Source organism: Streptomyces sp. NPDC018947 (genome assembly GCF_044390505.1).
Taxonomy (GTDB): Bacteria; Actinomycetota; Actinomycetes; order Streptomycetales; family Streptomycetaceae; genus Streptomyces.
The window spans coordinates 401,180-515,006 of sequence record NZ_JBIRZD010000003.1; the positions used below are offsets into that span (position 1 = coordinate 401,180).

Here is a 113,827-nt window from a genome sequence, read left to right on the forward strand (position 1 = left end):
GCACACCAAGTGCGCGGCGGGCGCGGCCGGGCTCCTCAAGGCGGTCCTGGCCCTGCACCACAAGGTGCTGCCGCCGACCATCAAGGTCGACCGGCCGGTCGCGGCGGCCGCCGACCCGGACGGCCCCTTCTACGTCAACACGGCGGCCCGGCCGTGGGTCCGGTCCGCCGGCCATCCGCGCCGGGCGTCCGTCTCCAGCTTCGGCTTCGGGGGCAGCAACTTCCACGTCACCCTGGAGGAGTACGTCCCCGCGGGCACGGCGGCCCGGCCGGCGCCGCGCCGGCGCACCGTGCCGGACGAACTCGTCCTCCTCAGCGGTTCGTCGCCGTCCGGCCTCGTGCCGCCGGAAGCGGAGGACACCCGCACGCTCGCCGCGATCGCCCGGGACAGCCACCGTACGTTCTCGCCCGCGGACCCCCTGCGGCTGGCCGTGGTCGCCACCGGTGTCGAGGACCTGCGGGACAAGTGCGCCGAGGCGCTCGCACGGATCCGCCGCGACCCCGGCACACCGTTCTCCACGCCGACCGGGGTGCGGTACGCCGCCGGGGACACCGGCCCCGGCCGCATCGCCTTCCTGTTCCCGGGGCAGGGCGCCCAGTACGTCGGGATGGGAGCCGACCTGGCGATGCTGTCGCCGGCCGCCCAGGCCGTGTGGGACCGGCTGGGCGGCACCGCCTTCGACGGGCGGCCCCTGCACCGCGTGGTCTTCCCGCCGCCCGCCTTCACCGACGAGGACCGCGCGGCCGACGCCGCGCGCCTGGCCGCCACCGAGTGGGCGCAGCCGGCGCTCGCCGTGCACGCGCTCGCGCTGCTGGAGGTGGTGAGCGGCCTGGGACTGCGACCCGACTGCGTGGCCGGCCACAGTTTCGGCGAACTCGTGGCACTGCACCGCGCGGGCGCCCTCGACGCCGAGGCGCTGGTCGGTCTGGCCCGCAGACGCGGCGAGCTGATGCGGGACGCGGCCGGCACACCGGGCGCGATGCTCGCCGTGGCCGCCGACCGCGACCGCGTCACGGAGGTCCTGGCCGGTGCCGCGTCCGGCGACATCTGGCCCGCCAACCTCAACTCCCCGCGCCAGGTGGTCCTCTCGGGTACGGAGGAGGCCGTGGCGCGCGCCGAGAGGGCCTTCGCGGCCCAGGGCGTCGGCACGCGCCGGCTGGCCACGTCGGCCGCCTTCCACAGCCCCCTCGTCGCCCGGGCCGGTGAGCCCTTGGCCGCGTATCTGCGCACGGTCCCGTTCACGGAGCCCCGGACGGAGGTCTACGGCAACGCGGACGCCGCCCCCTACCCGTCGCCGCCCGACGAGGTACGTGACCGGATCGCCGGTCACCTGACCGCACCGGTGCTCTTCCAGGACCAGATCGAGGCGATGTACGCGGCCGGCGTGCGGACCTTCGTCGAGGCCGGCGCGGGCGCCGCCCTGACCGGCCTGGTCGGGCAGATCCTCGGCGACCGCGAGCACGCGGCCGTCGCCCTGGACCGGCCGGGACGGTCCGGCGTCACCACCCTGCACACCGCCCTCGGCGAACTCGCCGTCCGAGGGGTCCCCCTCGACCTCGACCCGCTCTGGGCGCCGTACGCCCTGCCCGGACCCGCAGCGAAGGAGCGCGCGCCCCGGATGACCGTGAAGATCAGCGGAGCCAACCACGGGCGGGCCTACCCGCCGCCCGCCCCGGATCCCTCCGCTCCGCCGCCGGAGCCCGCGCCCCGTCCCGGCGCCGCCCCCGCCCCCGCCCGCCCCACGACCGACGCCCCGGTGGTCCCGATGCCCGCACACGACTCCGCAGCCGCTCACGACTCCACGCCCGTGTACGACTCCACGCACGCTGACGACTCCACGCCCGTGTACGAATCCGCACCCGCGTACCACCCGACGCCCGCCCACGAAGCGACGTCCGCGTACGACTCCGTACCCGTCCGGGGCACCGCGCCCGTCCCCGGCCCGAGGGCGCCGGAGTACGGGACGGAGCACGCCTACGGAGCCGAGCCGCCGTACGGCCCCGGCCCCGTCCCCGGAGCGCCCTCCCCGTACGCCGCCGAACCCGCGGCCGGCCCCGGCGCCGGCTGGTACGCCGCGGTGGAGAGCGTGCAGCGGCGGACGGCGGAGGCGCACGCGGCCTGCCAGCGGATGCTGACCGACAGCCATGTCGCCTTCCTCCGGATGACCGAGAACACCCTCGCGGCGATGCTCGGCGCCCCGGCCGCCGGCGGAGTGCCGGACGTGCCGGTCCGGCACGCCCCCGTGCCGCAGCCCCGCCCCGCCCCGGCCCGCAGGGACCCGGCACCCGTGCCGGCGGCCCCCGCCGCGACCGGCGCCCTCCCCGCGCCCGAGCCCCCCGCGCCCGAACCCCCCGCACCCGCGGCCCCCGGCCCGGCGGCGTCGGCCGAGGTGGCCGTCGAGGCGCGTTCCCCGCTCCCCGTCCCGGCGCCGGCTCCGTCACCGGACGACCACGCGACGCCGATGTCGGCGTCCGAACTGGAGCGGTTGCTGATCTCGGTGGTGGCCCGGCTCACCGGCTACCCCACCGACATGCTCCACGCGGACATGGAGCTGGAGGCCGACCTGGGCGTCGACTCGATCAAGCGCGTCGAGATCCTGTCGGCCGTGCGCCAGGAAGTGGGCGACGTGGCGACGGGGGACGTCGGCCGGCTCGGCGGACTCCGTACCCTGCGCGAGATCGTCGCGGCGCTCACCGGCCCCACCGGGCCGGCGGGGGACGCGGTGGCGGACCCCCCGGCCCCGGGGAGCCCCCGGGCGACAGCCGCACCCGTCGTCCCCGTTGCCGAGCAGCCGGCCGTCCGGGAGGCCGCCGTCCCGCCGCGGACCGAGGCGGTGCGGCGGCGACCGCTCACCAGGCTCGTACCGCGCGCCGTGCCGTCCGCCCCGTCGGGCCTCGCGGTGGCGGGCCTCCTCGACGGGCCCCTCGTGGTGACGGGCGCGGCCCCGCACGGCATCGCGCTCGCCGGCCTCGTCGCCCGGAAGCTGGCCGAGCGCGGCGTGGACGCCACCGTCGCGGCGGACGTACCCGAGGACGCCCACGGCGTCGTCCACCTCGGCGCGCTGACCGGGGACGCCACGCCGGAAGGCGCGCGGGACGTCCACCTCTCGGCGTTCCGCGCGGCGCGCGCCCTGGCGGCCCGGGCGGCCGCCGGCCGGGGCGCGGTGTTCGTGACCGTGCAGGACACCGGAGGTGACTTCGGGCTCGGCGGCCGCGCGTGCGACCGGGCCTGGCTGGGCGGCGTCGCCGCACTGGCCAGGACCGCGGCGAAGGAGTGGCCGGACGCCTCGGTCAGGGCCCTCGACTGCGAGCGGGGCGGCCGCGGCGACGAGGAGGTCGCCGAGGCGATCGTGCGGGAACTGTTCCAGGGCGGTTCCGAACCGGAGGTGGGCCTGCGCGCCGACGGCACCCGCACCGCCCCGCGCACGGTGCCCGCTCCGGTCGCGCCGGAGAGCACCCCGCGGATCACCTCCGCGTCGGTGATCGTGGCCACCGGAGGCGCCCGCGGAGTCACCGCGGCCGCGCTGCTGGACCTGGCCAGGACCCACCGCCCCCGGATCGTGCTGCTCGGGCGCACCGCGCCCGGCCCCGAGCCCGAAGGGCTGGCCGGGGCCACCGACGAACCGTCGCTCACCCGGCTGCTCGCCGAGCGCTTCGCCGGCGACGAGCCGCACCCGTCGCCCGCCCGGCTCGCCGCACGGGCCCGGGAGGTCCTCGCCGCCCGCGAAGTACGGTCCACCGTCGCGGCACTGGAGGCGGCGGGCTCCCCGGTCCGGTACGTCCAGGTGGACGTCCGTGACGGCGAGGCCGTCGCCGCCGCCCTGCGCGACGTGCGCGGCGCCTGGGGGCCGGTCACCGGCATCGTGCACGGCGCGGGCGTGCTGGCCGACAAGACGATCGCCGACAAGACCGAGGAGCAGGTCGAGCGGGTGATGTCCACCAAGGCGGCCGGGCTGCGCGCGCTGCTGGAGGCCACGGCGGACGACCCGCTGGAGGTGATCTGCCTGTTCTCGTCCGTGGCCGCCGTGTTCGGCAACGCGGGGCAGAGCGACTACGCCATGGCCAACGAGATCCTGGCCCAGGTCGCCTCCGCCGAGCAGGCCCGCCGCCCCGGCTGCCTGGTGCGCTGCGTGGCCTGGGGGCCGTGGCAGGGCGGCATGGTCACGCCCGCCCTGGCGGAGCACTTCGGCCGCACCGGCGTCCCGCTGATCCCCCTCGACCAGGGCGCGTCCGCCTGCACGGCGGAGCTGGACGGCCCGGCCGGTGAGGCCCGCGTCGTCCTGGTGGCCGGGGACGAACCGACGGCCCTGTCGCCGGCCGGAGACCCGCGCCCGGCGGAACTGACGCTCCGCGCGGACACCCTGCCCCAGCTCGCCGACCACGCGCCCGGTGACGTGCCCGTGCTGCCCGTGGCGATGGTCCTCGACCGGCTCGCCGGGGCGGCCGCCGCCTGGCTGCCGGACGCCGGTTCCCTCGTCGTACGCGACCTGCGGGTCTACCAGAAGTACGCCCTGCCCGACCTCGCCGGCGCCGGCCACCGGATCACCGTGCACGGCAGCCGGGGCCCGGCCGGCTCGCCGTCGGGGGTGGAGGCGGAGGTGCGCGGGGAGAACGGCACGACGCACTTCCGGGCCGTCCTGGACACCGGGACGGACCGGCCGGACCCGGCCGGGTGGACCGCCCCGGACGACCTGGAGCCCCTGGACGGCACCGCTCTGTACGACGGCGAAGTCCTCTTCCACGGACCCCGGTTCCACTGCGTGCGCACCCTGCGCGGGGTGTCGGAGAGCGGCGCCGAGGCGACGGTGGCCGGCGTACGGGACCTCGGATGGCCGGGTGAGCACTGGCCGCTCGACCCGGCCGCCGTGGACGGCGCCCTCCAACTGGCCCTGCTGTGGGCCCGGGGCGCGCTCGGCGCGGCGACGCTGCCGATGGCCGTCGCGGAGTGCAGGGTCCACCGGCCCGGCCCGGTGGACGGCACCGTGCGGTGCGTGGTGCGCGGACGCAAGGCCCACGACACGGGGGCGCGCTGCGACGCGGCACTGATCGACGCCGACGGAGCCGTCCGGCTGGAACTGCTCGGCGTGGAGCTCGTCGGCCGCCCCTCCTGAACAACACCCCTGAGCCCCCGGCCACCGGCCCCTTCCGCCGCCAAGTGAGAGACCGCATGTCATTCGAACCGATCGCCGTCGTCGGACGGGGCTGTGTGCTGCCCGGCGCCCTGGACCCGGACACCTTCTGGGAGAACATCGCCGCGGGCCGCTCCAGCCTGTCGCCCGCCCCCGAGGGCCGGTGGCGGCTGCCGCGCGAGCGGGCGATGGGACGGGTCGGCGACCACCTCGACCGCACCTGGACGGATGTCGGCGGATACGTGAGGGACTTCGAGTCCGTCTTCGACCCGAGCGGCTTCCGGATCCCCCCGGAGGACATCGTGTCCCTGGACCCGCTCTTCCACTGGGTCCTGTACGGAGTCCGGCAGGCGCTCGCGGAGGCCGGCCGGGAGGGCCCGCTGCCACGGGCGGGACTGGTGCTGGGCAACCTCCTCTACCCCACGGCCGGCGGGGCCGAGTACGCCGAGCACGTCTGGCTGTCCGGCCGGCCCCCGCTCCGGGACGCCCTGCTCGGGGGCGAGCGGCCCGACGCCCGCGACCGCTTCTCGGCAGGCCTGCCCGCCCTCCTCGCCGCCCGGGCCCTCGGGCTCGGCGCGGGCGCCTGGTCCCTGGACGCCGCCTGCGCCTCGTCGCTGTACGCCGTCAAGCTGGCCTGCGACCGGCTGCACGACGGCACGGCGGACCTCGTGGTGGCCGGCGCCGTCAGCCGCCCGGACCCCCTCTACCTGCACGTGGGCTTCTGCGGGCTGTCGGCGACGAGCCGCACCGGACGCAGCCGGCCCTTCCACCGGGACGCGGACGGGCTGCTGCACGGCGAGGGCGCCGGATTCGTCGCCCTGATGCGGCTGCCCGACGCCCGCGCCGCCGGGCTGTCCGTGCTCGGCGTGATCCGCGGCATCGGGCTGTCCAACGACGGGCGGGGCGCCGGGCTGATCAGCCCCGCGGAGGAGGGCCAGGTACGCGCCATGCGCCTGGCGTACGAGAGGGCGGGCGTCGATCCCGGCACCGTGTCGCTCGTCGAGTGCCACGCCACGGGAACACCGGTCGGCGACGCGGTGGAAGCACGCGGCATGGCCAAGGTCTTCGGGGCGGGCGACGACGTGCCCATCGGCTCGGTCAAGTCGAACGTCGGGCATCTGCTGGCCTCGGCCGGCGCGGCCGGGCTGCTGAAGGTGCTCGGCGCGCTGCGGGCGGGCGTACGACCCGCCACGCTCGGGGCGGAACGGCCGCTGGAGGCGCTGGCGGACACGCCGCTGCGCGTACTGAACGCACCCGAACCGTGGTCCGGGCCGCGGCGGGCGGCGGTGAGCGCCTTCGGGTTCGGCGGGACCAACGCTCACCTGGTGGTGGACCTCCCGGACGAGGTCCCCGCCTCCGCCCCGCCGCGGCGCCCCCGGCCCGCCGCCGTGCCCGTACCGCCCCGGGAGCCGGCGGACGCCCGTACCCCCGTGGCGATCGTCGCCCTCGGGGCCCGGGTCGGCGACGGCGCCCGCACCGAGGACTTCCGGCGTGCGGTGCTGGACGGTGAACGGCGCGGCCCCGTGCGGGAGATCGCCGTGGAACTGCGCGACCTGTGCTTCCCGCCCGTGACTCTGCGGCGGACGACGCCCCAGCAGCTGCTGGTGCTGGAGGCGGCCCGGGAGGCCGTACGGTCGGTGCGCCTGCCCCGCGAGCGGACCGTGGTGGTCGTCGGCGCCGGAGTGGACCCCGAGGTGGCCCGGGCGGGCGCCCGCTGGCGGGTGCCGCACTGGCTGGAGCGTGCCGGGCTGCCCGTGACGGCCTCGGCGGAGGAACAGGCGCGGGACGCGTTCGGGCCGCCCATGACCGCCGAGGGGGTCGTCGGCAGCATGCCGAACCTCGCGGCCAACCGGATCAGCACCCAACTCGACCTGGGCGGAGCGGGGTTCGTGGTCTGCGCGGAGGAGGCGTCCGGCCTGGTGGCGCTGGAGCTCGGGGCCCGGGCCGTGCGGTCCGGCGAGGCCGACGCCGCGCTCGTCGGAGCCACCGACCGGTCCTGCGAGGCGGTCCACCGAAGCGCCCGGCGCGAACTCGGCCGTACGGACGAGGCGGGTGACGCCGCCGTCGTCCTCGTCCTCAAGTCCCTCGCCGCCGCCCGCCGGGACGGCGACACCGTCCTGGCCGTGCTCGACGAGGACACCGCCGGCGCACCCGACCTGGTCGTCGGGGACGGACCCTACGCGCGATTCGACCCGGCGTCGGTCTTCGGACACGCGCACGCCGCGTCCGGACTGCTCTGTGTCGCGGTCGCGGCGCTTGCCCTCCAGCACCGCGCCGTACCGCGGCCGGACGCTCCCGCCGACGTCACGACCGTCCCGCACACCGCGCGGGCCGAGGTGACGCCGATGGACGGCCCCGCCACCGGAGTCCGGCTGCGCGCCGCGGACCCCCGGCCGCTGCTGCGGGGCCCGGCGCCGCGCCTGCACGTCTACTCCGGGGCCGGCCGCCGGGAGGTGCTGGCCGCGCTGGAACGCGGCGCGGAGTCCGACACGGGGCCGGCCCGGCTGGCCCTCGTGGCCGACGACGACAGGTTCCCCGACCGCAGGGAGGCCGCGCGCCGCTGGCTGGCCGAGGGCGGGGCCCGCCCGGCCGACGTGCTGTACCGGGACCGCCCGGTCACGGGGCAGACCGCGTTCGTCTACACCAACGGTTCGGCCGCCTACCCCGGCATGGGCCGCGAACTGCTGCTCGCGCTGCCCTCGCTCGGCGACACCGTCCGGGCCGGGAACCGGGCGACCGGCACCCGGCTGCGGCCCGCCGCGGAGCACGGGGTGTTCGAGCAGATCTGGGCCGCGGCCGAACTCGCCGTGTTCCACACCGTCCTCACCCGCGACGTGCTCGGGCTGCGCCCCGACGCCGCCCTCGGATACTCGTCCGGCGAATCGGCCGCCCTGGTGGCGCTCGGCGTCTGGCCGGACGTCTCGGCGCTGTACCGGGCCACCCGCGACAGCGGACTGTTCACCACCGAACTCACCGGAGAACTCAGGGCGGTCCGACGCCACTGGGAACGCCGGGGACTGCCCGGCCGCCACTGGTCGAGCTACCTGATCAGTGCCCCGATGGAAGCCGTACGGGCCGAACTCGCCGAGGAGCCGGCCGTCCACCTGATGGCGGTGAACGCGCCCGGGATCTGCGTCATCGGGGGCGAGTCCCGGGCCTGCGCGGCCGTGGTGGCGAGGATCGGCGCCGACCGCGCCATCCGGCTCGACTACGACCTCGCCGCCCACGCCCCGGAACTGGCGGAGGTCCGCGAGGTGTGGCGCGCGGCCCACCTCCACCCCACCGTCGACGTGCCCGGGGTGCGGTTCTACAGCGGGGCCACCGGGCGGGCGTACCGGCCGACGGCCGAGCGGGCCGCGGAGGCGCTCACCGCGCAGGGCATGAGCACCATCGACTTCGCGGCCACGGTCGAGCAGGCGTGGGCCGACGGTGTCCGCGTCTTCGTCGAGCACGGGCCGCGCAGGCTGTGCACCGGCTGGATCACCCGGGTGCTCGGTGACCGGGACCACGTGGCCGTGGCACTGGACGCGCCGGGCACCGGGCTGCGGCAGACCTGCCTGGCGGTGGCCGAACTCGTGGCCGCGGGCGTGCCGGTACGCGCCGACGGCCTGTTCGCCCGGCTCGCCGAGGCCGCCACCGAGACCCCGGGCCCCGGCCCCTCCGTCACCGTCCCCCTCCCCGGCCCTCCCCGCCTGCCCGAGCCGGACGAGGCGGTGCCGACGTTGCCCCGGGCCCCGGAACTGGCCCCGGTGCCGCGCTTCGACGCCGCCCCGCGGGCCACCGTCACCGTGCCCGGTCCGGCCTCCCCGGGAGGCGCTGTCCGGCCGGGCGCCGTCACCGTGCCCGGCCCCGCCATCGCCGGACAGCCCGCCCCGCCGAGGGCTCGGGACGCCGGTCCGGCGTCCCGCCCGGTGCCGGGGCCGCACTCGGCGGGTGCCCACGCCCTGGCCGTCCGTCAGAGCGAGCGCGTCGCCGCCCTGCACCAGGAGGTCCTCGCCGGACACACCGAGGCCCACCAGCGCTTCCTCCGTATGTCGGCCCTGGCGGTGACCGCCCTGACCCGTCCCGCCGCCCCCGCCTCGGCACACAGCCCGGCGCCCGCCACGACACAGGGCCCGGCCCCCGCCTCGGCACTGGGCCAGGTCGCCGCCTCCGCGCAGGGCCCGGCGCCCGCCCCCGCACACGCCCCGGCGCCCGCGCCCGTATCGGATCCGGCGCCCGCCCCCGCACCCCCACACGCCCCTCGCCCCACGCCTCCGCCTCCGCAGGGACCCCCGCTCGCCTCCCGCCCGGGCCCGGTGTTCGACCGGGCCCAGTTGGAGCACCTCGCCACCGGCGACATCTCCGCCCTGTTCGGCCCCCGGTTCGCCGAGCAGGACGCGTACCCGGTGCAGACGCGGATGCCCGCGCCGCCCATGCTGTTCGCGGACCGCGTCACCGGCATCGACGCGGTGCCGGCGGCGCTCGCCGCGAAGGGCCCGGTACGCACCGACGGGACGATCTGGACGGAGACCGACGTCCTGCCCGGCAGTTGGTACCTGGACGCCACCGGGCGCATGCCGGCCGGCCTGGTCGTCGAGGCGGGCCAGGCCGACCTGCTCCTGCTGAGCTGGCTGGGCATCGACCTGCTCAACCGGGGGGAACGGGCGTACCGGCTGCTCGGCTGCACCCTGACGTACCACGGCAGCCCGCCACGGGCCGGTGAGACCCTGCGCTACGAGATCCACGTCGACGGCCACGCCGAACACGACGGCGTCCGGCTGTCGTTCTTCCACTACGACTGTTACGTGGACGGGGAACTCCGGCTCAGCGTCCGCGACGGACAGGCCGGGTTCTTCACGCCCGGGGAACTGGAGAACGGCGGCGGCGTGCGCTGGGACCCCGCCGAGCGGCCGCCCGGCGACGACCTGCCGGCCGATCCGCCCGCCGTGCGCTGCACACGGACCCGTTTCACCGCCGACCAGGTGCGGTCCCTGGCCCAGGGACGCCCGGCGGACTGCTTCGGCCCCGGCTGGGAGGCGACCGCGGCCCACGTCCGCCCGCCCGGCATCGACGACGGCCGGCTGCGGCTCCTGCACGAGGTGACCGCCTTCGACCCGGCCGGAGGACCGTGGGGCCGCGGGTATCTGCGGGCCGAGACACCCGTGTCGCCCGACGACTGGTACTTCGAGGGACACTTCAAGAACGATCCGTGCATGCCCGGCACCCTCATGCTCCAGGGCGGCTTCCAGGCGATGGCGTTCTGCCTGGCGGCCATGGGGCACACCGTGGACCGCGACGGCTGGCGCTTCGAGCCCGTCGCCGGCCGCGCCGGCCGGGCCATGTGCCGAGGCCAGGCGACCCCGGCCAGCCGGCGGATCGTCTACGAGGTGTTCGTACGCGGTGTCTCGGCCGGACCGGTGCCGACGCTCCACGCGGACGTGCTCGGCTCGGTGGACGGCAAACACGCCTTCCTGGGAAGGGACGTGGCGCTGCGCCTGGTGCCCGACTGGCCGCTGTCGCAGTGGCGCCACCTCGGACCACCCGCCGCGCAGGAGGACGGGACACCGCTCCCGCTGCCCGTGCTGGGCGGACTCGCCGGCCACCGGGAACGCACCCCCGTGGCGACGTCGGCCGACGGACTCCCCTTCGACTACGCCTCGTTGCTGGCGTGCGCCTGGGGCAGGCCGAGCGAGGCCTTCGGCACCATGTACGAGCCCTTCGACGGCACCCGCAGGGTCGCGCGGCTGCCGGGACCGCCGTACCACTTCATGAGCCGGATCGTGTCCGTGGACGGTCCTCAGGGCCGCCTGCGGGAGGGCAGCACGGTCGTCGCCGAGTACGACGTGCCCGACCGCGCCTGGTACTTCGAGCAGAGCGGCGGCCACGCCATGCCGTTCGGCGTCCTGATGGAGGTCGCGCTCCAGCCCTGCGGCTGGCTGGCCTCGTACGCCGGGAGCGCGCTGACCACCGGCACGGATCTGCTGTTCCGCAACCTCGACGGGTCCGGCACGGTCATGGGCGAGGTCACCCCCGCGACCGGCACGATCCGCACACACGCCGAGCTGACCCGCGTCTCCCGCGGCGGAGACATGATCATCGAGTCGTTCGAGGTGAGGTGCACCGCCGACGGCGCGCCGCTGTTCGAACTCTCCACCGTCTTCGGGTACTTCCCGCCGTCCGCCTTCGACCACCAGCAGGGCGTGCCGGTGCCGGCCGGGGCCCGGGACCGGCTCGACGAGCCGGGTGGCACCACGGTCGACCTGGGCGTCCGGCCCGCCCGTTACCGCGCGGGGCGGCCGCGGCTGCCGGGCCCCATGCTGCTGATGCTCGACCGGATCACCGGCCACTGGCCGGACGGGGGCGGTGCGGGGCTCGGACGGCTGCGGGCGGAGAAGGACGTGGACCCGGGGGAGTGGTTCTTCCGCGCCCACTTCTTCCAGGACCCGGTGCAGCCGGGGTCGTTGGGCGTGGAGGCCATGTGCCAGCTCCTCCAGTACCACCTCCTCGCACACGGCGCCGCGGACGGCGTCCCGCACCCGCGGTTCGAGCCCGTGCTGCCGGGCCGTGAGACGACCTGGACCTATCGTGGCCAGGTCACCCCGGCCAACAGGCTGATCAGGGTGGACATGGACATCACGGAGAGAGGGACGGACGCGCGGGGCCCCTACGCGATCGCGGACGCGGTGCTGTGGGCCGACGACACCTGCATCTACCGGGTGCGCGGCCTGGGCACGCGGGTGGTGTCCGACGCGCCGCCCCGACCGGTCCGGTGACGGGCCGGCGGGCCTCCCGGCCCACATCGCGGACCACCGCGTGGACGCCCCCTTGACGCGTCCGGGACGCCGGTCGACACTTCCCTGGTAATCCTAGTGAACGGGTAGGGAATCATGGGGCGCCTCCAGCCGGTCACCCGCGACGCGAGCGGTACGCCGGCGGCCTGCCCCCTGCTCACCTCCCGCCGTCACATCGACCTCCTCCGCGTCTGCAGCGCCATCAGCTCGCCGCGCTGAGCCGTCCGGCACCGGGCGTGCGGTCCCGCACGGGTGCCGCCCGCCCCCGGTGTCCGCTCATGGCAGCCCGCCGCCTCCGCCGCGCGTGCCCCCGCGCGCGCCCGCACCCGGGGAGAACCATGTCCGTCACACCGCTCGCCCCCGCCCCCGCCTTCCGGGGACGCGTCGGCCGCGATCCGCGCAGCGGCCACTACGCCGTGCCGCGCCGCTACCGCCTCCACCTCTCACCCGGCCACGGCGACAGTCTCCGCGTCGCGGTCGTGCACGGTCTCCTGGGGCTCGACGAGGTGTGTCCGGTGAGCCTCCTCGACCCCGAACCCGACTGTCCCGACGGCGGCCACTCGGTGCTGCGCCCGCTGTACGAGGCGAGCGCGCACCACTACCGGGGGCCGGCCGTCGCGCCGGTGCTCAGCGACGGCTGGTCGGGCCGCATCGTCAGCACGCACGCGCCCGACATCATGCGTGACCTCGCCCGGCACTTCGCCTCGGCCGGCCCGGAGCTGTACCCCCGCGGCGCGGAGGCCGCGATCGAGGCCGTCGAACAGCTCTGCGCGCGGGCGGCCGACCCGGCCGCGCGGGACCAGTTGGAGCAGCGGCTGACCGCCCGCCGCCATGTGCTGGGGGACCGGCTCACCGCGGCCGACGTGGAGGTCTGGGTGGCCCTCACCCGGCTCGGCACCTCCGCGTACCGCACGGGCGACCACCCCGCCCTGTGGGCCCACGTGCGGCGCCTGGGCACGCACCCGGCCTTCGCCCGCCATCTCGAAGGCCGTCCCACCTGACGGGACGGCGTTGACACGCGAACGGTCAACTGCCTTACTTGCGGACCAAGTACGGTCATGGGCGTCGGCGACAAGCGCCGGCCGCTGACCGGCGACCCCCGCTCCGCGGTGGGGTGCCCCGGGTGACGACCGGACCGGACGACACTTCGGCGAGCGCGAGGCCCACGGGCCGGAACGGTGACGGTGACGGACATGGACGCAGCTCCCAGGACGGCGGACCACCGCCCCCGGGGTCACCTGCGCCCGTACCCGAGCCCGCTCGTCGCCGACCGGAGCGTCGATCTGCTCCGCGTCAGCAGCGCACTGTGTACCGGCCGCGGCCGCGACCGCCGCCGAGGCTGACCTCCTTCCCGAGCGTCGACGCCCGCGACGGTCGCACGGCCACGACGAACACCGCCCGAGCGGTGTGCCGTTGTCCTTCCCGCCCCGGTCCCGTGCCTCCCCGTGCGCCTCCTCGCGCGGCGGAGCGGTTCCCGCCGCTCCGCGACGCTCCAGCGGCTCACCGCACGACCCCGGGGTGTCCGAATCCCCCGGAGTCCTCCCATGAGCGAACCCCCGGGTGCCGCCGTGTCCCCCGCCGAGGCACCGCCCACCCCCGCCGCACCCCGGCCGCCCGCCGTCCAGCGGGTGCCGCCCCCGCGCCGGCCCGGACGCCGGATCGCCACCGCGGCCGTCCTGGTCGTCGTCGCCGAGGTCGTCCACGGCCTGGCCACCGGCACCGTCCACCAGTGGGACCGCTTCCGCCACCGGTTCCCGCGCCCCACGGTCCTCGACGGCCTCCTCGTCACCCTCGAAGTGGCCGCGCTCAGCGCCGTGTCCGGTCTGCCGGGCGGTGTGCTGCCCGCCCCCGCCCGGCTCTCCGGCAGCCGAACCGGACCCGGTGGCGGTACGGCTCAAACCCGCCGACGTCCCCGAGACGCCGTGACGGAGCGGGAGCGGTCCCCGGCACACTCCGCCCGGCCGCAGCTGGCGGCACCGTCCGCGCACCGCCGCCGGCGGGCCGGCGCCCGCTGCCGCCCCTGATCACCGCCCCGCCACCGCGAGGCCCGCGTACCCGTACGGACGACCAGGAAGGCACACCCGTGTCCACCACTCCCACCCCCCTGCACCTCGCCGTGGCCCTGGAGGGCACCGGCTGGCACCCCGCATCGTGGCGCGACCCCGCCGCCCGCCCCACGGAGCTGTTCACCGCCGCCTACTGGGCCGGCCTCGTGGCCGAGGCGGAACGCGGCCTGCTCGACTTCGTGACCATCGAGGACGGTCTCGCCCCGCAGTCCTCCCGCCTCCTCGGCCCGGACGAGCGCACGGACCAGGTGCGCGGCCGGCTCGACGCCGTACTGATCGCGTCCCGGATCGCGCCCCTGACCCGGCACATCGGACTGGTGCCGACGGTGACCGCCACCCACACCGAGCCGTTCCACGTCTCCAAGGCGATCGCCACGCTCGACCACGTCAGCACCGGCCGCGCCGGTGTGCGCGTGAAGATCTCCGCCCGCCCCGACGAGGCCGCCCACTTCGGCCGCCGCACCCTCCCGCGCATCGAGAGCTACGAGAGCCCGGCCGCCCGCGAGCTGGTGGCCGGCCTGTTCGACGAGGCCGCCGACCACGTCGAGGTGATCCGCCGGCTCTGGGACAGCTGGGAGGACGACGCCGAGATCCGGGACGTGGCCACCGGCCGCTTCGTCGACCGGGACAAGCTGCACTACATCGACTTCCGGGGCCCGCACTTCAGTGTCAAGGGCCCCTCCATCACGCCCCGGCCCCCGCAGGGCCAGCCCCTCGTCACCGCCCTCGCCCACTGGAGCGTGCCGTACCGGCTCCTCGCCCGGCAGGCCGACGTCGGCTACGTCACCCCGCGGGACACCGCCGAGGCACACGCGATCGTCGCGGAGATCCGCGCCGAACAGGAGGCGGCCGGGCGCGCCGCCGAGCCGCTGCACGTCTTCGCCGACCTGGTCGTCCTCCTGGACGACGACCCCGCCGAGGCCGACGCCCGCAAGAACCGCCTGGACGAGAGCGCGGGAGAGCCGTACACGAGCGACGCCCGCGTCTTCACCGGCACCCCGGCCCGACTCGCCGACCTGCTGGAGGAGTTCGCCACCGCCGGGCTGACCGGCTTCCGGCTGCGACCCGCCGTACTCGGGCACGACCTGCCGGCGATCACCCGCGGCCTGGTCCCCGAGCTGCGCCGCCGCGGGCTCTTCCGCGACGCCTACGAGGCGGACACCCTGCGCGGGCTCCTCGGCCTCGCCCGCCCCGCCAACCGCTACGCCACCGCCACCGCCTGAGCCGGAGGACCCCCGCCATGACCAAGCCGCTGAAGCAGATCCACCTGGCCGCGCACTTCCCCGGCGTCAACAACACCACCGTGTGGAGCGACCCGCGGGCCGGCAGCCACATCGAGTTCAGCTCCTTCACGCACTTCGCCCGGACCGCCGAACGCGCCAAGTTCGACTTCCTGTTCCTCGCCGAGGGCCTGCGCCTGCGCGAACAGGGCGGGCGCATCCACGATCTGGACGTCGTCGGCCGCCCGGACACCTTCACCGTCCTCGCCGCGCTCGCCGCCGTCACCGACCGCCTCGGACTGGCCGGCACCATCAACTCCACCTTCAACGAGCCCTACGAGGTCGCCCGCCAGTTCGCCAGCCTCGACCACCTCTCCGGCGGACGCTCCGCGTGGAACGTCGTCACCTCCTGGGACGCCTTCACCGGGGAGAACTTCCGCCGCGGCGGCTTCCTGCCGGAGCGGGAACGCTACTCGCGGGCCCGCGAGTTCCTGGCCACCGCCCACGAACTCTTCGACTCCTGGCGCGGGGACGAGATCGTCGCCGACCCGGTCACCGGCACCTTCCTCGCCGAGGCCGAGGCCGGCGCCTTCGTCCACCGGGGCCACCACTTCGACATCCACGGCCGCTTCGACGTCCCCCGCTCCCCGCAGGGCCGCCCGGTGATCTTCCAGGCCGGGGACTCCGAGGAGGGCCGCGAGTTCGCCGCCGCCGACGCGGACGCCGTCTTCAGCCGGTACGCCACCCTGGAGGAGGGCCGGGCCTTCCACCGGGACGTCAAGAGCCGCCTCGCCAGGTACGGCCGCCGCCCCGAGGACCTGCTCATCCTGCCGGCCGCCACGTTCGTCCTCGGCGACACCGACGCGGACGCCGAGGAACGGGCCCGCGAGGTCCGCCGGCAGCAGGTCAGCGGGGCCACCGCCCTCAAGCACCTCGAGTTCGTCTGGAACCGCGACCTGTCCGGCTACGACCCCGACGGCCCGCTGCCCGACATCGACCCGGACGTGGCCGGGGACCACATCGCCCGCGGCCGGGCCCAGGTGCGCATGTACCGGGACCCGCCGGCCACCGCCCGCGCATGGCGGGAGCTCGCCGAGGCCAACAAGTGGTCCATCCGCGACCTCGTCATCCACACCGGCAGCCGGCAGACCTTCGTCGGGTCCCCGGCCACCGTCGCCCGCACCATCGACGCATACGTGCAGGCGGACGCCGCCGACGGCTTCATCCTCGTCCCGCACCTCACCCCCACGGGCCTGGACGAGTTCGCCGACACGGTCGTACCGCTGCTCCAGGAGAAGGGCGTCTTCCGCGCCGACTACGAGGGCACCACCCTGCGCGACCACCTCGGCCTCGCCCACCCCGACGCGGCACGCGCCGCGGAACGGGCGGCGTCCTGAGGTTCCACGCCACCGGCCCGACCGCCCCTCGCGGACGCTGGGCCCCGCCCGTCGAACGCGGCCGTGTCCGCCGCCCCCCTGCGGCGGACACGGCGCGGGCCGGGGACGTCACCTCCCCCGAAGGGACGTCCCCGGCCGGCCCCCGGCGCCGGACTGCGGCCGGCCGCCCGGGTGCCGGGGAGCCGTGCGGTCGTCACCAGCACATGACCGCCGTCTCGCCCGCACCCCAGCAGGAGTACAGGCGCACCCGGACGACATAGCGGCGGCCCTTCACGAGACGGGCCCTGATCGTGGCGTTGCGGGGCGTTCCGCCGTCGTCCCGGCCGGCGAGGAAGCGCGGCTGTCCGTCCCGCTCCTCGAAGACCACGACGACGGCGTCGCTGTCGCCGAACGTGCCGACGGTGTACTGCCTGGTCTCCGGCGGATCGACGCGGAAGTCCGCCTGCTCGCCCGGCCCGAGACCGAGCGGCACCGACCGGAACGGCACCAGCGGACCGGGCCGTCCGGCCGGCGGATACCAGCGCAGGGCGAACTCCTTGTCGGCCGCCGAGAGGGTGCCCGGCGGCCGGAGCCCCGCGCGGTAGTGCTCCGGCTCCAGTATCAGCCCCGACGGGAACGGATACTCCATGATCGACTGCGGGTCCCAGACGGGGCCGTTGACCTCGTCCGAGTCGAGCTTGCGCAGGATGTTGTGGAACGTCCGCTCCCGGCTCCAGTGGTTGGGCGGCCCCGCCAGTTCGGCGTAGACCGCCTCGTCGTCCCAGAGGATGCCGGCGTACGGGCTCTGGTGCTCGTGCAGCATGCCGAGCGCGTGGCCGATCTGGTGCAGGGCGGTCGCGCGCTCCCCGGGCGCGGTCAGGTCCCAGCCGAAGTTCATGGTGCGGTCGTTCAGGCCCGCGCCGAGCGCGTCGCGCCCCACCGCCGACCAGGAACCGTCGCCGGGCCGGAAACCGATGCGCAGTTCGGCCTCCGAGCGGTCCTCGACCTCGGTGAGGACGAGCCCGATCCCGAGGTCCTGCCACTCCCGGAAGCAGTCGCGCACCACGGCCCGCTGATTCTCGGTGCCGGTCCACGGACCCCGCCGCGGCCGGCCGGCGCCCCGCAGGGGGACCACCGAGGTGTCGGTGTTGCCGTCCAGGAAGCAGTAGTGCAGCACCGTGCCGTTGACCCACATCCGCCGCCCGCCGACGAGCGCGGCGTGCCGCTCGGCGGCCAGCCCCGGCGGATACGCGGGGGCGGGCTGCCGCGCGAGCGAGCAGTAGCGTGCGGTCATGGCGCCCAGCCTGCCCTCCCGGCGGTCCCGGCACCTGAGTCGGGATCTGCTCAAGTCCCCCTGTATCAGGAATGAGTAGGCCGGCTCCTGTTGCCGTGACGACTGTGACGACGTCCGCGCGGGACGCGAGGACACCCGAACCGCCTTGGCCGTTCACCGGCCGCGCGGACGAACTGGAGCTGGTGCGCCGGTCGCTGGCCGCCGGACGGAGCGGCATGGTGGTGACGGGGCCGGCGGGCCGGGGCAAGACCCGGCTCGTGACGGAGGCCGCCCGCGGCACGGACTGCGTCCGCGTGGCCGGTACGCCCGACACCCGCGGCGTCCCCTTCGCCGCCTTCGCCCCTGTGCTGCCCGAGACCGTCACCCTGCACCGGGCCGTACGCCTCCTGTCCGGCGCGCGCCTGCTGCTGGTCGACGACGCGCACCTGCTCGACGACGCCTCCGCCGCGCTCGTGCACCAGCTCGCGGTACAGGGCCGCACCCGGCTCCTGGTCGTCGCCACCGAGGGCGCCCCGGTGCCCCGCGCGGTGTCCCGGCTGTGGACCGGCGAGCTGCTGCCCCGGCTCGCCCTGGGACCGCTGCCCCGCGAGGAGACGGCCCAACTGCTCACGGCCGGCGCGGGCTGCGCGCTGGACCCGCTGACCGCCGGCCGGCTGCACCGCCTGTGCCGGGGAGACCTGCGGCTGCTGCGCGAACTGCTGACCGCCGTACGGGAACGCGGACTGCTCACCCCGGTCGCCGGCACGGACGTGCGGGCGTGGCGGGGCCCGGTGCCGGTCACCCCGGCCGTGCGCGAACGTGCCGCGCACCTGCTCGACCGCGCCCGCCCCGAGGATCGCGAGACGCTCGACCGCCTCGCCTTCGCCGAGCCCCTGTCCCTCGGCCCGGACACCCTCGACGTACGCACCCTGGAGCGGCTGGAGACGGAGGGGCTGGTCCGCGTCGACGACGACGGCGCCATCCGGCTCGCCCACCCCCTGCACGGGCCCGTGCTGCGCGCCGCGGCCGGCCGGCTGCGGGCCCGCAGGCTGACCGGCGCCCCGGACCGGTGCGGCCCCGCCCTGGCGGCGGAGACCAGCGCCCTGAACCGCCGGATCGAACGGGCCGACGTACGGGACTCGTGGGCGCCCGTGGGGGAGTGGCTGGTCGCGGAAGGGGTCCCGGTGCCCGCGGGGGACGCGGCCGTGCGCGCACGCTTCGCCCGGCTGCGCGGCCGGCTCCGCGAGGCGGCGGCCTGGGCCCGCGAGGGCCTGCGGCAGGACGCCGAGGACCCGCGGTGCCTGACCGAACTCGCCCTCGCGGCGGCCCAGTCGGGCGAAGCGACGGTGACCGGCGGGCCGAGGCGGGCCGGGGCCGTCGATGCCCGGCCGCCCGAGCGGGGGACCGGCACCGGCCCCTCCCGCCCCGGGCCCGCGGGGACCGGCGACCGGGGCGGCGCCGTGGCCGCCTGGACGGCCGCCGTCCGCGGTGACCTCGACGGTGCCGTCCGCGCGGCCGGCGACGGGGACCCCTACGACGCCGTACGGCTCGGCGCCCCGGAACGGGCGGCCGGCCGGCTGACCGGAGTCTTCGCCGCGCACGCCGACGCCCTCGCCCGCGGCGACGGACCGGCCCTGGACCGGGTGGCCGGAGAACTGGAGCGGCGCGGCTTCCTGCTCTTCGCCGCCGAGGCGCACGCCCAGGCCGTACGCGCCCACCGCGACCCGCGCGCCGCCCGTACCGCCCGCACCCGCGCCGTCGCCCTCGCCCGGCGCTGCGAGGGCGCCCGCACCCCCGCCCTGTCCGCCCTGGTGCTCGGCGAACTCACCGCCCGGCAGCGGCAGATCGTCACGCTCGCCGCCACCGGACTGAGCAACCGCCAGATCGCGGAGCGGCTCACCCTCTCCGTACGCACCGTCGGCAACCATCTCTACGGCGCCTACACCCGCCTCGGCGCCGGCGACCGAGGGGCCCTGCCCTGGCTGGTGGACCTGCCCGAGACGCGCCCCGCCTGACGCGCAGCGCGGCGCCGTCCCGGCCCTTCGCCGCGTCGGGCGGCCCACGACGCCGCGCTGTCAGGCGGCCCCGAACGCCGAGAACGCCCACCCCGTGGCCTGGTGCACCGCGTCGCCCGGCAGCGCGGCCCGCGCGTCGCGCAGCGCCTCCGCCAGGGACAGCCCGGCGTCCAGCCCCTTGTGCAGCGCGAGCATCAACGGCACCACCGCGGCGTCGTTGACCGGGGCGCTGCACGCCACCACCCCGGCGGTGCCGAGCGGCAGCAGCGCGGTGACCAGCCCGAGCAGCTCGTCGGCGCCGACGGACGCGAAGCGGGCGGTTTCGCAGCAGGACAGGATGATCCGGTACGGGCTGCGGTCCAGGCGCTCGAAGTCGTGCACGATCAGCGGACCGTCGGCCATCCGCAGCGACGAGAACAGCGGACTGTCCGCACGGAAGGTGCCGTGCGCGGCGATGTGCGCCAGCGCGGCCCCGTCCAGCTCCCGCAGCACCAGCGGCACCCGCGCCCCCTCCTCCTCCAGCACGACCGGCACACCGTGCCCCTTGGCGCGCCCTTGCGGAACACCCGCCCGCCACGGCCCCTCCGCCCCGTCCCCGTACCGGCCCGCCAGCTCCGTCACCTCCGCCCCGCGGCTCGCCAGCCCCGGCCCGCGCACCAGGACCCGGCGGCCCCCGGCGGGCGGCTCCGTCTCGCGGGCGCGCAGCCAACTGCTCGCCGACGGCGACACGCTCAGCACCCGCTCCCGCAGCGCGGGCAGCAGCGCCCACGGCACCCGGTGCAGCCGCCCCGGCGGCACGATCACCACCGGCCCGGAGCCCAGGTGCGCCGCCGCCGGACCGAGCAGCAGCTCCTGGAGGCGCACCCCCGCGGCCTCCACCACCGGCAGCCGCGCCTCCGCGCCCGGATGCGCCAGCCGCCGCAGCCCCGCCTGCACGTACTCGGCCTCCCGCTCCGCCTCGGCCAGCGGCCCGGCCGCGAACCGCCGCACCCGCCCCTGCCCGCACAGCAGCACGTGCACCCGGCCGTCGAGCACGGCCAGCTCCACGAGTCGCACGTCGTCACCGAGGCGCCCCAGCAGCCGGTCCACGTCGAACCGGTCGCCGTCCCCGGCCGCCTCGCCCCGCATGTGCAGGGTGCGGGAACGGATCTCCCGTTCCAGACGCCGCTGCTCCCGCTCCAGCGCGGGCACGGGCCGCCCGCCGTCCAGCCGGGCCTCCTGCGCACGGGCGGCGATCTCCCGGTACGCCGTCATGCCGCTCAGCAGCGCCGGGTCGGCCGGCGGCCGGGCGGGAGGCGTCGCCAGGACCGTCGCCCGCCACCGCTCGCTCCACACCAGCAGCCGCCGCGGCCCGCCCGACACCAGGCTCGCCCGCTGTGCCATCGCCGCGAGCTCCGCGCCCTGCGCGGTGGCCCGGGCCCGCAGTTCCGACGCGCCCAACGTCATCCGGTGATCGTCCAGGACGTCCAGTCCCCGCCGGCAGGCCTCCAGCACGCCCCGCGTCGACCCGGCCGCCCGGGCCCGCAGGGCCTGCGCCGCCCAGCCCGTCATCCGCGCCAGCGGCGGCCCGCTGCGGCGGCTGCGCGCGGCGACGGCCAGATGCCGTTCCGCGTCCGCCGTCCAGCCCAGCTCCAGCGCGATCCGGCCCGCCAGCAGCGACGCCTCCGGCGCGGCCGGCGCCCCGAACGCGGCCAGCCGCTCCGCGACCTCCGCGGCGTCCGCGACCAGCCGGCCCGAGGCCCGCCCCGCCGCGACGCGCGCCTCGATCAGCACCAGCCGGGCGTGCGTCTCGTACCAGGTGCGCCGCTGCGCGGCGAACAGCCGTACCGCGAGCGCCGCGCGCGCGATCGCGGTCTGCGTGTCGTCCGCCGGCCGCGCCGCCCGCGCGGCGACCAGCAGCAGCTCCGCCTTGCGCGTGGACTGCCCGCCGATGCCGTCCAGCGCGGTGATCGCCGCGTCCGCCTCGGCCAGCGCCTCCCGCGCCAGCCCCGCCGCCAGCAAGACCTCGCAGCGCCGGATGGTGAGCATGAACGTCGGCGTGCCCAGCTTGGCGTACCGCTCCTCCGCCTCGTCCAGCAGCCGCAGCGCCGCCGGCACGTCACCGGACCGGAACGCCGCGAGCCCCCGGCTCTCCACCGCGTCGGCCTTGTCGTGCTCCTGGCCGGTCGTGTCCCACAGCGCCTCCGCCGCCGCGAAGTCCGCCTCCGCCCGCTCCACCGCGCCCAGCGCCAGGTGCACGGTCGCCCGCAGCGTCAGCGCCCGCGCCGTCCAGATCACGTCCTCCGCCTGCCGCAGCACCGGGATCGCCCGCCGTACGTCCTCCAGCGCCTCGCCGTGCCGGCCCAGCACCCACCACACGTACGCCCGCCGGTACAGCACCCGCGCCCTGGTGTGCCCGGTGCCGCGGGCCACGCCGCGCTCGAACGCGGCCAGGCCCTCCCGGGTGCGCCCCGCGTGCACGAGCGCCACCCCGAGCGTGGCCAGCACGTCCGCCTCCCGCTCGGCCGAGTCCGCCCGGGCCGCGAGATCGCGGGCGCGCCGCAGATGGGCCAGCGCCCGCCGCATGTCGCCGAAGTCCCGCTGCCAGATGCCGATCACCTGGTGGGCGACCGAGGCGTGCAGCGGCGACGGGTCGGCTTCGAGCACCTCTCCCGCGCGCTCCAGTGCCTCGTTGGGGGCGGCGAACACCATCGGCAGCAGCCGGAGAACCGAGTCGTTTCCCGCTGTCACCCCACGGATGGTAGTGGTCCGCAACCACGTCCCACAGGTTCGAGTCTGTATCAATCGACCGCCCCCGGACTCTGATTGACGACCGTCCGGCGACCGCCGTCACCACAGCCGCCTCAGTGGAGGACCCCGCATGGCACCACAGCGATTCCGCGAGCAGTTCGACCAGATCCAGCGCTCGATGCCGGGCGTTCCGCTGGCGATGGGGCCGGACGACTCCGCCGAGTTCTTCTACGAGAAGGGTGTCGTCCTCGCCCGCGACGGCGAAGAGGCCCGCCTGGTCGAGGACACCGTGCGCGAGCACTTCACGACGTTCGCCGGTCTCGCCCCGGACCAGGTGCGCCGGGCCGGCCCGGAGACCAACCGCACCGGCATCACCCGCATCAGGGTCGGCGACCCCGGCGAGGGCGACCGCGACGGCGACCCCACCGTCGCGGGCGCGCTGCGCTCGCTGAGGGCGGTGGAGGGCCGCGCGGGCCGCCGGCTGATCAGCCGCAACCACGTTGTCTCCATCGCCGTGAACGCCTGCCCCGGCGACGAGCCCGTGCCCGTCCCGGTCGGCGAACCCCCGAACCCGGCGCCGGCCGCCACGCCGTACGACGCGGACACCGCCGTCGGCGTCCTGGTCGTCGACACCGGCCTGATGCACGACTACCGCTCCTGCCCGCTGCTGCTCCACACCGACGGCGACGCCCAGATCAGGGAGTGCGACGACGACGGGGTCCTCCAGCAGTACGTCGGCCACGGAACGTTCATCGCCGGACTGGTCGCCGCCGTCGCCCCCAACACCGACGTGACCGTGCGGGGCACCCTCAACGACGCGGGGGCCATCCTGGAGTCCGAGTTCGGCGAGAAGCTCTTCGAGGCGGTCGACCAGGGCGGCTGGCCCGACATCCTCAGCCTCTCTGCGGGCACCTCCAACGGCCGCACCGACGGCCTGCTCGGCCTCCAGGCCTTCATGGAGGAACTGCGCGACCAGCGCACCCTGCTGGTCGCCGCCGCCGGCAACAACGCCAGCGCCACCCCCTTCTGGCCGGCCGCCTACGCCGACCTGCCCGGCTGGGAGAACTCGGTCCTGTCGGTCGGCGCGCTGCGCGCCGACGGCGAGTTCGGCGCCTGCTTCAGCAACCACGGCGGCTGGGTCAAGGCGTACGCCCCCGGTGAGCGCCTCACCAGCGCCCTCACCGGCTTCGGCACGCCGGTGCCGTACGTCTACCAGCACTCCACCTACGACGCCTGCCGGTTCGGTTTCGGCTACGCCTGCACCTGCCAGTACCCGCGGCACAACGGGGTGCTCAGCGAACCGGGCGACGCGCCGGCCAAGCCGGACCAGGTGATGTTCGAGGGGCACGCCCAGTGGAGCGGCACTTCCTTCGCCACTCCCGTCGTCGCGGGCATGATCGCCTCGTACATGACGGAGGGCAAGGAGACCGACCCCCGCGCGGCACGCAGGCAACTCCTCGCCGCCAACACCGGGTTCGCCGAGGTGCGCGGCGCGCACGTACCGGCGCTCCTGCCGCCCACCTGGCGTCCGGGCCCGGTCGAACCGCCGCCCGCCCCCGGACGGTGAGCGGCGCGATGCCGGGCGGAAGGGCCCCCTCCGCGGCGTACGATGGCGTGTCGTACACGAGGGGTGGGGCCGTGGACCGTGCAGATGTCGGGGTGCTCGTCCGGTCGGCCGCCGACGGGGACGCGGCGGCCTGGAAGTCACTGGTGGACGGGCTGGGGCCGCTGGTGTGGTCCGTCGTGCGGGCGCACGGGCTGTCCGACGCCGACGCGCACGAGGTGTACCAGACCGCCTGGTTCCGGTTCGCCCAGAACCTGGGGCGCATCCGTGAGCCGGAGAAGACGGGTTCCTGGCTGGCGAGCACCGCCCGCCACGAGTGCCTGAAGCTGCTCAAGGCGTCGAGTCGCTGGACGCCGACGGACGACCCGCAGTTGCTCGACCGGCCGAGCGAGGACCGTACGCCGGAGGAGTCGGTGCTCGACTCCGAGGAGGCCGCCGAGCAGACCGAACGCGTCAGGCGGCTGTGGCAGGAGTTCGAGGAACTGGGCGAGCGGTGCCGCCAGTTGCTGAGGGTGCTGATCTCCTCGCCGCCGCCCAGTTATCAGGAGGTGTCCGCCGCGCTGGGAATCGCGGTGGGCAGCATCGGGCCCATGCGCCAGCGCTGTCTGCGCCGGCTGCGGACCCGCTTGGAGGCACGGGGGACGACATCATGAGCGATCGGCACGACGCCCGCGACGACTACGGCGACTTCGGCGACGGGCGGTCCGAGGAGGTGTTCACGGACGGCGAGCTGGAGTCGGGGCTGCTGGAGGAGGAACTGCGGCAGGCCGCGGCGATCCTCGACCCGGTCCCGGCCGAGCTGCGACGGATCGCCGTCGACGCCTACGCGCTGCACGACGTGGAGGCACGCGTCGCCGAGCTGACCTTCGACTCGCTGGTCGACGCCATCCCGGTGAGGGGCGAGACGGACCCGCCGCGGATGCTGACGTTCCGCGCCGACGAGGTGATCGTCGACGTGGAGGTGACCTCCGACGGGCTGTTCGGCCAGGTGCTCCCGCCGGGCCCGGCCGGGATCGAGGTGCTCAGCGGGCCGCGCGCCCACGCACGGCTGACGGCGGACGACATGGGCCGCTTCACCGGCGACGCCCCGCCCTCCGGCCCGTTCGCCCTGCGGCTGCGGACCGGCGGAGAGGTGCTCGTCACGGAGTGGCTGAGGGCCTGACCGGCGCTCGGCCCGGCGGGGCGGGCCCGTCCCGGTCCGTCCGGGCCGACGGCGGGCCGTTCCCGCGCCCGGCGCCGCGGGGACACCGGCGGGGGGGACCGGCGGCCGGCGCGGCGGCTCCTGCAGGCTCTCAGCGCGAGACGGCGTCGACCAGCTCCGCCAGCGCCCCGGCGAGCCGCGAGATCCCCGGCCCGGCCGGACCGCCCGGCTCCGTCATGTAGGTGTCCCGGCGTATCTCCACCATCAGCGCGGCGACCTCCGCCCGCTTCCCGTAGAAGTCCAGCGGCACGTACGTCCCGCTGAACGGGCTGTCCAGGCCGGTCTCCCCGCACGGGGCGAACGCCTCGCGGGCCGCGGCGAGCAGTGCGGGCGGGGTGTGGAAGGCGTCCGTGCCCAGGCAGACCGGCGGGCGCGGGCCCGCGCCGTGCAGCTCGTAGGGCAGCGGCTCGGCGGGGTAGGAGTGCACGTCGATGACGACGGCCCGTCCGGTGGCGGCGAGCCGGTCGGCGACCGCGTCCGTCATCGCCCGCGCGTACGGCCGGAAGTACCGCTCGATCAGCGGTTCCGGATCGGTGCCGTCGGCCCGGAGCACCTCGCGGTGCGTGGTCCGGGTGTAGACGGCGCCCATGCCGACGGCCGCCATCTCCTCCCGCTCGTCCGGGAACCGCTCCGGGTCCACCACCAGCCGCGACGCCCGGTTCACGAACCGCCAGGGCGTGAGTCCGGCCAGTCCGGCCGCCGCCTCGGCGATCTCGGCCGTGTGCGCGTCGGTGATGTGGTCGAGCTCCCTCTCCAGCGCCGCGTCGTCCAGGACGATGCCGGGGCGGACCTCGGCGGGTATCTCCCGCGAGGAGTGCGGGACATGGAGGATGACGGGGGAGGTGCCGGCGCCGGGCAGCAGCGCGAAGGACGGTGGTGCGGCAGGGGTCATGGATGCTCTCTCGGTCCGCGGACGATGTGACACCGTGATCGTGCACCATGCCACTGACAACGCCCCCGGACGCCCTAGCCCAGGAGCTCCCGCACCAGCGCGCCGACCTGCTCCGTCTCGATCAGGAACCCGTCGTGCCCGTACGGCGACCCGATCACCCGGAGCCGGTCGGCACCCGGTATCAGCGCGGCCAGCTCGGCCTGCTGGGACAGCGGATACAGCCGGTCCGAGTCCACACCCGCCACCAGCGTCCGGGCGCTCACCCCGCCCAGCGCGGCCCGCACCCCGCCCCGGCCGCGGCCGACGTCGTGGGCGTTCATCGCCTCGCACAGCACGACGTAACTGCCCGCGTCGAACCGGCGCACCAGCTTCGCCGCGTGATGGTCGAGGTACGACTCCACCTGGTACCGGCCGCCGCGCCACGGGTGCTCGTCGCCCTGCGGCGCCCGGCCGAAGCGGAGCGCCAGCTCCGGTTCGCTGCGGTAGGTGAGGTGCGCGAGACGGCGGGCCAGAGCGAGGCCGGCGACCGGGCCGCGGCCGGTGCCGTGGTAGTCGCCGCCGTACCAGTGGGGGTCGTCCCGGACGGCGCGCACCTGGACGCCGGCCCAGGCGATCTGCTCCGCGCTCGCCGCCGCCGCGGTGGCCAGCAACAGGAGCGACTCCGTGCGCCCGGGGTGGGACACCGCCCACTCCAGCGCCCGCATCCCGCCCATCGACCCGCCGACCACCAGCGCCCACCGCTGGACGCCCAGCGCGTCGGCGAGCCGGACCTCGGCCGCGACCTGGTCCCGCTGGGTCAGGAAGGGGAAGGCGCCGCCCCAGCGCCGCCGCCCGCCGGGCCGCGGCGAGGCCGGGCCCGTACTGCCCTGGCAGCCGCCCAGCACGTTCGGCGCGACGACGAACCAGCGGTCGGTGTCCAGGGCCAGCCCGGGCCCGACCAGCCCGTCCCACCAGCCCGGCGACGGATGCCCCGGCTCCACGGGCCCGGCGACATGGCTGTCCCCGGTGAGCGCGTGCAGCACCAGCACCGCGTTGGAACGGTCCGGTGCCGGTCGCCCCCACGTCTCGAACGCCAGCCGCACGCCGGGCAGTTCACCGCCCGCTTCCAGCGGCAGCGGATCGGGCGCCGCGTACCACTGCCGCCGCCCGGGCGGGTCCCCCTCCCGCCAGGCCCCGGAGGCCGGCGGGAGGGGGACGGTCGTGCCGGGCCCGGCGGGGGCGGCGCTCAGGACGCGCCCTTGGCCGCGCGGAAACCGGCCTCCAGGTCGGCCTTGAGGTCGGCGAGGTTCTCGGTGCCGACGGACAGCCGCACCAGGCCCGGCGTGGCTCCCGTCGCCGTCGCCTGCTCCTCGTCGAGCTGACTGTGGGTCGTGGACGCCGGGTGGATGATCAGACTGCGTACGTCCCCGATGTTGGCCAGATGGCTGAACAGCTCCACGCCGTCCACGAACCGGCGGCCCGCCTCGATCCCGTCCCGCAGCTCGAAGGAGACGATCGCGCCCGCCCCGCGCGGCAGGTACGTCCGCCCCGCCTCGTACCACGGGCTGGACGTCAGGCCCGGGTAGTGGACGGCGGCGACCTCGTCACGGCTTTCAAGCCACTCGGCGAGGGCCAGTGCGTTGGCGGAGTGCCGTTCGATGCGCAGGCTCAGCGTCTCCACCCCTTGCAGCAGCAGGAACGCGGAGTGCGGGGAGAGCGCCGGGCCCAGGTCGCGCAGCAACTGCACGCGCAGCTTCACGGCGTAGGCGCCGGGGCCGAGCGCGGGCCAGTAGCGCAGGCCGTGGTAGCTGGGGTCGGGCTCGGTGAAGCCGGCGAACCGGTCGGGGTGCGCGCCGAAGTCGAACGTGCCGCCGTCCACGACCACGCCGCCGATGGTCGTGCCGTGCCCGCCGAGGAACTTGGTCGCCGAGTGCACCACGACGTCCGCGCCGTGCTCGATCGGCCGCAGCAGATAGGGCGTCGGCACGGTGTTGTCCACGATCAGCGGTACGCCCGCCGCGTGGGCGGCGTCGGCCACCGTGCGGATGTCGAGGACGTCGCCGCGCGGGTTGCCCAGCGACTCGGCGAACAGCGCCTTGGTCGTGGGCCGGACCGCGGCCCGCCAGGCCCGCGGGTCCGCCGGGTCGTCGACGAAGGACACCTCGACACCGAGCCGGGGCAGGGTGTGCTTGAAGAGGTTGTAGGTGCCGCCGTACAGCGAGGTGCTGGAGACGATGTGGTCGCCGGCTCCCGCCAGCGTCAGGATCGCCAGCGTCTGCGCGGCCTGCCCGGAGGAGAGAGCGACGGCCGAGACACCGCCCTCCAGCGAGGCGATCCGCTGCTCGAGGACGTCCTGGGTGGGGTTGTGGATGCGGGTGTAGATGTTCCCCGGCTCCGCCAGCGAGAACAGGTCGGCCGCGTGCCGGGTGTCGCGGAAGACGAACGACGACGTCTGGTAGATCGGCGTCGCGCGGGCGCCGGTCGTCGGGTCGGGCACGGCTCCGGCGTGGATCTGCCGGGTCTCGAACGACCAGGCCGAGGCGGCGGAGGCCGGGGCCTCCTCGGGGGTGTGACCTGCGGTGACGGCGTCGACGGGCTGGCTCATGGCGCGTGTGCTCCTCGTGCGGAGTGGCGAGTGGGGAGTGCGGAGTGGGGAGTGAAGGTGCGTGCCGGCGCGTACGGGCGCGCCTGCGCGTGCATGTACGGGTGTTCGGGTCCGCGGGCGTCGGCGTGGGCGAGGGCGTCTTCGTGCGCGCCGGCGCACGCCTGGCACGCGGCAGCCGGCGTCGGACGCCGCGGGGAAGGGCGTCGGAGACGACGCCGGAAGAGGGGGCCGAAGGCCGGTGCGTCAGCCCGCGGCGCGACAGCCGGTGGTGGTGACGCGCGCGAGGTCGATGTGGCGGCGGGTCACGAGCACGGTCATGGCACGAGGTAAGCACACGAGGGCCGGGGCGGAACAGCGATGCGCCGGACGCGACACGGAGCGTTCACGAACGGCTCCTGGGCCCCGGAAAAGGGCTTCGCCCCGGCCGGGCGGAGCGCCGGAGCCGGGGCGAAGCGGGAGGTGTGTCCCTGGGGGACGGAGCGTCAGCTCAGGGAGGCGAGCGCCTCGTTCCAGGTGGCCGACGGGCGCATGACCGCGGCGGCCTTGGCCGGGTCGGGCTGGTAGTAGCCGCCGATCTCGGCCGGCTTGCCCTGGACGGAGTTCAGCTCGTCCACGATCTTCTGCTCGTTGGCGGCGAGCGTCTCGGCGAGCGGGGCGAAGGCCTTGGCCAGGTCCGCGTCGTCGGTCTGCTTGGCCAGCTCCTGCGCCCAGTACAGGGAGAGGTAGAAGTGGCTGCCGCGGTTGTCGATGCCGCCGACGCGACGGGTCGGGGACTTGTCCTCGTCGAGGAAGGTCGCCGTGGCGCGGTCGAGGGTGTCGGCGAGGACCTTGGCGCTGCCGTTGCCGGTGGCCGCCGCGTACTGCTCCAGGGACGGCACCAGGGCGAAGAACTCGCCCAGGGAGTCCCAGCGCAGGTAGTTCTCCTTGACGAGCTGCTGGACGTGCTTCGGCGCGGAGCCGCCGGCGCCCGTCTCGAACAGGCCGCCGCCCGCCATCAGCGGGACGACCGACAGCATCTTGGCGCTGGTGCCCAGCTCCAGGATCGGGAACAGGTCGGTCAGGTAGTCGCGCAGCACGTTGCCGGTGACGGAGATGGTGTTCTCACCGCGGCGGATGCGCTCCACCGACAGCTTCGTCGCCTCGATGGGGGACAGGATCCGGATGTCCAGGCCCTCGGTGTCGTGCTCCGGCAGGTACTGCTCGACCTTGGCGATCAGGTTGGCGTCGTGGGCGCGGCCCTCGTCCAGCCAGAAGACGGCAGGGTCGCCGGTGGCGCGGGCGCGGGTGACCGCCAGCTTGACCCAGTCGCGGATCGGGGCGTCCTTGGTCTGGCAGGCGCGGAAGATGTCGCCCGCGGAGACCGTCTGCTCCAGGACGGTGACGCCGTTCTGGTCGACCAGGCGGACCGTGCCCGTGGTGGGGATCTCGAAGGTCTTGTCGTGGCTGCCGTACTCCTCGGCCTTCTGCGCCATGAGGCCGACGTTCGGGACCGAGCCCATCGTGGAGGGGTCGTAGGCGCCGTTGGCGCGGCAGTCCTCGATGACGGCCTGGTACACGCCGGCGTAGGAGGAGTCCGGAAGGACGGCGAGGGTGTCGTGCTCCTGGCCGTCCGCGCCCCACATGTGGCCGGAGGTGCGGATCATGGCCGGCATGGAGGCGTCGACGATGACGTCGGAGGGCACGTGCAGGTTGGTGATGCCCTTGTCGGAGTCGACCATCGCCAGCTCGGGGCCCTCGGCGAGCTCGGCGTCGAAGGAGGCCTTGATCTCGGCGCCCTCGGGCAGGGACTCCAGGCCCTTGTAGATGCCGCCCAGGCCGTCGTTCGGGGTGAGGCCGGCCTTGGCGAGCACGTCGCCGTACTGCGCGAAGGTCTTCGGGAAGAAGGCGCGGACCACGTGGCCGAAGATGATCGGGTCGGAGACCTTCATCATCGTGGCCTTCAGGTGCACGGAGAACAGGACGCCCTCGGCCTTGGCGCGGGCGACCTGCGCGGTCAGGAACTCGCGCAGCGCGGCGACGCGCATCACCGAGGCGTCGACGACCTCGTCCTTCTTCACCGGTACGGACTCGCGCAGCACCGTGGTGGTGCCGTCGTCGCCGGTCAGCTCGATCCGCAGCGTGCCGTCCTCGGCGATCACGACGGACTTCTCGGTGGAGCGGAAGTCGTTCTCGCCCATGGTGGCGACGTTGGTCTTGGACTCGGGGGTCCAGGCGCCCATGCGGTGCGGGTGGGTCTTGGCGTAGTTCTTCACCGAGGCGGGGGCGCGGCGGTCGGAGTTGCCCTCGCGCAGGACCGGGTTGACCGCGGAGCCCTTGACCTTGTCGTAGCGGGCGCGGACGTCGCGCTCCTCGTCGGTCTTCGGGTCGTCCGGGTAGTCGGGCAGCGCGTAGCCCTGGCCCTGCAGCTCGGCGATCGCGGCCTTGAGCTGGGGGATGGACGCCGAGATGTTCGGCAGCTTGATGATGTTGGCGGCGGGCGTCTTGGCCAGCTCGCCCAGCTCGGCGAGGGCGTCCGGGATGCGCTGGTCCTCGGTGAGGTACTCCGGGAACAGCGCGATGATCCGGCCGGCCAGCGAGATGTCCCGGGTCTCCACGGAGACACCCGCCTGAGAGGCGTACGCCCGGACCACGGGCAGGAACGAGTACGTCGCCAGGGCCGGGGCCTCGTCAGTGTGTGTGTAGATGATGGTCGAGTCAGTCACCGGGTGCTCCGCTCCACGTCTGCAACATTGCTCGACATCAAGATATCTCCTGATCGTGCTCGGCTCGACAGGGGTCGTGCGGAGAATCCGGCCGAACCGGCCGCGCGACCCCTGTGCGCCGGGGGACCGGTCAGGCGGACGGCACGGTGTCCTCGCCCGCCCGCTGCTGCGGGATCACCACGGTTCCCTGCTGGAGCGCGACCGTGCGGGCGGGCGCCGGGATCCGGATGCCCTCCTCGCGGTAGCGCTTGTGCAGGCGCTTGATGAACTCGTGCTTGATCCGGTACTGGTCGCTGAACTCGCCGACGCCGAGGATCACGGTGAAACCGATCCGCGAGTCGCCGAAGGTGTGGAAGCGCACCGCCGGCTCGTGCTCCGGCACCGCCCCGGTGATCTCCGTCATGACCTCCGAGACGACCTCCGTCGTGACCCGCTCCACGTGCTCCAGATCACTGTCGTAGGAGACGCCCGCCTGCACCAGGATGGTCAGCCGCTGCTCGGGGCGCATGAAATTGGTCATGTTCGTCTTGGCGAGCTGGCCGTTGGGGATCACGACCAGGTTGTTGGAGAGGGCGCGGACGGTGGTCTGCCGCCAGTTGATGTCCTCGACGTAGCCCTCCTCGCCGCTGCTGAGCTTGATGTAGTCGCCCGGCTGCACGGTCTTCGACGCCAGGATGTGGATGCCCGCGAAGAGGTTGGCGAGCGTGTCCTGCAACGCCAGGGCGACGGCCAGACCGCCCACGCCGAGGGCGGTGAGCATCGGCGCGATGGAGATGCCCAGCGTCTGGAGCACCACCAGGAAGCCGATCGCCAGCACCAGCACCCGGGTGATGTTGACGAAGATCGTCGCCGACCCCGCCACGCCGGAACGCGACGTCGTCACCGTCCTCACCAGCCCGGCGATCACCCGGGCCGCCGACACCGTCACGACGAAGATCAGCAGGACGGTCAGGACCTGGTTGACGTTGTGCTGCACCGTCCGCGTCAGCGGCAGCGCCGCCGCCGCGCCCGCCACGCCGCCCGAGACCGCGGCCCACGGCACCACCGTGCGCAGCGCCTTCACGATCACGTCGTCGCCGCTCCAGCGCGTGCGCTCCGCGTGCCGTCCCAGCCAGCGCAGCAGCATGCGCAGCAGGAAGGCGCCCAGCAGACCGGCGGCCAGCGCGATGCCCGCGGCCACCAGGTGGTCCACGGTGAGGTCGCCCGTCATCTGTCACCTCCGAAGGGCACGGCGCCGGCGAAGCCCCGCGCCGACGGCCGTATGTGATTACTCGTCACTGTCACCTGCTCGATTCCGTGATGTGCGATCGCACCGGCTCGCAAGGCGGTTCGACCGGTGCGAGGGCTCATCCTGCCGCATCCACCGGTGCCCTTCGCACCCACGGGGCGTCGGCCCCCGCTCCGGGCCCGGAGCGGCTCGTTGCCGGCGGGCGGTCACGCGGGCGCCGCCCTCGCCGCACCCGCCCGCGCACCGGCACGGCCGGCGTCACCGCCCCCGGCGGCAGCGGCAGCGGCACCGTGACGGCGCGGAAGGCGAGGGCCACCGCCGTGGCGCCCGCCGCCGGGCGCCGCGCACCACCCGCGGATGGTCGACGCCCGGACGGGGGCTCGCGCGACGCCGGCCCCTGTCCCTTGACCTCAATGAAGCTCGAGGTTCTACCGTCACGGCATGAGCATGGAGACCACGGCCTGGACCCAGTTGCACAGCGTGATGAACGCCGAGCAGGAACGCCGCCCCTTCGACCCCGCCACCCTGCGCCGCATCGGCGCCTTCGCCCGCCCGCACCGCCGCCGCATCGCCCGCTTCGTCCTCCTCGGCGTGGCGACCGCGCTGCTCGCCGTCGCCACCCCCGTACTGGCCGGACGGGTCGTCGACGCGATCGTGACCGGCGGCGACGAGGGCACCGTCGTCCGCCTGGCCCTGCTGATCGCGCTCATCGCGGTCGCGGAGGCGGGGCTCGGGATCTACTCCCGCAGACTCTCGGCGACGCTGGGGGAGGGCCTCATCCTCGATCTGCGCACCGCCGTCTTCGACCACGTGCAGCGCATGCCGGTCGCGTTCTTCACCCGCACCCGCACGGGAGCCCTCGTCTCCCGTCTCAACAACGACGTCATCGGCGCCCAGCGCGCCTTCAGCAACACCCTGTCCGGCGTGGTCAGCAACCTGGTCACCCTGCTGCTGACCCTCGCCGTCATGCTCACCCTGTCCTGGCAGATCACCCTGATCGCCCTCGTGCTGCTGCCGGTGTTCGTCGTCCCCGCCCGGCGCATGGGGCGCCGCATGGCCCGTATGCAGCGCGAGGCCGCCGCGCTCAACGCCGCCATGGGCACCCGGATGACCGAGCGCTTCTCGGCGCCCGGCGCCACGCTGATCAAGCTGTTCGGCCGCCCCGAGGAGGAGTCGGCCGAGTTCGCGGCCCGCGCCCGCCGCGTCGCCGACATCGGGGTCCGCACCGCCACCGCCCAGGCCGCCTTCATCACCGCGCTCACCCTGGTCTCCGCCCTCGCCCTGGCCGTCGTCTACGGCCTCGGCGGCTGGTTCGCCCTGCGCGGCACCCTCGACCCCGGCGCCGTCGTCGCCCTCGCGTTGCTCCTGACCCGCCTGTACGCGCCGCTCACCGCGCTCGCCGGGGCCCGCGTCGAGGTGATGAGCGCCCTCGTCAGCTTCGAGCGGGTCTTCGAGGTGCTGGACCTGACGCCGCTCATCGACGAGAAGCCCGACGCCCGCCCGGTTCCCGACGGCCCGGTCGCCGTGGAGTTCGACGACGTACGCTTCGGCTACCCCTCCGCCGACAAGGTCTCCCTCGCCTCCCTCGAAGAGGTCGCCTCCCTGGACACGCGCGGCGGCGACGAGGTCCTGCACGGTCTCTCCTTCCGTGCCGAACCCGGCCAGACGGTGGCGCTCGTCGGCTCCTCCGGCGCCGGCAAGTCGACCATCGCCCAGCTCCTGCCGCGCCTGTACGACACCGACGCCGGCGCCGTGCGGATCGGCGGCGTCGACGTGCGCGACCTGACCGCGCGGTCACTGCGCGACACCCTCGGCATGGTCACCCAGGACGGCCACCTCTTCCACGACACGGTCCGTGCCAACCTGCTGCTGGCCCGTCCCGAGGCCACCGGGGCCGAGCTGTGGGACGCGCTGCGCCGCGCCCGCCTCGACGACCTCGTACGGTCCCTGCCCGACGGCCTCGACACCGTGGTCGGCGAGCGCGGCTACCGGCTCTCCGGCGGCGAACGCCAGCGCATGACCATCGCCCGCCTGCTGCTGGCCCGCCAGCGCGTCGTCATCCTCGACGAGGCCACCGCGCACCTCGACAACACCTCCGAGGCGGCCGTGCAGGAGGCCCTCGCGGAGGCCCTGGAGGGCAGGACGGCCATCGTGATCGCCCACCGGCTCTCCACCGTCCGGGCGGCCGACCAGATCCTGGTGGTCGAGGCCGGCCGCATCGTGGAACGCGGCACCCACGACGAACTCCTCGCCGCGGACGGCCGCTACGCCGAACTGCACCGCACGCAGTTCGCCCCGCCGCAGGTCGAGAAGGCGGCGTAGCGGGCCGGGGTCAGGGCGGGCCGGGCGTCCCCGTCCGCGCGGGCAGGTCCTGCTCGGCCCACACCACCTTGCCGTCGGCGGTGCGGCACGAACCCCAGCGCCGGCACAGCAGGTTGATCAGTTGCAGCCCGCGTCCGCTCTCGTCGTTCACGTCGGCGTGCTGGATCTGCGGCAGGTCCGGCCCGGAGTCGGACACCTCCACCGACAGCCGCTCGTGCCGCAGCAGCCGCAGCTCACCGGGGGCGTTCCCGTACCGCAGGGCGTTGCCGACCAGCTCGCTGACCACCAGCTCCGTGGTGTCGACCAGGTCCTCCAGCCCCCACGTGACGAGCTGCTCGCGCACCGCGGCGCGGGCCTGCCCGGCGGCCTTGCCGTCCGGCGGCAGGGCGCGCACGTACGCGTCGCCCTCGGGGCCGAGCGGCCGGGTGGCCGCGACGAGCACGATCGCGTCGTCGGACCGGTCCGCGCCGACGCGCTCGGTGATCGCCCGGCACACCGTGCCGTCCTCGGGCACACCGTCGCCGACGGCCGCGCGCAGCCGTTCGAGCTGGGTGCCGAGGCCGGCGGTGCGCGAGCGGACCAGCCCGTCCGTGAACAGCGTCAGCCGTCCCTTCCCGGGGACCGGACAGTCGACCGGGTCGTACGGGATCACGCCGGCCCCGAGCGGGGCGCCGACGGGCACGTCCAGGAAGGAGGCGACGCCGTCCGGCCCGGTCAGCAGGGGCGGCGGGTGCCCGGCGCTGGCGATGCGGAAGCTGCCGGCGCACGGGTCGTAGACCGCGCACAGCAAGGTGGCGACCTGGTCCTCCTCCAGGTCGCGGGCGGCCAGGTCCAGCCGGGCCAGCAGCCGCTCGGGCGCGATGTCGAGCGCCATCAGGGTGCGGGCCACCGTGCGCAGCCGCCCCATGGTCGCGGCGGCGGCCAGCCCGCGCCCCATCACGTCCCCCACCATCAGGGCGGTACGGCCGCTGGGCAGCGCGACGACGTCGAACCAGTCGCCGCCCACCGCGGCGGGGTCGTCGGCCGGGGAGTAGCACGTGGACACGTCGAGGCCGGGCGTGCCGGGGCTGGTGCGGGGCAGCAGGGCCCGCTGGAGGGTGACCACGTGCTCGCGCTCGCGTCCGTACAGCCGGGCGTTGTCGATGCACAGGGCGGCCTGGGAGGCGAGGTCCATGGCCAGCGCCACGTCGGCGTCGGTGAACGGGGCGCGGCTGCCCACGCGGAGGAAGTCGGCGAGGCCCAGGAGCACCCCGCGGGCGATCAGCGGCACCGCCAGATAGGAGTGCACGCCGGCGCGGCGCATGAGGGCGGCGGCCTCCGGCGTGGGGGCGACGGCGTCGAAGTCCGACGGTGTCATCCGGGTCAGCAGCACCGGTTCCCGCGTGGTCAGACAGGTCTGCCCGAGCCGGTCGGCGGTGTGCACGGACAGCTCGCCCACCGGGTCGGGGGCCAGTTCCAGTCCCTCGACGTGGGAGACCGCCATGGCCCGCAGCTCGGGGGCACCGGGCCCCCGGGCCCGGTCGCCCTCCTGGAACCTGAGCACCGAGTCCAGCAGGTCCACCGCGGACGCGTCCGCCTGCTCGGGCACGGTGAAGTCGGAGAGTTCCTCCGCCGTGCGCCGGAGGTCGAGCGTGGTCCCGATGCGCAGCGCCGCCTCGTTCAGCCAGGCCAGCCGGTGGCGCGCGACCAGGGCGTCGGACAGGGGCCGCAGCGCGGCCCGCAGCGTGCGCCGCCCCCCGACGAGGGGGCGCGGAGGCCGTCGTGCTCCGCGCAGCCAGTGTCGTTCCCGCACGCGTCCTCCTCCCAGGGCCTCCAGGAACCGGTTCCGCCCCTCCGACCGCGCACCGCGCCCGTCCGGGGGCCGGAGGAAGCCGCTCTCCCGCGGCGGGAGGCTCCACCCGGGGACCCCCTTGTAGCACGCCTCGGCCGGACGCGGTCGGTTTGAGACGAAGTCGATACCCGGCAAACGGGATGTCGGGCGCGGGTCCGGCGAAAAGCTGCGGAGATCCGTGCCGCCCCCGAAGCGGGTGGCACCCGGCGGGCCGGTCAGGCGGGGGGATAGCCGCGTCGTGCCACCACGTCGTGGACGAGTCCGACGAAGGCACGTGCGGCGGCGCTGCGATAGGCGTGCGCACGGCTGAGGAGGGTGACCCTGCGTGCGGGCAGGGCGGGTTCGAGGGGCACGGGCCGCAAGTGGGGGTGGTCGTGGGTGACCGCGTCGGGCAGGACGGAGGCGAGGGGGGTGCGCTGGACGATCTCGATGAGGGCCTGGATGGAGTTGGCCTCCATCACGGTGCGCGGGGTGACGCCGTGCTGGGCGAAGTAGGCGTCGATGTGCCCGCGCGTGGCGAAGTCACCGCTGAGGAGGACGAGTTCCTGATCGGTGAGTTCGCGCAGGTCCAGCGGCGTCCTGCGCGAGGGGCCGGGCTCGGCGCGCACGACGAGGCCGAGGGTCTCCGTGTAGAGGCCGACCGCGTCGATGCCCTGCTGGTGGGCGCCGGCGAAGGCGATGCCGACGTCGATGTCGTCGCCCAGCAGGGCCGATTCGATGCTGTCCTGGGGCATCTCCCGCAGGGTGAGGGTGATTCCCGGGTGACGCTCGTGGAGCTCGGCGGCGAGCGGGCCGACGAGGTAGGCGGTGAAGGACGGCGTCACCGCGAGCCGCAGATGGCCGCGGGTGAGGTCCTGGACGTCCTGGAGGGCCCGTTCCCCCGCGGCCAGGTCGCGCAGCGCCCGTCGCGCGTACCGCACGTACGTCTCTCCGGCGTCGGTGAGCCGCACACTGCGGCCCGTCCGGTCCAGCAACTGCACCCCGAGCGTCCGCTCCAATTGCCTGACCTGCTGGGACAGGGTCGGCTGGGAGATGAACAGCTCCTCCGCGGCCCGGGTGAAGCTGCCCTGGTCGGCGACGGCGAGGAGATAGCGCAGGTGACGCAGTTCCACGGACACCGTGCAAATATACGGGCAGTCCCTGACCTTTCCGGCCGAGCCGGTACCGCCCGCCGCCCGCCGCCCGCCGCCCGCCGCGCGGCGGGCGGTGTGGCGCTTCAGGAGGTGGTGGGGGCGCCGGCGACGCGCCGCTCGCCGCCGTTGCGTTCCTGCCACAGCTTGTAGACGTCCACCGCGGCGTCGCGGGGCTCGTGGCGCATGGGCAGCCGGCGCTCGTCCCAGTTCTTGGCGAACTCGCCGTAGAACGAGTCGAGTTCGAAGTACTTGCGGTCGTCCACGTAGTGCGGCTCGTAGGCGTCGCGGGTGGTGAGGAAGACCACCTCGTCGGGCGAGCAGTAGTACAGCGCGCCGAGGCACATCGGGCAGGGGTGGGCCAGTACGTAGATCGTGGTCCCCACCAGGTGTTCGGTGCCGAGCCTCACGCATGCCTCGCGGATGGCGAGGACCTCGGCATGGGCGGTGGGGTCGTTGGTCTGGGCCACCTTGTTCGGGCTCTCCGCGAGGATCTCGCCGTCCTTGACGATGACGGTGGCGAAGGGCCGGCCGCCCTCGGTGACGTTGCGGCGGGCGAGATCGATCGTGCGCCGGACGAAGTCCATGTCGGCACTCCTTGGGGGGAAGGGGGGAACGTGGGGGCGCGCCGTGGGGCGGGAGGGCGGCCCGGGCGGGCCGGGGTGTGCCGTGGCCCGCCCGGGGACGCCGTTCCTCATCGGCGCGTCGTCAGTACGGCCTCGGCCGGTGTCAGAACGGCTTGAGCGGCAGGTACTTGCCGTCCAGCGTGATCACGGCACGCTCGCCGCCCTCGGGGTCGGCGACCTTCTTGACGTCCAGCTTGAAGTTGATGGCCGAGATGATGCCGTCGCCGAACTGCTCGTGCACCAGTGCCTTCAGCGTGGTGCCGTAGACCTGGAGCATCTCGTAGAAGCGGTAGATGGTCGGGTCGGTCGGAACGCCGCCCGGGAGGGAACCGCGGGTGGGGATGGTCTGCAGCAGCAGTACCGCGTCCTCGTCGAGGTCCAGCAGCTCACCGACCCCGCGGGCGGCCTCCTCGGGCAGGGCGTGCTGGCCGAGCACGGCCGCCGTGGTGAAGGCCACCGACAGGCCGGAGGCCTCGGCGATCCGCTCCCAGGTGAGGTTCTTGCGGGTCTTGGCCTCGACCGCGGCGGCGGCCACGGCCTGACGGGCGGTGGGGTCGAACTGGGCGTGCGTCATGACGTTCTCCTTCAGGTACGGAATTCGGATACGGGTGTGGGGGTGGGTGGAGGAGCCTGTCCCTGATCCGGGACGGGAGGAGCGGGAGGGCCGGGCCGGTCAGGCCGCTTGGGCACCGCTGTGGCCGACGGTGTGGAGCACGTCGACCCCTCCGGTGGCGATGTCGAAGACCCAGCCGTGCAGCCGCACGGATCCCTCGGCCAGTGCTCCGGCGACGGAGGGGTGGGTGGCCAGGTTCGTCAACTGGGCCAGCACGTTGGAGCGCACCAGGCTCGGGACGTCGCCCGAGGAGGCGGCACGGGCGCGGGACGCGTCGGCGTGGTGCAGCCACTGGGTGACGGCGGGCGTCCGGCTCAGGTCGTGGTGCTCGGCCAGCGCGGTCATGGCACCGCAGGCGGAGTGTCCGCACACGACGATGTCCGAGACACCCAGCACGGCCACGGCGTACTCGACGCTCGCGGCCACGCCCTCGGCGGGCGTTCCGTACGCGGGGACCAGGTTGCCTGCCGTCCTGATCACGAACAGCTCCCCGGGTTCGCTGTCCGTGATCAGCTCCGGAACCACGCGGGCGTCGGAACAGCCGACGAACAGCGTGTGCGGCGCATGGTTGCCGGCCAGACGGGCGAACAGGTCCGCCTTGCGCGGATGGACGTTCCGCTGGAAATGCCGGACGCCGTCGGCGAGGTCACGCATCGGTCACTCCTTTCTGTGGGGCTCTGCCGGCCTTGCGGGACCGACGTGTTCCACCATGCGTGACGTGCCCGTATAGAGTCCAAGATGCGATAACGATCCACCCTATTGGTGGCACCAATACCTCCACCCGGGCGTGGTCCTGGTCGCGGGACGGCGGCGGGCCGCCGGAAGGGGAGCCGGAGCCGCTCACCGGTCAATGGGATACCTGTTGCCCTGTTGCTCAGGGAGTGCGCCGAGGCCCCCGGGTCATCCGATCGGACGACCCCGGCGTCCACCGTCCCGCCCCCGGGAAGCAGCCGGAACGCCGACGGGCGGGCGGGGGTTCCGCCCTGATGCTGGAGACGCCGCGCGACCGGCGCGGAAAGCCGTGACAGCCCAGGGAGTCGCCGCCATGCAGCACAAGGCCAAGAAGTTCTCGACCCGTGCCAAGGTCATCACCTCCGCGGGGATCGTCGCCGCCGTCGCCGCCGGTGTGGCCGGTGCGGTGTCCGCCTCCGCCGAGGCCCCGGCCGCCGCGCCCGCCGCCCCGGTCGCGGTGAAGTCGAAGGCCACCACGACCACCACCCACCTGACCGCCGACGCCGCCGCGAGGGCGGCCGGGGCCGCGCTGAAGGCCGCCGAGAAGGAGGGGCAGCGGGTCACCGTCGCGGTCGTGGACCGCAACGGCAACACCGTCGTCACCCTGCGCGGCGACGGCGCCGGCCCGCAGTCCTACGAGTCCGCGATCAGGAAGGCGTACACCGCCGTCTCCTGGAACGCCCCCACCTCGGAACTGGCCGAGCGCCTGCGGAACGCCCCGAACCTGAAGGACATCCCGAACACCCTCTTCCTCGCCGGCGGCGCACCGGTGGCGCACGGCAACGCGCCGATCGCGGGCATCGGCGTGGCGGGCGCCCCGTCCGGCGACCTCGACGAGAAGTTCGCCCGGGCCGCGGTCGCTGCGCTCGGCGACCGCGGCTGACCTGCCGCCTGCCCCGCGGCGTCCGCGAGTTGCTATCCCATGGGTGAGCGGTGTCTCATCGCAGCAACCGCCGCACCGTCCGGCATGCGGCCGGGACCGGGCCGACGACCGGTACCGGGAAGCGGTGTCGCAGCGCCTCGGCCGCCTCTCCCAGCGGGCCCCCGCCGATGACGACGGCCTCGGCACCGTCCTCGGTGACGCAGGCGCCGACCGCTTCGGCCAGCCGTTCCCGCATGACGTCGGGGCGGGCGGCCAGGCGCAGCGGATCGCCGGGAGTGACGCGGACCCCCGTGTACCGACCGGACCACCCCAGCCGGCGGGCCCGCGCGTCGATGGCGGCGGTCAGGCCGGGGGTGGTCGTGGCGACACCGAACCGGCGGCCGTCCGCCGCGGCCTCGGCCATGGCGGCCTCGCCGATCCCCACGACGGGGACCCCGGCCCACGCGCGCAGCTCCTCGACCCCGGGATCCCCGAACGCCCCCACCACGAAGGCCCGGACGCGCTCGCCCACCGGTCCGTCGAGGACGCGCCGCGCCGCGTCCAGGACGCGGGGCGCCGCGGCGAGCAGAGCGTCCTCGGAGACCAGCATCGCCGGCCCCTCGGCCACGGTGACCCCGAGGACCTCGTGGCCGTCGTCGGCGCGGAGGGTCCGCCCGGCGATGGCGGCCATCATGTCGGTGGTGGCCCGCGAGGTGTTGGGGTTGATCAGGACGACGACTGTCATGTGAGGCTCTCCGCTGTCTCCGCTGCCGGCTCTCACCATGATCGGCGCGTCCCTCCGTCCCCGGGGTCCCGCGGTACGTCCCCCTACGTGTCCCGGGGGTTCTCCCGGGCCCGTTCGGCGCTCGGCCGAGCCCCCTCGGCACCCGGACCCGGCAGCCGTTCCCGCGCCCACGCCAGAACCTCCTCGGCGTCCAGCCCCGTGACCCAGGCGTCGGCGCGCCCGCTCTCGCCGCCGTTCGGCAGCGGCCCCACCCCGACCACCCGCAGGCCCGCGCGCCACGCCGACTCCACCCCGGTCAGGGAGTCTTCGACGGCGAGGGCGGCCGCCGCGGGGACCCCGCACAACCGCGCGGCCGTGCTGTAGACGTCGGGCCACGGCTTGGGCCGCACCACCGGTTCCTGCTCGCCGGGCGTCGCGGCTTCCGCCGCGCCGGGCTCGCCCGGCAGCACCGTGGGGACGACGACGTGGCGGAAGTACCGGCGCAGCCCGGCGCGGCCGAGGCTCTCGTCCACCACCTCCAGCGGGCAGTTGCTGGCCACCGCGAGCGGAACCCGGCGCGAGCACAGCCGCACGAACTCGGCGGCGCCCGGCATCGTCAGCGGATCCTCGGCGACGAGGGACAGGAAGTGCCCGAGAAGCGCCGCCGTCAGCTCCGTGGCCAGCTCCGGCTTGTTGGTCTCCTGGGCCATGAGGCGCCCGCAGTCGACGTAGTGCACGCCCTTGGCCCGTTCCGCGAAACCCGGCGGCGGCAGCAGTCCGAACTCGCGGAAGGCCCGGTTGCGGGCGTCCTGCCAGTGGCGTTCGGTGTCCATCAGGGTGCCATCGCAGTCGAAGACGATGGCCTCGGGTGACCAGTTCGGCAGAAATCGAGACATCGGTGCCACGGTGGCCTCCTGGGGGGGCGGGCGGTCGCGCGCACGGCGGGACCGCGGAGCGAGGTGGTGCGGCCTCCCGGGACGGGCCACCAGGACCGTCACCGTTCCCTCGTCGGTGCCATCGACCGGGACGGTTCGCATTTCGGGCATCAGCCGCAAAAGGAAAACATTGCAACGGCTACGTTATTTCGGTCCCGAAAGGCGGCGCAATCACTACTTCGAGTGCTCGACCGCCGGGCGGAAAGGGTGTACGCGACCATGGGCGGTGAGTCGGCGCCGGCGTACTGCGTTCCGTCAACACGGCGCAAAACAAAGGGACTTGCTGCACGATGAGAGACGAAAACCGTCGCCCGGCATGCAAGGACACGGCTGCCCGGCGAACCCAGAAAAACCCTTAAAGAGCCATTTTCCACTCGCCCGCGTGCGTATTCGAAAAAAATGTGCATTAACCGCGCACAGTTGACGCCTGATTGCTCCAGGCGTACGCGGGCGCACTACATTCTCCGTCGTTCATCCCACAACGAGCCGAAGGGCACGGGATCTTGCAGGAACGGGCCAGAGCAACCCGCAGATCACTCCTGGAGGCGGCCGCCTGCCTCTTCGCCCAGCAGGGATACGCGGGGACCAGCGTCAACGACATATGCGCCCGGTCCGGACGGACCAGCGGCTCCGTCTACTTCCACTACACCAACAAGGAGGGCATCGCCCTCGCCGTCGTCCGGGACGGTTTCGCCACCTGGCACGGCCTCGCCACGCGGTACGGCGACCGGACCGTGCCGCCGCTGGAACGCCTGGTCGCGCTGAGCTACGAGATCGCCCGCGCTCTCTCCGAGGACCCCCTGACGCGCGCCGGCGCCCGCCTGTGGGCGGAGCGCGACACCATCAACGTGCGCCTTCCCGATCCGTTCGTCCTCTGGACGACCGCGGCCACGCGTCTGCTCGCCCAGGCCCGCAGCAGCGGTCAACTGGCCGCCCACGTCCGCCCGGCCCCCACCGCCCGCACCCTGGTCCGCGCCTTCTTCGGCTTCTGCGCCACCACCGAGGCGCTCGAAGGACCGCACGCCCTCACCGGCCGCCTCGCCGACTGGTGGAACCTGACCCTTCCCTCGCTCCAGCGGGACGCGCGCCCGGTGCCCACCGGCCCCGGGCCGGCCGACCGCCGCCCCTGACCCGCGAGGACGCACGCGGGGACACGGCAACGGCCTGGCCGACCCCATGCCGGTCGACCAGGCCGTTGCCGCTTGCCGCCGTCGGACACGCCTGGCACCCGGGTTACCCGTCAGGTCCCGCGTATCGAGGCTTCCGCTCCTTCGGGAACCGTGTCCAGGGGTGTTCGCCGAGCCGTCAGCAGGTGCTGCACTGCTGCGGGAGGGTGTCCCAGAAGGACGTGTCCGCCCGGTCGATCGAGCCGTCGGCGATCGCCTTGATGGTGGACTCCATGGTGAGCACCGACTGCCGGATCAGGTAGCCGTTGGACTTCTGGCCGAGCACGTACGGCGCGTACTCGTGGTCGCTCATGCCGCGCATCTCGAACAGCAGCGTGGCGATGCCGTACTCGGCCGCCATGCCGTTGCGGCCGATGGTGTTCGCCGACCCGCCGTCGTACCGGCCGATGTGGCCCCAGCCGGTGCGGTCGACGTTCTGGTACACCACGGCGCCGAGCCGCTTGGACCTCTCGACCAGCTCGGGCGAGACGTCCGGGGTCGTCGGGTAGAGGATCGAACCGGACACCAGGTCCCCGTTCACCCGGGACTGGGTGCCCTGGTGGTGCAGGTCGATCGCGTAGTCCACGTGGTAGGCGCGCAGCACGTTCTGGTGCAGGGCCCGCGTCTCGGGCTGCGCCTTGGCCACGTGGTCGCGGTTGAGGTCGACGTTGTTGGCGTTGTAGCGGGTCAGGTGACGTTCGCCCTTGGCGAGGTAGCCGTCGAGGCTGAAGTTCACGTCGCCCATCGCGCCGTCGGCGTTGAACATCGGGATGAACAGGACGTTGACGTCCTTGAGCATCGAGGCCTTGGACGGCGAACCCAGGGACTTGATGGTGTGCAGCATGGCCTCGGTGGTGAGCTGCTCGTTGCCGTGCTGCTGCGCCAGGTACAGGATCGTCGGGTTGTCCGGGTCGCTGATGTACTTGGCCAGGTGGATGTCACGGCCCTTGACGGTCTGCCCGATGACCTCGAGCTCCATGGCGTCCTGCTTGGCGTCCTGGTCCTTCAGGAAGCGGGCGACGTCGTCATACGTGGACAGGATCGAGGTGGTGATCGTCTCGTTGCCCTGGTAGTCGGGGCCTTCCCCGACCGCGGCGGCGTTACCGGTGAACAGGGTGCCGGTCAGCAGGAGCGCGCCGGTGAGGGCGGCGGCAGCCGTGCGGTGCGATCTGGTGAAACCCGTGGACTTGCGCATGTGTTTCTCCCTGGTGTCTCGGGCAGCGGCCCAATGGCGGGCGAGCCTATGAGCACCGTGAAAACCCGTCAATGGCTTGTACTCGCCGGGAGTTTCTGCTGTTGGGGGGCATTCCGCGAGAAAGTACCGCCAAGTGCGTGGTGGTTGCAGGCAGGTCGGCGGCCCGTCGGGCGTGGTGCGCATGCGACAGGAGTAAAGACCTGGTTCACAGATGGCTCCCGGCCGCCTAGAGTGACGCACGCCACCCCCTCGGCAGTGCCACACGACACCTGAGGAGCAGTGAATGTCCGCTCGAAAATGGGTCTCCACACTGGCGAGCACGGCTCTGATCGCCGGCCTCTCCACGGTCGCCGCCAACGCCGCCGCCGGCACCACCGACGGCGCGATCCCGCCCGAGTCCCACTGCGGCACCGAGGCCTCCGGATCCGGCAACGAGGGTTTCGTCGACTACGCGCAACTGACCAGTGCCCTGAAGCAGTTGGAGACCAGCACGGGTGGCACCGTCGACGTGGAGGTGGCCGGGTACTCCCACCAGGGCCGCGCCATCCACACGGCGCGCGTCGGCGAGGGCGACAAGGTCGTGCTCGTGCAGACACAGATCCACGGCAACGAGATGCACGGCACGGAAGCGGCCCTCGAACTGCTCAAGCAGTGGGGCTCCAACACCCCGGCCGCCAAGGAGCTGCGCGAGAACGTCACCGTCGTGGTCATCCCCCGCCTGAACGTGGACGGGGGCGAGCTCGACCAGCGGCAGAACGACATGACCTGGGACGACGTCGTCACCGACTTCCCGCAGTTGGCGGGGGCGTCCCCGGCGTGGAACTACAACTCCCGGGTCGGCGGATTCGACGTCAACCGGGACTTCAATCCGGACCTGGACTACGTTCCCGCCGCCGAGGACTTCCCGGGCGACAGCGCCGACACCGGCTGGTACATCACCCCCGAGGCGCAGACCTCCCGCGACGTCTACCGTTCCCTGGAGCGGGAGTTCGGCACGGTCGACTACTTCGTCGACCTGCACAACCAGTGGTCCTGCTACGCCACCGAGGACATGGAGAGCATGTCGCCGCTGTCCATCTCGGCCAAGTTCATCGACGACCCGGCCCAGTTCGGCGACTGGCCCAAGTTCGACATGGAGGCCTCCAAGCGGGCCAACGTCGCCGTCTACCAGGCGCTGCAGGAGCGGGGCGACTCCGCCTGGGGCGACCTGACCCTCTACCCCCAGTCCACCAACCTGCCGGGCACCGCGCTCGGTTCGTACCAACTGCGCGGCTCCGCGGCGGTGCTCTTCGAGACGTCCTCGCAGACCCAGTACGACGGCATGAAGCGCAACGGCATGCTCGCCAAGATGGTGGAGACCGGGCTCGGCGGTCTGGTCGACGCCGTCGCGGACGGCTCCGTGAACTCGCTCGACACCGGCGTCTACGACGCCATCCCGACGCGCGTCACGCTGCCCTCCGACGGCCCCGGCGCCTGACGGCGGACTCACCGGCCCGGCTCGCCCCTGGCTCCGCACCGGCACCTGGTGCGGAGCCAGGGGAACCGCCGCCTCTTCCGGCGGGGTCCGACACCGGGCCCCCGGATCGGGGAGGTGGCGGCGGCCATGGGGTCACGCCAGGGCGTTCACCGCCGCCGCGAAGAGGCGGGGCAGGCGTGCGGCCGTGGGCGTGATGCGTGACGCCAGTGCCGGTTGCCGGCGGGCCCGCACCAGCAGGTCGGTCATGAGCCGGTGGCGGCGGGTCGCGCGGCACCAGTCGGCCTCGTAGCGGCCGGGCGTGCCGCGGCGGACATTGGCGACCAGGGCCTCGGCTCCGGCGAGGGCCAGGGAGACGCCCTCACCGGTCAGCGCGTCCGTGTATCCGGCGGCGTCGCCGACGAGCAGCACCCGTCCGTGAACGCGGGTGCGTGCCCGCTGGCGCAGCGGCCCGGCGCCGCGCACCGCGGTGACGGCCGCCTCCTCGGGCAGGCGGGCCGCCAGCTCGGGAAAGCCCTCGAGCTGGGTGCCGAAGGGCGCTCGCCGGGCCGTCAGCAGGGCGACACCGACGAGAGCGGGGCCGAGCGGAGTCACGTACGCCTCCCCGCAGGGCCCCCAGTGAACCTCGACGTACGAGGACCAGGGAGGCACCGCGTAGTGGCGGCGCAGGCCGTACCTGGGCGCCGCACGGGTCCTCACCTCCAGGCCGAGCGAACGGCGCAACGGTGAGTGCAGTCCGTCCGCCGCGACCAGCCAGCGTGCGCGCAGACCCGTACCCGGCACGGTCACGCCCGTCGCGTCCTGCCGCACGTCCCGCACCCGCAGGGGCAGCACGGGCACCCCCGCGTCCACGACGGCCCGGTGCAGGGCAGCGTGCAGGTCGGTGCGGCGCGCACCGAGGCCGGGGCCGTCCCGGAACGCGGCCTGTACCCGGCGGGGGCCCTGGAGGTAGCGGATGCCGGTGACCGGGTGGCCGGGGACCTCCAGGCCGAGCGTGCCGAGGGCGCGGACGGCTCCGGGCATCAGGCCCTCGCCGCACGCCTTGTCGACCGGTGCCCGGCGGGGCTCCGCCACGACGGTGTCGAGCCCGGCGCGCGCGGCGTGCAGCGCGGTCGCGAGACCGGCCGGGCCGCCTCCGACGATCAGCAGGTCGTGGCCGCCGTTCACGCGGGCGCCGCCGAGGCCAGGGCCGTGTTCTCACAGCGGATGCGGACGGCGAGCAGCAGCGCGTCGGCCGCGGTGAACGCCATGGCGGTCAGCCACGCGGAGTGGACCAGCGGGAGGGCGGCGATCTCCACGACGACGGCGACGTAGTTGGGGTGGCGCAGGAACCGGTAGGGCCCGGCGGCGACCAGGCGCGCTCCGGGGACGACGATGACCCGTGTGTTCCAGTACGGCCCCAGAGTGGTGATGCACCACCAGCGCAGTGCCTGCGCCATGACGACGAGCGCCAGCATGGGCCACCCCAGAGCGGGCAGGAACGGCCGGTGGGCCAGCACGGGTTCCGCGAGGCAGCAGGCGAGCAGACCCGTGTGGAGCACGACCATGACCGGGTAGTGGCCGCGGCCGTGCTCCACCCCGGAACGGGAGAGGGTCCAGGCGGCGTTGCGCCGGGCGACGACGAGTTCGGCGATGCGCTCGGCCGCGACGGCGAGGACGAGAAGCGTGTACCAGGGCATGAGGGCACTCACCAGCGCAGCAGGACGGCTTCGGAACAGAACCCCGGGCCCATCGCCAGCAGCAGCCCCCATGTGCCGGGCTCGGGCCGGTGGCGCTCCCAGGTCTTCTGGAGGATGTGGAGCACGGAGGCGGACGACATGTTCCCCACCGCGGCGAGCGAGTGCCGGGCGGTGTCCAGGGCGTCGCCGGGCAGCCCGAGGGTGTCGGCCACGGCGGAGAGCACCCTGGGGCCTCCCGGGTGGCACACCCAGCTTCCGATGTCGTCCGTGGTGAGACCGTGGTCGGCCAGGAAGGCACGCAGGTGCCGGCCGAGGTGGTCCCGCACGATGCCGGGGACACCGGCGTCGATCACGGCGCGGAACCCGGTGGGGCCGATGTCCCACCCCAGGAGCTGTTCGGTGTCCGGATACAGACGGCTGCGCGTGGCGACCACGGTGGGCCCCGCCCCGGCCGGCCCGACGGCGCCGCTGCCGCGGGCCACGAGCGCCGCCGCGCCGTCACCGAACAGAGCGCCGGCGACCAGGTTGGCGCGGGAGTCGTCGTGCCGCTGAAGGGTCAGCGAGCACAGTTCGACACTGAGGAGCACGGCGGTGTCGGACGGGTGCCCCCTCAGGTAGTCGTGCAGCCGGGCGAGTCCCGCCGCGCCCGCCACGCACCCCAGGCCGAACACCGGGAGTCGTTTGACGTCGGGCCGCAGCCCCAGGCGCCCCGCCAGCCGGGCGTCGAGCGACGGAGCGGCGATGCCCGTGATGGAGGTGCACACCAGCAGATCCACGTCGGCCGGGCCGAGCCCGGCCTCCCGCAGCGCGCCGGTGAGGGCCTCCTCGCCCAGTTCCAGTCCGGCGGCCAACCAGGCGTCGTTGCTCCGCCCGAAGTCGCCGAGGTCGGTGTACCGCTCGATCGGCAGGGCGAGGTGGCGGGTGCGCACCCCGGCGGACGCGTGGAGGCGGCGCAGCAGCGCTCGGTCGGCCCCGGGGGACAGGCACAGGTCACCGATCGCCTCGGTGAGGTCGTCCTGGGTGTACCGGTGGGGCGGCAGCGCGGTGCGGATCGCGGCGACCGCGGTCGCCGTGCCGGGCGGGGGCGTCCGGGACGGCGCGGCGGGCAGGGGAAGGACGTCGTCGACAAGTGCAGTGACACGCATGTCGGTAATGCCTTCCTCGTGGCGGATTCTCCCTTAACTTCCCTGTGTGTCTCTACACGCACCCGGAGCCCGTCTGCCCACGACACGCCGGGTCCCGGTGTTGTTGCGCTCCTGCCACCCGGAGCCGGCGTTCGCGGTGACGGTGTTCGTGACCGCGCTCGCCGTGGCGGCGGGCCGCGGGGCGGCGGGGTCCGCGGCGGTGGCCGCGGCCGTGCTGGCCGGCCAGCTCTCGGTCGGCTGGTGCAACGACGCGGTCGACGCCCGGCGCGACACGGCCTCGGGACGCCGTGACAAACCGGCGGCCACCGGTGAACTCCCGCCCCGGACGGTGGCTGTCGCGGCCTGGACCGCCCTGGGGCTGTGCGTGCCGCTGTCGCTGCTGAGCGGCGCCGCCGCCGGAACGGCGCATCTCGGCATGGTGGCCATGGGCTGGGCCTACAACCTGCTGCTCAAGCACACGGTGCTCTCGCCGCTGCCCTACGCCGTGGCCTTCGGATCGCTGCCGGCCTTCGTCACCCTGGGACTGCCGTCACCGTCCTGGCCCGCCTGGTGGGCGATGGCGGCCGGGGCGCTTCTGGGGGTGGGCGCGCACCTGGTCAACGCGCTTCCCGACATCGAGGACGATCTCGCCACCGGCGTGCGCGGGCTGCCGCAGCGGCTGGGCCGCGGACCCTGCCGGTGGCTGGCCCCGTTCACGATGCTGACGGCCCTGGGTGTGCTCGTCACGGGTCCGCCCGGAGCGGTGGACGCCGTGAGCGGGGCACTGGCGCTGATTGCCGCGACGGTCGCGGTCGCGGGCACGGCCGCGCCGTCGGACATCCGGAGCCGGTGGCCGTTCCGGGCGGCGATCGCCGTGGCGGGCATCGCCGTGGCGGAGCTGTTGCTGCGGGGATCGGACATGGCGATGCGCTGACAGTCGCGGGACGGCTTCGAGGTCCGCCGGACGCCGCCGGGAAGACCGGCCCCCCGTCGAACGGGAGCCGGGCCCCCGCCGAGCGGACGGGAACAGCCGCGCGACGGCGCACTTAGGCCAGGACTCGGCTGTCTGACCCAGCGAAAGATCAATAACCTGACCCCCGAGCGCAGGCATCTACCTCGAGGAGTCCCGTGTCCGCTGCCCCGCGGCTTGCCGACATTCTTTCCCCCGAATTCGCCGCAGATCCCTACCCCGCGTACGCGGTGATGCGGGAGAAGGAGCCCCTGGTCTGGCACGAGGCCACGCAGAGCTACATCGTCTCCCGCTACGAGGATGTCGAGCGTATCTTCAAGGACAAGAAGTCCGAGTTCACCACGGACAACTACACCTGGCAGCTCGAGCCGGTGCACGGCAGGACGATCCTGCAGATGAGCGGGCGGGAGCACGCGGTGCGCCGGGCCCTGGTGGCGCCGGCCTTCCGGGGCAGCGACCTCCAGGAGAAGTTCCTGCCGGTCATCGAGCGCAACTCCCGGGAACTCATCGACGGTTTCCGCACCTCCGGATCCGCGGACATCGTCAGCGACTACGCAACCCGATTTCCGGTCAATGTCATCGCCGACATGCTGGGGCTGGACAAAGCCGACCACGACCGCTTCCACGGCTGGTACACGGCCGTCATCGCCTTCCTGGGCAACCTCTCCGGCGACCCGGAGGTGACCACGGCGGGCGAGCGGACCCGCGTCGAGTTCGCCGAGTACATGATCCCGATCATCCGGGAGCGGCGCCAAAAGCTCGGCGACGACCTGCTCTCGACGCTGTGCGCCGCCGAGGTGGACGGCGCCCGGATGAGCGACGAGGACATCAAGGCGTTCTGCAGTCTGCTGCTCGCCGCCGGCGGAGAGACCACGGACAAGGCGATCGCCGGCATCCTGGCGAACCTGCTGACGCATCCGGAGCAGTTGGAGGCCGTCCGTGAGGACCGGACCCTGATACCGGCGGCCTTCGCCGAAACCCTGCGCTACACCCCACCCGTCCACATGATCATGCGCCAGGCCGCCGTGGACGTGGAGGTCAGCGGCGGCACCGTCCCGGCCGGCGCGACGGTGACCTGCCTGATCGGCGCCGCCAACCGGGACGAACGGCGCTTCCGCGAGCCCGACCGCTTCGACATCTTCCGCGACGACCTCACCACGACGTCGGCGTTCACCGCCGCCGCCGACCACCTCGCCTTCGCGCTCGGCCGGCACTTCTGCGTCGGCGCGCTGCTGGCCAAGGCCGAGGTGGAGATCGGGGTGAACCAGCTGCTGGACGCCATGCCCGACCTCCGTCTCGCCGACGGCTTCGACCCCGTCGAGCAGGGCGTGTTCACCCGCGGACCGCAGTCGCTGCCGGTGCGCTTCACACCGGTCACCGCCTGACCGCCGCAGACGGCCGGCCTGCCGCCTGCGGGGGCCGAGGGGCTTGCCCTCCACCCCGCAGGACGGCGACCGGACTGCGCACGCAGCCGCCTCTGGGCCCCCTGTTCGGCCCGGCCGCACCAGGCCGTCCCCGCGATCGTGACGCGACACCCCTCGGCTAGTGCACCGCCGGGGTGAACTCCACCGGCAGGGACGTCAGTCCGCGCATCCAGATCGACGGGCGCCAGGTCAGCTCCTCGGGCTCGACGCCCAGAACGAGGTCGGGAAGATGCTCCGTCAGCGTCTCCACGGCCGTGCGCGCCATCACGTCCGCGAGCAACGGAGCCGGATAGGGGCAGCGGTGCTCGCCGTTGCTGAAGGACAGGTGGGCGGAGTTCTCGGCCCCGACGTGGGACTCGGGCCAGATCTGCGGGTCGGTGTTGGCCGCGGCGAAGCCCAGCACGAGGCAGTCGCCCTCGCGGATGAGCCGGCCGCCGAGCTGGGTGTCGCGCACGGCCCAGCGGCCGATGAAGTTCTGGGTCGGCGTGTCCAGCCACAGCACCTCGTTGAGCGCGTCCCCGACGCTGACCCGGCCGCCGGAGACGTTGACCGCGAAGCGTTCGTCGGTCAGCAGCAGACGCAGGGTGTTGCAGATCCAGTTGGCGGTGGGCTGCTGCGCTGCGGCGATGACGGAGATGAGGTCCTGGACGATCTCCTCGTCGGTGAGCCCGGCCGGGTCCAGCAGCATCCGGGAGGTGACATCGGGGCCGGGCCGCTCCCGCTTCTCCTTCACCAGCCGCATGATGCGCGCGCCGACACGGCCGTAGGCGGCCACGGGGTCGTCGCCCTCACCGGCGTCGAGCGAGATCCGCAGGTCGTCGACGAGCTGCTCGGTGTCCGCGCCGGCCTGCGTCATACCGCACATCCACAGCACGGCGCGGGCCGGCAGCGCATGGGCGTACATGCTCATCAGCTCGGCCTGCCCGCTGCCGGAGAAGGCGGCGATGAGCCGCTCGGCGATCAGCCGGCACTCGCGGGCCAGTTCGAACTGGTCGACACCCTCCAGCGCGTGGGTGATCACCCCGGACCGGCGCTGGTGCTCGGCGCCCTCGGTGAACAGCACGGACGGCTGGTAGCCGACGAACGGCAGCAGGGGCCAGTCCTGCGGGATGTGCGGCCACTGGTTCCAGCGCCGTGAGTCGCGGGCGAACAGCTCGTCGTGGCTGGTGACGAAGGAGACCTCGGGATAGCCGAGCACCAGCCAGGCCGGGATGTCGTTGTCGAGCAGCACCGGCGCGACCGCGCCGTGTTCGCGGCGCAGTGCACGGTACAGCTCGGAGGGCGTCTGCTGGTACTCCAGCCCGCCGAGGCGCACGGCCGAGGAGTGGGCGGGGCAGCCGGGCGGGGGAGTGGCCCCGGCGGCGGAACCGGTGGTGTCGGTCACGGGGTGCCCTCCTGGGACAGGGCCAGCGCGTACAGGTGGTCCACGAGGCAGATGAGGACCTGCTTGCAGGACGACCTGAGCCGCGCGTCGCAGTCGATCATCGGGACGTGCTCACCCAGCGCGAGTGCCTGGCGGATCTCCTCGAGCGAGAAGCGGCTGTCGTCGCCGTCGAAGCGGTTGACCGCGACCACGAACGGCGTCCGGTGGTGCTCGAGCCGGTCTATCGCGTACCAGGAGTCCTCCATGCGCCGGGTGTCGACAAGGACGACGGCGCCCAGCGTCCCGGAGAACAGGCGGTCCCACAGGAACCAGAAGCGCTCCTGTCCCGGCGCGCCGAACAGGTACAGGACCATGCGCCGGCTGAGGCTGATGCGCCCGAAGTCGAAGGCGACGGTCGTGGTGGTCTTGTTCTCGACGCCCTGGGTCTCGTCGACGTCCTGGCCCGCCTGCGTCATCACCTCCTCGGTGTTCAGCGGCCGGATCTCGCTGACCGAACGCACCAGGGTGGTCTTGCCGACTCCGAAGCCGCCCACGACGACGATCTTCAGGCCGGTCTCGGCGGCGTCGCCCAGCGGCGTGCGCCGGGAGGGCAGCTCAGAGGTTACGGAGCCCATGGAGGACCTCCTGGAGCAGTGCGGTTTCGGGGAGGCCCGCGACGGATGCGGCGGCGCGGGGATGACGGGCGCTGACCTTGCCCATGTCGTGCAGGTCACCGAGCAGGATCCGCACGACGGTGACGGGGAGGGCCAGCTCGGCCGAGATCTCGACCACGGCGGTGGGGTGCCGGCACATCTCCAGGATGCGGACGTGCTCCGACTGCATCCCGGAGGTGGGCTCGCTCTCGCTGACGACCAGCGTCACCAGGTCGAAGGAGTCGTCGGCCTCGCTGCGCCCACCCGTGACCATGTAGAGCCGGTCGGGATCACCGACGTCCACGGGTTTGCGGATCACGCGGTGGCACCCCTGCCGGCGGGAGTGCGCGGCTCGGCTCGCAGGTGGTCGCCGATCTGCTCGACCATCTCGGTCATCTGGTGGCCCACCACACCCGGGTCGGCGCTCTCCTCGGCGATGACCGCGAGGTGGGCGCCCTCACCGGCCTCCACGATGAACAGCAGGCCGCCGTGGAACTCGGTCATGGAGTGCCGTACGCCGCCGGTTCCGTCGCCGAACTCCATGGACGCGCCCTGGGAGAGGGCCTGGATACCGGAACAGATGGCCGCCAGTTGGTCGGCCTGGTCGAGCGTCATGTGCTGTGTCCAGCACAGCTTCAGCCCGTCCCGTGACAGGACGAGGGCGTGCCGTGTGCCGGGCGTGCGCTCCAAGAGGTTCGTCAGCAGCCAGGTCAGGCGGGTGTCAGTGGTCTCCATGGCGGGTGGGGCGGGGTGCGACCGGTGACGGGTCACCCGGCCCGTACCTCCAATCCGGCGAGGTGGGGTGATCGGTGCGGGGCGTGGTGGGCGGGGGCGCCCGGTGGGGCGGGGGGCTACTCGTCGGGCGACGTCCGGCGCGGGTCCTCGGCGCCGGGCGCGCCACCGCCCTGCCGGCCGCGGTGGAAGGCGCCGAACCGGCTCCCGGCGTCGCGCGCCGGTCCGGGCTCCCGGCGCCGTGCGGGAGGCGTGTCGGAGGCCGGCCGCTGTCGTTCGCGCTCCGCCTCGGCCATGGTGCGGCCCGGGGCGCGTACCGGCAGGCCGCCCGGGGTGGCCGCACCGCGCCCGGGGGCGCCGGTGGCCGGCCGGGCGGGAGCCGTGTCCGCGGCGGGCGGCCGGGGGCGTGCCGGGAGCGGCTCCTCGGCGGCGGGTGCCGGCCCGGGCGCGGGGACCGGCGAGGGCGCCGCGTCCGGGCTCCGCCGGGGAGGCTCGGTGACGACCGGCTCGCGCTGCTGGGCCACCAACTGGGGCGGCAGGAGCACGACGACGCCGGTGCCGCCGCGCGAGGAGGGGCGGTAGTTCACGCTGATGCCGTACTTGACGGCGAGCCGTCCTACTACCGCCAGGCCCAGGCGGGTGCCCTGCAGCGAGGCCAGGTCGCTGACCTTGCCCGTGACCGCCTCCACCGCGCGGCGCATGGCGGCGTCCGACATCTTCAGACCGCTGTCCTCGATGGTGACGACGAGGCCGGCGCTGCGTTCCTCCACGTAGACGTGGACCTCGTCGATGGGCGGCGAGAAGTTGGCGGCGTTGTCCATGAGTTCGGCCAGCAGGTGCATCACGCCCTCGGCGGCGAAGCCGGCGATGGCGGCCTTGCTGGAACTGTGCAGGCGCACCCGCCGGTAGGCGGCGATCCGGCCGACGGCGCCGCGCAGGATGCTCTCCACGACGATCGGCTTGTTCCAGACACGGCTGGAGCGGCCGCCCATGAGGAGGGCCAGCCGGTCGGTCATGAGGCCGAGCTGCGAGGTGCTGTGGTCCAGGCGCAGCAGGTCGCCGAAGACCTCGCCGCCGTGCCGGTCCTGCATGTCGCGCAGGTCGGCGAGCATGCTCACGGTCTTGGCCTGCACGCGGCTGAGCGCCTTGGCGGACGCGGCCTGGGCCGCGGCCGAACGGCGTTCGCTGTAGGCGAGTTCGCGCACGAACCACTCGGCGGGGTCGCGGAGCAGGGCGCTCTGCGGCCATTCGAACTTGGCCAGGACGGTGTCGGCCGAGCTGCCCTCCCGCAGCAGCGCCACGGTGGCCGGGAGCGTCTCGGCGGTCAGGCGCTCGAGTTCGGCGCTGCCCCGGGCCAGTTCGCTTCGCAGGGTGCTCAGTTCGGTCTCGGCGTCTTCGGCGCGCCGGACCGCCGCGTCCAGCTCGGTGGCGACGACGTCCAGCAACTGGCGCAGGTGAGGGTCGGACGGCGGGGTGAGCCGCGCCAGGGCGTCGGCGGGCCGGGCGCCGCCCTTCACCTGCTGGACGAGGCCCGGCAGGGTGACGTTGGCCAGTTGGGACGTCTCCGCCCCCTGCTGTATCCGGTGGTTCCTGGCCGTCTCGAGCTCGCCGCCGCGTGCGGCGGCCTCCCGGCGGGCGCCGCGCAGCAGTCGGGCGGCCACCGAGACGAGGACGGCGGTGCACACCCAGGCGACGGCCGCGGTGCCGGCGACCCAGCCCCGCGCCCCGGCCGGGGCGACGGCGGTGACGACCGCCCCGCCCACGGCGGTGACGAGGAGCGCGGCCGGGAACACGGCCGGCGAGGAACGCGCCCCTTTCCCGCTCCGGCGCTGGCGGGGGCGAGCAGGCACTGGCATTCGGCGGTTCCTCGGTACTTGGGAGCAGGAGTCCTGGTGACGACTGGCCGTCGCCGGTGGTCCGGACGGCGAGGAAGCGACGCTCGTCACCCTTCCGGATCAAGCATGCCGCTCATGCTAACCACGGAGCCGAGCCCGAAGTGCCCAGTCTCCGTTCCGGTTTACTTCGTCGGGAAACGATCACGGCGACGGCGGTGTGTGGTAAGGGGCGGCGTCCGACCACGACCGGTCCGAAGCCGTGAACAGGCCATGATGCGGCCACGAAGAGATCGCCCCAGGCTGGGGAGGGGCCGGACAGTTCCCACCCCGCGAACACTTTCGGCCAAGTACCCCCCTCCGCCCTGACCCGGCGCGAAGAAGAAGACCGCTGCCCGGCCGCCGAGGGGGGCACCCTGCCGGTTCTGGTGCTCTGCGGAACCTGGAGGCGCGCGCCAGCCACGTACCGCGAGCACGTGGGGCTCCCCCTCATGGCCGTGGCCGCGTCCCTCACGGACTCCCTCGGGGGCCGCCTCCTGCGGGTGCCCGGCTACTACCCGCACACCCGGGAGGCCGCCGCCGTCAACGCCGCCCTGCGGGACTTCTGGGGCTGACCCGGTTCCACGACTGGTTGTATGGTGTGGGGACAGCCCTTGACCTGCAATAACGCAGGCAGGGAGCCTATTTCGGGAGTTCCTCGATGCTTCGTACCATGTTCAAGTCCAAGATCTAGCATTTGAGTGTTTTGCAGGTCAGAGGCTTGATGGCCCCACTCAGGTCAGCAAACGGTCAGCATCGGGCGCGGGAGCGTCCCAGCTTGCTGTCCAGGTGGCCGCCATGACGGGGGACCTGGACACAGGTGCCTGGCTCCCGCTTGGGACGTTCGCTGCGTTACTCGGCAGCTCGTCCGCGGCATGCGCTGGAGCCATGGGTCCCGGCTTCGGCACCGTCGTCATTTCCGATACCGATACCGAAGCCGCAGCCGACTCCACTGAGGCGGCCCTACGCGTGACCTACTGCGTCATGCTCACCCGCGCCCGCGAGCGGGGCTGGCCCCGGGTCTGCAGGGCAGCCGGTTGCCGCGCCACCTGGGGGCCTGCGCGGGTAGGCGATGATGTGCCAAGCGCCCACTGGGTGAGATGCCCGAGGGAAGGGCGGTCGGCCGCCCGACCCGTACGTACGACAGGGGAGCCCCGTATCCGCCATGCCGTCGCCTCCCAGCAGCGATACTGGATGCATGGACACGACGATCACCGCACCCCGCGCCGAGGTGCTGCGGGACCGCTACCGCAGCCGACTGCCCGAGCGCTTGCAGGAGCTGGCCGGCCCTGTCGAGGGCAACGTGGACCTGCCACTCCACATCGTCTGGTCCGGGCGGACGAGCTACAGCCTGGACCGTCCGAAGTCCCGCATGACGCTCTACCGGACCGTCCTCGCCGAAGGACTGCGCGAGGACCTGGTGACTCTCCTGCACCACCGGCTGCTCACCGAGCAGTGGCCCGTGCTGCGGCGCTTGATCAGTCCGTACATCCGCGAGGTCTGGGAGGACGCCTTCCCCGAGCTGCTCCGCACGGCTCCGGCCGACACGACCGCCGCGTGAAGCTCACTCCGCTCCACGAACGTCTCCTCGCCGACGTCCTCGACCTGGGCTCCCCCTACCCTCTGGTCCTCACCGGCGGATACGCCGTGCAGGCCCACGGCCTGGTCGAACGCTTCAGCCGTGATCTCGACGTCGCCACCGAGAACCCCGCTCCGATGCAGGAGATCGTCGCCTCACTCACAGCAGGCCTCAGCGCGCGCGGATGGCGGATCATGTACGTCCAGACCGATCCCCTCAGCGGCCGGTTCCTCGTCACCGATCCGGACACCGGCGAGGAGTGCGAGGTCGATGTCCTCAAGGAGGCGTTCTGGGCTCCGCCTGCCCAGACCCCCTACGGCCCCGTTCTTTCCCTCGACGACGTGATCGGCACCAAGGTCCGTGCCCTCGCCGACCGCGGCACCGTCCGCGACCTCATCGACGTCCAGGCTGCCTCCCGCCACCGCTCCACCGCCGACCTCGAATCCCTGGGCCGCCGTCGCGCCCACGACGAGTTCAGCCTCGAAGACCTCCGGGACCGGCTGATCGGCGCGGACTGGTACGAGGACGAGGACTACACCGCGTACGGGCTCACCCCCCGGCAGATCGAAGAACTCAAAGCGTGGGCGCTGGAGTGGGCGGAGGATCTGGGCGCGCGGATCCGTGCAGCCAGCAGGTCCCGACCCGGGGCCGTCCACGGTAGTGGCTGGCCTGCACGGCGGATGTGCAGGGCAGCCGAGCGATACCCCGCAGCGGACTCACGGCGAAACCGGGTTGCGGTAGCGGTCGAACACTGTAGCCCGCTCCCGCTCCCGCTCCCATGTCCAGTCCGGGTCCCGACGGCGGAGCTCGGTAACGGCCAGCTCGAAGAATTGGTCGGAAGGCTTCCGGCTGGATCCACTGACTACCGGCGCTGACAGCTTTGGCACGGGACCGGTGCTGTCCCGGCGGCAGACATCTGCCAGCAGAAGCGACACCACCCGACCGTAGTAATGCAGCAACCCGGGGTTGAGCCCTGGGAAGTGGTGTACGGGTTTCCGTCCTATCCGGGCGTTTGGCCCGGCGTCGGAGTGAGTGTCTGGATATGAGAACGGCCACCGGTTGATCTCCGAGACGCCGAAGCCAGCGCTGCCGCACCCACTATGCAAGGAACTTGCTGAGCCAGGTGCCGACATTCTCTCAGTTATGGGTGGTCGCCCTGCTACGGACCGTGTTCAAACAGCCCGGCGCCGACGCGGCAAAGGTTCAGATGGCACACGTCCTGGACACCTTGGAGGCTGGGTTCCCCAAGGCGGCAGCCCACTTGGATGATGCCCGGCATGATCTGCTGGCCTCCACAGCCTTCCTGCGGGAGATCTAGCGGCAGATCTGGTCAAACAACCCGCAGGGGCGGCTGAACAAGAAAGAACCGGCGTCGCGCCGACGTGGTCGGCATCTTCTCCGACCGCACCGCCGTCATCCGCATGGTCGGGGCGGTCTTGGCCGGGCAGGACGACGAGTGGCCCGATGCTTACCGTGAGCCGGGTCGCTTCGATGACGACCTGATGGTTGGGCGAGTGAGGTTGGTTCTTCGACTGCTTGGTGATGGGTGTCATCGCGAGTGGGCGCCAGGGTGCCTCCACGGTCAGCACCGTATCCCTGCAGAATCGCTTGCCCTGCTGCATCGTCGGCGAGGGCCCGAGGCGGTCGCAGACGAGGTCTGCTCGCGACTCCGAGATGCCGAGGCGTGGTGTGATCAGCAGCATCCGATCCTCCAGTGCAGACTCCAGGGCAGTCCCCTGAATGCGGGGCGGATTCGGCGGTCAACTCATGACGTCACCCAGCAGTGGCGGTACTGTGAAAACTAAGTCAATGACGCACTCGGAAGGATGGTGCGAAACGTAATGCTGTGGCGTACCGTTACCCGGCGATATTGAGACATCCATGAGACCGGAAGGACACCATGGCCCAGCACGACGAGCCGGTGACCGTGACACTGGCCGGCATCGCCCGGCTCGCTGGTGTGGGGCGTGCAGCCGTCAGCAACTGGCGTCGGCGGCATGATGACTTCCCGTCCCCGGTGGCCGGTACGGACGCCAGTCCGCAGTTCTCCCTCGACTCGATCGAGGAGTGGCTTACCAGGCATGGAAAGGGCGGAACTGTCGCTAGTGGCTGGGAGCGCTTGTGGCCTCGTATCGAGGACTTGGGTGACCGGGACCGCATGGGACTCCTCATCGCTCATGTGGGCAGGCAGTTGACCAAGGGCGGTGCGATGCCGGCGGAGTACGCCGCATCGGACGCCACAGGACCGGAGCGGGCTTTGGCAGAGGAAGCCCTTCGCCTGGCGCGGAAGGACGGCGAGAGCAGAAGCAGCGGATTCCTTTTTCTCCTGGGGCGCTGGCTCGGCACGCATGTGAGACAGATCGCCACGACTCCGCCTCCCCTCGCCGATCTCATGACGGACATCGCACAGGCGGCGCGGGACGGAGAACGTGTGCGCTCTGTCGTCGATCCGGCTTGCGGCACCGGAGGACTGCTCGTCGCAGCAGCGCGTAGATGGGCGGGTGAGGGTAGCCTCGAACTGGTCGGCCACGACCGTGACCCTGTTCTCGTGAGCCTGGCGGAAGCCTGGTTGGCCTTGGAGGCGCCGGAAACGGGGAGGAAGGTGCTGGCAGCCGACACACTGCGGGACGACCCTCTGCCCCAGGCCGATGCGGACCTGGTTCTGTGTAACCCTCCTTCCAATGAGCGGGACTGGGGACACGGCGAACTCGCCACCGACCGACGCTGGCAATTCGGACAACCGCCCCGCACCGAGCCCGAACTGGCGTGGGTTCAGCACATTCTCTCCTTGCTGGGACCGGAGGGCCTGGCCGTCGTACTGCTGCCACCGGCCGTCGCCTCGCGACGTGCCGGGCGGCGCATCAGGGCCGGACTCGTCCGCGCGGGTGCGGTTCGCATGGTGGTGGCGCTACCGGCCGGCGCGGCCCAGCCCTATGGCGTGGGGTTGCACCTCTGGCTGTTGGGTTCACCAGCGGGGGAACGTACTGCTTCTTCTATCTTGTTCGTGGATACAGCCGATTGCCGGCACACTCCGACTACAGGACGCGGTCAGGCTGTGGACTGGGACGCCGTGCGCGATCGGATACTGGCCGGGCTCAGAGGTGACGCGGCTGAGGGGGCGGCCGTAGTCCCGGTGCTGGACCTGCTCGGTGACGAGACCGATCTCACGCCGGCTCGGCACGTGCCTGCCACGGCGGCGGCCACTGCTGCGGATCTACGCCGGTCATGGACGGATTTCGACGCCGCATTGCTGGCATTGCGTGACAGCAGCCAGGCGCTCCGCGCGCTCACCGTAGTGCGTGAGCCGGGTGACCGCCTCGATGTGAGTGTGGCCGAACTCGAGCAGACGGGTGCGGTCACTCTGGCCGCGGGAACTCCTTTGCCTACGGGCTTGGTCCAGCGCGGTCCCCGGCCTGACGAAGCAGTGCCGACTCTCACTCCGTTGCTCATGGGCGAGGGGTACGACGGTCAGCAGTGGATGACCCCCGAGGATGTGGAGCGCCTGCACGGAGAAGGGGAACTCACGCTCACCGCATTCGGTGATGTGGTGATTGTGGGCGCCACGCAGGGATATGACGCCTGGGTGGAGACCAAGGGGCCAACGGTACTCGGACCCCATCTGCACCGGCTGCGTGTCGATCCCGAACGCCTCGACCCGTTCTTCCTGGCGGCATGCCTGCGGGTGCGTTCGAACGCGCGGCGCGCGGGTACACATGCGTCGGCGTCGTCCCGCATCGACGTACGACGTCTGCGGGCGCTGCGATTGCCTCTGGAGGAGCAGCGGCGCCATGGTGGAATCCATCGGCAACTGGTCGAGTTCCAGCACGCCGCGGCGGAAATGAGTTCGGTGAGCGAAGCTCTGGGGGATGTTCTCGCCGGGCTGTTGGCGGGTGGCGGGCTGGACGGTGGATGACGACCTGACACGGGACGCAGGTCATCACTCGTGACAGCACGAGAACACGTTCCCGATCAGCTGCCGGGAAGCCTTCCGAGCAGCGTCTCGACGACCTCCGTGTGTCCCCACTCGGCCAGTTCCTGAGCCACCTCGCGGCAGCGGCGTACGAGTCGGTCGGGCACCTCCGGCAGGAGTGCACATGCCTCCAGGACGACGCGTTCCCAGGAGTGCAGGGCACCGCGTGCGTCGTCCTCTTCCGGAACGGCGCACTCGGCCGCTCCGATCCGGGCCTCCAGAACCAGGACGTGTTCTACCGTTCCCACGGCGGCGCCCGCCATCTCACGCGCCACCGCGCGGTAGTGGGAACCGGCGCCTGGCCAGTCCCCCGAGAGGCGGGCGGCGTCGGCACGGAGGAGTAGCGCCCGGAGCACATCCCGGTCGCGTCTGCCCCAGTGGTTCTGGGCGTCCGGCAGGCACCGCGCGAGCTGCTGCGCGTACGGTCCCGGCCCGTGTTCGGCCAGTTCGGTCTCTGTCTGCGCGATCAGGGATCGCAGACCGGATCGGGTCGGCCCGACCGGTGACGGGCGGTGCACCATGGGCCGACGTCGGCCGGTGGCAGCTGCCTGGCGGGCTGGGGTGTAGGCCGTGCCGGCCGTCGTGGTGATTTCAGCCCTGAACGGTGCGGTGGGGTCAGGCACCAGGACCGGATGCGGGGCCGGGGAGCCAGGCCGTGGCAGGAACGGCTGAAGGGTCGATTCGGCCTCTGCGGCGGTGGGACGTGCGGCGGGATCCTTGTCGAGCATCCGTGCGGCAAGGTCGACGAGGCCGTTCGGGAGTCCGTCGACAAAGGCGTCCAGGCGTGGGGCGGGGGTTTCGCAGTGGTGCCACTCGATCATGTGATCGGGGCTGCTCATCATGAACACATGCTCCCCGGTTACCAGCCGGAACAGGGTGCAGCCGACGCCGTAGACGTCGGCTGCCGGCCCTGGGTTGCGTTCGCCGAGGATGATCTCCGGAGCTTTGTACCCGATGCTGCCGGGGGTCCGTCCCTCGGTGTGCCGGGTCGCATCGGGGTCGGTCGGAAGAGCGATGCCGAAGTCGACCAGATGCGCAGTGCCGTCGTCGGCCAGAACGATGTTGTGCGGCTTGACGTCGCGATGGATGACGCCGGCGGCGTGCACACGCGTCAGGATGCGGAGTACCTGGACGATGACGGCGACGGTGGCGGCCAGCGTAGGACGATGGGTGACGAGGAAGTCACGGAGATTCTTTCCCTCGACGAATTCCGTGACGAGATAGGGCCTTCCGCACGCGAAGTCGTAGTCCACGAGGCGGGGCACTCCCTGTCCGCCCAGTTTTTCGTGCATCGCGCGCTCACGTTCGAACCGCTTGAAGTCGTTCGCACCGGGGCGTACGCCGCCGTGGTCGGTTGGTCCTTCCCAGAAGGTGCGAGACAGGAACTTCACGGCGACAGCCCGCCCTGTCATCGGGTCCAGTGCCCGGTACACGCTTCCCATTCCTCCGCTGCGCGGGCCGCCCGTGATCTCGAATCTCCCGGCGAACACCTTTCCGGACTCCATCGTCCTGCCCTCCTCCATGGTCAATTGCGGCCCGACCCAACGATAGTGGTGACACGTCAGATCGCATCAAGTCATTTGACTTAGTTCACAGCGTAGGTCACTCTGGCACACGTTCTGCTCGTCGAGGCGCAAGGAGGCGCTCTCGTGACTGTTCTGGGGAATCCGCCGGGAGTGGACGGCGACGGCGCCCTGATCCGGATCGGTCCGCCGCTGCTGCGCGAAGAGGCCGAAGCCTGTCCCGAAGGGCGTGCGCTGCGGGCCCGCCCCCTGCTCGTCCAGCAATCCGGGCGTTCCCGTCGCAAGCCGGTCGAGGACTTCGTGTTCCAGCCGCTGGACCGTCTGCTGGACGCCGTGGAGCACGAGGGCAGGACCATCGCCGAGGCCGCCGCGAACCGCTGGCACGTCCGCAACTGCTCGAGGGCACACGCGGAATGGGCACGGGGAGCGGCCGGGACCTTTCTTGCCGCACGTGACCGGGAACAGTCGGCGCGCGTGGCCTCCGGACATCCGGCCACCTCCCCCGTGCAACCGCGCTGGGTGGGCGGAAAGAAACTGAACGCCCTCGACGCGCGGGGCGCCGACCAGTACGAACGCACGGCCTGGGGGCGGCAGTACGCGTCCGGGGACGGAACGGTCCGGGAACTCTGGGTTCCGTCCCTCGGACAGGTGAAGACGGACCGCCCGCTTCCAGAGGTGGTCGCCGCCGCACACGTCCTCGCCACGGGGGTCCCGGCGCGAACGCCCTACCTGGAGCGCTCCGAACCTCTCGCGTCGCCGCAGCCGCAACCGAGCAGGGTCCGTGTCCTGGGCGTCGGACTCCGTGACGGCTCCACCGCCGTGCTCGGCGACTGGGATGTCGAGGAGGTGCAGCGGCTGTTCGACCTGCACGTGCGTGGCCCGATGGCCAAGGTGGCCGACGGCCGAGGCCGGCGTCCCGGCTCGGACTGTGTCCGATGCGAGGCGCTTGCCGGCTGCCGGGACGCCCCTCGTGTACCTGGCCTGCTCGGGGTGCCGGGGCCGGCCCGGCCCCGCAAGCGGCGCAGTGTCTCCGTCTCCGACCTGCGAGCGTACCGGGACTGCCCGGCCAGGTACCACCTGACCAGGGTGCTCAAGCTGCGTGACGGCCGGACGGAGAACGAGGCGATCCGACGTGGCCGTGCGGTCGACGCCTGGCTCAACGCATGTCATGGAGCACGGCCGTCGGTACCCTGCCGGGACATCCCGCTGCCCGACGCCTTGCCAGGTCTCGACGGGACCGAACTGCCGGCGGCCCGCGCCATGATCCGTGCGCACCGGGGTCTGTGTCCGCTGGACGGTCTGCCCGCCACGGAGCGGGTCGAGCCGCAGCGCCGCGTCGCCGTGTACGACGAGCAGGCGGATGTCGTCGTCATCGCCGCCTGCGATGTGGTCTACACGGATGACGGCGGTGTGGTGATCCGCGAGACGAAGACCGCCGCACACCGCTTCGGGGAGCGACGGAGCCTCGTGGAGACGTTCCCCCAACTGGCGCTGGGCGTTCTCCTGCTGGCATCCGGCGTGCTGGGTGGCGACCCCCGTCGCTCCCGCGTCGAGCTGGAAGTGCTGCGCCCGGACGGAGCGCGACTCGAGGAGCTCGACCCCTGCGACGGCCTCACCCTCGACCGGTCCCGGCAGGCCATCACCGGACTCGCCACCGGCTGGGCTGCCGACGAGGCCTACGCGGCCGAACCCGCCCCGGACTTCGACTGTTCCGACTGCGAGGTGGCGCGCTGGTGTTCCGTGGGACGCTCCCGGCGAGCCGCCGACACCACGGGGGAGACCCGGTGACCATCGACGACCACAGTGCCGTACCGGCCGCGAACTGGGTGGCGCACGACGGCGTACCGCTGCTGCGAACGCTCGCCACGGCACTTCTCGCCCTGGAGGCGCAGACCGGCCTGGACTCCTTCACTCTCCCCTATCCCGCTGAGGCGCAGCGGGCACTGGACCGCACGGTGCTGGCCTGCCTGCTGCGCGGTGCCCGCCCACCCGCCGGGCTGACGGAACTCGTCGACCGCTGCCGGACGGTGCCGCTCGAGGACTGGCCTCTGAGCCTCCCCCCCGATCTGGTGGAGCCCGGGGACCGACTGCTCGACGAGATTTCGGGCAGGCCCACCGAGCTGTGCCACGAGTGGGCCGGCCGGAGCCCCGACTCGGCCGCGGTCTTCCGCGACCGCGAAGTCGTCCTCGCCGCCCTCCGCCTGTGCCGTGAGTACGGAGAGGAGGACGCGTACACCGCTTTCCGCGGGCTGCTCGTGCACCGCCCGGTCCTCACGGCCGCCGAGATGTACGAGGTGACCGGCGACGCGGTGCTGGAACCCGTGCACGAACTCATCCGGCGCGTCTACAAACCCGTGCCGGAGTCCTACCTGCGGGACGGCGCCTACACGGCCTGCGGGCGGTGCCTCACCCTGCTGACTCCGGTCGGAGCTGGTGAGTGGTGGTGCGAGCGGGACCGCTGCCGTCGCCAGGGGCCCCCACCACCGGGCCGCCGGATCACCTACGACGGAACTCTCACGGTCAGCCAGCTGGAGAGGCCACTGCGGCAGTTCGTCACCGGACCGGGGCGGGCCGAGGCCGATCTGGAACGTGAGCTGCTGGCCTTGGGGCTCCAGGTGCGGATGTGGCCCGGCTACGACGCCTACGACCTCCAGGTGGTGTTCCCCGACGGCTGGCGCTGGGCCGTCGACGTCAAGGACTGGGCACACCCGACGTTCCTCGGCCGTTCCGCCCGGCCCGTCCCCCAGGATCCGCCATATGACGAGGCGTTCTGGGTGGTGCCGGTGCACCGGACGGCGGCCCGCCCCCACTATGTCGCGGCCTTCGAACGGGCCCGGCCCGCGAGCGCCGGTGGCCTGCCGCTGCTGACCGATGCCGAACTCGTGACCCGTGCGAAGCAACGGCTGCGCACGTGCAAGGGAGACCGCCGTGCGTGACCGTGACAGCTGGCACCGGCCGGTGAGCCGCGAGCTGGCCCTGGTGTGGAACGGGCTGCCCGCCGGGCTCGACGGAGTGAAGCCCGTCCATGTGTGCCAGGTCGAACTCGCGCTGCGCCTGCTGCAGCGTATCGCGCCGCAGGAGCCGGCCGAGGGCGCCTACACGCTGCTGGGCGGCTATCCCTTCGCCCGTGCCGCCGGCCTGGCGCACACCCGCGAGCACGAGACGATGCTCGCCGCCGCCCGCCATATGCTGTGGACGCTCCGGCGTGGACGCGCCTGGCACCAGGCCCTCGACGCGTACCGTCTGGTTCCCGAACGGCTGCGTGCCTACGAGCTGCCGGACCCTCGTGAGCGGAGTGCTCCCCGACCGCTGCTGCCGACCGTCGCGACCGGTCGTATCGCCGTGTACGACCAGGCCCTGGCCGGGATTCCCGACTTCGTCCGCAGGCCGCTTCCCCTGGCACCGGCGGGCCGCAGCAGTTTTCGGGAACTGCGCCGGACGACGTCGGTCACGATTCCCGAGCTCCTCGTCCTGGAGGGACCTTCCGGACACGACCTGTCCGTGGGGCGTGCCGGGGGTTCCGCGCCGCTCACCGTCACGCGGGACGAACTCGTCGACACCGCCCGATGGATGGACAGTGCCGAGCGGGAGGCGGAGATCGAGCGGCCGGGGAACTGGGAGGCGCGCATGGCGGACGTGCGCATCGCGCCACGGGACGCGGACGGGCGCGGCTTCACCGACGGCGACGCGCTGCGGCTGGACGGCCTGCTGCATCTGGCGGGCATGGTGGGTGCCGGCAAGAGCACGCTGATGACACTGGTCGCGGTGTGGGCCGCCCGCCGGGAGACCCCGCTGCGCACCACCATCGTCGTAGGGGACGCCGCCGAACAGCTGCGCCTGTGCGAGCTGCTCACCGCCCTCGGGCTGTCAGCCGTTCCGCTGCTCGGAGCCAGCACACGCGAGACACATGTCCAGCGGCTCCACCGCCGGCTCGCCTCCCGCGGCCTGGACAACCTCCTCGACCACGATGCACAGGGTTTCGACGAGCTGAGTACGGCGTGTGTCGTGGACGCGCTCAGGGGAACCGAGGCGGCCAGACCTTTGCGCTATGCCGACGCCCCGTGCACGACCCTGTATCCGGAGCGGAACGCCCCGGAGCGAGGCGCCAAGCAGGCGGCCCAGAGCCCTGATCCCCTCCCCGCCGTCTGGGAACCGGGCACGCCACGCACCGTCGAGAGCATGCCTTCCGACCAGGAACCGAAGGGATCCCCCCACGGCTGCCCCATCTGGGCCGAGTGCCCGCGCCACCGGTCGGTCCGTGCGCAGGTCGACGCACTGATCTGGGTGGCCAACCCGGCAAGCCTGGTGCAGAGCGCGGTGCCCTCGCACCTCAACGACGAGCGGCTGCGGCAGCTCGAGCTGGCCTGCATCCGCAGCGACATCGTCTTCGTCGACGAGGCCGACTCCGTGCAGATGAAATTCGACGAGCTGTTCGCCCCATCGGCCACCCTCGTCCAACCCGGTCTCGAGTCCTGGCTCGACCGGCTGCACACGCACAAGATCGAGGAACTCTCCCGTCAGGGACGGCTCCCCCTGACGGACCGCCAGGTCGAACAGTGGAACGCGGCCCTGGCGGTCGTCACGGTCGCCGCCGACCGGCTGTACCGCCTGCTGATCTCCGACGAACCGCTGAGGGACTGGGTCGACACCGAGTACTTCAGTCCGTGGGCGCTCCAGGAGAAGCTCCTCGCCGACTGGTTCGACGAAGTGCCGGGCCCCGATGCCTTCTTCCGTGCCACGGACGAACTCGAAGCGGTGGCCGACGAACAGGAGCTGTACGAAGGGTACGAGGACGACACCGACGGTGCGGAACCTGACAGGGCGCCCACCACGCCCCGTGACCCGCGCAGGGACGGACTCGCCGCGCTGCTCGATGCCTTCCGTGACGACCCGCTCGGCGGCCGCGGGCGGCGCGGCACGCTCACCGACACCATGGTCGAAACCGTCCAGGACCTCCTGTACGGCCTGTCCGCCCCCCGCACCCGGGACCGGGTCCGCGGGCTTCTCGGCGAGATGCTGCGGCAGACCCCGGTCGCGGACGGCGGCCGGGCGTCGGCCGGGGAGGCGTACGAGAAGTGGCTCGACCTGACCTGTCGCCGCCTGGAGTTCACCCTGCTCCTGTCCGCCCTGCACCAGCGTCTGGACCGCCTCACCCACCTGTGGCCGCACGTGGAGGCCGCGCTGCGCCTCGGTGCCCAGGGCAAGGAACTGGCCCGCCGCGCCCCCCTGGACTACGCGCCGCTGATCCCGGAGGCGCCCATGGGCAACGTCCTCGGTTTCCAATACCTCCCCGATGACCGGGAGCGTGACGAGATCGGCCGCACCAGCGGAACCCTGCGCTTCTTCCGCTGCGCCGGCGTCGGACGCGAACTCCTCCTTTCCCTTCCGGAGCTGGGTGCGGACCGCGCGGCCGGACGCCCGGGACCCCATGTGGTGCTGATGTCGGGAACCAGCTGGGCCGGCGAGTCCACCCGGGCCCACGTGCTCGCCCCGGTGGGAGTGGTCCTGAAACCGTCCGCCCGATCGCTCGAAGCGGTGGCACGCACCCGTTTCGACACCCACTTCCTCTACGACGAGGAGGGCAGGCCGATGAGCCTGTCCGGGACGGCCCCTAAGGCCCGGACCACACAGGCGCGCGCGATCGCCGCCAAGCTGGGCCGGCCTGGCCCCGGCGGCTGCGACAGTCCTCTCGACCTGGAACTGGCCAAGGTCGCCGACGACCACCGCAAGCGGGCCCTGCTGCTGGTGGGCAGCTACCGGGAGGCCTACGCCGTCGCCGACACCCTGGACGCCGAAGAGCGGTGGCAGGGCCGGGTCCGGGTGCTCGTACCGGACGACGCCGACCTCGACCAGGCCCTGCACGGCGCAGGCGCCGCGGAGGGCGGGACCACCTCGTCCACCCTGCGCCGCGGCGATCTCGCGCTGTTCGCCGAAGACCCGTCCGCGGAAGTCCTGGTCGCCCCGCTGCTGGCGGTCGAACGTGGCCACAACATCCTCAACGTCCAGCGCAACGCCGCCTTCGGCACCGCGCTCTTCCTCGCCCGCCCGCATCCCCGGCCCGACGAGCTGTCCCTTTCGGTCTTCGCTGTCAACGACTGGATCAGCCGCTTCGTCCGCGACCGGCCGCGCGCCGACGACCTCCCGGGGCCCGCCACCTTCACCGAGCTGGTGGCCCAGGCCACCACGCTGGACCAGGCGGGCCGTGATCTGAGGTTCGCGGGCCGCCAGGAGTGGCGTCGGCTGCTGTCACGGCGCTACATCTACTCCCGGCTGTCCCCCTGGGAGAAGCGCGCGTTCGCATGGGACCAGCTGGTCACCATGTGGCAGGTCATCGGCCGCCTGGTACGAGGTGGAGTGCCCGCCAGGGTCGTGTTCGTCGACGCGGCCTTCGCTCCCCGGCTGGCGCGGTCCCTCGCTCCCACGGCTTCGGGCGCCGCCGTCCCGGCCGCCGACGGTCTGCTGCGGGCCCTGCGGTCGGTCCTGTCGCCGTACTTCGCTCCCGACGCCGATCCGGACGCCTTTCCCGACCCGGCCGACCCGGCACTGGCCCGACTGCTCTACCAGCCCTTCCACGACGCCATGCTGGCCCTCGGCCATCACCGGCCCGTCCGCTGAGGCGGCCGGCCCCGGCCCGCACGTCACCGTCGCATCCCTCCGAAGGAGGTTCCGCCATGCCCGTGAACTACCGCACCGTCCGCACCGCCGCCTGGCTCCCGGCCGGCCCCCGGACCACCCTGACCGCGCGCTACCGCGCCCTGCCCTTCCCCGAACAGTGGCGGGACGCGGTCCTCGCCCTGTGCAACGCCGGCCGCGACCCGCAGGCGGAACCGTACCGGACCGTACCCACCCGCCGCCTGGAACAGGTCCTGCAGGCCTTCGCCCCGGACGTCCTCGTGCTGCCCCGGCCGCCCTTCCACGAGCGGGGAGAGGAACCGGAGCGCTGGTTGTACGTCGCCGAGGACGCTCCCGACCCGCTGCCCCCGCACGTCCTCACCCCGTTGCTCAACCGCTGGCTGCGCGAGCTGCGGCCCGAACCGGAGCACCGGGCCCTGCTCAAGGACGTCCGCGCCCAGCTCGCCGAGCACCCGCCCGAGTGGGAACCCGTCGAACGCGAACTGTTGGCCTGCGGCAGCACCCGGGGCGGCACCGCCGCGCCGACCGCCCACCAGTTCACCCTCACCACGGACTGGCTGGCCCGCCGGGTCCTGGCCTTGGGCCCGTACCCGTACGAGGGCGGGCAGCTGCGCTTCCGCGCCATGCCGCGCGGCCCCAGGGACCAGGGCGCGGAACTGGTCTCGCAGCCCCTGCCGTACGAGCCGTCGCCGGGCAAGGGCACCTGGTGGTTCTCCGTCGTCCTCAACATCACCCTGCACACCGTGCCGTTCGACCCCCTGCCCCGTTTCCACCTCCACTGGTCTATCCGCCGCTGGGCGACGCGCACGTCGCCCGTGACGGGACGGGTACGGCTGCCGTACGGAAGCCGGACCACGGTGCTGCTGCGCCCCCAGGTGCCGGTGCTGCCCGGAGTGCCGCTCAGCGAGCGGTATGCCGTCGCCCAGTTGGAGCGGCGCTGGGACAAGGAACGGAACGAGTTCGCCGACGGCTGGGCCTTCGGCGGGCCGGCCCGGCTGCTCCAGGACGTCTCCCTCGGTGAACCGTTCCCCGACGCCGACGCGATCCTGAGGGACCCGGAGGAGTGGCTGCGGCGCGACGCGCGGGCAGGGATCGTGTACCGCACCGCGATGGGCGGACACGAGGTCAAGGCCGGCTTGATGCCGAACCAGTGCTCGGAGCTGACGGCCTGGGCGCAAGCGGCCCTTCCCGCCGAACTGCGTACGGCGCCGGACCTCACGCACACCACGCTCGCCGCGGCAAAACCGCTCAACGGCCCGCCCTCCAGTGTCCCCAAGGCGGCACGGGAAGAAGAGGAGACCCGTCGCTGCGCCGAGCGTCGGGCGGCGGTGGCCTTCGCCGTCGGAGAACTCGGCGCCACGCGGACCGAGGACGGTCGACCGGTACTGGAAGCGCGGCTGCTGTGGCAGACGGCCGAGATGCGGGACGCGGCCCTCGGGGCGCTCGCCACGCGGCTCGGCTTGAAGGGCGACGGTGGTTCCTTCACCGAACAGGATTACGACGCCGCTGACCCGGGCCGTCCGGTGGTGCACGAGTGGCAGGCGCCGGAACTCACCGTCCGCGTGCGGTGCCTGCGGCCCGTCGTGCGCCAGGACGACGGTACCGGCCGTGCCCTGACCGCAGGTCTCGGCCTCCCAGAGGGCGTACGGCGCACCCGGGAGGTGGTCACCGCGGCCGTGGGGGAGCGGCGGGCCGAGACGGCGGCGTGGCTGACCGGTGACCGGACCGGGGGCGCGCCTGCACTGGCCTTGGTGGAAATCGACCGCCCTGCTGATTTCGCGTCCCGGGACCACGATCCCAAGTTCGCCCTGCGGCTCGGCTGTGCCGACGCCGGCTTCGTCACACAGTTCGTGGCGCTCCCCAAGAAGACCAAGGGATACAACTCCTTGGGCAGTATGGACCACCGGGCCCTGATGGCCTGGGACGACGGACTGCGGCAGCTGGGCGCCCGGGTCCATCCCGAGCACGGCATCGAGCAGGGTGTTCCGCAGGGAATGCGGTACGCCGCGGTCTGGATGGTCCGCAAGAACCACACCGCGCGCAACCGCTGGGCCGCCGATGTCCCGGTCGCCGTCCTGGTCACCCCGCAGGCGGCCGGGAGCGGTCTGGCCCGGGTCCAAGGCTGGGACCCGTATGCCGACGACGGCGCGGGGGCGTGGGTCCCGTATCCGGTCATGCTGCTCAGACTGACCCATCTCGCCGAGGTGCGGCCCTCCGTGCCGGCGCCGCGTACGGAGGGTGAGACGGCGCCCGCCGGACGCCGCCGCAGCTGGCGCGCCGACCGTGAGGAGCAGCGGCGGACCGCGGAGGAGTGGCTGCAAAAGGTACGCGCGTCGCTGCGCCGCCGGCCCACGATGCTCCTGGTCGACGCGCAGAACGCCCGGTCGCACTGGACCTGGCTGCAGGACGGCCGTACGGAGCGGGACCGCATCCGTGACGGGCACGCCGAACCGCGGCGGCTCGCTCCGGACCTGCGACTGGTGCGGGTACGCACGGGGAAGGGCCGCGAGACCGCCCAGTGGTGGGGGGTGAACCCCAAGGACGGGCCCAACGGCATCGCGTCACATCTCTGGATCCCGGAAGGCGACGGAACGGGACGGGTCTTCTACAGCACCACCCCCAAGCCCGTGCAGTTCAGCACCTCGGCCGTGGAGGCGGACAAGCTGGCACCGCGTCCGCTCCGAAGGGGCAAGCGCAAGGGGGAACTGACCATCGACACGGGGACGGTGGGCTGGACGCCCGCCCTCGTCGAACTGGCCGTCCTCGGCTGCCACGCCGACGACGGGGACGACCCGCAGGCCCTCGCCCTCGCCGCCCACCTGTTGCGCCAGCCCCCCGACTATCCGCAGGCGCTCGCCCTGCCGCTGCCGCTGCATCTGGCGGGCCTGGGGCAGCAGTACGTGCTGCCGACGCGGCCCGAGGGGGAGGCCGATCCGGTGGACGGCGTGGAAGCCGTAGCGGATCCGGATCCGGCCACAACGGCGGCAGCGGGTCTCGCCCTCGAACCGGAGCAGACCGAATGCGCTGATGAGCAGGAACAGTTGGCACTGTTCGGGGTCTGACCCCGACGAGAACAGAGCCGACAGGAGTGTGTGGTCCGGGCCGACTGCCGCGCGCGGTCAGCGGCCCGGACCGTGCCCCCGCCGGTCGGCCGCCCGGGCCCAGGCCCGCACCGGTCGTGCGTCGGGACCCATCGGGTGGGTGAAGGGCCGCAGCGGGTCCACCTCCGCCCACGGCACCAGTGCTTCTTCGGGCGCACGACGTGCGGGTAGCCACGCGGAGAGGCGCTGCCACACCTCGCCCGCGTGAACGGGCCGTTCGGCGGGCTCCTTGGCCAGCAGCTGGAGCACGAGTTCCTCCAGCGCGGTGGGGATTCCGCGGCGCAGTTCCCGGGGCGGCACGGGCGGCTTCTCCAGGATCATGCCGGGCAGCATGAGTTCGGAGTCGTGGGCGAAGACGGGTTCGCCCGTCAGCATCGCGTAGAGCAGGCAGCCGAGCGCGTACAGGTCCGTGCGCGCGTCGACCGGCTTGCCCCGGATCTGTTCCGGCGCCATGCATTCCAGGCTTCCGGGGCGTTCGCCGGTCGTGGTGAGCGACGTCGCCCGGGGGTCGAGGAAAGCGGCGACGCCGAAGTCCAGGACCTTCACCACCCCGTCCGTACGGATGACGACATTGCTGCCCTTGAGGTCGCGGTGCACGACATCGCGTGCGTGAACCGAGCCCAGGACGGAGGCGATCTGCACACCGATCGAAGCGGTCTCCTCGACGGAGAGCGGGCCCTCCTCGGCGATCCGGTCACCGAGCGCGGGCCCGATCACGTACTGCATCACGAGGAAACGCGTACCGTTCTCCTCGCCGAGGTCGTAGACGGTCGCCAGCCCGGGGTGGTCGAGCCGGGCGACGGCCTGTGCCTCACGGCGGAACCGTTCGGCGTCGCGGGCGCGTTGCTCCTCGGTGACACCGAGGTCGGCGCTCATGGTCTTCAGCGCCACGTCGCGGCCGAGGTTCTCGTCGTGCGCGAGCCAGACGATGCCCATGCCGCCCCGGCCGATGAGGCTCTTGATCCGGTATCTACCGGCGATCAGCGATCCCGTGTTCATCCGCGGTGTGGCCCCGTCCCCTCCGTGCCCTGGCGCCCGCCCCGGGCGGTCGTCATGGGAGAGTTTGGCACGACGTCACGTGCGGCGCATCAACCGAGAAAGTTGTGTGCGTTGACTGTGTTCACGGATCACTGTTCTAATGGTAGGGGGAGGGGCGGTACTACTGGTGTCTCCACCCGCTACGGTGACGTGTGGATCGCGTCGGGAACAAGTGAGGATCACGTGGACGTCTTCGGGGTGCACCGCCGACTCATCCAGGACTACAAGGAGTACACGTCCGGATCGGTGGTGATCGATGATCCGCGCATCGGCGAGAAGGTCTCCAAGTCCCTTGCCGACGGCGACCAGTGGCCCGATCCCTGGCTCTCGCTGAACCCGAGTTTCGAGCGCGGCGGCACCGTCGACCACCTCGCCGACGACCTGGGCCTCCTGCACCCCGAGTGCAAGCGCATCTTCCGGACCGGCAAGGACAAGCCGGATGCGACCGTCCGCCCCATCACCTTTCACCGCCACCAGTACGACGCCATCGAGGCCGCAGCCTCCCGGCAGTCGTACGTTCTCACCACCGGGACCGGTTCCGGAAAGAGCCTTGGCTACATCGTGCCCATCGTCGACCGGGTGCTGCGGGAGAAGGATGCCGGAGCGCCCCCCGGCATCAAGGCGATCATCGTCTACCCGATGAACGCCCTGGCCAACAGTCAGATGGGCGAACTGAAGAAGTTTCTCACCGCCGGCTACGGCGAAGGCCGGGAGCCGGTCACGTACGCCCGTTACACCGGCCAGGAGAAGCAGGCCGACAAGGACGCGGTGCTCGACAGCCCGCCGGACATCCTGCTCACCAACTACGTAATGCTGGAGCTGATGCTCACCCGGCCCGAGGAGCGCAAGCGTCTCATCGGCCGGGCCAAGGGCCTGCGCTTCCTCGTCCTCGACGAGTTGCACACCTACCGCGGCCGGCAGGGCGCCGACGTCGCCGTGCTGGTGCGGCGGGTGCGTGAGGCGTGCGAGTCGCCCGACCTGCAGTGTGTCGGCACGTCCGCCACCATGGCCACCGACGGCACCCCGGCCGCCCGCCGCCGTGCCGTCGCCGATGTCGCCTCCACGCTGTTCGACACGGAGATCCTCCCGGAGCGGGTGGTGGGCGAGACTCTGGTCCGGGCGACTGGTGACGCCATTCCCACCTCCGCCGAACTCGCCGCCCGGGTACGGGAGAACAACCCGCCGCAGGAGTACAAGGCACTCGCCGCCGACCCGCTGGCCCGCTGGATCGAGACCACGTTCGGGCTCACCAAAGTCACTGACGAGGACGGTGCGGAATTGCTGGTCCGCGCCGCTCCCGTCACCGTAGAACTCGCCGCGCGTGCCCTGCGCGAAAAGGCCTTCGACATCCCGAAGGAGGCGCCCGACGACGAGCCGTACACCGCCTGCATGAACGCCATCCGCGCCACCCTGCAGGCTGGCTCGCAGGCCCGTGACCCGGAGACCGACCGGCCCCTGTTCGCCTTCCGGTTGCACCAGTTCCTCTCCAAGGGCGGCTCGGCGTACGTCTCCCTGGAGCCGGCCGAGAGCCGCTACATCACCCGCACCTATCAGCAGCGGGTGCCCGGGCAGCCGGAGAAGCTGCTCCTCCCGCTCTCCTTCTGCCGCGAATGTGGTCAGGAATACCTGACCGTGGCCCGGGACCAGCGTGACGACGGCACGGTGGCCTTCCGCACCCGTGAGGACGAGGACGAGGACCAGGGGTACCTCTACGTCTCCGCCACCAATCCCTGGCCCGAGCATCTGGGCGACGCCGTCGAGCAGCGCCGGTTCCCCGACAGCTGGCTCACCCTCGACCCGAAGAAGGCGACGACCGTCCTCACCACGAGCCGCAGGAAGCGCGCGCCCCAGCCGGTGTGGGTGCGGCCCGACGGCGAAACCGTGGACAAGGGCCACGAGGACGGCCTGTACGCGGCCTACCTGCCCGCCCCGTTCCTCTTCTGCCTGGAATGCGGGGTCAGCTACGAGGAGGTGCGGGAGCGCGACTTCGCCAAGCTGATGACGCTCGACCAGGAGGGCCGCTCCACGGCCACGTCCGTCGTCAGCGCCTCCATCGTGCGCCACCTCAAGGACCTTCCCGAGAAGGAACTCGGCAAGGACGCGCGCAAGTTGCTCACCTTCGTCGACAACCGGCAGGACGCCAGCCTGCAGTCCGGGCACTTCAACGACTTCGTGATGGTCACCCAGCTGCGCGGTGCGCTGTACCGCGCGATGCTGGAGGCGGGGAAGAAGGGGCTGCGCTGGAAGCGGCTCGGCGAGGAGGTCGTGGAGGCCATGGGGCTGGCCCCGCACGAGTACGCCAACAACCCCACCGAGGTGACGGCGCTCGCCGAGGAGACCCGGGACGCGCTGGCCCAGATCGCCGAGTACCGGCTCTTCCTGGACCTGGAGCGCGGCTGGCGGGTCACCATGCCCAACCTGGAGCAGACCGGACTCCTCGGCCTGGAGTACGCAGGTCTCGACGAGATCGCCGAGGACGAGGAGCGCTGGCAGCGGGCCGCGGGCCCGCTGCGCACCGCCACCCCCGCCACCCGCCTCGACCTCGCCCGGGTCCTCATGGACGAACTGCGCCGTCAGCGGGCCGTCGACACGCCCTACTTCACCGAGGCCAAGTTCAACGAGCTGCGCAAGGAGTCGGCGAAGCTGAACGATGCCTGGGGGATCGCCGACACCGAGGCCGCGCCCCCCGCGCCGACCGTCGCCCTGCCGCGTGCGGGGCGGCCGGGCCGCAGCCGCAGCGAGAAGAACCTCACCGGCCGGGGTGCCTTCGGCCGCTTCGTGCGCAAGCCGGGGACCTTCCCCGACTGGCGGCACGACCTCTCCCTCGCCGACGCCCAGGACGTCATCACCGACCTGCTCGACGTCCTCGCCGACGGCGGTGTCCTCACCCGCGTCACCCAGGGCCGGAACGAGGACCCCGGTTACCGTATCAACCACACCGTGATCCGCTGGCACGCCCGCGACGACGACCACGGCACGGTGGACCGGCTGCGCCGCACCTACCGCACCGGACGGGGACCCCGCGTCAACGCCTTTTTCAAGGGCCTCTACAAGGACGTCGCCGGCACCTTCGCCGGCCTGCACGCGGCCGAGCACACCGCCCAGGTCCATCCCGACATCCGCGAGGAGCGGGAACGCCTGTTCAGCAAGGGGGCCCCGCTGCCCCTGCTGTACTGCTCGCCGACGATGGAACTGGGCGTCGACATCGCCAGCCTCAACTCGGTCAACCTGCGCAACGTCCCGCCGACCCCCGCCAACTACGCCCAGCGTTCCGGCCGTGCGGGCCGCTCCGGTCAGCCCGCGCTGGTCACCACGTACTGCGCCACCGGCAACAGCCACGACCAGTACTACTTCACCCGCTCCGACCAGATGGTCGCCGGTACCGTCGCCCCGCCGCGCCTGGACCTGGCCAACGAGGACCTGCTCGCCTCGCACGTGCACGCCATCTGGCTCGCCGAGACGGGACTGGAACTCGGCCGCTCCATGACGAAGATCATCGACGCGGACGGAAAGACCCCCTCCCTGGCCCTGCTGCCCGAGGTGCGCGAGCAGATCGCCAACAAGAGGGCGCAGGCCCGGGCCCTGGCCCGTGCCCGTACCGTTCTCGCCGGCTGCGCCGACACACTGCGGGACACCTCGTGGTGGCACGAGCAGTGGCTGGAGGACACCGTCAAAAGCGCTCCGGGCGCCTTCGACCGAGCCTGCGGCCGCTGGCGCACCCTCTACCAGAAGGCGCTGGAGGAGCGGGAGCTCCAGCACGACAACATCCGCAACCGTACGGCGACCGGCCGCTCCCAGCAGCAGGCCGTACGCCGCCGCGCCCAGGCGGAGAACCAGATAGCGCTCCTGGAGAACCGCCAGGGCGGCGAGCGCACGGTGCTGTCCGACTTCTACCCGTACCGCTACTTCGCCTCCGAGGGCTTCCTGCCCGGCTACTCCTTCCCCCGGCTGCCGCTGGCCGCGTACATCCCCGGCACCGGCCGCACCAGCCGCGGCTACGACGGCGACTACCTCCAGCGCTCCCGGTTCATCGCGATCCGCGAGTTCGGCCCCGGCGCGCTGATCTACCACGAGGGCAGCCGCTTCAAGGTGAACCGGGTCCAGCTGCCGCCGGACACCTCCGGCGAGCTGACCACCGACAGCGCCAAGGTGTGCCAGAGCTGCGGCTACCTGTCGCCGGAGGACCAGCGCGAGGACACCTGCCCCGGCTGCCGGGCCACGCTCGGCGACGCCCGCACCGGCCTGCTGCACCTGCACACGGTCTTCACCCAGCGTCGCGACCGCATCTCCTCCGACGAGGAGGAGCGCCAGCGCACCGGCTACGCCGTGGAGATCTCCTACCGCTTCAAGAAGCACCAGGACGGCCGCGACGGCTCCCTACGGGCCGAGGCCAAGTCCGCGGCCGGCCGGCTCCTCGCCCACCTCGCCTACGGCGACAGCGCCACGGTCCGGCTCACCAACCTCGGCTACCGCCGCTCGGTCGCCAAGGGCGAGATCGGCTTCTGGATCGACCCGGTCACGGGGGAGTGGCTGGCCGGCTCGACCGGCGCCAAGGACACCGGCACGGCCGGGCGGGAGACCCCGGAGGAACAGGCGGGCCTGGCCGACGCGGACAAGGCGCTGCGCAAGGTCCCCGTCATCCCCTATGTCCAGGACACCCGCAACATCCTCGTGCTCCAGCTCGCGGCCCCCGTCGACCGGGACACCGCGATCACCCTCCAGTACGCGCTGGAGCGGGGCATCGAGGCCGAGTTCCAGCTGGAGGACTCCGAACTGGACACCTGGGAGCTGCCGCCGCACGACGGCCCCCGCGAGCGGCTGCTGTTCATCGAGAGCGCCGAGGGCGGTGCGGGTGTGCTGCGCCGGCTGCAGGCCGAGCCCGACGCGCTGGCCCGCGCCGCCCGCCGGGCACTGGAGATCGCGCACTACGACCAGGAGGGCCGCGACCGGGGCGCCGAGAAGCGCAACGGCGACCCGTGCGAGAAGGGCTGCTACCACTGCCTGCTCTCCTTCGGCAACCAGCGCCACCACCGGGCGATCGACCGCCGTCTGGTCCGCGACCTGCTGATGGAGATCAAGGACGGTGCGGTCGGCGGCGGCCACGTCGGCCGCACCCGCGACGAGCACGCCGACGCGCTCATCGAGGGTGCCGACTCCTCCCTGGAGGAGCGGTTCATCGCCTACCTGCGGGCCCACGGCCACCATCTGCCGCAGCGCCAGCAGCTGAAGGTGAGCGAGGCCCTGTCCAAGCCGGACTTCGTCTACGACACCGGCTACGGCCCGATCGCGGTGTTCGTCGACGGCCCGCACCACGACCACGCCGAGACGGCTCTGCGTGACGAGGAGGCCGCCGAGCGGCTGAAGGAGATCGGCTGGGAGGTCATCCGCATCCGGTACGACGACGACTGGGCCAAGGCCGTCGCCGAGTACCCTTCGGTGTTCGGCGAGGCCCGCCGCTGACCTGCGGCGGATCTCACCACCCTCCGTGCACGGGGACGGTGCGTCATGCATTGTCCCCGTGCGACCCGCACCCGCCGGCCCGACCGCAGTCCCGCCCGCCCCGACCCCGGAAGGCACCCATGACCACCGCCGCCCAGCCGACCCAGCAGCAGTACGCGGTCGGCTCCCTCGTCCACGCCCGGGGCCGTGAGTGGGTCGTGCTGCCGGACTCCACGCCGGAGCTCCTCGTCCTGCGCCCGCTCGGCGGCGCCGACGACGACGTCGCGGGCGTCCTGCCCGCACTGGAGCAGGTGGCCCCCGCCACCTTCGCCCCGCCCACCCCCTCCGACCTGGGTGACCAGCAGGCCGCCGGGCTGCTGCGCACCGCCCTGCGCATCGGCTTCCGCTCGGGCGCGGGCCCCTTCCGCTCGCTCGCATCGGTCTCCGTGGACCCCCGCCCGTACCAGCTGGTGCCGCTGCTGATGGCGCTGCGCCAGGACACCGTCCGGTTGCTGATCGCCGACGACGTCGGCATCGGCAAGACGGTGGAGGCCGGACTGATCGCCGCCGAGCTGCTGGCCCAGGGCGACGCCCGCGGCCTGGTCGTGCTCTGCTCGCCGGCCCTGGCCGAGCAGTGGCGGGCCGAGCTGTACGGCAAGTTCGGCGTGGACGCCCGTCTCGTGCTGCCGTCCACGATCGGTCGGCTGCTGCGCGAGACGCCGTACGGTCAGTCGGTGTTCCGCCCCGACGGCGCCTACGTCGTCTCCACCGACTTCATCAAGTCCCCCCGTCACCGCGAGGACTTCCTGAAGAACTGCCCCGACCTGGTGATCGTCGACGAGGCGCACTCCTGCGTCGCCGACACCGCGATCGGCGCCTCCGCGCGCACCTCCCAGCAGCGGTACTCCCTGCTGCGCGCCCTCGCCGACCGGGCGGACCGCCACCTCCTGCTGGTCACGGCCACCCCGCACAGCGGCAAGGAGGAACCCTTCCGCCGCCTGCTCGGCCTACTCGACAACCGCCTCGCCACGGTGAGCTTCGACACGGAGGCGGGCCGCCGGCTCCTCGCGGAGTACTTCGTGCAGCGCCGCCGCGCCGACATCCGCGACGACTTCGGCGACGGCGCGCACTTCCCCACCTCCCGGGACACCGCCGAGTCCCCGTACACCCTGCACCGGGACTACAAGAAGCTCCTCGACGAGGTCCTGGCGTACGCCCGCGAGACCGTCCGCGCGGCCGACGGCGCCCTCCAGCAGCGCCAGCGCTGGTGGTCCACGCTCGCCCTGCTGCGCACCTTGTCCTCCTCCCCGGCCGCCGCTGTGCAGTCCCTGAACACCCGGGCCGGCGTCGAGGAGGCCGACTCCCCGGAGGAGGCCGACCGCACCGGCGAGCGCACCGTCTCCGACCCGGCCGACAGCGAGGGCGCCGAGTCCGCCGACGCGGTCCCCGGCACCCGGCTGCCCGCCGCCGCAGAAGCGGCCGACGGCCCCGACGAGACTCCCGAGCACGATGCCCCCGAGCGCGAGGACACCGCGGAGGACGACGAGGAGAAGGCCCGCCTGATCGCCATGGCCGAGGCGGCCAGGAAGCTCGAAGGCCCCACTCGCGACACCAAGCTCAAGAAGCTGATCGCCACCGTCACCGACCTCCTCGACGAGGGCTACCGCCCCATCGTCTTCTGCCGCTACATCGCGACCGCCGACTACGTGGCCAAGCACCTCACCAAGGTCCTCAACAAGAAGGGTGCCGAGCACCCGGTCGCCGTCGCCTCCGTCACCGGCGAACTCTCGCCCGACCAGCGCGTCACCCGCATCGCCGAGCTGACCGGCGCCGACGAGGACGGCAACCCGCCGGCCGAGCGTCGCGTCCTGGTCGCCACCGATTGCCTCTCCGAGGGCGTCAACCTCCAGGAGTCCTTCGACGCCGTCGTCCACTACGACCTCGCCTGGAATCCCACCCGGCACGAGCAGCGCGAGGGCCGCGTCGACCGCTTCGGCCAGCGCACCGACGTCGTCAAGGCACTCACTCTGTACGGCGCCGACAACCCCGTCGACGGCATCGTCCTGAACGTCCTGCTGCGCAAGCACGAGCGGATCCGCCGCGTCACCGGCATCTCCGTGCCCGTGCCGCAGGAGTCCGAGAGCGCCATGCAGGCCGTCTTCGAGGGCCTGATCCTGCGCGGCGAGAAGGCGGCCTACGAACAGGAGGGCCTGTTCCCGCAGGAGGAGGCGGCAGCCGCCGAGCAGCTGGAGATCGCCTGGCAGTCCTCCGCCGAGCGCGAGAAGCGCAACCGCTCCCGCTACGCCCAGCACCGCATCAAGAAGGACGAGGTGGCCGCCGAGGTCGCCGAGGTCCGCGCCGCGCTCGGCACCGGCGAGGAGGTGCGCGACTTCACCCGCCGCGCCCTGACGGCGCTGCGCGGCATGCCCGCTCCGACAAAGCAGGGCGGCTTCACCGTCCACACCGACGCCCTCCCGCTCGGCCTGCGCGACGCCATCTCCGCCGCGCTCGGCCCCCGCCACCCCCGCCCGGTCGTCTTCCACGACGCCCCCAGCGCCCCGCGGGGCGAGGCCGCCCTCACCCGCACCGACCCGGTGGTCGCCGCCACCGCCCGCTTCGTCCTGGACGCGGCGCTCGACGACGCCGACAAGATCCCGCAGTGGCAGCGCCCCGCCCGCCGCTGCGGCGTCGTCCGCACCAAGGCGGTCGACCGCCGCACCACGCTCCTGCTCGTCCGCCACCGCTTCCGGCTGCACCTGCCCACCCGCGACGGCTCCGTGCGCGAGCAGCTCGCCGAGGACGCCCGCGTGGTCGCCTTCCGCGGCAGCGCCACCGCGCCCCAGTGGCTGCCGGAGGACGAGGCACTCGCGCTCCTGGACGCCCGCGCCGCGCAGAACACCGACCCGACGTTCGCCGCCGGGCACATCAGGGACATCCTGGCGGCCCTGCCCACGGTCCTCATGCCCGAACTGCGCGTTCACTCCGCCGACCTGGGCAAGAAGCTGGAGGCCTCGCACCACCGGGTCCGCACCGCCTCCCGGGCCCGTCTGGCGGGCCTGAAGGTCGTCCCGCAGGGCGACCCGGACGTCCTCGGCGTCTACCACTACCTCCCGGCCCCGACGATCCCCCAGGGAGCGGACGCATGAGCCTCGCCAGGACCCTCGTCACCGACACCGTCGCCACCGTCGGCGGCCTGCTCCCGTACGACCTCCTGGTACGGATCAAGGAGGGCAAGGAGCAGACCGGTTCCAAGCCCGCCGACTACCGCCTGTACGCCAAGGGCGACTCCGTACGCGACGCCGCCGAACGCTCCTGGGGCTACCTGCGCGGCGTGTGGACCTCCTACCAGGACGCACTGGCCCGCGACGGCGCCGACGCCGACCCCGGCGTGCACGCGGTCGGCCTGACCACCGAACGCTGGCTGCTGCCCCTCTTCGAACAGCTCGGCTTCGGCGCCCTCGCCCCCGTTCCCGCCCCCGGCCTGCGCTCCCGCGACGGCGAGAAGGACTTCGGCGTCAGCCACCAGTGGGCGCACGTCCCCGTGCACCTCACCGGCTGGAACGTCCCCCTGGACCACCGCACCCTGGAACTGGCCAAGCAGATCCCGCAGTCGATGGTCCAGGAGTACCTCAACCGCTCCGCGGACTCCACCCTGTGGGGCGTGCTCTCCAACGGCCGCCAGCTGCGCCTGCTGCGCGAGTCGGCCTCCCTCACCGGCGCCGCCTTCATCGAGTTCGACCTCCAGGCGATCTTCGAGGGCAACCGCTCCGACGACTTCGTGCTGCTGTGGCGGCTGCTGCACCGCACCCGCTTCGAGCCCCGCGCCAAGGGCGAGCCGGCCGCGACCTGCCCACTGGAGAAGTGGCGCACCGAGGCCATCGACAGCGGCACCCGCGCCCTGAAGGAACTCCGCAAGGGAGTGGAGAAGGCCCTCGTCGCCATCGGCAACGGCCTCATCACCCACCCCGACAACGCGGCCCTGCGCGACGCCCTGCGCAGCCGCGACAAGAACGTCCGCGACCACCTCCACCCGGCGCTGCTCCGCCTCGCCTACCGCCTGCTGTTCCTCTTCGTCACCGAGGACCGCGACCTGCTGCTGCACCCCGAGGCGACGGCCACCGCCCGCGGTACCTACGAGAAGTACTTCTCCACGGCCCGCCTGCGCCGCCTCGCCCGCCGCGTCGGCACCCTCCACGGCGACCAGTGGCACGCCCTGACCCTGGTCATCAAGGGCCTCGGCACCCCCGGGGGCCGCCCCGAGCTGGGCCTGCCCGCCCTCGGCGGCCTCTTCGAGCCGACGGAGACGGACGAGATCCTGGACGGGCTCAGCCTGTCCAACCAGGCCCTGTACGAGGCCGTACGCGCCCTGTCGGTCGTCCACGACGCCAAGCTGGGCCGCCCCCGCAAGGTCGACTACCGCCACCTGGGCGCGGACGAACTCGGCTCGGTCTACGAGTCCCTGCTGGAGCTGGAGCCGCGCCTGGACGAGGGCGACACGTACGTCCTCGCCAAACTCGACGGCAACGACCGCAAGACCTCCGGCTCCTACTACACCCCGTCCCCACTCATCGACTGCCTCCTCGACTCCGCTCTCGACCCGGTCATCGACCGGGCGGTCCGCTCCGGTACGACACCGAAGGAGCGCGAGGACGCCCTGCTCGCCCTCACGGTCTGCGACCCCGCCTGCGGCTCCGGCCACTTCCTGGTCGCCGCCGCCCGCCGCATCGCCCGCCGCCTCGCCGAGATCCGCAAGGACGACCCCGAGCCCAGCGCCGAGGACGTACGGCACGCCCTGCGCGATGTCGTCTCCCGCTGCGTCTACGGCGTCGACCTCAACCGCATGGCCGTCGAACTGGCCAAGGTCTCCCTGTGGATCGAGGCCATGGAGCCGGGCCGGCCCCTCACCTTCCTCGACGCCCACATCAAGCACGGCAACGGCCTGCTCGGCACGACCCCGAAGCTGCTGGCCGGCGGCCTGCCGGACGACGCGTTCAAGCCGCTTGAAGGTGACGACCGCAAGCACGTCACCGACCTGAAGAAGCGGAACGCGTCGGAGCGCGCGGCGTGGCGAGCGGCCCTGCGGCGCGGGGTGAGTCAGGAGGAGCTGTTCGCCGGGGAGCCGTTCGTCCTGGGCTCCAACGCCGAGTTCGGCGAGAAGCTCTCCCTGATCACCGGCGCGGACTCGGAGGACCTGGAGGACGTCCAGGGCCAGGCCCGTGAGTACCGTGCGCTGACCACGTCCCCCGACTACATCCGCGCCCTGGAGCTCGCGGACGCGTGGTGTGCGGCGTTCGTCTGGAAGAAGACGCCGACCGCCACACCGCCCGCCCTTACCACCAAGTCGCTGCTCACGCTCCACTCGGAGGATGGCGGCGCGCGCCTGCCGGACGGCACGCTGAAGGAACTGGAGCGGCTGCGGGAGGAGTACCACTTCTTCCACTGGCACCTGGAGTTCCCCGAGGTGTTCCGGGTCCCGGCGGACCCGGACGCGCCGGGCGTGGACGAACGCACCGGGTGGCAGGGTGGGTTCAGCTGCGTGCTGGGGAATCCGCCGTGGGAGCGGGTCAAGCTCCAGGAGCAGGAGTTCTTCGCGACCCGGAACGAGGAGATCGCGAACGCCGCGAACAAGGCGGCCCGCGAACGTATGATCGACGCGCTGGCCGAGAGCGAGGAGGAGACGGACCGCGCGCTGCACACCGAGTTCATCGCCGCCCGCCGACTCTCCGAGGGCATCAGCCATCTGCTGCGCGACTCGGGCCGGTTCCCGCTGGCCGGGCGGGGCGACGTCAACACGTACGCGGTGTTCGCCGAGGCGGCCTCCCTGGGCATCGCCCCGACCGGACGCCTGGGCCTGGTCCTGCCCACCGGCATTGCCACGGACGCCACGACGGCCCCGTTCTTCTCCGACCTGGTGCGCACGGCACGGCTTGCGTCGTTCCTGGACTTCGAGAACGAGGCGTTCATCCTGAGCCGGGACGTGCACCACTCGGTGCGCTTCGCCCTGTTCACGGTCACCGGCATGGGCACGCGGGTCGACGAGGCGTCCTTCGCCTTCGGCACCCGCTACATGGAGGACCTGGACGGCCGGCGCTTCGCCATGCCCCCGGAGGAGATTCTGCTGGTCAACCCCAACACGGGCACGCTCCCGGTGTTCCGCACCCGCCGGGACGCCGAGATCAGCCTGGGCGTCTACCGCCGTGTTCCGGTCCTGATGAAGGAGCCGGATGAGAACGGCTGGGGTGGCACCAACCCGTGGGGCCTGACGTTCATGCGCATGTTCGACATGTCCAACGACTCCCACCTTTTCCGGGGCAAGGAGGAACTGGAGGGCGAGGGCTGGCGGCTCACCGGCAACGTGTTCGTCCGCCCCGAGGCCGGGGACAAGCGGCGGTACCTCCCGCTGTACGAGGCGAAGATGCTCCACCACTTCGACCACCGCCTCGGCACGTACGAGGGCCAGACCCAGGCCCAGGCCAACATGGGCACGCTGCCGCGTGTCACGCCGGAACAGCACGACGACCCGGACTTCGCGCCGCTGCCCCGGTACTGGGCGCCGGAGGACGACGTGGACTCGGGGAAACGGGACAAGAAGGGCAACCGGATCATGTGGCCGGGGGTCCGGACTCGGCTGGCGGACAAGGAGTGGTACGAGGAGTGGCTTCTGGGGTGGCGTGACATCTGTCGCGGATCGGACCGCAGGACGATGATCAACACCGCTTTGCGACGTACTGCTGTCCCTGATGGCACCCTGCTGATGCTGCCCACCATCGGCAACCCTGCGTTGCTTCAGGCGGCGCTGTCCTCCTACGTGCTGGACTACGTTGCACGTCAGAAATTCAGCGGCACGCACCTGAAGTTCTTCACCGCTTACCAACTTCCAGTTCTCAGCCCTGAGGCTGGCGAAGAGCCCTGCCCCTGGAACAGTGCCAAGAGCGTCGCTGCGTGGATTGCCGCACGGGTTGCTGAACTGACCTACACCGCTTGGGACATGGCGTCTTTCGCCAGGGCGATCGGTGTGGGGGGCGCCCCTTTCCAGTGGGATGAAGCACGGCGAACGTTGTTGCGCGCGGAGCTCGACGCTGCGTTCTTCCACCTCTATGAGCTCAGTCGCGCAGACGTCGCGTACGTCATGGACACGTTCTCGCGTCTCAAAAGTGACGAGGAGGCTACCTTCGGCACCTACCGCACCAAGGAGCTCATCCTCGACATCTACGACCGCATGGCCGAGGCCCGAGTGACCGGCGGCGAGTACCGGACCATACTGGACCCGCCGCCGGGGGAAGGGCCGCGTCACGAGGCCTGAGCGGCGCGATCTCGAGCGGGCCGGTCAGGTCCGGTTCCGCCCGAGGTTCGCGACGAACCCGGCCCATGCGCTCCGCGCGAACGCGAGCTGAGGGCCACCGCGTTCCTTGGAGTCGCGTACGTGTATGACGGTCGCGTCGGCGGCGATCTCGACGCATTCGCCGCCGTCCCCGCCGCTGTATGTGCTCTTGAACCAGTGGAGCCCGTTGGGCTGTTGGTTGTGCATTCAGTCTCCCAGCAGCTTCTCGATCAGGGCCGAGGACTCAGCCGGGTTAAGAGCCTGCCCTCGGATGCTTCCGTAGCGTGCGGCCAGCATACGGACCTCCTCCGGGTCTGTGATCAGTCGGTTGACGCTCTGGAACTCTCCGTATCCGACCTGCGGTTTACCTTTCGGGGTGAGCAGGATGAACGGCCCTTCCATGCCCGCATGTCCCTGGCACTTCAGCGGAAGCACCTGAATCTCCACGTTGCGCAATTGCCCCATACTCAAGAGGTGCCGCAACTGTTCCTGCTGTACTGCCCGGCCGCCGATCTCTCGGAGCAGCACCGACTCCTCGATGAGTGCTGTGACCATGGGTGGGGGCCAGCAGGCCAGGATCTCCTGCCGGTCGAGCCTCGCAGTCACTCGTTGCTCGATGGTCTCCTCATCCAGGAATGGGCGCCGCGCTGTGAAGATGGTCTGCGCGTACCCTCTTGTCTGCAGGAGCCCCGGCATCGTCAGCGTGCTGTAGAAGCAGACTTCTACCGCCTCCCGCTCCAACCGCGCGTAGTCCTTGAACCACTCCGGATGCCGCACCCGACGCCGCGTCTTCGCCCGCTCCACATCCTCCGCCGCCGAGGCCAGCAGACCCCCGCACTCCAGTAACTGGTCCACCGCCACCAGCAGCTCCGGCTGAGGCGTCCGCCGAGCCCGCTCGACCGAGGAGATCGTCTCCTCCCCGTATCCGAGCCGGTCGCCCAGCTCCTTCTGGCTCAGCCCGGCCCGCTCCCGGGCCACCTTGATCTGCCGGCCGAGCGCCCGGAACAGGTCCGCGACCTCGTCCGTGCCGTCCGCCTCGCCGCTCGTGGGAACCCCCGCACCCGGCTGTGCTGCCATGCCGTACCACCACCCTGTTCCTTGTACCGAGGACGAACCGGCGACGGCACGGCCACGTCACGCCCGTACACCCGTACACCGCGCCGTCCGTACCGGGACAGTCACCCTCCGTGCCGCCTCGGCGCTCCTCACGGTAGGACGACTCCGTCACCCCTGGTGGGGTGAACCAGGGAACCGTCACCGCACCTGGTGAACCGACCGCTCTCCCGGGCTGCCTCCGTACCCTGCTCCCCGCCGCGGTGCCTGGCGCGCACACCACGCGCCATGCCACCGGGTGCCGACGCGCGACGCAACAAGGCCGGTCAGAAGCTAGGCAAAACCAATCATCGATCAGATGAGGGGAGTTGATAAGTTCGTGCGAGCGGTGACTGACGGCTGCAGTGGAGTCCGCTGCGGTATGGCGGAGAACGGGGGAGCGAAGTGGTCTGGGAAGAGTGGGAGAGGGCCAAGGCCGCGGCATCGGAGGGCCAGGCCGCCCGGATGCAGCTGAACCAGGCCGGACCGGGCGGTGCCGACGGCCTGGATCTCGTGGTGTACCAGGATGATCTCGGGGCCGTCGGCCACGAGGCGTTCGTCCTCCACGGCGAGCTGAAGAAGAGAGCGGACATCGCCGGGGTGGGCGCTGACAGGAACGGATCGGGGTCCACCATGCAGGCGGCCGCCGAACTCAAAGATCACCACCTCGGGCTCGGCTCGGAACTGGAGTCGACCGTCGAGGTCTGGACTTCGCAGGTGAAGCACGTCCTGCAGGCCTGCGCGCACATCTCCAACCACCTGGACTACAGCAAGAAGCTGTATGCGCGGGAGGACGCCAAGATAGCCGCCGAGGTCCGCAGCCGTACGGGGACGTTGCCCGTCTCGGTGCTGAACGACTATTTCAAGTAGGAGGTGCCATGGGTGGTTTCTCGTACTCGGATCTCATGGCCCTGGACCTCGCCAAGCTGGGAACGGCCGCGTCCGACTGGGTGACGATGGCCGGCGAACTGGCCGAACTCACGACCGATGTGCGGGACGGCCTGACGAAGAAGTCCGACGGAGCCCGCTGGAAGGGCGTCAACGCCGGAGTGACCAAGGAGTTCGTGCGCAAGACGGCCAAGGAGTTCACGGACCTGCAGGCGGAGGCCGAGAGCATCGCCAATGTCCTCACCGACGCACACCTTGAGCTGACGCGCTATCAGAAGCGGGCGCAGACCCTCACGGACGAAGCGCGTAAGGGCGACCCGGACCGCACTCCGCCGGACCCGGGACTCCTCGTCCTCGACGGCCCGGACGGGACGGTCCGCGTCACGGAGGCGATGTGCACCCCCGAAGGGCCCGACCAGCGCGCCAGGGACCGCATGCAGTGGTACGCGGACACGCTCACGGGGATCGTCCAGCACGCCGCCGAGGTCGACGCGGCGGCCGTACGCGCGCTACGCAAGAGCCACGGCAGAGACCCGCACAACGCGGGTCACGCCACGTACACGTCCCTGGACGAGGAGCAGTTGCCGCGCGCGAAGGAATTGGCCGGGCTCGGCGGGGACGCGAATCCGGAGCAGCGGGCCGAACTGCGGCGCCTGTGGGAGTCCCTGAGCCCCGAGGCGCGGGCACGGCTCTGGCTGGCGCAGAAGGACGACCTGATGGCGGCGGGCATACTGAGCCCCACCATGCAGCAGGCCGCGGCGGACGCGGGAGCGGGGAAGCACGGCTCCGAGTCGCCCGGCTTCGACGAGTGGGCCACCAAGCAGAAGATGGAACTGCTGACGGAGGGCGCCGACTGGCAGGGCATGACGGACGCATCCCGCCACATGGCCCACTACCTGGGAAACAGCGGCAGCCCCATGAACCTGCCAGTGGACAAGATGATGTCGGACGTCCCCTCCTACAAGGCGTACGTCGACGAGACGGTCAGGCTGAACCAGGACGACTGGCGCAGGCAGGCGCTCGACGAGTTCAGGAAGAACGGCGGGAAGCCGGTCGCCTTCCCGGTCGAGGTGAAGCACCCCAAGAGCTTCTACTTCGGGAAGGAGGTCGACCCCAACTGGTTCTACGCGGTGGGCGGAGCCAACACCAACGTCACCGGTGTGGTGACCGCGGTCCCGGACGCGAACGGCAACCCCAGGATCGGCGTCGACTATCAGGTGAACGTCTGGGACCGGTACAACTGGGATGAGGGCAAGGGCGTCGACATCGGTCCGCTGAAGATCCCCGACGGGCAGATGGCCAAGCTGCACCGGGTAGGTTTCGCCCAGGAGTTCGACATGGCGGGCAGCAGCAGCGCCCACCACTACGACCTCGGCTCCTCGAAGCCGAACGACGACCCGCTACCGGGTCCCGACGACAGCAGGGACGGACGCATGAACCCCGGCCGGGAGCAACAACAGGACCGTGCGACCGGCATGCCGACGGGAAGGGCGGACGGCCGGTGAGCGAAGGGAATCCCTTCCGGGCACCCGAGAAAGGTGCGAGCGGTGCCGAAGGTGGCGGTGGTCGTCGCCCGTGGCTCGTCGTCGGCGTGGCCGCGGGTGTGCTGGTCCTGTCGGGCGTCGTGGTCGCGTCGGGCTGGCTCCTCGGCGCACTGGACGACGACACCGGACCCGGTGACCGCCTGGGCGAGGAGGCGGCGGACGTGCGGTGGGCCGAGGGGATCACACCGGAGTGGATGAGCGAGCAGCTGGACCTCGGCATCCCGGCCACGGCCCGGTCCCCGCAGGCCGCCTACAAGGTCACCTCCCGCTTCGACACGGGCCTTCTCACCTTCACCCTGACCAGGTCGGAGGCGGATGCCTATCTGAAGCAGCACCCGCCGGAGAAGAAGTGGCTGGAACCGACCTCCGCACAGACCGACGCCGCCCCCCATGACTTCGCGCACTTCGGGCTTCCGGAACCCGAGACGCTCAAGGACGGCATGCGCTACGGCTACGTCTGTCCCGGCTCCCCCAAGGCCACGGAGGAACAGGACATCTCCGAGATGTATGGCTTGTCCGACAAGCATTGCGTCAGCGTGTATGTGCACGAGTACACGCCGCAGCGCACCCGCATCTACATCCGCGACCACTTCGAGCCCGGCGTCAGCCCTCTTCCCACGCCGTCTTCGCCGACGTCAAAGGGGTGAGGGCGTACCGGCCACATCACGCCCGTACACCACACCGTCGGCACCGGGACAGTCACCCTGCGTACCGTCCGCGGTGCTCCCCGCGGTAGGGCGACTCGGTCACCCTCGGTGAGGTGAACCAGGAAACCGTCACCGCACCCGGTGAACCGATCGTCGTCACGGGCCGCTTCCGCGTCCTGTTCCCCACCACGGCGCGTGGCGTGCACACTGCACGCCACGCCGCCGAGCGCTGGCTCGCCGCACAGCAGGAGCGGTCGGAGACCCGCACCGGCGACGACAGCGGGGCCACGGTGTCCCTCCTCATCGCGGAACTGACCGCGAACGCCGCCCGACACGGCCGGGTGCGGGGCCGGAACGCGCGCCTCGCCCTCACTCTGTCGTCCGCCACCCTCCGGATCGAGGTCACCGACGCGCGGGGCGACCGTCTGCCCGTACCCGCGGCCCCGGACACCGATGCGGGCGACGAGTCCGCCGGGGCCTGCTCCTCGTCGCCACGCTCGCGGACGCCTGGGGTTGCGAGCCGCACCATCCTGGCGGGAAGACGGTCTGGGCCGAATGTCTGCGGCGCGAATGCGCGGCAGGGGGCGCGTGAAGGTAACTGTGCATCCGTCGGCGGATGGAAGCCCTGATCAAGCTCGGTGTGTCAGATCCGGAGCTCGCGGCGACCCTCGCGCGCGTCCTCGGTGTGGTGGCGTCCGAAGCCGCACGCACGCCACGCTTCGCCCGGGTGCTGGGCAAGGCCCTCATCCCTCCCGAGCCGCGGGCCGTACCCCAGCCGGCCGAACGCCCGAGGCGGAGCCGGCGAGCTCCGGGAGTGATCGAGCCGTTCGCGGTGTTCGCCGAGTCCGGCGAGGCGGGACTCCGTTCGCGCCTGAGTGAACTCGACCTGGAACAGCTGCGGGACATCATCTCGGAACACGGAATGGACCACGACCGGCTGGCGATGAAGTGGAAGGACCCCCGGCGTGTCATCGACCGCATCGTGGAGCGCGTCGAATCGCGGACCGCGAAGGGAGCCGCCTTCCGAGGACGGTCGGAGCAGTCCACGACGCCGCACGACGAGGCCGGCGATCCGAAGGCCGAGGACCCTCCTGCGTGAAGTGAAGGAGAGTGAAGCCTTCCCTCAAGCCTCATCAAGGCACGCACACCACAAGGTGTACGCGCGGTCCATCTCGTCCAGCGCGGCGCGGGTGAACCGGGTGTCGGTGAAGGAGCGGTCGACGACCTTCCCCGCGAGGGAGACGAGGTGGGCGGCGACGCGCTCCACGCGTTCCCGGCGGATCCGGTCCTGAACCCGCTCGAGCCGCTCCTGACGCTCCCACAGGTCGGCGAGGCTGCTGCCGGGTTCCTCCTCGTCGTCGTAGACCGAGGGCACCCGGGGCAGAAGGTCGGAGGTGAGGGCGGGGACGGGATCGAGGGACTCGGGATCGTCCCCGTCATCGTTGCCGAGGATGCGGTTGGCGACCGTGCGCACCGCTTCGGACCGCTCGACGCGCGCCGCCTGGGCGCGCAGAGCGCTCAGCAGGACGGGAATCTCCCCCCGCGCCCGCCGACCCAGGCCGTCCTCCAACGCCGCCTCGATCTGCTCACCGAGGTCGGAGACCTCGTCCAGAACGGCGTTCGCCCGCTCGACCTCCTCGAACGCGCGCTGAACCGTACGGGCGGCCTCGAAAAGGAGGAGGACGTCCTCGGAGCTCGGCATAAAGCCGGGCCGGAGCCGTGCCATCACTTCGTCCAGCGGATCACCGGGCGGACCGAAGGGATCGGCCGACAGCTCCAGAGCCATGCTCCACTCCCGTACTCAGGTGCCCACGCGATGTGCGGCATCGTGCGTGACGATCATCATGCCTTTCGTAAACTCAGTCAACAGCAGTACCGTGGGTCGACGCCGACGAGGGTGGGGAGCATGCCGCAGATCGCGATCACCAACACGTTCTGGGAGGGCGTCGACCGGCTGGACCGGCCGGCCCGCGCCCGCGTCCACAAGGCGATGGCCAAATTCCAGCAGCTGACGGTCGCGCAGCTGCACGCGGACAAGGGGCTGCACCTGGAGTCGGTGGTCAGCTCCCGCGATCCCCGGATGCGCACGATACGTGTCGACGACGGACTGCGGATCGTACTGCTCGCGCCCGACGACGGTAGTGACCTCTTCGTCTTCGTGCACGTCGTCAGCCACGACAAGGCCTACTCCTGGGCCAAGCGGCGGCTCTACACGGTCAACAGCGTCACCCGCTGCCTGGAGGTGCGCGACCTGACCGCGATGGAGCAGATCACGCCGCTCTTCGCGCAGGAGGCCGCCGCCGCACCCCAACTCCTGTTCGCCCCTTGGTCGGACACCGTGCTGCGGCACCTTGGCGTCGACGACGTCACGCTGCGCGCCGCCCGCACCGTCACCAGCAAGGCGCAGTTGGAGGCGTTCGGCTCGCTGATGCCGGAGGACCAGTTCGAGGCGCTGTGGCTGCTCGCCGACGGCCTCGACCCGAACGACATCTACCGCGAGCTGGTCGCCGTGCGGCAGAAGGAACCCGCGGCCGCGGACGACAGAGCCGGGGACGACCTGGCCGCCGCTGTCACCCGCACCAGGAGCCGGATCGCGCTCGTCACCGGAGCCGACGAACTCGCCGACGTCCTGGCCAAACCCTTCGCGGCCTGGCGGATCTTCCTCCACCCCACCCAGCGGCGCATCGCCTACCGGCCCGCCTACGCCGGCCCGGCCCAGATCACCGGCGGACCGGGCACCGGCAAGACGGTCGTCGCCCTGCACCGCGTCAAGCACCTGCTGGACCGGGCCCCGGACACGCGGATCCTCCTCACCACCTACACCAACGCCCTGGCCCGTTCCCTGCACAGCAGTCTCGCGCTGCTGCTCGACCAAGACGAGGAACTGCTCACCCGCGTCGACGTCACCACCGTGGACGCCGTCGCCCACCGCACCGTGCGCCAGTTGCGGGGCAACCCCGGCGGCGCGCTCGGCGACAAGGACGAGCGGACCCGCTGGCAGCGTCTGCTCCGCCGGCTCGACCTGCCCTGGAACGAGGCGTTCCTGTCACAGGAGTACCGGCATGTGGTCCTCGCCCAGAACCTGCGCAGTGAGGAGGAGTACCTCGCGTGCGAGCGGCGCGGACGCGGCAGCGCGCTCGGGCGGGCCCAGCGGCGACGGATCTGGCAGGCCGTCACCCTCTTCGAGGAGGAGCTGGCGCGCACCCGGTCGCACACCTGGCTCCAGGTCTGCGCCGAGGCGGCCCGGCTGCTGCGGGACAAACCCGATGCGGGACCGTCGTACGACCACGTCGTCGTCGACGAGGCACAGGATCTGCACCCGGCGCAGTGGCGGCTGCTGCGCGCGCTGGTTCCGGAAGGCCCCGACGACCTGTTCGTCACCGGCGACCCCCACCAGCGGATCTACGACGCCCGGGTCTCCCTGCGCTCCCTCGGTATCGCCGTCGCGGGCCGCAGCGGAAGACTCCGCGTCAACTACCGTTCCACTGAGGAGATCCTGCGCTGGTCTCGCTCCCTCCTCGACAACGAACCCGTCGCCGACCTGACCGGTGACGGCCACGACACCCTCACCGGCTACCGCTCCCTGCTGCACGGCGCCCACCCGGTGTGCGAGGGACACGGGTCGGAGAACGAGGAAGCCGACGCCGTCGTCCGGCAGGTGCGCAACTGGACGGACGCCGGAGTCGCCCCGTCGGACATCGCGGTCTGCGCCCGCTTCAACACCCTGACGGGCAGGCTCGCCGACCGGCTCACCGCGGCCGGTATTCCTGTGGTCCGGGTGCGCGACGGCGAACCCGACAGCGCGGTCGGGGTACGGGTGTCGACCCTGCACAGCATGAAGGGACTGGAGTACCGGTGCGTCGCCGTCGCCGGGGCCACCGCGAGCGCCTTCCCGTTCCCTCCGGCCGTCACCCCCGCCGACGTTGACCGCCTCCAGAACGCCACCGACCTGGCAGCCGAACGCTGCCTCCTCTTCGTGGCCTGCACCCGGGCCCGGGAGGCGCTGTACGTGTCGTACAGCGGGCGGCCCAGCGAATTTCTGCCGAGGTGACGGTGCGACGCGGAATTCGAGGCGATTCAGCGCGGGTTGCCGTGATACTTGCCGAGCTCGACCCGGTGACGCCGAGGCGTGGCCGCGATCTCACGGCCTTCGTGCAGAACCCGGAACCACCTTTCTTTCAGCAGGACGGTGACGATCTTCCCGGAGAACTCCGCGAGGGTGCCGATCGTCTGCCCGTCCACCCTGATCTGACCCATGAAGTTGACTTTTCGGTGCGTATGAGGAGGGTCGGAGCAGAGCGCGGATGGACATGCCAGCATGTCGGCCGACGGTGGCGAAGCCTTGGCGGGGGCAGTCGGAAAGCGGAACCGGGCTGTTGCGGGCTTGGGCGTCGGAGGGGCGGCGGATACGGCCTTCGGACGCAGTGTTCGTATCGTCAGGGCTGTCAGGTCCAGGCGACTGTCCGGGGACAGCACGATACTGAAGCGCGGACCAGGCGTTTTCTGGGCCGGTACGGCGGGGAACAGCCCCACGGTGGTTGGTGCCTCGCTCGGAGTCGGTGCGGGTGTCGGATGGTTCGGCCGGAACGGTGCCACCGGACCGCCGACCGGGATACCGAACAAGTCCGTCACGGAGGCGGGGAGCGCGACCCCCTCCTGCGCGGCCCGGCTCAGTACTTCGACGAGCGCGTCCTTGTCCGCGCCGATCAGCAGTCGCCGCAGGGCAACCAGCGTCAGGGCCCGTTCCGGACCCGCCGCCGTCAGAAGTTTGGCGTACAGCGCGGCCGACGCTCCGGCCTTGACGTCTGGCGTCATCGACGTGCCCCCCATGTGCTGAACAGCAGTGCAACGAACCCTCTCGTATTGGACCACTCGCTACTGACAACGTGACAGCCGGAGCCGCACGCGGAGCCCGTGTGGCTTTGACGTGAAGGAATGGTAAAAAGGTAAACATTAGCCGGTCCGGACTGCAAGGAAGTACGGCTCGGTCGGGGAGGGAAACGTGCTGGTGGATCCCGCGCAGCTGCTGGACGACTGCGAGCGGGCATGGCGCGAGGCGGGGGAGCCGTCGGCCGTCGGCCCCGTCGAATCCGTCGTGTGGCGGACCACGCTTGTCCTGGATGCGCTGGTGGCTTACGCGCTGTTCGCCCAGCGGTCCGGTCTGCCGCGGGCAACCGTGTTCGCACGCTGGCCGGCCTGCACGGTCCACGCCGTGGCACTCGGCGCGTGGAGCGAAGTCCCCGATCTCGCACAACTGTTGTCCGAAGCGCGGGAGCGTGTCATCGAGGCCCGTCCCGAACTGGGCCGCCGTCGCGCCGCCCCAAAAGCAGCGACGACCACCGAGGTCTGGATCACGGCCGCCCAGGAGGCGGCTCGTTCGCTGGGCTGGACCTGGCGTCCGCCGGCCACTGCGGACCTGCCGGGCGCCCTTCCGCCCGTTCCCGTCACCCAGGGCGCCACGGTCCCTCCGGAACTCCGCCTCGGCCCCGGCGCCGGCAGCGTCCTGTTGATCCTGCCCGGCGGTCCGGACGCGGCCACCTGGCAGCTGGCGGCCGACGGCGAGTCGTTCGCCGCGTCATCGCCGCACTGGGTCCTGCCCGGCCCTGTACGCCGCGTCGAGGCCACCGACCCGGCCGGCACCGTCCACGCGTCGGCCGTCGTCGACCCGGACACCGTCCTGCTGGCCTTCGCCGCCGACGGCCACTGCATCCCCCTCGACGAGCCGCTGCCCGCCACCGATATCCACCTGCTGCACGTGGGCACCCTGGAGACGGAGGGCGCGCAGGCCGCGGTTGTGGAACTGCCCACCCCGTACGGCTGGAGCGGCTGGACCCTGAGCCAGGTGTCCCTGGCCGGCGTGACCCGGCTCCGTACCTCCGAAGCCGCGCCGGGCAGGTGGCTGGAGGTGGCCGTCGGGCGGTCGTTCGGCTGGGAAGGGGGTGCGACGCTGCCCTGGCTCACCGATGAGGACGGAGCACCGGTGTGGAACCGGCCGCCCGCGCTCCGGCTCCGGCGCCGGCCGGGGGAGCCGGAGGCACAGCACTGGCAGGTGGAAGTGCGCCGCCCCGGCCACGAGGCGATCCTGGCCTGCCGCACCGGCGCGCCCGGTGCCCTCCTCGACCCCTGGGAACACGTTCCCGGCCCACTGCTCGGCCCGTACGAGATCCTCGTCCACCGCCCCGGGCGGCGGCGGGGCCAGCGCCGTCTCACCGCTTTCCTGGCCGAAGGCGTCGAGGCCGCGCCTTCGGCCGAATGGCGCCTGTTGGCCCCGCAGGGCGGACTGGTGCCGACGCGACTGGACCTCCGTGCCGGTGGGCCGGTCACCGTCTCCCGGAGCGCGGTCGAGTTCGCCCCGTACGAGATCACCAGGGACCTCGTCCTGCGCGACGGTACGCGCGGGTTCCAGGTCCAGGCGCTCGTCCCGTACTCCGAGGTCCGCCTGGAACTCGACGGCAGTCCTCTTCCCTGGTCGATCCGGCCGCTCGACATCGACGCGGCCGATCTGGCGCGGGACAGCGCCCTGACCGTGCGCCTGCCCGAGCAGGCGGTGGCCGTGATCCCCGAACTGGTGCTTGTCGTCGAGGGAACGACCCTGGTCAGCCTGCAGCCGGAACGGCGCACCCGGACCCGCAAGGGCGACCTGCGCTACTCCCTGGCCGCCCTGACGGACACCGTCCGCGACTGCGCCAAGGCCGAACTGCGGCTGCTGGTCGCGGGGCAGGACGTTCACGTCGGCACCGTCCGCACCCAGCCCATCGCGGAGGGGGCCGTACCGGACGGCACCGGACTGCTGCTGCGCGGGCTGCGCCACCCCGGTGAGCTGACCGCCCGGCTCTACCAGGTCCTCGCCCCGTGGCGGCAGCCGCTGAGCGTGCCGGTCGACGACAGCGGTCGTGTCCCGCTGCCCGCCGCCTGGCGGTCGGCCGGCCCGCTCGTCGTCAGCCTGCATGCCGGGACCCACATGGCCGACGCCGCACCGGCCTGGCCCAGCCTGCGTGACCGCGACACCCTGGTGCTGCGTCGTTCCCCCTGGACGTCCTCGGTCGTCGACGGCACCGCCGCGGCCCGGACCACGGAGTACCTGGGCGGGCGCGGAGCACTGCCGCGCGGCACCGACGCCGTTCCGTACCAGTGGATCGTGGCCGCCCGCGGCCGGGACCTGCAGGCGTGCGGGGCGAAGGAGAGCGCACCGGCAGAGTGCCTGCAGGCACTGGGGGACGCCGGGCCGGACGCCCTCCTGGGAGCGGCCGACAGCTCCCTGCGCTCCGGCGAGCTGGCCGCCGCGCTGGTGGGCAGCGGCCTGGCCGCGCTGCGCATCCGGGAGGTGACAGATCCGGCCGCCGTACGCCCCGTCTGGCGGCGAGCACCCCTGTGCGCGCTGCTGCTCACGGCGCCGCTGCTGCCGTACCTGTCCGGCGACCCGGCCTACGGGATCGACGAGTTGTATCCGGAGGAGAAGGAACTCCTTGACGAGGTGGGACAGTTCCTGGGAAGTGCCGGTACGGCGATCCTGTCCGGGCAGGGCGACCTCAGCTGCACGGTCGGCCGGTTCGACGCGCACGCCCGAGCCCTGAGCGAGCTTCCCGAGATCCAGCAGCAGGCCGTGTGGCGCACGGCGGGTGTCGTACCGCGCGGACTCCTGGACACCGACACCCGGGCCGCAGCCGCCTGGCAGGCGTTCCGCGACCGGCGCACCCTTCAGTACTACGCCGAGCGTGAGGAGTGCGGGGAATGGCTGACGGCCGTCGAGAACTTCCTCGGCGACGGACACCCCCTCCTGGTCACGGCGTTCCGTGACCGGGGGCCGGGTCCGCTGCGCGGCCCCGGTGAAGCGTGGATGCGGGTGCCCCAGTTCTCGCTGGGATGCGCGCTGATCGCCCGACTCGCTGCCGCGGGAAACCCTCGGGCCGTCAAACTGGAGCGAGGGCTGCGGTCGCTGTGGGCGTCCGTGGCCGCCCACGCGCCCGACCTCACCGCCGTCGACCTGGCCCTCGCGGAGTTCCTGGTCACCGCAGAGACCGTGCAGGCCAACGGCTGAGCCCGGCCGGAAACAGTCGTACCGGCCTTCAGTCTTCGGCCATCGTCCCCGTCACACCCGTCCCGCCCGCCGCAGACCCGGAGTCAGCCCGTGCACAGCCTCGACCCGCTCGCCACGTCCACGTTGATCAGCGACACCTACCGCCGCTATCTGCGGTCGCTGCTGCCCCTGCGGGAACCCCGTCTGGCCGAGGCCCTCGCCCAGGCCATCGACACCAGTCCGCTGCTCACCAAGGGCCCTCTGCTGGAGGCCACCCCCGCCTACGCGCCGGGCGCCACCCTGAACGAACTCATCGGCGAAGGGGTACTGGACCCGGCGTTCCGGCAGCTCACGGGACCCGCCCTGCCCGCCGACCGCCCCCTGTACCGGCACCAGGAGCACACTGCGCAAGGCCGCTGCCGGACGCAACCTGGTCGTCGCCACCGGCACGGGTTCCGGCAAGACCGAGAGCTTCCTGCTGCCCATCCTCAACGCGCTCGCCGCCGAACACGCCCGCGGCACCCTCGGCCCCGGCGTCCGTGCTCTCCTGCTGTACCCCATGAACGCTCTGGCCAACGACCAGATGAAGCGCCTGCGCCGCCTGCTGGCCGCAGCCCCCCACATCACCTTCGGCCGCTACACGGGTGACACCAAGGACGACCCGCGCAGGGCCGCCGACACCTTCGAGCAGCTCAACCCCGGCGAACCACGCCTGCCCAACGAACTGCTCAGCCGCCGCGAGATGCGCGCCGCCCCGCCCCACCTCCTGCTCACCAACTACGCCATGCTGGAGTACCTGCTGCTCCGCCCCCAGGACATGGACCTCTTCGAAGGAGACCACGCGGGCGGCTGGAAGTTCATCGTTGTCGACGAGGCCCACGTCTACGACGGGGCACGCGGCGCCGAACTGGCCATGCTGCTGCGTCGGCTGAAGGACCGAGTGGGCCAAGGGCGCGACATTCAGGCCATCGCCACCAGCGCCACCGTCGGCGCGGAGGAGAACCCCGCCGCCGTCACCGCCTTCGCCCAGGCTCTCTTCGACGTCCCCTTCCACTGGGACGCCGACGACCCCGCTCTACAGGACCTCGTCACCGCGACACGAGTGGCCACACCCGACGGCCCTCACTGGGGACCGCTGCCGACCACCGAGTACCTGCGCCTGGCCACCACGGCCGACCCCGGCCCCGAGATTGTCTCGGCCGCGCGCATGCACGGGCTGCCCGCCGACACCACCCCGGCCGCCGCCCTCGCCGCCGAAGCCGGCACCGCCGCCCTGCGCCGAGCCCTCGCCGAGGGGCCCCGACCCGTACGTGACATCGCGCAGGCCGTCTTCCCCGGCGATCCGGTGGGACCGGCCGCCGTCACCGCGCTCATCCAGCTCGCGAGTCAAGTGACGGACACCGACGGTGCCCCCGTTCTCTCCGCCCGTTACCACCTCTTCGCACGGGCCACCGAAGGCGCGTTCACCTGCCTCGCCCCGGACGGACCCCACCTCGACCTGGCCCGCCACGAGGTCTGCCCGCACTGTGCACGGCCCTCCTTCGAGCTGGGCGCCTGCCGTCGCTGCGGTGCCGTGCACCTGCACGGCACCGCGGACGGCCCTGGGGCACGAACCCGCCTGGTCCACCGCAAGTCCCCCGACAAACCGCACACTTGGCTGCTCCTGGGCGGGGCAGACTCGGGCGCCGGCGTCGACGAGGACGACGAAACCCTCGGCGAGAGCACCAAGGGCGGACTCAGCGAACGCAGGCTGTGCACCCGTTGCGCCACCGTGCACCCCGTCGGAACGGCGGCCTGCACGGCGGACGACTGCGAGGGGACCGAACTGCGCCGCGTCCACCAGCTCGACACCCGCGAGGGAACCCCGGCCTCCTGCCTCTCCTGCGGCGCCCGCGGCCACGGCATGATCCGTCTCTTCGAGACGGGCAACGAGGCCGCCGCCTCTGTCCTCGGCACCGCCCTCTACCAGGCGCTGCCCCCGGCGACCGACGGACCCGCCGCTGTGCTGCCCGGACGCGGTCGCAAGCTGCTGTTCTTCAGCGACAGCCGCCAGGCTGCCGCCTACTTCGCCCCCTACCTCGAGGACTCCTACACCCGTATCCAGCACCGGCGCCTGATGACCCAGGCCGTTCTGAAGGGCTGCCCCGACCTCGACGAGCCGTTGCACATCGACGACCTCGTCGCCCACACCATCCGAGCCGCCGACCGTGCCGGAGTCTTCCGCCGCAACGACTCGCGCCAGGCCAAGCAGCGCGAGGTGGCCCTGTGGGTGATGCAGGAAGTGCTCAGCGTCGACGACCGCCAGTCGCTCGAAGGCCTCGGCCTGCTCCGGGTCGACCTCGACCGTGAGCCCTTCTGGCAGCCGCCCGCCGCACTCACCTCCCTCGGCCTGACCGACGACGAGGCCTGGTGGCTGGTGCAGGAGTTGCTGCGCACCATGCGCAACCAGGGTGCGCTCACCATGCCCGAGGACGTCGACGCGGGCGACGAGGCGTTCGCCCCGCGTCGCGGGCCCGTCTGGGTCCGCTCCAAGGGGTCCGACGCCAAGCGCAAGGTGATCAGCTGGCTGCCCAGTGCCGCGGGCGTCTCCAACCGGCGCGTCGACTACCTGGAGCGGGTGCTCGACGCCCTCGGACACCGAAGCGACCGGCATGGGACCGCCCTGGAGATCCTGGGCCGGCTGTGGACCGACCTCACCACCGGCCACCTCATCGACTGGATGAAGGGGGAGAACCAGTCCGGCATCGGCGCGGTCCGCCGGCTCGACCACGCCTGGCTGCGTCTGCGGCCCGTCACCGAGGACAGCGAGCCGCTGTACGCCTGCGACCGTTGTCGCCGTGTCGTCGCCGTGTCCGTACGCGGAGTGTGCCCCACCCTGCGCTGCACCGGCCGCCTCGAGGAGTACAAGCCGACCACCGAGACGGACGGCCACCTCCGCCGCCTCTACCGCACCTTCGACCCCGTTCCGCTGCGCGCCCAGGAACACACGGCCCAGTGGACCGGTGAGAAGGCGGCGGAGATCCAGGGCGAGTTCGTCCGCGGGCAGGTCAACGCCCTTTCCTGCTCCACCACCTTCGAGCTCGGCGTCGACGTGGGCGAACTGCAGGCCGTTGTCCTGCGTAACATGCCGCCCTCCACCGCCAACTACGTCCAGCGGGCCGGACGCGCCGGCCGCCGCGCGGACTCCGCCGCGCTCGTCCTCACCTACGCCCAGCGACGCCCCCACGACCTCGCACGGTTCGCGGAACCCCAGCGGATGATCGCCGGAGAGGTCCGGGCCCCGATCGTCCCCATCGACAACGTCCGCATCGACCGCCGCCACGCCCACTCGATCGCCCTCGCCGCGTTCTTCCGCGCCATGAAGGAGGAACGGGGCCGCATCTGGCGCACGGCGGGCGAGTTCTTCCTACCCGACGACACCACTGGCGAGACCGCGGCCCACCTCGTGCGCGACTGGCTCACGCCCGTACCGCAGAGCGTGGCGGCCTCGATCCGCCGGGTGCTTCCCGCAAGCGTCCAGGACGAGATCGACGTGGAGTCGGGCTCCTGGGTCGGTGAACTGGACCGGTTGCTGCGGGCGGCGGGACAGGTCCTCGACCAGGACGTCACCGCCTACAGCGAACGACGCGACCAGGCGGTGGCCGCCCGCAAGTACCGGCTGGCGGACATGTACGAGAAGGTCATCCGCAACCTGACGCACCGTGACCTCCTCGGTGTCCTGGCCAACCGCAACGTCCTGCCCAAGTACGGCTTCCCCGTGGACACCGTCGAACTGCGCATCCCGCAGGACAGCGGCGCCGTATCCGGTCAGCTCGAACTCACCCGTGATCTCAGTGCCGCCGTCCACGAGTACGCGCCAGGAGCCGAGATCGTGGCGGGCGGCCGTCTGTGGGCATCCGCGGGCGTCTACCGCCTGCCCGACCGTGAACTGGTCAGCCGTTACTACACCGTGTGCGGTACCTGCGGCCGTTACGGTGAGGCCACCAAGCCCGTGGATCCCACCTGTACCGCCTGCGGGACACTGTCCACTTCCGCACCGCGCCGCTACGTTGAGCCGGTCTACGGTTTCGTGGCCGCGCGCGGACCCCAGCGCAACCCGGGACAGACACCGCCGCGCCGCTCCTGGTACGGCGACGTCCACATGTCCACCGACACCGCGGACGTCCACGAGGGAACCACCGTCTTCACCTCCGGACACACCACGACCTGGTCGGCGGGTGCCCGGGGCGAGATGGTCGTCGTCTCGGAGGGACCGGGTGGCGCCGGGTACGAGATCTGCGACTGGTGCGGTTGGGGCCGTCCGCACGCGCGAGCGGCGTCCCGGGGCGCGGCGCACCCTCATCTGCTGAAGGACGCGCAGTGCACCGGTCCGCTCCGGGTCGTCTCCCTCGCGCATCGGTACCAGACGGACTTTCTCCAGATCCACCTCGACCCGCTCACCGCCCTCAGCGCGACGCAGGAAACCCTGCGTTCCGGTCTCTACGCCCTGCTGGAAGGCGCGGCCACCCACCTGGAGATCAGCCGGGACGACATCGACGGCACGGTCCACACAGGAGTCGACGGCATGCCCTCGCTGCTGCTCTTCGACACCACACCCGGCGGGGCAGGAAACGTGCTCCGGATCGGCGGGCACCTCGAACCGGTCGTCGAGGCCGCACTCGCACGCGTGGGCGGATGCGAGTGCGGATCGGAGAGTAGCTGCTACGCATGCCTGCGCACCTTCCGCAACGAGCGCTTCCGCGAGTTGCTGAGTCGCGGTGAAGCCGTCGTACTGCTGGATGCCCTGGCTGGCAGAAGCATGAGCTGAAGGGTAGGCAGGCGCCTGCCTGCGCCCTCTTCTGGTGAACGGAACCGAGTGAGTGGAGCGGTCCGCTCCTGGCCCGATCATCCATCATGAAGTCAGCAACGGGTCAGCATGAGTCCTGGAACACCTGGCGACAGCTGACCGGACATGCGAATGGTTGTACGCTACGGAGACCGCCCTTGACCTGCATGAAGCAGGCAGGGAGCAGACAAATCGGGAGTTCTTCCGTGTTTCGTACCATGTTCAAGTCCAAGATCTAGCGTTTGGGTGTTTCCGCAGGTCAGTGCCCTGATTGGCGCCTCCAGGTCAGCAAATGGTCAGCATCAGGCCGGACGGTGTCCGGCTTGCTGACCTGCACCTACGGCAGGGGCTTCCTGCGCCGCCCATCGCCCTGCTTGGCTTAGGCGAGTTCCTTCTCGGTCGCGACATGCTCGGTCCGGTCCCGTTCCTGGAGGACGAGGAACCCCAGTGAGAGGGCGTGCAGAGCCTGTCTGTCCCGCCGGACAGGAGTGTCCTTCGGAGTCGGTGGTGGTGATCAGTGCCTGGATGAGCCGGAGGGCACGTCTTTGGACGGGCTTGGTCCGCCGAGGTCTCCAGGACCGCGATGGCGCAGGCGACCGCGAGGATCGCGGCGAAGCCGTCCACCAGGCAGTACGCGGTGAAGTCGGCGGCCGCGAGCAGGAAGTTGACGGTGAGCACCCGGCCCGCGCCGAGCCGGTCCGCGAGCCGGCCGATGGGCACGGTGCAGACCAGACCGCAGAGCCCGGCGACCGACAGGGCGAGGCCCATGCGCTGGGCGGGGATGCCGAGGGTCCGGGTGAAGAACACGGCGCTGGAGGTGAGGAACACCCCGAGCCCCAGGGACTGGATGAGCGTGAGGACGCCGAGTCTGCGCGCGTTCCCGGCGGCCGGAAGGGTCTCCCGGAACCAGGCGCGCAGCACGGCGCCGTGACGGCGTACCTCAGCCATACGGCTCAGCTCCCTCGGCCCGCTCGGTCCGCATCCCGTACACCTCCATCGTGGTGTGCACGGCGGCGCGCACCGCGGCGGCGCTCCGCCCCGGAACCGGAAGATCCCGCAGCCCTCGTCGTAACTGCCGGGCCCGGTCATGATCTGGCCGATCGCGGGCAGTTCCTCGTGGTACTCGTCGCCGGAGCGGTTGAGGACGACGTACAGCCGGGGGGTGCCGGTCGGTCACGCGTCCGCTCCCGGTCGCAGTGCGTCGGGCAGGCAGGCGTCCAGATCGGCGGCGCTTACCCGGCCGAAGCCGGGCGCGGGCCGGTCCCGGAGGGCCGGGGTCCTGGCGAGGAAGCGGTGAGATGGTGCCACCGTGGCGCAGCCGCGTCAGGACCTGCTCGGCGTCGGTCGGCAGCGGCTGCGGCCGCGCGGCGCACTACTTAATCCTGTTGCCGGCTGAACGGAGCGGATGGCCGCAGCGGTCGTGGAGGCGTGAGCACGCGGCCTACCGGCTGTTGTCCCCTTGGCGGTCACCAGCCGTCGAACAACGATGCCCAGCCTTGGACGAAGGGCGACATCGGATACACGAGGCGTGCCCGTCATTCATTGTTAACGGCGTCAACAAATACAGCGTTGATAGCATCATGAACCCTGTGTACGGTTGCCCGTATGACGGACACTCCCGCCCCGCAGGCCGGTCCGCTGGTCACCGGATCTGAGATCGCCAGGCTGGCGGGCGTCACCCGCGCCGCCGTCTCGAACTGGCGGCGGCGTTATGAGGACTTCCCCACGCCGAACGGCGGGGGCGTCAACAGTCCGTTGTTCGACCTGGCGGAGGTGTGGGCCTGGCTGGACAAGCAGCGCAAGGGACAGGAAGTGTCTGTGGAAGTGCAGCTGTGGCAGGCGCTGCGCGGGGTCTACGGCGACGACATGCTCGTCGGGCTCGTTCACGTCGCCCGCCTCCTTGCCGAGGAGGAGGTGCCCGGGGAACTTCCGGCGGACATCGTGCGGCTCGTGCGGAATCTGGCCGAGAGCGATGGTGCGGCAGAGGCGGTGAGCATCCTCGCGGAGCGCTTCACCGAATTTGTTCGCCGTGCCGGATCGGACCGGGTCACCTCGTCGCGGGTCGTCCGTGCCGTACGCCACTTCGCCGGTGCGGTGGCGCCTGACGCGACCCTCTTTGACCCGGCCTGCGGAATCGGCACTCTCCTGCTCGCCATCGGTCCGCAGCGAGGCCCGAGGCGCTGCGGGCAGGATTCCGACGCCCGCAGTGCCGTGTTCGCGCAACTGAGGGCCGATCTCACCGGGCACACGGGTGTAGACGTCGTCAGCGGGGACTCACTGCGTGACGACCGGTGGACGAGCCTCAAGGCCGACCTCGTCGTCTGTGATCCCCCGGTTGCAGCATCCGACTGGGGGCGCGAGGATCTGCTGCTCGACTCGCGCTGGGAGTTCGGCACCCCTTCCCGTGCCGAAGGCGAACTCGCCTGGCTGCAGCACGCCTATGCGCACACCGCACCCGGCGGTCGCGTTCTCATGGTCCTGCCCGCCTCGGTCGCCTATCGCAAGGCGGGCCGCCGTATCCGTGCCGAGCTCGTACGCCGGGGCGTCCTCACCCAGATCGTCGCCCTGCCGTCCGGCACGGCGGCCTCGCACGCGCTTCCCGTCCATCTCTGGCAGCTGCGTCGCCCACGCACCCCGGGGGATGCCGTCACCAGTGTCCGCATGGTCGATCTGACGGCCGTCGACCCGGACGGTGCACTGGAACCGGACCCCGACCAGATGGTGGAAGTTCCCCTGATCGACTTGCTCGACGACACTGTGGACCTCACGCCCGGCCGTCATGTCGAGGATTCCCATCGCGACTACGCGGCTGAGTATCAGGCTTTGCGAAGGCAGCTGACCGAGCAGGCGAGGCTGCTGGCGGAGTTGCTGCCGGCGTTGGCCGAAGGCGCCGGCCCCAGCTCTCTTGACGGACCTACCGTCAGCGTCGCCGACCTCGCGCGCGCAGGGCTCGTCGAGTACGGCGATCCGGAACCGGTCTCGATCAGCGACCAGCTCGACACCGACTACCTCCAGGGCTTCCTGCGCAGCGTGGCCAACACCCGGCGCTCCACGAGCACCAGCGGCACCTTCCGCCTCGACGGCAAGGGCGCCCGCATCCCGCAGATGGACATCACCGAACAGCGGCGGTACGGGGCGGCGTTCCGTGCGCTTCAGGAGTTCGAGGAGCGAGCGCGGAGGGTCGCCGAGCTGAGCCGGGATGCGGCGACCCTGGCAAGGGACGGTCTCGGCAACGGCGCGCTCGCCCCGGAGAGCTGACGGGGAGCGTCACATCGCCGGCCCGGTCACGCCCCTGTGGTCACGGCACGAACGAACTGGCCGAACCACTCCACGTCACTGCCAACGCCTCCCGCGCCCGTGTGCACGCCACGAACAGCAGGCACCGCTCCCGCAGTAGGTCCGACTCGTGCTGCAGCGCGTCCACGGAGGCCGACGTCACCTCGCGGGCGAACGGCATCGCGCTCGCCGTCACTCCAAGGACGGCGACGCAGCGGAACTCCAGTCCCTTCATCGCATGCATGGTGGCGAGCCGGACCCCGTCCGTGCCGGGCCCCGGGTTGTCCCTGACCCTATTGAATTCCGGAAAATCGCAATTGTGTACGTGGGGTCGATCGCGGGTGGCCCGGGAGCCCGGGAGGGGGTGAGGTCCTGCCGTACACGACACGCGGGGCTTCAGGGATCCGACGCGTGAGGAAGTCGTCGACGTGGCCCCTGGGAAACGGCGATGCTCTGAGTAGTACGTGGTGGGGCGGGCGTACGGTCACGGCTCGCCGCCGCCGACAGTTCAGGGCGCGGCTTGACGCCGTGACGGTGTCCGCATCAGGTGTGTCGGGCGGATCGAACTGTCGGGGCATCGCAATGCGTACAACGACGTTCCCCTGCCTCAGCCGACCCGACAGACTGGGCCGACACAACGACGGAGGTGCACGGGTGGCACGTCGGACATGTGACGGTTGGGTCCGCGGTCTCAAAGGGGAGACGCTCTGCTTCACCGGTAAGGTCGTGGTGGACGGCAAGTGGTTGGTGCGTTCGGAATGTGTCCGAATGGCCGGCCGGCGCGGCGCGACGTCGAAAACGGACTTCTCCGGCGCGATCAGCCTCGTGGTCCACGGCGATCTCACCGGCAAGCAGGTGTCCGACGCCCGGAGGGACTACAGCGACACCTTGGTGGGCGCCGAGCGTGAGCGGGCGTCGGGTCATCACGTGCACGTCGTGGACGGAGTCGGTTTCGGTGACCTGATTCATGGTTTTCCCGCGCCCTGCCTGGAGTTACGGCGCCCTCCGCGAGGAAGCGCCCTGGAAGTGGTACCGCCGCGGACCGACCGCGACGTGCTCGGTGCGCCCCTTCAGCTCCGCAAGGTCGGCCGCCACGGGGTCCGGGAGCTGGCCGTCGACCTCAGTTCCCTCGACGAAGCGACCGCGGCCCATGAGAGAACCGTCGGTGCGCTCATCAAGCATCTGGCGCGGCAGAAGATCGAAGTCCACACTTTCGCGAGAAACAGCCCGCAATTCGACGCGGGTTGGGCGACCGGGAAGGAGATCTTCGTCGCCGAGGTGAAAAGCCTGACCGGGACGAGCCAGGACCAGCAGATCCGCCTGGGCATCGGCCAGGTGCTCGATTACGCCCATCAGCTTCGGTCCGTGCTCTCCGGCCGGTCGATACAGCCGGTCCTCGTGCTGGAGAAGAAACCCGCGGACAACAGGTGGGGCTCACTCGCCAAAGCGGTCGGTATCAAGTTGATCTGGGCACCGGAGTTCCGTGGCATCTGAGGCCCCCATCACCGGTGGCTTTCCCACCGTCCGACCGAGCAGCTGAGCCCTCCTCCTTCGGCCGTCGTAGGTGAGGACGATGACTGCCGGGGCTGTGTGTGACACGTCGAGCGGCGCACGATGGTCAGGGCAATACGGAGCCGATCCGCTCCGCTGCCTGCGCAGGCGTTGTACGGGTGTCGACGCCGAGGACGTGGATGGCGCCCAATGGGCCGTCAGGGCCGCGCACGTGGAGGGTTCGCTGCGCGTGACCGCCCGGCTGGGGATGGACGATGACGGCCACCGGGGCGTCGCCGGACCCGTAGCCGCTGCTGTAGGTGAGGAGCTGGTGGACGTCCGCCGCGCTCACGCCATGGCGGTCGTAGCGCTTGTACTTGGCGTCCACGGGCAGCACCGTGCGGTGTGCCGTGTCGCGCCCTGGAAGGCTGAGCAGGAGATCGGGCCGGAACGTCGAGGCGTTGCCCAGGTCCCCGCGAATGGTGATGCCGGCGCCGCTCCCGCCGGGCACGGCGTGGCCGCCGTGCGGGACGACAGCCTCGGTGCCGAGACGGCGGACGACGGCTTCCCAGAGCGCGGGCATGGCGAGCAGGAGGCCGTCCGCCGTGGTGCCGTGGTCGGTGAGCAGATCGGTCACCCCTCCGCCGCGCAACAGCAGACGGGCCCAGGTGTGGGCGGGGCGGTAGCGGGCGTTGAGACGGGTGTAATGGGTGCGGTCCAGAGCGCGGAGCGCCGCGGCCGGGGTCGGGGCCTGGGGGAAGGCGCCGGCGATGCCGTGCAGGGCGCGCGCCAGTTCGGGGCTGGAGGTCAGGCCGAGCGCCGACCTCAGTGCGCTGCCCAGAACGCGGTTGTCCCAGATGTCCGCCTCCCGGTCGAAGGTGCGCACGTGCAGCTGGTCGAGTTGCCCGTAGCGGCGGGTGGCTTGGGCGGCGACGTCCAGGCGTCCCCGGAGTACCGGTTCGACACTCCGGCGGCGTACGTAGTCCCGGCGCAGTCCCTCCCGCACCAGCCGCTCGCACTGTTCGAGCAGGGCGGCGGCGACCAGGTCGGCGTAACCGTCGGGGCCGGTGGCCCACCGCCTGGCCGTCGCCGGGACGGGCGTGCCCAGAGCGTAGGCGAGCCAGCTCATGAGCTGCTCTCCCGGAATGGCGAACTTGGGTTGGACGACCACGCGGACACGGTCCAGAACCAGGACCCCTACGGTCGCGTCGGTCTTGAGCCGCCACCCGGTGCGTTCCCTGGTCAGGGTGAGGCAGCCCCGTGCCTGGAGGGCGTGCAGGCGGTCGACGTCCCGGGGAGTGAGCTGACCGGCCTCCAGCGGGACGGACTCGTACTCGCCGAGCCGGACCGGGGTGCGGTCAGGCATCCGGGCCGGGAACGCCGCTGGTGAACTCGGTCGCCAGCGCGTCCGTCAAGTCCTGCGGGGGCATGTGGAGCGGACGCCCGGTGTCGGCGTCGACCAGTCTGCCGAGGATGCTGTGCAGCAGTTCCGCCCGGCCGAGGCAGTAGTCCTCCAGGAGCGGGATGATCTCGTGATGGAAGGCCGCGGCCAGATCCTCCTCGGTGGCGATGGGCTCACCGTCGCGCAGCAGGTACGCGTGCCCGATCTGGTGGTCGGCGTCGAGATGGCGGGCGATGCGGCTGTTGAGGGACTCGAAGAAGGCGGCCAGGTCCAACGGGCCGACGGTTCCGGAGACGGCGTCGGGGTCCGGGCCCACCGGCAGGAAGGCGAAACGGCGGCGGACCGCGGCGTCCAGGTGGCTGATGCTCCGGTCGGCAGTGTTCATGGTGCCGACGATCCGGACGTTCGGCGGCACGGAGAAGCGTCGCTTGCTGACGGGCAGGGCGACCGGCAGGTTCCGCTTGTCGAGTTCGAGGAGCGTGATCAACTCGCCGAAGATCCGTGGCAGGTCACCCCGGTTGATCTCGTCGACGACCAGCAGGAACGTCTGGTCGGGATGGGCGGCGGCGCGGCCGCACAGGTCGTGGAACAGGCCATCTGCGAGGGCCAGGGTGAGTCCCGGGCCGGTGGCGCTCAGGTCCGGTTTGAAGCCCTCGACGAAGTCCTCATAGCCGTAGGAGGGATGGAAGGTGACCACGCGGACACGGTCCCCGTGCAGCATCTCGGCCTGCGCCTCGGCACGTTGACCGGCGTCGGCACCGAGCACGTCTGCGCGGCCGTCCAGGGCGAGGGCGGCGCCGAGCGCGAGCCGGGTCTTGCCCGTACCGGGTGGGCCGTGGAGAATCACCTGGCCCTTGCGCTCCAGCGCATCCAGTACGGCCTGTACGTCCTCGGGCAGAGCGATCGACGCGGCCGCCTGCGCCGGGTCCACACCCGGTGCGGAGTCCGAGCCGGCGTCGCGGGCGGCGAGCCTGGCGAAGAGGCTGGGGTCGACCTTGGCGAAGGTGGACCGCCACCCGTGCTGGGGCTTCGGCAGTTTCTGCGCGTGGGAAGGGTCCCAGACCACCGGGACGACGTGGTGGAACTCCGCCCGGTCGGGGTCGTAGCGGTAACTTCCGTCGACCCTGCCGGTGGCCAGGACCTCGTCCATCCCGCGGTTCGCGACGATCCGGTCTCCCGCCTCCAGGTCGCGGAAGGCCAGCAGTCTCCGGGCGAGGGTGAGGCTGCCGCCACTGCTGCGCGGCCAGTGTGCGTCCAGGGCCTGCTGCAGTTCCGTGTCGCTCTGGTACTGGCCGAGATCGCCGAGCTCGTCCCACCCGACGCAGATGAACCCGCCATCGCGGCATTCGTCCCACAGTCGGCCGCGCTCACCGGGAGCGACCTTCCAGATGGTGCGTTGCCGTGGATTGAAGTACTTGTACAGGAAGCGCATCACCTCCTGTCCCGTCCAGCCCTCGAACTCCTCAAGGCCTCGGACGAGTTCACGCAGTTGACGGTTCGTGCGCGCGGCGGGGACGCCGGCCTGCGCCTCGCCGCCGAGCAGCGTGACGAACGTCCGCATGTGCTCGGTCGCGTAGACCGGCAGGAAGTGCTGCGGGAAGTAGGTTGCCAGGGACTTCGTTACCAACGTCGGCCCGCACCGCAGCACTTCGAGGTCGTCCAGGGCCTCGAAGTCACCTGCCCCGACGGCTTCGAAGGCCCGGACGAACTGTCCGCGCAGTTCCGTCCAGGCGTCCTGCGGGTCCATTCCGCGCAGGGGCGCGGCCAGCCGCCATTCGCCGGAGTTGTGGTGGTACATGATGTGCTTCGCGGCACTGCCGCCCTTGATGCTGCCCAGGTGCGGAGTGCCGAACTCCATGAGCCGGCAGTACGTCGGCCCCGACCCGGGCGGCGTGCCCTGCCCGAGGGCGTAGCGCTCCAGCGGCAACTCCGCCCACTCCTCCAACGGAAACTGGGACAGCACCTGCTTGCGCTCGTCCTCGGCAGCCGTCTCGACGTCCGCCAGGCCGGTCCGGTCGAACTCGGCCGCCGCCGTGCGCACATCCACCCCGTTCGTCATGGGGGCCATGATGCCGGACCGCGAGACGGCGTTACCAGATCCGATCCGTGCGGAAGGTCAGGCCGGGGGTGTTGAAGATCCTGTCGGCCCGGGCCGGGCTGTGACACGACCGTCGCGGGCAGGACAGCTACCAGGGCTCCAGCCCTCGCTCGGCCGGTTGCGTGTGGGGCAAGAGGGCTTCCCGAGCACGTGAGTTCAGGGCCATCAACTTGTCCGCCGCGCGGTCGACGAAGAACACGAACGCCTTGGCGGTGTCGGCGAAGGCCGCTGCGGGGCGGCTGATACCGGCTGTCGTGATCACGATGAGCCGCTTGGGTGCGTCCTCACCGGCCGCCGCGGCCAGCCCGTTCAGCCGCTGCACCTCGGAAGTGGACAGGTTCTTCGCCCGGTCGTGCCACTCGATGTGGAACGTGTCGGACCGGATGGGGCTTTCGGCATCGCCTTCTTCGACGTCGCCGAAGCCGAACGCCGTTAACTGATCGAGAACCACGTCGGCGATGTGCCGAGGGCTGGGGGAGCGTCGTGATGTGCGCTGCGCGGGTCCTTCGACGAGCTGACCGAGATCGACGCCGACGTCTGCCGGTGACTCGGGCAGGGCGGTTTCGTCCGCGAAGAGGGACTCCTGCCACTCCGACCGCCGCTCGACGGGAACCGGTTCCCCGCGTCCGATTGGCTCGCCCTGCACCTCCACGTCCCAGGCCTTCAGACCCTTGACGAGCACGTCGGCGATGTCCGCCACCGAGGCGTCCGCGCGGGGCACCCCCGGTCCGGGCCGCGTGCTGCGCCACAGGTTCCAGCCCAGATCGACGCGGCCCCACGCCCCGCATTCCGCGAGGTACACATCCACCAGCCAGCCGAGGGCCGGCTTCAGCGAGACGCGGACGAACGCGTCGGGGAACTCTGCCTCCACGAAGCTGCCGTCGCGTCCGCTCACGATGTCGAGTTTCGGCGAGTGGCGGGGGCCGTACGGGAAGTAGCCGTTCCCAGCCGCCACGCGTCGCACTCGCACACCCCGGGCGTCCAGGAGATCGGCCAGCTCGGTCATGTCGGACGGCTCGCCCTCGTTCCAGCGCCACGGCGAGGGAACCGGTACGTCGGCGAGGTGCGCCGATGCCACGGCGTGCACGGCGTCGACGAGCACCTCGTCGGGCGTGTCCAGCGGCCAGACGGACGGCTCACTGTTCAGTACCGGGTCCATCACCGCCCAGACGATCGTGTACCCCATACGTACTTGCGCCAGGACGACCGAGCGTCGGCCGGACAACGTGACCTTGACGTGCATCGGGTGGTTCGCGTCGTCGAAGATCACCCGGTCGGCCAGCTCGGGATGACGGTCGCACAGAGCCTGTTCCAGGCTCTTGAAGTGCAGGTGTCTGCCAAAGGCGGCGACCATGTCGCCGGGCGGGAAAGGCAAGGGGGCACACTCCTGTCGAGTAGTGGCTGGCGTGACCGGGGATGCTGTGATCCGTTGACGGAGGTTAGGTCGACCTGACGCCGTCACTCAAAGCCTTTGGCTGCCTTCAACGGCATTGGCCGCCGGATTGGCCGGATACCGCCTTCGGCTGCTCGCCGTTCTGGTCGATCTCCGCCCAGACCGTCTTGCCGGAGGGCGGGCGGGGCTCCGTGCCCCAGCGGTCGGCCAGTGCGTCGACCACGAGGAGGCCGCGGCCCGACTCATCGTCCGGGCTCTGCTCCGGGGGGGGGGGGGGGGGGGGGGGGGGGCCCCGGGGGGGCCCCCCCCCCCGGGGGGCGGGCCCCGAGGGGGGGGGTGCCGCCCCCGGCGGCCGGGCGCCACCCCCCAAGG

General features: G+C 72.4%; 68 protein-coding genes, 5 pseudogenes and 1 riboswitch (1 of these 74 only partly in view). Of the genes and pseudogenes, 39 read left to right on the forward strand and 34 right to left on the reverse strand.

The window, feature by feature from the left end; all coding sequences use genetic code 11:
• The 7 genes and pseudogenes from ACH499_RS09875 to ACH499_RS09905 form a co-directional block, all read left to right on the forward strand.
• On the forward strand, positions 1–5,110 hold the 3' portion of the coding sequence (locus tag ACH499_RS09875) for an SDR family NAD(P)-dependent oxidoreductase (protein WP_399014610.1). 1,145 nt of this gene lie to the left of the window's left edge; 5,110 of the gene's 6,255 nt are visible here — the last part of the coding sequence; its start codon lies off the left edge, out of view; it ends in the stop codon at positions 5,108–5,110.
• 56 nt (positions 5,111–5,166) lie between these two features.
• The gene (locus tag ACH499_RS09880; protein WP_399014612.1) at positions 5,167–11,883 is read left to right on the forward strand and encodes a beta-ketoacyl synthase N-terminal-like domain-containing protein; all 6,717 of its coding nucleotides are present in this window, start codon (positions 5,167–5,169) and stop codon (positions 11,881–11,883) included.
• 114 nt (positions 11,884–11,997) lie between these two features.
• A complete protein-coding gene (locus ACH499_RS09885; protein ID WP_356200961.1) occupies positions 11,998–12,120 on the forward strand; it encodes a putative leader peptide in 123 nt (40 codons plus the stop codon).
• A gap of 119 nt (positions 12,121–12,239) precedes the next feature.
• Complete coding sequence (locus ACH499_RS09890) at positions 12,240–12,902, forward strand: glutathione S-transferase C-terminal domain-containing protein (RefSeq protein ID WP_399014614.1); 663 nt, start codon at positions 12,240–12,242, stop codon at positions 12,900–12,902.
• 53 nt (positions 12,903–12,955) lie between these two features.
• A riboswitch (SAM riboswitch) is annotated at positions 12,956–13,064 on the forward strand.
• Positions 13,065–13,445: 381 nt separating this feature from the next.
• A pseudogene (locus ACH499_RS09895) lies at positions 13,446–13,769 on the forward strand (amino acid ABC transporter permease); the annotation flags it as partial.
• Positions 13,770–13,984: 215 nt separating this feature from the next.
• On the forward strand, positions 13,985–15,190 hold the full coding sequence (locus tag ACH499_RS09900; protein ID WP_399014616.1) for an LLM class flavin-dependent oxidoreductase: 1,206 nt from the start codon (positions 13,985–13,987) through the stop codon (positions 15,188–15,190).
• Positions 15,191–15,207: 17 nt separating this feature from the next.
• Positions 15,208–16,584, forward strand: a complete 1,377-nt coding sequence (locus tag ACH499_RS09905; protein WP_399014618.1) for an NtaA/DmoA family FMN-dependent monooxygenase — start codon at positions 15,208–15,210, stop codon at positions 16,582–16,584.
• A gap of 193 nt (positions 16,585–16,777) precedes the next feature.
• Here the strand turns inward: ACH499_RS09905 and ACH499_RS09910 are convergent, their stop codons facing one another.
• Positions 16,778–17,857, reverse strand: a complete 1,080-nt coding sequence (locus tag ACH499_RS09910) for a M12 family metallopeptidase (RefSeq protein WP_399014620.1) — start codon at positions 17,855–17,857, stop codon at positions 16,778–16,780.
• Between the two features lie 71 nt (positions 17,858–17,928).
• Between ACH499_RS09910 and ACH499_RS09915 the strand changes: the two genes are divergently transcribed.
• The gene (locus ACH499_RS09915) at positions 17,929–19,851 is read left to right on the forward strand and encodes a LuxR C-terminal-related transcriptional regulator (protein WP_399014622.1); all 1,923 of its coding nucleotides are present in this window, start codon (positions 17,929–17,931) and stop codon (positions 19,849–19,851) included.
• A gap of 60 nt (positions 19,852–19,911) precedes the next feature.
• On the opposite strand, the gene ACH499_RS09920 is transcribed toward ACH499_RS09915, so the two are convergent.
• Positions 19,912–22,542 (reverse strand): CHAT domain-containing protein, encoded by a 2,631-nt coding sequence (locus ACH499_RS09920; RefSeq protein WP_399014760.1) that lies wholly within the window; start codon positions 22,540–22,542, stop codon positions 19,912–19,914.
• A gap of 169 nt (positions 22,543–22,711) precedes the next feature.
• Between ACH499_RS09920 and ACH499_RS09925 the strand changes: the two genes are divergently transcribed.
• From ACH499_RS09925 to ACH499_RS09935, 3 genes are read left to right on the forward strand one after another with little or no spacing between them, the layout of a single operon-like run.
• Positions 22,712–24,148: a S8/S53 family peptidase gene (locus ACH499_RS09925; protein ID WP_399014625.1), complete on the forward strand. Its 1,437-nt coding sequence runs from the start codon at positions 22,712–22,714 to the stop codon at positions 24,146–24,148.
• 8 nt (positions 24,149–24,156) lie between these two features.
• Positions 24,157–24,798, forward strand: a complete 642-nt coding sequence (locus ACH499_RS09930) for a sigma-70 family RNA polymerase sigma factor (protein WP_356204089.1) — start codon at positions 24,157–24,159, stop codon at positions 24,796–24,798.
• Positions 24,795–25,307 (forward strand): hypothetical protein, encoded by a 513-nt coding sequence (locus ACH499_RS09935; protein ID WP_399014627.1) that lies wholly within the window; start codon positions 24,795–24,797, stop codon positions 25,305–25,307. The genes ACH499_RS09930 and ACH499_RS09935 overlap by 4 nt, the downstream gene beginning before the upstream one ends.
• A 130-nt stretch (positions 25,308–25,437) precedes the next feature.
• Here ACH499_RS09935 and ACH499_RS09940 read toward each other — a convergent pair whose 3' ends face one another.
• The 5 genes from ACH499_RS09940 to ACH499_RS09960 all read right to left on the reverse strand — a co-directional run bounded on the left by ACH499_RS09940 (position 25,438) and on the right by ACH499_RS09960 (position 32,734).
• On the reverse strand, positions 25,438–26,238 hold the full coding sequence (locus ACH499_RS09940) for an N-formylglutamate amidohydrolase (protein WP_399014629.1): 801 nt from the start codon (positions 26,236–26,238) through the stop codon (positions 25,438–25,440).
• A gap of 74 nt (positions 26,239–26,312) precedes the next feature.
• Positions 26,313–27,467: a homoserine O-acetyltransferase gene (locus ACH499_RS09945; RefSeq protein WP_399014762.1), complete on the reverse strand. Its 1,155-nt coding sequence runs from the start codon at positions 27,465–27,467 to the stop codon at positions 26,313–26,315.
• On the reverse strand, positions 27,464–28,822 hold the full coding sequence (locus ACH499_RS09950; RefSeq protein WP_399014631.1) for a bifunctional o-acetylhomoserine/o-acetylserine sulfhydrylase: 1,359 nt from the start codon (positions 28,820–28,822) through the stop codon (positions 27,464–27,466). Before ACH499_RS09950 ends, ACH499_RS09945 begins: the two co-directional genes overlap by 4 nt.
• A gap of 482 nt (positions 28,823–29,304) precedes the next feature.
• On the reverse strand, positions 29,305–31,524 hold the full coding sequence (locus ACH499_RS09955) for an NADP-dependent isocitrate dehydrogenase (RefSeq protein ID WP_399014633.1): 2,220 nt from the start codon (positions 31,522–31,524) through the stop codon (positions 29,305–29,307).
• A 130-nt stretch (positions 31,525–31,654) separates the two neighbouring features.
• A complete protein-coding gene (locus tag ACH499_RS09960) occupies positions 31,655–32,734 on the reverse strand; it encodes a mechanosensitive ion channel family protein (RefSeq protein ID WP_399014636.1) in 1,080 nt (359 codons plus the stop codon).
• 465 nt (positions 32,735–33,199) lie between these two features.
• Here ACH499_RS09960 and ACH499_RS09965 point away from each other — a divergent pair, with 465 nt between their 5' ends.
• Positions 33,200–35,074 (forward strand): ABC transporter ATP-binding protein, encoded by a 1,875-nt coding sequence (locus tag ACH499_RS09965; protein WP_399014764.1) that lies wholly within the window; start codon positions 33,200–33,202, stop codon positions 35,072–35,074.
• A gap of 10 nt (positions 35,075–35,084) precedes the next feature.
• Here the strand turns inward: ACH499_RS09965 and ACH499_RS09970 are convergent, their stop codons facing one another.
• From ACH499_RS09970 to ACH499_RS09990, 5 genes are all read right to left on the reverse strand, one after another.
• Complete coding sequence (locus tag ACH499_RS09970; protein ID WP_399014638.1) at positions 35,085–36,866, reverse strand: SpoIIE family protein phosphatase; 1,782 nt, start codon at positions 36,864–36,866, stop codon at positions 35,085–35,087.
• 254 nt (positions 36,867–37,120) lie between these two features.
• Entirely contained in the window at positions 37,121–38,023 is a 903-nt protein-coding gene (gene cynR / locus ACH499_RS09975; protein ID WP_356204080.1) for a transcriptional regulator CynR, read from the reverse strand.
• Between the two features lie 98 nt (positions 38,024–38,121).
• Positions 38,122–38,622, reverse strand: a complete 501-nt coding sequence (locus ACH499_RS09980) for a nucleoside deaminase (RefSeq protein WP_356204079.1) — start codon at positions 38,620–38,622, stop codon at positions 38,122–38,124.
• A 142-nt stretch (positions 38,623–38,764) separates the two neighbouring features.
• On the reverse strand, positions 38,765–39,235 hold the full coding sequence (gene cynS, locus ACH499_RS09985) for a cyanase (RefSeq protein ID WP_356204078.1): 471 nt from the start codon (positions 39,233–39,235) through the stop codon (positions 38,765–38,767).
• Between the two features lie 99 nt (positions 39,236–39,334).
• On the reverse strand, positions 39,335–39,928 hold the full coding sequence (locus tag ACH499_RS09990) for a carbonic anhydrase (RefSeq protein WP_399014642.1): 594 nt from the start codon (positions 39,926–39,928) through the stop codon (positions 39,335–39,337).
• Positions 39,929–40,319: 391 nt separating this feature from the next.
• On the opposite strand from ACH499_RS09990, the gene ACH499_RS09995 reads away from it, so the two are divergent.
• Entirely contained in the window at positions 40,320–40,889 is a 570-nt protein-coding gene (locus tag ACH499_RS09995; protein WP_399014644.1) for a heme-binding protein, read from the forward strand.
• Between the two features lie 55 nt (positions 40,890–40,944).
• Here the strand turns inward: ACH499_RS09995 and ACH499_RS10000 are convergent, their stop codons facing one another.
• Both ACH499_RS10000 and ACH499_RS10005 read right to left on the reverse strand, forming a co-directional pair.
• The gene (locus tag ACH499_RS10000; RefSeq protein ID WP_399014646.1) at positions 40,945–41,613 is read right to left on the reverse strand and encodes an aspartate/glutamate racemase family protein; all 669 of its coding nucleotides are present in this window, start codon (positions 41,611–41,613) and stop codon (positions 40,945–40,947) included.
• Positions 41,614–41,696: 83 nt separating this feature from the next.
• The gene (locus ACH499_RS10005) at positions 41,697–42,488 is read right to left on the reverse strand and encodes an HAD family hydrolase (protein WP_399014648.1); all 792 of its coding nucleotides are present in this window, start codon (positions 42,486–42,488) and stop codon (positions 41,697–41,699) included.
• A 542-nt stretch (positions 42,489–43,030) separates the two neighbouring features.
• Here ACH499_RS10005 and ACH499_RS10010 point away from each other — a divergent pair.
• A complete protein-coding gene (locus tag ACH499_RS10010) occupies positions 43,031–43,657 on the forward strand; it encodes a ScbR family autoregulator-binding transcription factor (protein ID WP_399014650.1) in 627 nt (208 codons plus the stop codon).
• 175 nt (positions 43,658–43,832) lie between these two features.
• Here ACH499_RS10010 and ACH499_RS10015 read toward each other — a convergent pair whose 3' ends face one another.
• Entirely contained in the window at positions 43,833–44,888 is a 1,056-nt protein-coding gene (locus ACH499_RS10015) for a M14 family zinc carboxypeptidase (protein ID WP_399014652.1), read from the reverse strand.
• Between the two features lie 283 nt (positions 44,889–45,171).
• Between ACH499_RS10015 and ACH499_RS10020 the strand changes: the two genes are divergently transcribed.
• Positions 45,172–46,365: a M14 family zinc carboxypeptidase gene (locus ACH499_RS10020; protein WP_399014654.1), complete on the forward strand. Its 1,194-nt coding sequence runs from the start codon at positions 45,172–45,174 to the stop codon at positions 46,363–46,365.
• Positions 46,366–46,497: 132 nt separating this feature from the next.
• On the opposite strand, the gene ACH499_RS10025 is transcribed toward ACH499_RS10020, so the two are convergent.
• The 3 genes from ACH499_RS10025 to ACH499_RS10035 are packed head-to-tail and all read right to left on the reverse strand — an operon-like array spanning position 46,498 to position 49,186.
• On the reverse strand, positions 46,498–47,529 hold the full coding sequence (locus tag ACH499_RS10025) for an NAD(P)/FAD-dependent oxidoreductase (RefSeq protein ID WP_399014656.1): 1,032 nt from the start codon (positions 47,527–47,529) through the stop codon (positions 46,498–46,500).
• Entirely contained in the window at positions 47,526–48,041 is a 516-nt protein-coding gene (locus tag ACH499_RS10030) for an isoprenylcysteine carboxyl methyltransferase family protein (protein WP_356204061.1), read from the reverse strand. The genes ACH499_RS10025 and ACH499_RS10030 overlap by 4 nt, the downstream gene beginning before the upstream one ends.
• Positions 48,042–48,049: 8 nt before the next feature.
• Positions 48,050–49,186, reverse strand: a complete 1,137-nt coding sequence (locus ACH499_RS10035; RefSeq protein ID WP_399014658.1) for a type III polyketide synthase — start codon at positions 49,184–49,186, stop codon at positions 48,050–48,052.
• 46 nt (positions 49,187–49,232) lie between these two features.
• Between ACH499_RS10035 and ACH499_RS10040 the strand changes: the two genes are divergently transcribed.
• Both ACH499_RS10040 and ACH499_RS10045 read left to right on the forward strand, forming a co-directional pair.
• Entirely contained in the window at positions 49,233–50,099 is an 867-nt protein-coding gene (locus ACH499_RS10040) for a UbiA family prenyltransferase (protein WP_399014660.1), read from the forward strand.
• A gap of 269 nt (positions 50,100–50,368) precedes the next feature.
• Entirely contained in the window at positions 50,369–51,520 is a 1,152-nt protein-coding gene (locus tag ACH499_RS10045; protein WP_399014662.1) for a cytochrome P450, read from the forward strand.
• Between the two features lie 157 nt (positions 51,521–51,677).
• Here ACH499_RS10045 and ACH499_RS10050 read toward each other — a convergent pair whose 3' ends face one another.
• The 5 genes from ACH499_RS10050 to ACH499_RS10070 form a co-directional block, all read right to left on the reverse strand.
• Positions 51,678–52,943, reverse strand: coding sequence for a cytochrome P450 (locus ACH499_RS10050; RefSeq protein ID WP_399014664.1), 1,266 nt, complete (start codon positions 52,941–52,943; stop codon positions 51,678–51,680).
• Positions 52,940–53,557, reverse strand: coding sequence for an ATP/GTP-binding protein (locus tag ACH499_RS10055; RefSeq protein ID WP_356204053.1), 618 nt, complete (start codon positions 53,555–53,557; stop codon positions 52,940–52,942). Before ACH499_RS10055 ends, ACH499_RS10050 begins: the two co-directional genes overlap by 4 nt.
• Positions 53,538–53,894 carry a DUF742 domain-containing protein gene (locus ACH499_RS10060; RefSeq protein ID WP_356204051.1) on the reverse strand — a complete coding sequence of 119 codons (357 nt, stop codon included), beginning with the start codon at positions 53,892–53,894 and terminating at the stop codon, positions 53,538–53,540. Before ACH499_RS10060 ends, ACH499_RS10055 begins: the two co-directional genes overlap by 20 nt.
• Positions 53,891–54,310 carry a roadblock/LC7 domain-containing protein gene (locus ACH499_RS10065; RefSeq protein WP_365594755.1) on the reverse strand — a complete coding sequence of 140 codons (420 nt, stop codon included), beginning with the start codon at positions 54,308–54,310 and terminating at the stop codon, positions 53,891–53,893. The genes ACH499_RS10060 and ACH499_RS10065 overlap by 4 nt, the downstream gene beginning before the upstream one ends.
• 116 nt (positions 54,311–54,426) lie before the next feature.
• Positions 54,427–56,163, reverse strand: a complete 1,737-nt coding sequence (locus ACH499_RS10070) for a sensor histidine kinase (RefSeq protein WP_399014667.1) — start codon at positions 56,161–56,163, stop codon at positions 54,427–54,429.
• A gap of 452 nt (positions 56,164–56,615) precedes the next feature.
• On the opposite strand from ACH499_RS10070, the gene ACH499_RS10075 reads away from it, so the two are divergent.
• The 5 genes and pseudogenes from ACH499_RS10075 (at position 56,616) to ACH499_RS10095 (ending at position 61,670) form a co-directional block, all read left to right on the forward strand.
• Complete coding sequence (locus ACH499_RS10075; RefSeq protein WP_399014669.1) at positions 56,616–56,753, forward strand: hypothetical protein; 138 nt, start codon at positions 56,616–56,618, stop codon at positions 56,751–56,753.
• A gap of 623 nt (positions 56,754–57,376) precedes the next feature.
• Positions 57,377–57,739: a hypothetical protein gene (locus tag ACH499_RS10080; protein ID WP_399014671.1), complete on the forward strand. Its 363-nt coding sequence runs from the start codon at positions 57,377–57,379 to the stop codon at positions 57,737–57,739.
• A pseudogene (locus ACH499_RS10085) lies at positions 57,736–58,377 on the forward strand (nucleotidyl transferase AbiEii/AbiGii toxin family protein); the annotation flags it as partial. The gene ACH499_RS10080 and the pseudogene ACH499_RS10085, both read left to right, overlap by 4 nt.
• Before the next feature lie 461 nt (positions 58,378–58,838).
• Positions 58,839–59,232, forward strand: a pseudogene (locus ACH499_RS10090) (transposase); the annotation flags it as partial.
• Positions 59,233–59,657: 425 nt separating this feature from the next.
• Positions 59,658–61,670, forward strand: coding sequence for a class I SAM-dependent DNA methyltransferase (locus ACH499_RS10095; RefSeq protein WP_399014673.1), 2,013 nt, complete (start codon positions 59,658–59,660; stop codon positions 61,668–61,670).
• A gap of 56 nt (positions 61,671–61,726) precedes the next feature.
• Here the strand turns inward: ACH499_RS10095 and ACH499_RS10100 are convergent, their stop codons facing one another.
• Positions 61,727–63,232 (reverse strand): serine/threonine-protein kinase, encoded by a 1,506-nt coding sequence (locus tag ACH499_RS10100; protein WP_356204037.1) that lies wholly within the window; start codon positions 63,230–63,232, stop codon positions 61,727–61,729.
• A 144-nt stretch (positions 63,233–63,376) separates the two neighbouring features.
• On the opposite strand from ACH499_RS10100, the gene ACH499_RS10105 reads away from it, so the two are divergent.
• Genes ACH499_RS10105 through ACH499_RS10120 form a run of 4 tightly spaced genes read left to right on the forward strand, consistent with a single transcriptional unit; the run spans position 63,377 to position 72,945 of the window.
• Entirely contained in the window at positions 63,377–65,038 is a 1,662-nt protein-coding gene (locus ACH499_RS10105) for a PD-(D/E)XK nuclease family protein (protein WP_399014675.1), read from the forward strand.
• Positions 65,035–66,186 carry a hypothetical protein gene (locus ACH499_RS10110; protein WP_399014678.1) on the forward strand — a complete coding sequence of 384 codons (1,152 nt, stop codon included), beginning with the start codon at positions 65,035–65,037 and terminating at the stop codon, positions 66,184–66,186. Before ACH499_RS10105 ends, ACH499_RS10110 begins: the two co-directional genes overlap by 4 nt.
• A complete protein-coding gene (locus ACH499_RS10115; protein WP_399014680.1) occupies positions 66,179–69,865 on the forward strand; it encodes a hypothetical protein in 3,687 nt (1,228 codons plus the stop codon). The genes ACH499_RS10110 and ACH499_RS10115 overlap by 8 nt, the downstream gene beginning before the upstream one ends.
• Positions 69,866–69,921: 56 nt before the next feature.
• Positions 69,922–72,945 carry a pPIWI_RE module domain-containing protein gene (locus ACH499_RS10120; protein ID WP_399014682.1) on the forward strand — a complete coding sequence of 1,008 codons (3,024 nt, stop codon included), beginning with the start codon at positions 69,922–69,924 and terminating at the stop codon, positions 72,943–72,945.
• A gap of 57 nt (positions 72,946–73,002) precedes the next feature.
• On the opposite strand, the gene ACH499_RS10125 is transcribed toward ACH499_RS10120, so the two are convergent.
• The gene (locus ACH499_RS10125; protein WP_356204029.1) at positions 73,003–73,983 is read right to left on the reverse strand and encodes a serine/threonine-protein kinase; all 981 of its coding nucleotides are present in this window, start codon (positions 73,981–73,983) and stop codon (positions 73,003–73,005) included.
• Between the two features lie 222 nt (positions 73,984–74,205).
• Between ACH499_RS10125 and ACH499_RS10130 the strand changes: the two genes are divergently transcribed.
• The 3 genes from ACH499_RS10130 (at position 74,206) to ACH499_RS10140 (ending at position 86,764) form a co-directional block, all read left to right on the forward strand.
• A complete protein-coding gene (locus tag ACH499_RS10130; protein ID WP_399014685.1) occupies positions 74,206–79,482 on the forward strand; it encodes a DEAD/DEAH box helicase in 5,277 nt (1,758 codons plus the stop codon).
• A gap of 119 nt (positions 79,483–79,601) precedes the next feature.
• A complete protein-coding gene (locus ACH499_RS10135) occupies positions 79,602–82,607 on the forward strand; it encodes a helicase-related protein (protein ID WP_399014688.1) in 3,006 nt (1,001 codons plus the stop codon).
• A complete protein-coding gene (locus ACH499_RS10140; RefSeq protein WP_399014690.1) occupies positions 82,604–86,764 on the forward strand; it encodes an Eco57I restriction-modification methylase domain-containing protein in 4,161 nt (1,386 codons plus the stop codon). The genes ACH499_RS10135 and ACH499_RS10140 overlap by 4 nt, the downstream gene beginning before the upstream one ends.
• A gap of 24 nt (positions 86,765–86,788) precedes the next feature.
• Here the strand turns inward: ACH499_RS10140 and ACH499_RS10145 are convergent, their stop codons facing one another.
• Positions 86,789–86,989, reverse strand: coding sequence for a DUF397 domain-containing protein (locus ACH499_RS10145; RefSeq protein WP_399014692.1), 201 nt, complete (start codon positions 86,987–86,989; stop codon positions 86,789–86,791).
• Positions 86,990–87,859 (reverse strand): Scr1 family TA system antitoxin-like transcriptional regulator, encoded by an 870-nt coding sequence (locus ACH499_RS10150; RefSeq protein ID WP_399014695.1) that lies wholly within the window; start codon positions 87,857–87,859, stop codon positions 86,990–86,992.
• A gap of 480 nt (positions 87,860–88,339) precedes the next feature.
• Here ACH499_RS10150 and ACH499_RS10155 point away from each other — a divergent pair, with 480 nt between their 5' ends.
• From ACH499_RS10155 to ACH499_RS10175, 5 genes and pseudogenes are all read left to right on the forward strand, one after another.
• On the forward strand, positions 88,340–88,744 hold the full coding sequence (locus ACH499_RS10155) for a hypothetical protein (RefSeq protein ID WP_399014697.1): 405 nt from the start codon (positions 88,340–88,342) through the stop codon (positions 88,742–88,744).
• Between the two features lie 8 nt (positions 88,745–88,752).
• Positions 88,753–90,267, forward strand: a complete 1,515-nt coding sequence (locus tag ACH499_RS10160) for a hypothetical protein (protein WP_399014699.1) — start codon at positions 88,753–88,755, stop codon at positions 90,265–90,267.
• A gap of 86 nt (positions 90,268–90,353) precedes the next feature.
• Positions 90,354–90,953 (forward strand): hypothetical protein, encoded by a 600-nt coding sequence (locus tag ACH499_RS10165; protein ID WP_399014701.1) that lies wholly within the window; start codon positions 90,354–90,356, stop codon positions 90,951–90,953.
• Positions 90,954–91,066: 113 nt separating this feature from the next.
• A pseudogene (locus ACH499_RS10170) lies at positions 91,067–91,545 on the forward strand (ATP-binding protein).
• A gap of 24 nt (positions 91,546–91,569) precedes the next feature.
• Positions 91,570–92,052, forward strand: coding sequence for a hypothetical protein (locus tag ACH499_RS10175; protein WP_399014703.1), 483 nt, complete (start codon positions 91,570–91,572; stop codon positions 92,050–92,052).
• Between the two features lie 24 nt (positions 92,053–92,076).
• Here ACH499_RS10175 and ACH499_RS10180 read toward each other — a convergent pair whose 3' ends face one another.
• A complete protein-coding gene (locus ACH499_RS10180; RefSeq protein ID WP_399014706.1) occupies positions 92,077–92,739 on the reverse strand; it encodes a hypothetical protein in 663 nt (220 codons plus the stop codon).
• 120 nt (positions 92,740–92,859) lie between these two features.
• Here ACH499_RS10180 and ACH499_RS10185 point away from each other — a divergent pair, with 120 nt between their 5' ends.
• Positions 92,860–95,004, forward strand: a complete 2,145-nt coding sequence (locus tag ACH499_RS10185; protein ID WP_399014707.1) for a UvrD-helicase domain-containing protein — start codon at positions 92,860–92,862, stop codon at positions 95,002–95,004.
• Positions 95,005–95,030: 26 nt separating this feature from the next.
• Here ACH499_RS10185 and ACH499_RS10190 read toward each other — a convergent pair whose 3' ends face one another.
• Positions 95,031–95,768 carry a hypothetical protein gene (locus tag ACH499_RS10190; RefSeq protein WP_399014709.1) on the reverse strand — a complete coding sequence of 246 codons (738 nt, stop codon included), beginning with the start codon at positions 95,766–95,768 and terminating at the stop codon, positions 95,031–95,033.
• Positions 95,769–95,955: 187 nt separating this feature from the next.
• On the opposite strand from ACH499_RS10190, the gene ACH499_RS10195 reads away from it, so the two are divergent.
• Both ACH499_RS10195 and ACH499_RS10200 read left to right on the forward strand, forming a co-directional pair.
• The gene (locus tag ACH499_RS10195; protein ID WP_399014711.1) at positions 95,956–98,991 is read left to right on the forward strand and encodes a hypothetical protein; all 3,036 of its coding nucleotides are present in this window, start codon (positions 95,956–95,958) and stop codon (positions 98,989–98,991) included.
• Between the two features lie 409 nt (positions 98,992–99,400).
• A complete protein-coding gene (locus ACH499_RS10200) occupies positions 99,401–103,777 on the forward strand; it encodes a DEAD/DEAH box helicase (protein ID WP_399014766.1) in 4,377 nt (1,458 codons plus the stop codon).
• 303 nt (positions 103,778–104,080) lie between these two features.
• Here the strand turns inward: ACH499_RS10200 and ACH499_RS10205 are convergent, their stop codons facing one another.
• Positions 104,081–104,743, reverse strand: coding sequence for a hypothetical protein (locus ACH499_RS10205; protein WP_399014714.1), 663 nt, complete (start codon positions 104,741–104,743; stop codon positions 104,081–104,083).
• A gap of 657 nt (positions 104,744–105,400) precedes the next feature.
• Between ACH499_RS10205 and ACH499_RS10210 the strand changes: the two genes are divergently transcribed.
• Entirely contained in the window at positions 105,401–107,053 is a 1,653-nt protein-coding gene (locus tag ACH499_RS10210) for an N-6 DNA methylase (RefSeq protein WP_399014716.1), read from the forward strand.
• Positions 107,054–107,093: 40 nt separating this feature from the next.
• On the opposite strand, the pseudogene ACH499_RS10215 reads toward ACH499_RS10210, so the two are convergent.
• Positions 107,094–107,366 (reverse strand): annotated as a pseudogene (locus ACH499_RS10215) (3'-5' exonuclease); the annotation flags it as partial.
• 431 nt (positions 107,367–107,797) lie between these two features.
• On the opposite strand from ACH499_RS10215, the gene ACH499_RS10220 reads away from it, so the two are divergent.
• A complete protein-coding gene (locus tag ACH499_RS10220; protein WP_307016535.1) occupies positions 107,798–108,565 on the forward strand; it encodes a hypothetical protein in 768 nt (255 codons plus the stop codon).
• Between the two features lie 124 nt (positions 108,566–108,689).
• On the opposite strand, the gene ACH499_RS10225 is transcribed toward ACH499_RS10220, so the two are convergent.
• From ACH499_RS10225 to ACH499_RS10235, 3 genes are all read right to left on the reverse strand, one after another.
• Positions 108,690–109,928 carry an McrC family protein gene (locus ACH499_RS10225; RefSeq protein ID WP_399014718.1) on the reverse strand — a complete coding sequence of 413 codons (1,239 nt, stop codon included), beginning with the start codon at positions 109,926–109,928 and terminating at the stop codon, positions 108,690–108,692.
• Positions 109,921–112,023, reverse strand: a complete 2,103-nt coding sequence (locus ACH499_RS10230; RefSeq protein WP_399014720.1) for an McrB family protein — start codon at positions 112,021–112,023, stop codon at positions 109,921–109,923. Before ACH499_RS10230 ends, ACH499_RS10225 begins: the two co-directional genes overlap by 8 nt.
• A 127-nt stretch (positions 112,024–112,150) precedes the next feature.
• Positions 112,151–113,437, reverse strand: coding sequence for a hypothetical protein (locus ACH499_RS10235; RefSeq protein ID WP_399014722.1), 1,287 nt, complete (start codon positions 113,435–113,437; stop codon positions 112,151–112,153).
• Positions 113,438–113,827: the final 390 nt, after the last annotated feature.

Excerpts from the sequence above, each read along its gene's own strand:
- ACH499_RS10005 (WP_399014648.1), bottom strand. The coding sequence starts at position 42,488 with ATGTCTCGATTTCTGCCGAACTGGTCACCCGAGGCCATCGTCTTCGAC.
- ACH499_RS10015 (WP_399014652.1), bottom strand. The coding sequence starts at position 44,888 with ATGCGCAAGTCCACGGGTTTCACCAGATCGCACCGCACGGCTGCCGCC.
- ACH499_RS10070 (WP_399014667.1), bottom strand. The coding sequence starts at position 56,163 with ATGCCAGTGCCTGCTCGCCCCCGCCAGCGCCGGAGCGGGAAAGGGGCG.
- ACH499_RS10000 (WP_399014646.1), bottom strand. The coding sequence starts at position 41,613 with ATGACAGTCGTCGTCCTGATCAACCCCAACACCTCGCGGGCCACCACC.
- ACH499_RS09965 (WP_399014764.1), top strand. The coding sequence starts at position 33,200 with ATGGAGACCACGGCCTGGACCCAGTTGCACAGCGTGATGAACGCCGAG.
- ACH499_RS10100 (WP_356204037.1), bottom strand. The coding sequence starts at position 63,232 with ATGGAGTCCGGAAAGGTGTTCGCCGGGAGATTCGAGATCACGGGCGGC.
- ACH499_RS10190 (WP_399014709.1), bottom strand. The coding sequence starts at position 95,768 with ATGACGCCAGACGTCAAGGCCGGAGCGTCGGCCGCGCTGTACGCCAAA.
- ACH499_RS10135 (WP_399014688.1), top strand. The coding sequence starts at position 79,602 with ATGACCACCGCCGCCCAGCCGACCCAGCAGCAGTACGCGGTCGGCTCC.
- ACH499_RS10045 (WP_399014662.1), top strand. The coding sequence starts at position 50,369 with ATGCGGGAGAAGGAGCCCCTGGTCTGGCACGAGGCCACGCAGAGCTAC.
- ACH499_RS10120 (WP_399014682.1), top strand. The coding sequence starts at position 69,922 with ATGCCCGTGAACTACCGCACCGTCCGCACCGCCGCCTGGCTCCCGGCC.
- ACH499_RS10160 (WP_399014699.1), top strand. The coding sequence starts at position 88,753 with ATGGGTGGTTTCTCGTACTCGGATCTCATGGCCCTGGACCTCGCCAAG.
- ACH499_RS09905 (WP_399014618.1), top strand. The coding sequence starts at position 15,208 with ATGACCAAGCCGCTGAAGCAGATCCACCTGGCCGCGCACTTCCCCGGC.
- ACH499_RS10210 (WP_399014716.1), top strand. The coding sequence starts at position 105,401 with ATGACGGACACTCCCGCCCCGCAGGCCGGTCCGCTGGTCACCGGATCT.
- ACH499_RS10065 (WP_365594755.1), bottom strand. The coding sequence starts at position 54,310 with ATGGAGACCACTGACACCCGCCTGACCTGGCTGCTGACGAACCTCTTG.
- ACH499_RS09890 (WP_399014614.1), top strand. The coding sequence starts at position 12,240 with ATGTCCGTCACACCGCTCGCCCCCGCCCCCGCCTTCCGGGGACGCGTC.
- ACH499_RS09930 (WP_356204089.1), top strand. The coding sequence starts at position 24,157 with ATGCCGGGCGGAAGGGCCCCCTCCGCGGCGTACGATGGCGTGTCGTAC.
- ACH499_RS10225 (WP_399014718.1), bottom strand. The coding sequence starts at position 109,928 with ATGCCTGACCGCACCCCGGTCCGGCTCGGCGAGTACGAGTCCGTCCCG.
- ACH499_RS10205 (WP_399014714.1), bottom strand. The coding sequence starts at position 104,743 with ATGGCTGAGGTACGCCGTCACGGCGCCGTGCTGCGCGCCTGGTTCCGG.
- ACH499_RS10150 (WP_399014695.1), bottom strand. The coding sequence starts at position 87,859 with ATGGCAGCACAGCCGGGTGCGGGGGTTCCCACGAGCGGCGAGGCGGAC.
- ACH499_RS10175 (WP_399014703.1), top strand. The coding sequence starts at position 91,570 with ATGGAAGCCCTGATCAAGCTCGGTGTGTCAGATCCGGAGCTCGCGGCG.
- ACH499_RS10140 (WP_399014690.1), top strand. The coding sequence starts at position 82,604 with ATGAGCCTCGCCAGGACCCTCGTCACCGACACCGTCGCCACCGTCGGC.
- cynS (WP_356204078.1), bottom strand. The coding sequence starts at position 39,235 with ATGACGCACGCCCAGTTCGACCCCACCGCCCGTCAGGCCGTGGCCGCC.
- ACH499_RS10155 (WP_399014697.1), top strand. The coding sequence starts at position 88,340 with ATGCAGCTGAACCAGGCCGGACCGGGCGGTGCCGACGGCCTGGATCTC.
- ACH499_RS09935 (WP_399014627.1), top strand. The coding sequence starts at position 24,795 with ATGAGCGATCGGCACGACGCCCGCGACGACTACGGCGACTTCGGCGAC.
- ACH499_RS09885 (WP_356200961.1), top strand. The coding sequence starts at position 11,998 with ATGGGGCGCCTCCAGCCGGTCACCCGCGACGCGAGCGGTACGCCGGCG.
- ACH499_RS10080 (WP_399014671.1), top strand. The coding sequence starts at position 57,377 with ATGGACACGACGATCACCGCACCCCGCGCCGAGGTGCTGCGGGACCGC.
- ACH499_RS09960 (WP_399014636.1), bottom strand. The coding sequence starts at position 32,734 with ATGACGGGCGACCTCACCGTGGACCACCTGGTGGCCGCGGGCATCGCG.
- ACH499_RS09880 (WP_399014612.1), top strand. The coding sequence starts at position 5,167 with ATGTCATTCGAACCGATCGCCGTCGTCGGACGGGGCTGTGTGCTGCCC.
- ACH499_RS09915 (WP_399014622.1), top strand. The coding sequence starts at position 17,929 with ATGAGTAGGCCGGCTCCTGTTGCCGTGACGACTGTGACGACGTCCGCG.
- ACH499_RS10020 (WP_399014654.1), top strand. The coding sequence starts at position 45,172 with ATGTCCGCTCGAAAATGGGTCTCCACACTGGCGAGCACGGCTCTGATC.
- ACH499_RS09920 (WP_399014760.1), bottom strand. The coding sequence starts at position 22,542 with ATGGTGTTCGCCGCCCCCAACGAGGCACTGGAGCGCGCGGGAGAGGTG.
- ACH499_RS09995 (WP_399014644.1), top strand. The coding sequence starts at position 40,320 with ATGCAGCACAAGGCCAAGAAGTTCTCGACCCGTGCCAAGGTCATCACC.
- ACH499_RS09925 (WP_399014625.1), top strand. The coding sequence starts at position 22,712 with ATGGCACCACAGCGATTCCGCGAGCAGTTCGACCAGATCCAGCGCTCG.
- ACH499_RS10055 (WP_356204053.1), bottom strand. The coding sequence starts at position 53,557 with ATGGGCTCCGTAACCTCTGAGCTGCCCTCCCGGCGCACGCCGCTGGGC.
- ACH499_RS09910 (WP_399014620.1), bottom strand. The coding sequence starts at position 17,857 with ATGACCGCACGCTACTGCTCGCTCGCGCGGCAGCCCGCCCCCGCGTAT.
- ACH499_RS10125 (WP_356204029.1), bottom strand. The coding sequence starts at position 73,983 with ATGAACACGGGATCGCTGATCGCCGGTAGATACCGGATCAAGAGCCTC.
- ACH499_RS10030 (WP_356204061.1), bottom strand. The coding sequence starts at position 48,041 with ATGCCCTGGTACACGCTTCTCGTCCTCGCCGTCGCGGCCGAGCGCATC.
- ACH499_RS10145 (WP_399014692.1), bottom strand. The coding sequence starts at position 86,989 with ATGCACAACCAACAGCCCAACGGGCTCCACTGGTTCAAGAGCACATAC.
- ACH499_RS10185 (WP_399014707.1), top strand. The coding sequence starts at position 92,860 with ATGCCGCAGATCGCGATCACCAACACGTTCTGGGAGGGCGTCGACCGG.
- ACH499_RS09950 (WP_399014631.1), bottom strand. The coding sequence starts at position 28,822 with ATGAGCCAGCCCGTCGACGCCGTCACCGCAGGTCACACCCCCGAGGAG.
- ACH499_RS09990 (WP_399014642.1), bottom strand. The coding sequence starts at position 39,928 with ATGCGTGACCTCGCCGACGGCGTCCGGCATTTCCAGCGGAACGTCCAT.
- ACH499_RS10035 (WP_399014658.1), bottom strand. The coding sequence starts at position 49,186 with ATGCGTGTCACTGCACTTGTCGACGACGTCCTTCCCCTGCCCGCCGCG.
- ACH499_RS10095 (WP_399014673.1), top strand. The coding sequence starts at position 59,658 with ATGGCCCAGCACGACGAGCCGGTGACCGTGACACTGGCCGGCATCGCC.
- ACH499_RS10230 (WP_399014720.1), bottom strand. The coding sequence starts at position 112,023 with ATGACGAACGGGGTGGATGTGCGCACGGCGGCGGCCGAGTTCGACCGG.
- ACH499_RS09940 (WP_399014629.1), bottom strand. The coding sequence starts at position 26,238 with ATGACCCCTGCCGCACCACCGTCCTTCGCGCTGCTGCCCGGCGCCGGC.
- ACH499_RS10180 (WP_399014706.1), bottom strand. The coding sequence starts at position 92,739 with ATGGCTCTGGAGCTGTCGGCCGATCCCTTCGGTCCGCCCGGTGATCCG.
- ACH499_RS09980 (WP_356204079.1), bottom strand. The coding sequence starts at position 38,622 with ATGGACTTCGTCCGGCGCACGATCGATCTCGCCCGCCGCAACGTCACC.